This window comes from Streptomyces sp. NPDC034049 (assembly GCF_055575575.1).
Genome location: NZ_JBVISJ010000014.1, coordinates 56986 through 168263, shown reverse-complemented (window position 1 = coordinate 168263; position 111278 = coordinate 56986). Strand labels below are relative to the sequence as shown.

Annotated in this window: 111 protein-coding genes and 4 pseudogenes (2 of these 115 only partly in view); 62 read left to right on the top strand and 53 right to left on the bottom strand. The window is 71.6% G+C overall.

What is annotated here, in order from left to right; all coding sequences use genetic code 11:
- Both ACZ52C_RS32770 and ACZ52C_RS32765 read right to left on the bottom strand, forming a co-directional pair.
- Positions 1 to 83 carry the beginning of an ABC transporter permease gene (locus ACZ52C_RS32770; RefSeq protein ID WP_045561196.1) on the bottom strand. The gene continues 931 nt to the left of window position 1, outside the view, so the window shows 83 of its 1014 coding nt (coding positions 1-83); it begins with the start codon at positions 81 to 83; its stop codon lies beyond the left edge, outside the window.
- Between the two features lie 240 nt (positions 84 to 323).
- Positions 324 to 1352 (bottom strand): substrate-binding domain-containing protein, encoded by a 1029-nt coding sequence (locus tag ACZ52C_RS32765; RefSeq protein WP_469078167.1) that lies wholly within the window; start codon positions 1350 to 1352, stop codon positions 324 to 326.
- A gap of 251 nt (positions 1353 to 1603) precedes the next feature.
- On the opposite strand from ACZ52C_RS32765, the gene ACZ52C_RS32760 reads away from it, so the two are divergent.
- Both ACZ52C_RS32760 and ACZ52C_RS32755 read left to right on the top strand, forming a co-directional pair.
- Positions 1604 to 2566, top strand: coding sequence for a carbohydrate kinase family protein (locus ACZ52C_RS32760; protein WP_469078166.1), 963 nt, complete (start codon positions 1604 to 1606; stop codon positions 2564 to 2566).
- A gap of 112 nt (positions 2567 to 2678) precedes the next feature.
- Positions 2679 to 2981 carry a putative quinol monooxygenase gene (locus ACZ52C_RS32755; protein WP_060882290.1) on the top strand — a complete coding sequence of 101 codons (303 nt, stop codon included), beginning with the start codon at positions 2679 to 2681 and terminating at the stop codon, positions 2979 to 2981.
- A gap of 49 nt (positions 2982 to 3030) precedes the next feature.
- Here the strand turns inward: ACZ52C_RS32755 and ACZ52C_RS32750 are convergent, their stop codons facing one another.
- Positions 3031 to 3291 (bottom strand): DUF1876 domain-containing protein, encoded by a 261-nt coding sequence (locus ACZ52C_RS32750; RefSeq protein ID WP_469078165.1) that lies wholly within the window; start codon positions 3289 to 3291, stop codon positions 3031 to 3033.
- 2 nt (positions 3292 to 3293) lie between these two features.
- On the bottom strand, positions 3294 to 4022 hold the full coding sequence (locus ACZ52C_RS32745; RefSeq protein WP_469078164.1) for a phosphoribosyltransferase: 729 nt from the start codon (positions 4020 to 4022) through the stop codon (positions 3294 to 3296).
- A gap of 240 nt (positions 4023 to 4262) precedes the next feature.
- On the opposite strand from ACZ52C_RS32745, the gene ACZ52C_RS32740 reads away from it, so the two are divergent.
- On the top strand, positions 4263 to 5303 hold the full coding sequence (locus ACZ52C_RS32740; RefSeq protein WP_469078163.1) for an Acg family FMN-binding oxidoreductase: 1041 nt from the start codon (positions 4263 to 4265) through the stop codon (positions 5301 to 5303).
- Between the two features lie 155 nt (positions 5304 to 5458).
- Positions 5459 to 5929: a cupin domain-containing protein gene (locus ACZ52C_RS32735; protein ID WP_469078162.1), complete on the top strand. Its 471-nt coding sequence runs from the start codon at positions 5459 to 5461 to the stop codon at positions 5927 to 5929.
- A gap of 77 nt (positions 5930 to 6006) precedes the next feature.
- Here the strand turns inward: ACZ52C_RS32735 and ACZ52C_RS32730 are convergent, their stop codons facing one another.
- Complete coding sequence (locus ACZ52C_RS32730; RefSeq protein ID WP_469078161.1) at positions 6007 to 6462, bottom strand: pyridoxamine 5'-phosphate oxidase family protein; 456 nt, start codon at positions 6460 to 6462, stop codon at positions 6007 to 6009.
- Between the two features lie 129 nt (positions 6463 to 6591).
- Entirely contained in the window at positions 6592 to 7299 is a 708-nt protein-coding gene (locus ACZ52C_RS32725; protein ID WP_469078160.1) for a CBS domain-containing protein, read from the bottom strand.
- A gap of 283 nt (positions 7300 to 7582) precedes the next feature.
- Here ACZ52C_RS32725 and ACZ52C_RS32720 point away from each other — a divergent pair, with 283 nt between their 5' ends.
- Together ACZ52C_RS32720 and ACZ52C_RS32715 are read left to right on the top strand one after the other, a co-directional pair.
- Complete coding sequence (locus ACZ52C_RS32720) at positions 7583 to 9958, top strand: glycoside hydrolase family 65 protein (protein ID WP_469078234.1); 2376 nt, start codon at positions 7583 to 7585, stop codon at positions 9956 to 9958.
- A gap of 183 nt (positions 9959 to 10141) precedes the next feature.
- A complete protein-coding gene (locus ACZ52C_RS32715) occupies positions 10142 to 10660 on the top strand; it encodes a flavodoxin domain-containing protein (RefSeq protein ID WP_469078159.1) in 519 nt (172 codons plus the stop codon).
- 31 nt (positions 10661 to 10691) lie between these two features.
- Here the strand turns inward: ACZ52C_RS32715 and ACZ52C_RS32710 are convergent, their stop codons facing one another.
- Positions 10692 to 11360 carry a DUF4389 domain-containing protein gene (locus tag ACZ52C_RS32710; RefSeq protein WP_469078158.1) on the bottom strand — a complete coding sequence of 223 codons (669 nt, stop codon included), beginning with the start codon at positions 11358 to 11360 and terminating at the stop codon, positions 10692 to 10694.
- Positions 11361 to 11395: 35 nt separating this feature from the next.
- The gene (locus tag ACZ52C_RS32705) at positions 11396 to 11683 is read right to left on the bottom strand and encodes a DUF1876 domain-containing protein (protein WP_469078157.1); all 288 of its coding nucleotides are present in this window, start codon (positions 11681 to 11683) and stop codon (positions 11396 to 11398) included.
- A gap of 916 nt (positions 11684 to 12599) precedes the next feature.
- On the opposite strand from ACZ52C_RS32705, the gene ACZ52C_RS32700 reads away from it, so the two are divergent.
- From ACZ52C_RS32700 to pntB, 3 genes are all read left to right on the top strand, one after another.
- Positions 12600 to 13469, top strand: coding sequence for a universal stress protein (locus tag ACZ52C_RS32700; protein ID WP_469078156.1), 870 nt, complete (start codon positions 12600 to 12602; stop codon positions 13467 to 13469).
- A gap of 321 nt (positions 13470 to 13790) precedes the next feature.
- A complete protein-coding gene (locus ACZ52C_RS32695) occupies positions 13791 to 15347 on the top strand; it encodes a Re/Si-specific NAD(P)(+) transhydrogenase subunit alpha (RefSeq protein ID WP_469078155.1) in 1557 nt (518 codons plus the stop codon).
- Between the two features lie 6 nt (positions 15348 to 15353).
- Complete coding sequence (gene pntB / locus ACZ52C_RS32690; protein ID WP_469078154.1) at positions 15354 to 16784, top strand: Re/Si-specific NAD(P)(+) transhydrogenase subunit beta; 1431 nt, start codon at positions 15354 to 15356, stop codon at positions 16782 to 16784.
- Between the two features lie 68 nt (positions 16785 to 16852).
- Here the strand turns inward: pntB and ACZ52C_RS32685 are convergent, their stop codons facing one another.
- Entirely contained in the window at positions 16853 to 17725 is an 873-nt protein-coding gene (locus tag ACZ52C_RS32685) for a hypothetical protein (RefSeq protein ID WP_469078153.1), read from the bottom strand.
- Positions 17726 to 17999: 274 nt separating this feature from the next.
- Here ACZ52C_RS32685 and ACZ52C_RS32680 point away from each other — a divergent pair, with 274 nt between their 5' ends.
- Complete coding sequence (locus ACZ52C_RS32680; protein ID WP_469078152.1) at positions 18000 to 18392, top strand: VOC family protein; 393 nt, start codon at positions 18000 to 18002, stop codon at positions 18390 to 18392.
- A gap of 70 nt (positions 18393 to 18462) precedes the next feature.
- On the opposite strand, the gene katG is transcribed toward ACZ52C_RS32680, so the two are convergent.
- The 6 genes from katG to ACZ52C_RS32650 form a co-directional block, all read right to left on the bottom strand.
- Positions 18463 to 20652 (bottom strand): catalase/peroxidase HPI, encoded by a 2190-nt coding sequence (gene katG / locus ACZ52C_RS32675; protein ID WP_469078151.1) that lies wholly within the window; start codon positions 20650 to 20652, stop codon positions 18463 to 18465.
- Positions 20653 to 20773: 121 nt separating this feature from the next.
- Positions 20774 to 21430, bottom strand: coding sequence for a CoA transferase subunit B (locus ACZ52C_RS32670; RefSeq protein WP_469078150.1), 657 nt, complete (start codon positions 21428 to 21430; stop codon positions 20774 to 20776).
- Positions 21427 to 22182, bottom strand: coding sequence for a CoA transferase subunit A (locus ACZ52C_RS32665; RefSeq protein ID WP_469078149.1), 756 nt, complete (start codon positions 22180 to 22182; stop codon positions 21427 to 21429). The genes ACZ52C_RS32670 and ACZ52C_RS32665 overlap by 4 nt, the downstream gene beginning before the upstream one ends.
- Positions 22179 to 23375, bottom strand: a complete 1197-nt coding sequence (fahA, locus tag ACZ52C_RS32660; RefSeq protein WP_469078148.1) for a fumarylacetoacetase — start codon at positions 23373 to 23375, stop codon at positions 22179 to 22181. Before fahA ends, ACZ52C_RS32665 begins: the two co-directional genes overlap by 4 nt.
- Positions 23372 to 24250, bottom strand: a complete 879-nt coding sequence (locus ACZ52C_RS32655; protein WP_469078147.1) for a hypothetical protein — start codon at positions 24248 to 24250, stop codon at positions 23372 to 23374. The genes fahA and ACZ52C_RS32655 overlap by 4 nt, the downstream gene beginning before the upstream one ends.
- Positions 24247 to 25428 (bottom strand): homogentisate 1,2-dioxygenase domain-containing protein, encoded by a 1182-nt coding sequence (locus tag ACZ52C_RS32650; protein ID WP_469078146.1) that lies wholly within the window; start codon positions 25426 to 25428, stop codon positions 24247 to 24249. The genes ACZ52C_RS32655 and ACZ52C_RS32650 overlap by 4 nt, the downstream gene beginning before the upstream one ends.
- A 229-nt stretch (positions 25429 to 25657) precedes the next feature.
- On the opposite strand from ACZ52C_RS32650, the gene ACZ52C_RS32645 reads away from it, so the two are divergent.
- Both ACZ52C_RS32645 and hppD read left to right on the top strand, forming a co-directional pair.
- On the top strand, positions 25658 to 26329 hold the full coding sequence (locus ACZ52C_RS32645; protein WP_469078145.1) for an IclR family transcriptional regulator: 672 nt from the start codon (positions 25658 to 25660) through the stop codon (positions 26327 to 26329).
- A 243-nt stretch (positions 26330 to 26572) separates the two neighbouring features.
- Positions 26573 to 27778, top strand: coding sequence for a 4-hydroxyphenylpyruvate dioxygenase (gene hppD / locus ACZ52C_RS32640; RefSeq protein WP_469078144.1), 1206 nt, complete (start codon positions 26573 to 26575; stop codon positions 27776 to 27778).
- Between the two features lie 112 nt (positions 27779 to 27890).
- On the opposite strand, the gene ACZ52C_RS32635 is transcribed toward hppD, so the two are convergent.
- Positions 27891 to 28577: a TetR/AcrR family transcriptional regulator gene (locus ACZ52C_RS32635; RefSeq protein ID WP_469078143.1), complete on the bottom strand. Its 687-nt coding sequence runs from the start codon at positions 28575 to 28577 to the stop codon at positions 27891 to 27893.
- Positions 28578 to 28630: 53 nt separating this feature from the next.
- On the opposite strand from ACZ52C_RS32635, the gene ACZ52C_RS32630 reads away from it, so the two are divergent.
- The gene (locus ACZ52C_RS32630) at positions 28631 to 29755 is read left to right on the top strand and encodes an FAD-dependent oxidoreductase (RefSeq protein WP_469078142.1); all 1125 of its coding nucleotides are present in this window, start codon (positions 28631 to 28633) and stop codon (positions 29753 to 29755) included.
- An 82-nt stretch (positions 29756 to 29837) separates the two neighbouring features.
- Here ACZ52C_RS32630 and ACZ52C_RS32625 read toward each other — a convergent pair whose 3' ends face one another.
- Together ACZ52C_RS32625 and ACZ52C_RS32620 are read right to left on the bottom strand one after the other, a co-directional pair.
- Complete coding sequence (locus ACZ52C_RS32625) at positions 29838 to 31007, bottom strand: NAD(P)-binding domain-containing protein (protein ID WP_469078141.1); 1170 nt, start codon at positions 31005 to 31007, stop codon at positions 29838 to 29840.
- Between the two features lie 49 nt (positions 31008 to 31056).
- Positions 31057 to 31236, bottom strand: a pseudogene (locus ACZ52C_RS32620) (5,10-methylene tetrahydromethanopterin reductase); the annotation flags it as partial.
- Between the two features lie 173 nt (positions 31237 to 31409).
- On the opposite strand from ACZ52C_RS32620, the gene ACZ52C_RS32615 reads away from it, so the two are divergent.
- Complete coding sequence (locus tag ACZ52C_RS32615; RefSeq protein ID WP_469078140.1) at positions 31410 to 32360, top strand: NmrA/HSCARG family protein; 951 nt, start codon at positions 31410 to 31412, stop codon at positions 32358 to 32360.
- A 152-nt stretch (positions 32361 to 32512) separates the two neighbouring features.
- On the top strand, positions 32513 to 32980 hold the full coding sequence (locus ACZ52C_RS32610; protein ID WP_469078139.1) for a MarR family winged helix-turn-helix transcriptional regulator: 468 nt from the start codon (positions 32513 to 32515) through the stop codon (positions 32978 to 32980).
- 60 nt (positions 32981 to 33040) lie between these two features.
- Here the strand turns inward: ACZ52C_RS32610 and ACZ52C_RS32605 are convergent, their stop codons facing one another.
- Positions 33041 to 33544: a carboxymuconolactone decarboxylase family protein gene (locus ACZ52C_RS32605; RefSeq protein WP_469078138.1), complete on the bottom strand. Its 504-nt coding sequence runs from the start codon at positions 33542 to 33544 to the stop codon at positions 33041 to 33043.
- Between the two features lie 116 nt (positions 33545 to 33660).
- Between ACZ52C_RS32605 and ACZ52C_RS32600 the strand changes: the two genes are divergently transcribed.
- Positions 33661 to 34668, top strand: a complete 1008-nt coding sequence (locus tag ACZ52C_RS32600) for a pirin family protein (RefSeq protein ID WP_469078137.1) — start codon at positions 33661 to 33663, stop codon at positions 34666 to 34668.
- Positions 34669 to 34937: 269 nt separating this feature from the next.
- Complete coding sequence (locus ACZ52C_RS32595; protein ID WP_469078136.1) at positions 34938 to 35369, top strand: tetratricopeptide repeat protein; 432 nt, start codon at positions 34938 to 34940, stop codon at positions 35367 to 35369.
- A 354-nt stretch (positions 35370 to 35723) separates the two neighbouring features.
- Here ACZ52C_RS32595 and ACZ52C_RS32590 read toward each other — a convergent pair whose 3' ends face one another.
- Together ACZ52C_RS32590 and ACZ52C_RS32585 are read right to left on the bottom strand one after the other, a co-directional pair.
- Positions 35724 to 36533 (bottom strand): hypothetical protein, encoded by an 810-nt coding sequence (locus ACZ52C_RS32590; RefSeq protein WP_469078135.1) that lies wholly within the window; start codon positions 36531 to 36533, stop codon positions 35724 to 35726.
- Between the two features lie 424 nt (positions 36534 to 36957).
- Complete coding sequence (locus ACZ52C_RS32585) at positions 36958 to 37656, bottom strand: DUF4142 domain-containing protein (protein WP_469078134.1); 699 nt, start codon at positions 37654 to 37656, stop codon at positions 36958 to 36960.
- Between the two features lie 277 nt (positions 37657 to 37933).
- On the opposite strand from ACZ52C_RS32585, the gene ACZ52C_RS32580 reads away from it, so the two are divergent.
- A complete protein-coding gene (locus ACZ52C_RS32580) occupies positions 37934 to 38929 on the top strand; it encodes a trypsin-like serine peptidase (RefSeq protein WP_469078133.1) in 996 nt (331 codons plus the stop codon).
- A 10-nt stretch (positions 38930 to 38939) separates the two neighbouring features.
- Here the strand turns inward: ACZ52C_RS32580 and ACZ52C_RS32575 are convergent.
- Positions 38940 to 39131 (bottom strand): annotated as a pseudogene (locus tag ACZ52C_RS32575) (mycothiol transferase); the annotation flags it as partial.
- 76 nt (positions 39132 to 39207) lie between these two features.
- Between ACZ52C_RS32575 and ACZ52C_RS32570 the strand changes: the two are divergent.
- Positions 39208 to 39573 carry a hypothetical protein gene (locus ACZ52C_RS32570; RefSeq protein WP_469078132.1) on the top strand — a complete coding sequence of 122 codons (366 nt, stop codon included), beginning with the start codon at positions 39208 to 39210 and terminating at the stop codon, positions 39571 to 39573.
- A 44-nt stretch (positions 39574 to 39617) separates the two neighbouring features.
- On the opposite strand, the gene ACZ52C_RS32565 is transcribed toward ACZ52C_RS32570, so the two are convergent.
- On the bottom strand, positions 39618 to 40298 hold the full coding sequence (locus tag ACZ52C_RS32565; RefSeq protein WP_469078131.1) for a class I SAM-dependent methyltransferase: 681 nt from the start codon (positions 40296 to 40298) through the stop codon (positions 39618 to 39620).
- 141 nt (positions 40299 to 40439) lie between these two features.
- Here ACZ52C_RS32565 and ACZ52C_RS32560 point away from each other — a divergent pair, with 141 nt between their 5' ends.
- Positions 40440 to 41120: a hypothetical protein gene (locus ACZ52C_RS32560; RefSeq protein ID WP_469078233.1), complete on the top strand. Its 681-nt coding sequence runs from the start codon at positions 40440 to 40442 to the stop codon at positions 41118 to 41120.
- Complete coding sequence (locus tag ACZ52C_RS32555; RefSeq protein ID WP_469078130.1) at positions 41117 to 41818, top strand: hypothetical protein; 702 nt, start codon at positions 41117 to 41119, stop codon at positions 41816 to 41818. The genes ACZ52C_RS32560 and ACZ52C_RS32555 overlap by 4 nt, the downstream gene beginning before the upstream one ends.
- Positions 41819 to 42340: 522 nt before the next feature.
- Here the strand turns inward: ACZ52C_RS32555 and ACZ52C_RS32550 are convergent.
- Positions 42341 to 43183, bottom strand: a complete 843-nt coding sequence (locus tag ACZ52C_RS32550; RefSeq protein WP_469078129.1) for an NAD(P)H-binding protein — start codon at positions 43181 to 43183, stop codon at positions 42341 to 42343.
- Positions 43184 to 43188: 5 nt separating this feature from the next.
- Positions 43189 to 43704 carry a nuclear transport factor 2 family protein gene (locus tag ACZ52C_RS32545; RefSeq protein ID WP_469078128.1) on the bottom strand — a complete coding sequence of 172 codons (516 nt, stop codon included), beginning with the start codon at positions 43702 to 43704 and terminating at the stop codon, positions 43189 to 43191.
- Between the two features lie 135 nt (positions 43705 to 43839).
- Here ACZ52C_RS32545 and ACZ52C_RS32540 point away from each other — a divergent pair, with 135 nt between their 5' ends.
- From ACZ52C_RS32540 to ACZ52C_RS32530, 3 genes are all read left to right on the top strand, one after another.
- Positions 43840 to 44730 carry a LysR family transcriptional regulator gene (locus ACZ52C_RS32540; protein ID WP_469078127.1) on the top strand — a complete coding sequence of 297 codons (891 nt, stop codon included), beginning with the start codon at positions 43840 to 43842 and terminating at the stop codon, positions 44728 to 44730.
- 108 nt (positions 44731 to 44838) lie between these two features.
- The gene (locus ACZ52C_RS32535; RefSeq protein WP_469078126.1) at positions 44839 to 45276 is read left to right on the top strand and encodes an SMI1/KNR4 family protein; all 438 of its coding nucleotides are present in this window, start codon (positions 44839 to 44841) and stop codon (positions 45274 to 45276) included.
- 272 nt (positions 45277 to 45548) lie between these two features.
- Positions 45549 to 46289, top strand: a complete 741-nt coding sequence (locus ACZ52C_RS32530) for a class I SAM-dependent methyltransferase (RefSeq protein WP_469078125.1) — start codon at positions 45549 to 45551, stop codon at positions 46287 to 46289.
- A gap of 172 nt (positions 46290 to 46461) precedes the next feature.
- Here the strand turns inward: ACZ52C_RS32530 and ACZ52C_RS32525 are convergent, their stop codons facing one another.
- Positions 46462 to 47049, bottom strand: a complete 588-nt coding sequence (locus ACZ52C_RS32525) for a hypothetical protein (protein ID WP_469078124.1) — start codon at positions 47047 to 47049, stop codon at positions 46462 to 46464.
- A gap of 145 nt (positions 47050 to 47194) precedes the next feature.
- On the opposite strand from ACZ52C_RS32525, the pseudogene ACZ52C_RS32520 reads away from it, so the two are divergent.
- The 6 genes and pseudogenes from ACZ52C_RS32520 to ACZ52C_RS32495 all read left to right on the top strand — a co-directional run.
- A pseudogene (locus tag ACZ52C_RS32520) lies at positions 47195 to 47526 on the top strand (winged helix-turn-helix transcriptional regulator); the annotation flags it as partial.
- 13 nt (positions 47527 to 47539) lie between these two features.
- Positions 47540 to 48343, top strand: a complete 804-nt coding sequence (locus ACZ52C_RS32515; protein WP_469078123.1) for an SDR family oxidoreductase — start codon at positions 47540 to 47542, stop codon at positions 48341 to 48343.
- 302 nt (positions 48344 to 48645) lie between these two features.
- The gene (locus ACZ52C_RS32510) at positions 48646 to 48987 is read left to right on the top strand and encodes a PadR family transcriptional regulator (protein ID WP_469078122.1); all 342 of its coding nucleotides are present in this window, start codon (positions 48646 to 48648) and stop codon (positions 48985 to 48987) included.
- Positions 48984 to 49940, top strand: coding sequence for a hypothetical protein (locus ACZ52C_RS32505; RefSeq protein WP_469078121.1), 957 nt, complete (start codon positions 48984 to 48986; stop codon positions 49938 to 49940). Before ACZ52C_RS32510 ends, ACZ52C_RS32505 begins: the two co-directional genes overlap by 4 nt.
- Positions 49941 to 50033: 93 nt before the next feature.
- Positions 50034 to 50963 (top strand): phosphatase PAP2 family protein, encoded by a 930-nt coding sequence (locus ACZ52C_RS32500; RefSeq protein ID WP_469078120.1) that lies wholly within the window; start codon positions 50034 to 50036, stop codon positions 50961 to 50963.
- A gap of 33 nt (positions 50964 to 50996) precedes the next feature.
- Positions 50997 to 51272 carry a hypothetical protein gene (locus tag ACZ52C_RS32495; protein ID WP_469078119.1) on the top strand — a complete coding sequence of 92 codons (276 nt, stop codon included), beginning with the start codon at positions 50997 to 50999 and terminating at the stop codon, positions 51270 to 51272.
- Positions 51273 to 51280: 8 nt separating this feature from the next.
- Here the strand turns inward: ACZ52C_RS32495 and ACZ52C_RS32490 are convergent, their stop codons facing one another.
- On the bottom strand, positions 51281 to 52717 hold the full coding sequence (locus ACZ52C_RS32490) for an FG-GAP repeat protein (protein ID WP_469078118.1): 1437 nt from the start codon (positions 52715 to 52717) through the stop codon (positions 51281 to 51283).
- Between the two features lie 411 nt (positions 52718 to 53128).
- Here ACZ52C_RS32490 and ACZ52C_RS32485 point away from each other — a divergent pair, with 411 nt between their 5' ends.
- Positions 53129 to 53536, top strand: a complete 408-nt coding sequence (locus tag ACZ52C_RS32485; protein ID WP_469078117.1) for a hypothetical protein — start codon at positions 53129 to 53131, stop codon at positions 53534 to 53536.
- A 41-nt stretch (positions 53537 to 53577) separates the two neighbouring features.
- The gene (locus tag ACZ52C_RS32480) at positions 53578 to 54267 is read left to right on the top strand and encodes a restriction endonuclease (protein ID WP_469078116.1); all 690 of its coding nucleotides are present in this window, start codon (positions 53578 to 53580) and stop codon (positions 54265 to 54267) included.
- Positions 54268 to 54354: 87 nt separating this feature from the next.
- On the opposite strand, the gene ACZ52C_RS32475 is transcribed toward ACZ52C_RS32480, so the two are convergent.
- The 6 genes from ACZ52C_RS32475 to ACZ52C_RS32450 all read right to left on the bottom strand — a co-directional run bounded on the left by ACZ52C_RS32475 (position 54355) and on the right by ACZ52C_RS32450 (position 59490).
- Entirely contained in the window at positions 54355 to 54732 is a 378-nt protein-coding gene (locus tag ACZ52C_RS32475) for a DUF805 domain-containing protein (RefSeq protein ID WP_469078115.1), read from the bottom strand.
- A gap of 211 nt (positions 54733 to 54943) precedes the next feature.
- Positions 54944 to 55240: a Rossmann-fold NAD(P)-binding domain-containing protein gene (locus tag ACZ52C_RS32470; protein WP_469078114.1), complete on the bottom strand. Its 297-nt coding sequence runs from the start codon at positions 55238 to 55240 to the stop codon at positions 54944 to 54946.
- A gap of 272 nt (positions 55241 to 55512) precedes the next feature.
- Positions 55513 to 56148 (bottom strand): GTP-binding protein, encoded by a 636-nt coding sequence (locus ACZ52C_RS32465; RefSeq protein ID WP_469078113.1) that lies wholly within the window; start codon positions 56146 to 56148, stop codon positions 55513 to 55515.
- On the bottom strand, positions 56096 to 56542 hold the full coding sequence (locus ACZ52C_RS32460) for a DUF742 domain-containing protein (protein WP_469078112.1): 447 nt from the start codon (positions 56540 to 56542) through the stop codon (positions 56096 to 56098). Before ACZ52C_RS32460 ends, ACZ52C_RS32465 begins: the two co-directional genes overlap by 53 nt.
- 28 nt (positions 56543 to 56570) lie before the next feature.
- Entirely contained in the window at positions 56571 to 57047 is a 477-nt protein-coding gene (locus ACZ52C_RS32455; RefSeq protein WP_045561911.1) for a roadblock/LC7 domain-containing protein, read from the bottom strand.
- Positions 57028 to 59490: a sensor histidine kinase gene (locus tag ACZ52C_RS32450; protein ID WP_469078111.1), complete on the bottom strand. Its 2463-nt coding sequence runs from the start codon at positions 59488 to 59490 to the stop codon at positions 57028 to 57030. The genes ACZ52C_RS32455 and ACZ52C_RS32450 overlap by 20 nt, the downstream gene beginning before the upstream one ends.
- A gap of 429 nt (positions 59491 to 59919) precedes the next feature.
- On the opposite strand from ACZ52C_RS32450, the gene ACZ52C_RS32445 reads away from it, so the two are divergent.
- A complete protein-coding gene (locus ACZ52C_RS32445; protein ID WP_469078110.1) occupies positions 59920 to 61062 on the top strand; it encodes a substrate-binding domain-containing protein in 1143 nt (380 codons plus the stop codon).
- A 33-nt stretch (positions 61063 to 61095) separates the two neighbouring features.
- Here ACZ52C_RS32445 and ACZ52C_RS32440 read toward each other — a convergent pair whose 3' ends face one another.
- On the bottom strand, positions 61096 to 61983 hold the full coding sequence (locus ACZ52C_RS32440) for a helix-turn-helix transcriptional regulator (RefSeq protein ID WP_469078109.1): 888 nt from the start codon (positions 61981 to 61983) through the stop codon (positions 61096 to 61098).
- Positions 61984 to 62145: 162 nt separating this feature from the next.
- Between ACZ52C_RS32440 and ACZ52C_RS32435 the strand changes: the two genes are divergently transcribed.
- Both ACZ52C_RS32435 and ACZ52C_RS32430 read left to right on the top strand, forming a co-directional pair.
- On the top strand, positions 62146 to 63168 hold the full coding sequence (locus ACZ52C_RS32435; RefSeq protein WP_469078108.1) for a zinc-dependent alcohol dehydrogenase family protein: 1023 nt from the start codon (positions 62146 to 62148) through the stop codon (positions 63166 to 63168).
- A 133-nt stretch (positions 63169 to 63301) separates the two neighbouring features.
- Positions 63302 to 63841: a GNAT family N-acetyltransferase gene (locus tag ACZ52C_RS32430; RefSeq protein ID WP_469078107.1), complete on the top strand. Its 540-nt coding sequence runs from the start codon at positions 63302 to 63304 to the stop codon at positions 63839 to 63841.
- Positions 63842 to 63916: 75 nt separating this feature from the next.
- Here the strand turns inward: ACZ52C_RS32430 and ACZ52C_RS32425 are convergent, their stop codons facing one another.
- A complete protein-coding gene (locus tag ACZ52C_RS32425) occupies positions 63917 to 65350 on the bottom strand; it encodes an eCIS core domain-containing protein (RefSeq protein WP_469078106.1) in 1434 nt (477 codons plus the stop codon).
- A 378-nt stretch (positions 65351 to 65728) separates the two neighbouring features.
- Here ACZ52C_RS32425 and ACZ52C_RS32420 point away from each other — a divergent pair, with 378 nt between their 5' ends.
- The 3 genes from ACZ52C_RS32420 (at position 65729) to ACZ52C_RS32410 (ending at position 66704) form a co-directional block, all read left to right on the top strand.
- Positions 65729 to 65860 carry a hypothetical protein gene (locus ACZ52C_RS32420; protein ID WP_469078105.1) on the top strand — a complete coding sequence of 44 codons (132 nt, stop codon included), beginning with the start codon at positions 65729 to 65731 and terminating at the stop codon, positions 65858 to 65860.
- Between the two features lie 277 nt (positions 65861 to 66137).
- Complete coding sequence (locus ACZ52C_RS32415; RefSeq protein WP_469078104.1) at positions 66138 to 66365, top strand: hypervirulence associated TUDOR domain-containing protein; 228 nt, start codon at positions 66138 to 66140, stop codon at positions 66363 to 66365.
- Between the two features lie 6 nt (positions 66366 to 66371).
- Positions 66372 to 66704: a DUF3140 domain-containing protein gene (locus ACZ52C_RS32410; protein ID WP_469078103.1), complete on the top strand. Its 333-nt coding sequence runs from the start codon at positions 66372 to 66374 to the stop codon at positions 66702 to 66704.
- A gap of 111 nt (positions 66705 to 66815) precedes the next feature.
- On the opposite strand, the gene lpdA is transcribed toward ACZ52C_RS32410, so the two are convergent.
- A complete protein-coding gene (gene lpdA / locus ACZ52C_RS32405; RefSeq protein ID WP_469078102.1) occupies positions 66816 to 68228 on the bottom strand; it encodes a dihydrolipoyl dehydrogenase in 1413 nt (470 codons plus the stop codon).
- A gap of 645 nt (positions 68229 to 68873) precedes the next feature.
- Here lpdA and ACZ52C_RS32400 point away from each other — a divergent pair.
- Complete coding sequence (locus tag ACZ52C_RS32400) at positions 68874 to 69263, top strand: hypothetical protein (RefSeq protein ID WP_469078101.1); 390 nt, start codon at positions 68874 to 68876, stop codon at positions 69261 to 69263.
- 249 nt (positions 69264 to 69512) lie between these two features.
- On the opposite strand, the gene ACZ52C_RS32395 is transcribed toward ACZ52C_RS32400, so the two are convergent.
- Complete coding sequence (locus tag ACZ52C_RS32395; protein ID WP_469078100.1) at positions 69513 to 69965, bottom strand: nucleoside deaminase; 453 nt, start codon at positions 69963 to 69965, stop codon at positions 69513 to 69515.
- Positions 69962 to 70774, bottom strand: a complete 813-nt coding sequence (locus ACZ52C_RS32390; RefSeq protein ID WP_469078099.1) for an LLM class flavin-dependent oxidoreductase — start codon at positions 70772 to 70774, stop codon at positions 69962 to 69964. Before ACZ52C_RS32390 ends, ACZ52C_RS32395 begins: the two co-directional genes overlap by 4 nt.
- Positions 70775 to 70867: 93 nt before the next feature.
- Between ACZ52C_RS32390 and ACZ52C_RS32385 the strand changes: the two genes are divergently transcribed.
- From ACZ52C_RS32385 to ACZ52C_RS32340, 10 genes are all read left to right on the top strand, one after another.
- On the top strand, positions 70868 to 71314 hold the full coding sequence (locus tag ACZ52C_RS32385; protein WP_469078098.1) for an Lrp/AsnC family transcriptional regulator: 447 nt from the start codon (positions 70868 to 70870) through the stop codon (positions 71312 to 71314).
- 231 nt (positions 71315 to 71545) lie between these two features.
- Complete coding sequence (locus ACZ52C_RS32380; protein WP_469078097.1) at positions 71546 to 73492, top strand: S41 family peptidase; 1947 nt, start codon at positions 71546 to 71548, stop codon at positions 73490 to 73492.
- 457 nt (positions 73493 to 73949) lie between these two features.
- Entirely contained in the window at positions 73950 to 74486 is a 537-nt protein-coding gene (locus tag ACZ52C_RS32375; protein WP_469078096.1) for a hypothetical protein, read from the top strand.
- 223 nt (positions 74487 to 74709) lie between these two features.
- Positions 74710 to 75066, top strand: a complete 357-nt coding sequence (locus ACZ52C_RS32370) for a PadR family transcriptional regulator (RefSeq protein ID WP_469078095.1) — start codon at positions 74710 to 74712, stop codon at positions 75064 to 75066.
- The gene (locus tag ACZ52C_RS32365) at positions 75063 to 76004 is read left to right on the top strand and encodes a hypothetical protein (protein WP_469078094.1); all 942 of its coding nucleotides are present in this window, start codon (positions 75063 to 75065) and stop codon (positions 76002 to 76004) included. Before ACZ52C_RS32370 ends, ACZ52C_RS32365 begins: the two co-directional genes overlap by 4 nt.
- 184 nt (positions 76005 to 76188) lie before the next feature.
- Entirely contained in the window at positions 76189 to 77271 is a 1083-nt protein-coding gene (locus ACZ52C_RS32360; RefSeq protein WP_469078093.1) for a PEP/pyruvate-binding domain-containing protein, read from the top strand.
- A gap of 50 nt (positions 77272 to 77321) precedes the next feature.
- On the top strand, positions 77322 to 79193 hold the full coding sequence (locus ACZ52C_RS32355) for a PEP-utilizing enzyme (protein ID WP_469078092.1): 1872 nt from the start codon (positions 77322 to 77324) through the stop codon (positions 79191 to 79193).
- A gap of 27 nt (positions 79194 to 79220) precedes the next feature.
- Complete coding sequence (locus ACZ52C_RS32350; RefSeq protein WP_469078091.1) at positions 79221 to 79916, top strand: hypothetical protein; 696 nt, start codon at positions 79221 to 79223, stop codon at positions 79914 to 79916.
- 45 nt (positions 79917 to 79961) lie between these two features.
- Positions 79962 to 82397 carry a SpoIIE family protein phosphatase gene (locus tag ACZ52C_RS32345; protein ID WP_469078090.1) on the top strand — a complete coding sequence of 812 codons (2436 nt, stop codon included), beginning with the start codon at positions 79962 to 79964 and terminating at the stop codon, positions 82395 to 82397.
- A 222-nt stretch (positions 82398 to 82619) separates the two neighbouring features.
- Entirely contained in the window at positions 82620 to 82802 is a 183-nt protein-coding gene (locus tag ACZ52C_RS32340; protein WP_469078089.1) for a hypothetical protein, read from the top strand.
- 74 nt (positions 82803 to 82876) lie between these two features.
- Here the strand turns inward: ACZ52C_RS32340 and ACZ52C_RS32335 are convergent, their stop codons facing one another.
- Positions 82877 to 83986, bottom strand: a complete 1110-nt coding sequence (locus ACZ52C_RS32335; protein WP_469078088.1) for an FAD-dependent monooxygenase — start codon at positions 83984 to 83986, stop codon at positions 82877 to 82879.
- A gap of 163 nt (positions 83987 to 84149) precedes the next feature.
- On the opposite strand from ACZ52C_RS32335, the gene ACZ52C_RS32330 reads away from it, so the two are divergent.
- Complete coding sequence (locus ACZ52C_RS32330) at positions 84150 to 85112, top strand: TetR/AcrR family transcriptional regulator C-terminal domain-containing protein (RefSeq protein ID WP_469078087.1); 963 nt, start codon at positions 84150 to 84152, stop codon at positions 85110 to 85112.
- An 81-nt stretch (positions 85113 to 85193) separates the two neighbouring features.
- Here ACZ52C_RS32330 and ACZ52C_RS32325 read toward each other — a convergent pair whose 3' ends face one another.
- Entirely contained in the window at positions 85194 to 85880 is a 687-nt protein-coding gene (locus ACZ52C_RS32325; RefSeq protein ID WP_469078086.1) for a GntR family transcriptional regulator, read from the bottom strand.
- 271 nt (positions 85881 to 86151) lie between these two features.
- Positions 86152 to 86349 (bottom strand): hypothetical protein, encoded by a 198-nt coding sequence (locus ACZ52C_RS32320; protein WP_469078085.1) that lies wholly within the window; start codon positions 86347 to 86349, stop codon positions 86152 to 86154.
- A gap of 173 nt (positions 86350 to 86522) precedes the next feature.
- On the opposite strand from ACZ52C_RS32320, the gene acnA reads away from it, so the two are divergent.
- Complete coding sequence (gene acnA, locus ACZ52C_RS32315; RefSeq protein ID WP_469078232.1) at positions 86523 to 89228, top strand: aconitate hydratase AcnA; 2706 nt, start codon at positions 86523 to 86525, stop codon at positions 89226 to 89228.
- A gap of 19 nt (positions 89229 to 89247) precedes the next feature.
- Here acnA and ACZ52C_RS32310 read toward each other — a convergent pair whose 3' ends face one another.
- The 6 genes from ACZ52C_RS32310 to ACZ52C_RS32285 all read right to left on the bottom strand — a co-directional run bounded on the left by ACZ52C_RS32310 (position 89248) and on the right by ACZ52C_RS32285 (position 97022).
- The gene (locus tag ACZ52C_RS32310) at positions 89248 to 90465 is read right to left on the bottom strand and encodes an alpha/beta hydrolase family protein (protein ID WP_469078084.1); all 1218 of its coding nucleotides are present in this window, start codon (positions 90463 to 90465) and stop codon (positions 89248 to 89250) included.
- A 208-nt stretch (positions 90466 to 90673) separates the two neighbouring features.
- A complete protein-coding gene (locus ACZ52C_RS32305; protein WP_469078083.1) occupies positions 90674 to 91957 on the bottom strand; it encodes a JmjC domain-containing protein in 1284 nt (427 codons plus the stop codon).
- Positions 91954 to 93135 carry a hypothetical protein gene (locus ACZ52C_RS32300; RefSeq protein ID WP_469078082.1) on the bottom strand — a complete coding sequence of 394 codons (1182 nt, stop codon included), beginning with the start codon at positions 93133 to 93135 and terminating at the stop codon, positions 91954 to 91956. The genes ACZ52C_RS32305 and ACZ52C_RS32300 overlap by 4 nt, the downstream gene beginning before the upstream one ends.
- On the bottom strand, positions 93132 to 95465 hold the full coding sequence (locus ACZ52C_RS32295; protein WP_469078081.1) for a DUF6624 domain-containing protein: 2334 nt from the start codon (positions 95463 to 95465) through the stop codon (positions 93132 to 93134). The genes ACZ52C_RS32300 and ACZ52C_RS32295 overlap by 4 nt, the downstream gene beginning before the upstream one ends.
- A 91-nt stretch (positions 95466 to 95556) precedes the next feature.
- The gene (locus ACZ52C_RS32290; protein ID WP_469078080.1) at positions 95557 to 95712 is read right to left on the bottom strand and encodes a hypothetical protein; all 156 of its coding nucleotides are present in this window, start codon (positions 95710 to 95712) and stop codon (positions 95557 to 95559) included.
- A gap of 362 nt (positions 95713 to 96074) precedes the next feature.
- Positions 96075 to 97022 (bottom strand): LysR family transcriptional regulator, encoded by a 948-nt coding sequence (locus ACZ52C_RS32285; RefSeq protein WP_469078079.1) that lies wholly within the window; start codon positions 97020 to 97022, stop codon positions 96075 to 96077.
- 116 nt (positions 97023 to 97138) lie between these two features.
- On the opposite strand from ACZ52C_RS32285, the gene ACZ52C_RS32280 reads away from it, so the two are divergent.
- Entirely contained in the window at positions 97139 to 98158 is a 1020-nt protein-coding gene (locus ACZ52C_RS32280; protein ID WP_469078078.1) for a winged helix-turn-helix domain-containing protein, read from the top strand.
- A gap of 38 nt (positions 98159 to 98196) precedes the next feature.
- Here ACZ52C_RS32280 and ACZ52C_RS32275 read toward each other — a convergent pair whose 3' ends face one another.
- The 3 genes from ACZ52C_RS32275 to ACZ52C_RS32265 form a co-directional block, all read right to left on the bottom strand.
- The gene (locus ACZ52C_RS32275) at positions 98197 to 98772 is read right to left on the bottom strand and encodes a cysteine hydrolase family protein (protein ID WP_469078077.1); all 576 of its coding nucleotides are present in this window, start codon (positions 98770 to 98772) and stop codon (positions 98197 to 98199) included.
- A 111-nt stretch (positions 98773 to 98883) separates the two neighbouring features.
- The gene (locus tag ACZ52C_RS32270) at positions 98884 to 99669 is read right to left on the bottom strand and encodes a sulfite exporter TauE/SafE family protein (RefSeq protein ID WP_469078076.1); all 786 of its coding nucleotides are present in this window, start codon (positions 99667 to 99669) and stop codon (positions 98884 to 98886) included.
- 309 nt (positions 99670 to 99978) lie between these two features.
- Entirely contained in the window at positions 99979 to 101094 is a 1116-nt protein-coding gene (locus ACZ52C_RS32265; RefSeq protein WP_469078231.1) for a cellulase-like family protein, read from the bottom strand.
- A gap of 522 nt (positions 101095 to 101616) precedes the next feature.
- Here ACZ52C_RS32265 and ACZ52C_RS32260 point away from each other — a divergent pair.
- From ACZ52C_RS32260 to ACZ52C_RS32230, 7 genes and pseudogenes are all read left to right on the top strand, one after another.
- The gene (locus ACZ52C_RS32260) at positions 101617 to 102192 is read left to right on the top strand and encodes an SDR family oxidoreductase (protein WP_469078075.1); all 576 of its coding nucleotides are present in this window, start codon (positions 101617 to 101619) and stop codon (positions 102190 to 102192) included.
- 55 nt (positions 102193 to 102247) lie between these two features.
- Positions 102248 to 103011, top strand: a pseudogene (locus ACZ52C_RS32255) (FadR/GntR family transcriptional regulator).
- Entirely contained in the window at positions 103002 to 104147 is a 1146-nt protein-coding gene (gene dgoD / locus ACZ52C_RS32250; protein ID WP_469078074.1) for a galactonate dehydratase, read from the top strand. The pseudogene ACZ52C_RS32255 and the gene dgoD overlap by 10 nt, the downstream one beginning before the upstream one ends.
- A gap of 52 nt (positions 104148 to 104199) precedes the next feature.
- Positions 104200 to 104820 (top strand): bifunctional 4-hydroxy-2-oxoglutarate aldolase/2-dehydro-3-deoxy-phosphogluconate aldolase, encoded by a 621-nt coding sequence (locus ACZ52C_RS32245; protein ID WP_469078073.1) that lies wholly within the window; start codon positions 104200 to 104202, stop codon positions 104818 to 104820.
- A 41-nt stretch (positions 104821 to 104861) separates the two neighbouring features.
- Entirely contained in the window at positions 104862 to 105782 is a 921-nt protein-coding gene (locus ACZ52C_RS32240; protein ID WP_469078230.1) for a sugar kinase, read from the top strand.
- A 16-nt stretch (positions 105783 to 105798) separates the two neighbouring features.
- Entirely contained in the window at positions 105799 to 106116 is a 318-nt protein-coding gene (locus tag ACZ52C_RS32235; protein ID WP_469078072.1) for a hypothetical protein, read from the top strand.
- Positions 106014 to 106679, top strand: a complete 666-nt coding sequence (locus ACZ52C_RS32230; RefSeq protein ID WP_469078071.1) for an SMP-30/gluconolactonase/LRE family protein — start codon at positions 106014 to 106016, stop codon at positions 106677 to 106679. Before ACZ52C_RS32235 ends, ACZ52C_RS32230 begins: the two co-directional genes overlap by 103 nt.
- A gap of 68 nt (positions 106680 to 106747) precedes the next feature.
- Here ACZ52C_RS32230 and ACZ52C_RS32225 read toward each other — a convergent pair whose 3' ends face one another.
- The gene (locus ACZ52C_RS32225; protein ID WP_469078070.1) at positions 106748 to 107668 is read right to left on the bottom strand and encodes a hypothetical protein; all 921 of its coding nucleotides are present in this window, start codon (positions 107666 to 107668) and stop codon (positions 106748 to 106750) included.
- Between the two features lie 288 nt (positions 107669 to 107956).
- Here ACZ52C_RS32225 and ACZ52C_RS32220 point away from each other — a divergent pair, with 288 nt between their 5' ends.
- Both ACZ52C_RS32220 and ACZ52C_RS32215 read left to right on the top strand, forming a co-directional pair.
- The gene (locus tag ACZ52C_RS32220) at positions 107957 to 108667 is read left to right on the top strand and encodes a hypothetical protein (RefSeq protein WP_469078229.1); all 711 of its coding nucleotides are present in this window, start codon (positions 107957 to 107959) and stop codon (positions 108665 to 108667) included.
- A 517-nt stretch (positions 108668 to 109184) separates the two neighbouring features.
- Complete coding sequence (locus ACZ52C_RS32215) at positions 109185 to 109379, top strand: hypothetical protein (RefSeq protein WP_469078069.1); 195 nt, start codon at positions 109185 to 109187, stop codon at positions 109377 to 109379.
- Positions 109380 to 109584: 205 nt separating this feature from the next.
- Here ACZ52C_RS32215 and ACZ52C_RS32210 read toward each other — a convergent pair whose 3' ends face one another.
- The gene (locus ACZ52C_RS32210) at positions 109585 to 110037 is read right to left on the bottom strand and encodes a hypothetical protein (RefSeq protein WP_469078068.1); all 453 of its coding nucleotides are present in this window, start codon (positions 110035 to 110037) and stop codon (positions 109585 to 109587) included.
- Between ACZ52C_RS32210 and ACZ52C_RS32205 the strand changes: the two genes are divergently transcribed.
- Positions 110015 to 110671, top strand: a complete 657-nt coding sequence (locus ACZ52C_RS32205; RefSeq protein ID WP_469078067.1) for a hypothetical protein — start codon at positions 110015 to 110017, stop codon at positions 110669 to 110671. The two genes, ACZ52C_RS32210 and ACZ52C_RS32205, sit on opposite strands and share 23 nt — an antisense overlap.
- A gap of 66 nt (positions 110672 to 110737) precedes the next feature.
- On the opposite strand, the gene pdxR is transcribed toward ACZ52C_RS32205, so the two are convergent.
- Positions 110738 to 111278: the 3' end of a MocR-like pyridoxine biosynthesis transcription factor PdxR gene (gene pdxR, locus ACZ52C_RS32200; protein WP_469078066.1), read on the bottom strand. The gene runs 950 nt beyond the window's last position; only the last 541 of its 1491 coding nucleotides appear in the window; its start codon lies off the right edge, out of view; it ends in the stop codon at positions 110738 to 110740.

The following is a 111278-nucleotide window of genomic DNA, read 5'->3' as shown; positions in this document are numbered from 1 at the left end:
GTGAGCAGCCTGCGGGCCGTCGTCGGCGCTTTCAGCTCCGCGTACGGCGAGGATGTGCTCGGGGGCGTGGACGTGGCTGTCATGCGAAGTCCTTGTCGGAAGACAGAGTTCCTTGTCGCCAGGACAAGGGGGGCGGCCGCCCCCGCCGGTCGGGGAGGTGGCGGGCCGACCGCCCCGCTCAGGGAGGTGGCAGTCTCGTACGGTCCTCGGGGCCTGTCGTTCGGATCATGCCGGCTTCGGGCCGCGGCGCCTGGTGACCGCAGATGTGCGTGCCAAGCCCCGCGGCCCAGGAGTGATCCGAACGACAGGCCCTGAGGGGCGGCTCAGCCCCAGCAGTTCTCCAGGCCGTAGGCGGTGTCCTTCGACGCGACCCCGTCCTGTGCCTTGTCGGAGATCAGCGTGACCCCGGTGTCGGTGTAGCCGGACACCTTCTTGCCGTCCTTGGCATAGGTCACCACGGCCTTGACGCCCTCGGCGGCCATCTTCAGCGGGTACTGCTGCGAGGTCGCCGCGATCTTTCCGTCCTTGACGGCCCGGGTGCCGGTGCAGCCGCCGTCGACGGAGACGATCAGGACGTCCTTCTCCCGGCCCTTGGCCTTCAGCGCGGTGTACGCGCCGAGGGCGGCCGGCTCGTTGATGGTGTAGACGACGTTGATGTCCGGCTCCTTCTGGAGGCAGTTCTCCATCGCCGTCTGCCCCTTGGACTGGTCGCCGCCGGTGTCCTGGGCGCACAGGACGTCCTTCTCGGTGGCGCCGAAGCCCTTCAGGAAGCCCTCGTGCCGCTGCACGCCGACGGAGACGCCGGGCGCGAGGTCGAGGGCGGCTATCTTCGCCTCCTTGCCCTTCATCGCGGCCTTGGCGTACTCGCCGATCAGCTCGCCGGCCTTGACGTTGTCGGTGGCGAAGAGGGCGTCGACGGCGCTCTCCGGCTCGGTCGGGGTGTCCAGGGCGATGACCAGGACCCCCTTGGCCTTCGCCTTCTCGATCGCCGGCACGATCGCCTTGGAGTCGCTGGGGGTGATCAGGATGCCCTTCACCCCGGCGGCCACCATGTTCTCGATGGCGGTGACCTGACCGGCGTTGTCCCCGTCGAACTTGCCGGCCGCGGTCATCAGCTCGACGCCCTCGGCCTTCGCGGTCTTCTCCGCGCCCTCCTTCATCTTCACGAAGAACGGGTTGGTGTCGGTCTTGGTGATCAGACCGACCTTGACGTCGCCCGAACCGGCGCTGGACGAACCCGAGCCCGCGTCGGCGCCGGAACCGGGACCGCAGGCCGTCAGGGCGAGGGCGGCGACGCCGGTCGCGGCGGCCGCTCTGAGGACGGCGGAGGACAGGCGAGTGGTGCGAGACATGAACACTCCTGTGGGATGACGAGCGGCACGGGGCCCGGGAGTTCGGAGCATGCCGCCCCGATGTGTCATCGCTGACTTATGTCATCGTTGACACTGCATGGCGAGGATGATGGACTCCCTCTCGCCGCAACGTCAATGCCTTGCACCCGTCACAAATCGGCAACGTCCACGACCGCCGCCCCGCCGCCCGGCCGGTGGCCGTGTCACGAAGCGCCCGCTGTCCCGGTCCGCGCCGGAGAGAAGAGCAGCCCATGAGCCCGCGCCAGATCACCGTCCTCGGAGAGTGCGTAGCGGACGCGTTCGCCGAACCCCCGGCCGCCGCGAACGAGCTCGCGCTGCGCGTCCTGCCAGGTGGCGGCCCGGCGAACACCGCGGTGGCCCTGGCCCGCCTCGGCACCCCGGCACGCTTCCTCGCCCGCCTCTCCGGCGACCTGTTCGGACGTCTCTTCCGGTCCCATCTGGAGGCGTCCGGCGTGGACCTGTCGTCCGCCGTCGCCGCCGCCGAACCCAGCACGCTGGCCGTGGCGGAGCTGGACGCGCGGGGGCAGGCCACGTTCTCCTTCCACGCCCAGAACACGGCCGACTGGCAGTGGACCCCCGAGGAACTGAGGCGGGTGGACCTGGCGGAGGCGGCCTGTGTACACACCGGCTCACTGGCACTGGTCCGCGCACCGGGCGCCACCGCGGTGGAGGACTTCCTGGCCCGGGCCTCGCCCCGGGCCACCGTCAGCATCGACCCCAACGTCCGGCCGCTGCTGGTCCACCCCGACGTCTACCGGGAACGGCTCGCCCGCTGGTGCCGCCTCGCCGACATCCTGCGGCTGAGCGAGGACGACCTGGAACTGCTGCTGCCGGGCACCGCGCCGGAGCGGGCGTGCGACCTCTGGCACGCCGCGGGGGTACGGCTGGTCGTGATCACGCTCGGCGCCGACGGCGCCCTCGCCTCCCTCGACGGCGAACGGGTGCGGGTGCCCGGGGTGCCGACCCAGGTCGTCGACACGGTGGGCGCCGGCGATTCCTTCACCGCCGGACTGCTGCACCACCTCGCCGAACGCGACCTCCTCGGCGGTCGGCTGGACGCTCTCGCCCTCGACGACGTGGCCGAGGCCTGCCGCTTCGCCGCCCGGGTCGCCGCCCTGACCTGCTCGGTCGCCGGCCCCAACCCGCCCTGGCAGGAGCAGATGGCGGCGCACGCGACCACCGCCGACGCCTGACGGCCGTACGCCACCCGACTCCCGCACTCCGCCCCCCGACCCGGCGGCCCGCTCCCGAACCCGGCGGCCCGTACGGCCCGCCCGGCCCACCCACGGACAAGGACACACAACCATGACGAAGACCCTGCTCGCCGAGTTCACAGCCCGAGAGGGCGCGGAGGACGAGGTCGCCCGCCTGATCCAGGACTACGCCCTGAAGGTGCGCGCCGAAGAAGGCAACCTCACCTTCGACGTCTACACCAAGGCGGCCGCCCCGCGCGCCTACTGGATCTTCGAGGTCTACCGGGACGAGAACGCCTTCCAGGCACACCTGAAGGCCCCCTACGGCGCCCCGTTCAACGCCGCCCTCACCCCGCTGATCGAGGAGGACGCCTCCGTACTGACGTTCCTCGATCCGCTGACCACCCACCCGTGACCCGCCCAGGTGCAGACCGCGCCCCCGACTCCTCGTCCACGGAGAGATGTCAGGCCTGGACCGGGCCCGTGAGGTCGACGATGTCGTCGGAGGCGACGTCATGGAGACGGATGGCCAGGTCCTCCAGGGCGCGGCTCACGGCGAGCTCGTCGCCGATCTCCGGGACGGGGCGGTCGATCGGGTTGCGCCGGGCCAGGCCCCGGCCCGTGAGGTACGCGGCCTCGTCGGTGTTCAGCACGGCACGCGCGCGCGTCTCGTCGTCCTGTTCGCTGATGTGGATCTCGACGGTCCACTGCTTGGCTTCCATCATGATCACTTCCGTACCGCGTCGCGTCTTCCCTGGTCCAGGGCGGGTCTCCCGCCACGCTCCTGCCCCGTCGCGGTGGCCCCACGGCCCCTCGGCCCGGCGGATGCCGCACGCGTGAGGAGACCGATCACCTCCGCGTCCGGCGTCTGCGTGAAGTCGCGGTACCAGGCACCCACCGAGCCCAGGTCCTCCCTCGCCTCGACGCAGACGATTTCGTCGGCCACTCCGCGCAGCCGTACGACCGCCTCCACCGATCCCACCGGGACGGCGAGAACCACCCTCCCCGCACCCCGGCCCCGCACCACCCGGCAGGCCGCCTCGGCGGTGGCGCCCGTGGCCAGCCCGTCGTCCACGACCAGCGCGACGCGACCCGTGACGGGCACGGGGCCACGCCCGGCGCGATACCGGGCCACACGCCGCTCCAGCTCCGCCCGCTCGGCGCGCTCGACGTCGGCCACTTCCTCGTCCCGTATCCCGTTGCTGTCGATCACGTTCCGGTTGAGGACGCGGACACCGTGCTCACCGATGGCGCCGAAGGCCAGCTCCGGCTGCCACGGCACTCCGAGCTTGCGCACCACGAGCACGTCCAGCGGTGCCGACAGTCTCCCGGCCACCTCGTACGCGACCGGAACGCCGCCCCGAGGCAGTCCCAGGACCACGAGGTCCTCGTCGTGCAGATGCTCCAGGCGCCGGGCCAGGAGACGTCCTGCCTCCTCGCGGTCGTCGAAGTCCATACGCCACCTCCTCGTGCGCCCACCGCGACGAGGCGGGGCCGGGTGCCTGCTTCTCCCCTCCATGTCCATTGCATCGCGGAGTCGGCGACCGCGCCAGGGGCCTTCGGCCCAGGCCGGGGCCGGACGGCCCTCGCGGTGACGACGACACCGCCGTCAGACTTCTCATAAGGCCCACACCGGAGACCGGACGTCACGCATGGGGTCGACACCGGAGACCGGACACCTTGCCGGGAGGTTGCGATGATCACGCGAGAGCTGGACACGAGGACGGTGACCGATCTCGTCGCCGACGCCACGGCCGCACCGTCGATGCACAACGCGCAGCCCTGGCGCTTCCGCTTCCTGACCGAGGAGCGGGTCCTGCTGCTGCGCGCGGACCTCGGCCGGGCCATGCGCCGCACCGACCCCGACCACCGGGCGCTGCACATCGGCTGCGGGGCGGCGTTGTTCAACCTGCGCGTCGCCGCCGCACACGCCGGGCTGTCCCCGCGGGTCCGTTTGCTGCCGGACCCGGGCGACCCGCAGGTGCTGGCCGCAGTCCACCTGACCGCCGTTCATGTGACCGCCGCCCACGAGGCGGCCGCCCCTGCGGAGGACCACGGGGGGCCGACCCCGCACCAGCGAGACCTGGCACGGCTGTATCCCGCCCTCCACCGGCGGCACACCAGCCGGTATCCCTTCGACGACCGCGACGTCCCCGAGGACGTACGGTCGCGGCTGCGCGCGGCCGCCGCCGAGGAGGAGGGCGAGCTCTCGTTTCCCGGCGCCTGGCACCTGGACACCGTTCTGGAGCTGGTCCGGGACGCCGAGAGCCGCGACACCCTGGATGCCGGGGGCAGGGAGGACCTGGAGCGCTGGACCCGGCTCGGCCCGGAGGCCGACATCGCCGTCGACGGCGTTCCCGAGTACGCCTTCGGCCCGCGCCGACGGGAGGGCCGGGCACCGCGCCGGGACTTCGCGGGCCGACGGCTGGTGGCCGACCGCGGCACCACCGCCTTCGAGACCAGCCCCCACCTGGCCCTGCTCTACACCCGCGGTGACACTGCCCTCGACTGGCTGCGCGCCGGGCAGGCCCTGGAACACGTCCTGCTGGAGGCCACGACGGCCGGACTGGCGAGCTCGCTGACCTCCCACCCCCTGGAGAACGCCGACCTGCGCCCGCTCGCCCGCGACCCGGTCTCCGGCCGGGGCCACGTCCAGATGGTGCTACGCCTCGGCTACGGCCCGCACGGCCCGACCACCCCGCGCCGCCCCGTCCGGGACGTACTCGACATCGTGTGACCGGCCCCCACTGGACACGCCGGACCGCCGGACCGCCGGACTGCCGGAGCACCGGGCCGCCGAGCCGGACCAGGCCCGAAGCTCACGGACCACCGTTCATCGGCAGATGCCACCCCGGGAGCCGCGCCGGACGGTTCCCGGGTCAGGATGTCCCCATGACAGATCATCAGGCAGCCGCCACCCCGCAGCCGTTGCTGCGCCTTCCGGAGGAGGGTGAGTGTCTGGACGTGGCCGGGGTGACCCACTTCTTCCGGCTCACCGGTGAACACACGGAAGGGCGCTTCGCCTTCGAGGAGTTCAGCCTCGCGGCGGGCACCGTGGGCGCGCGACCACACGTGCACGACGGGCACGACGAGTACTTCTACGTCCTCGAGGGCGAGCTGACACTGCACACCGGCGACGGCGAGATCACCGTGGGCCCCGGTCATCTGCTGGCCGCGACCCGCGGCACACCGCACGGCTTCCGCAACGCCGGCCCGGCCCCCGTCCGCGCCCTGTGCCTGTACACCCCCGCCGGGTACGAGAACTACTTCCGCGACGTCCACGCCGCGGTGAGCGCGGGGGCCGAGGTGACCGACGAACTGCTGGCCGAGTTCCGCAGCCGGTACCGGACGCGAAGCCACTGACGCCGCCGGACGCGTCCGCCGGGGCCGTCCGTCCGGTCGTCGGCGGTGCCGTCCCCGCCGGTGTCAGACGTCCGGTGTCAGGCGTCGGCCTCGACCGCCGTGAGGCGGATGCCGGTGATCAGGTCCGGGCGGATGCGGACCGCGTGGTCCATGGTCCCGCTCACCCAGGACTGCAACAGCGCCCGGTAGCGGGCCAGTTCCTCGGGATCGGTGACCGGGCGGGCGTAGCCCGTGACGACGACGCTCCAGCCGAGATGGGTCTCCGGGTCGATGGCGTCGGCCTCGTACGCCACCACGACGCCCGGGTCGTCCGCCTCCTGGGCCCGCGCGGTCAGCGCCGTGCCCTCATGGGTGCGGATGACGATGTCGCCGTCGTCCAGCACATGGTTGACGGGGCGGACGGTCGGCAGGGCGTGCCGGGTGAAGACGATCCGCCCGAAGGACACACTGCCGAGCAGCCGCAGCGCCTCGTCGCTGTCGAGGTCGACCGAGCGCCGGGGCTCGGCGGCTGAGTGGTGATTGATGATCGGCATGGTGATCTTCCGCGCGGGTCGGTGGGCGTGTTGCGGGTGGGTGGGGTGCCGCGAGCGGGTGGGTGTGCCGACGGGTTTCGGCTCGGGGCCCTCCATGGAATGCCCCGGGCGATGGCCACGGCGCAGCGTTCAGCTCGCCAGCTGGGAGCGGCGCGACCCGCCCGGTTCCGGCTCGGGCGACGAGTCGGTGTCGTCGATCCGATGGTTCAGCTCGGCGGAGACGTCGACCACTCCGTCGACGCCGGCGCACAGCCGCACCACGATCGGGACCAGGGACTTGCGCTCGACGGTGCCCCGGAGCGTGACCCGTCCGTCGACCACCCGTACGAGGATCGCGTCGGACGCGATGCCCAGCGTGCGCAGCAGGACGTCCCCGTTGATCTCCTCGCGGATGGCGCGATCGCCGCGCAGGAACACACGCAGCAGATCGGCCCGGCTGATCAGCCCGACCAGTCGGCCGGCCTCGTCGACGACCGGCAGCCGCTTGACCCGGTACCGCTCCATGACCTGTGCGGCCTCCACGACGGTCCACTGCGGCCGGGCGGTCACGGCCGGGCTGGTCATCAGCCCGGCGGCCGTCGCGGCCTCCGCCTTCGCGCGGGCCGCGGGTTTCGGGTGCAGCACCGGCAGCAGACCGGCCGGATCCAGCTGCGCGGCCTCCTTGCGCAGCAGGTCCGCCTCGGAGACGACGCCCACGGGACGGCCGTCGTCGTCCACCACCGGTACGGCCGTGATGTCGTACTCGGCGAGCAGCTTGGCGATCTCCTTGAACCCGGTGTCGGGGTGCACCCGGACGACCGACGTGGACATGATGTCGCTCACCGTCCGGTGCCGCATGGCTCTCGCCTCCTGAGGACTCTCGTGCGCTTCCGGTTGTTGCCTTCGCACCCACTCTCCGCCCGCGCCGGGCGCGCCTCCATGGGCCGGTCGGCCCCGCTCGGGGACCTGCGGCCCCTGCTCCGGGTCCCCCGTCCGCCGCCGTGCCCGCGGCGCACCGGGCTCGGCGGCCCTAGGCTCGACACGACGACGGGACGCCCCCGGTCGCCGCGCGGCCCACGGCCATCGCGCGTCCCGCCGCCGAGGCGGCGGCCCCGTGGAGCCCGACGTGCCGGAGGACCGGATGCGCGACTGGATCTGGGAGTACCAGGGCTACGACCCCGAACAGGAGGGCCTGCGCGAGGCGCTGTGCACCCTCGGCAACGGCTACTTCGCGACCCGCGGCGCACTGCCCGAGTGCGGCGCCGACGCCGTGCACCACCCGGGCACCTACGCGGCCGGCTGCTACAACCGGCTCACCTCGCGGGTGGCGGGCCACCGTGTCGAGAACGAGGACATGGTCAACCTGCCCAACTGGCTGCCGCTGCGCTTCCGCCCCGCCGGCGAGGAGTGGCTGACCCCGGACCGCCACCGGCTGCTCGACCACCACCTGGACCTGGACCCGGGGACGGGCGTCCTGGAGCGCCGCTCCACGTACGAGGACCGCACGGGCCGCCGCCTCAGGGTGCGACAGCAGCGGCTGGTGCACATGGCCGATCCCCATCTCGCGGCACTGCGCACGGAGTTCACCGCCGAGGACTTCTCGGGCGAACTGGAGGTGGAGGCCGCCCTGGACGGCCGGGTGCGCAACACGGGGGTGGCGCGCTACCGGGATCTGGCGACCCGGCACCTCGTGCACGTCCACACCGACTCGGCGGACGCCGACACCGTCTGGCTGCGCTGCCGCACCAGCGCCTCGGACATCCGTATCGGCATGGCGGCACGCACGGTCGGCGCGACCGGCGAGACGTCCGAGGCCCGCCACCAGGGGCGGCGCGCGGTCCAGCGCTTCCGCCTGGCCCTCGTGCCCGGCCGGACCGTCACGGTGGACAAGACCGTCGCCCTGTTCACCTCCCGCGACCCGGCGATCGACGACCCGCTCCGCGCGGCCGTCGACCGGGTCGGCCGCGCAGCCGGCTTCGAGGAGCTGCTGGAGTCCCACCGCACCGCGTGGGACCTGCTGTGGCGCCGGGCGGACCTGGAGGTGCCGGGGGAGGCGGGCCGCATCCTCCGGCTGCACCTGTTCCACGTGCTGCAGACGCTCTCCCCGCACACCGCCGACCTCGACGTCGGCGTCCCCGCGCGCGGGTTGCACGGCGAGGCCTACCGCGGACACGTCTTCTGGGACGAGCTGTTCGTCCTGCCCTATCTGAACCTGCACTTCCCCGAGGTCTCCCGCGCGCTGCTGACCTACCGCCACCGGCGCCTCGGACGGGCCGTGGCCGCGGCCGGGGACATCGGGCGGACCGGGGCGATGTACCCCTGGCAGAGCGCGAGCGACGGCCGTGAGGAGACCCAGCGGTTCCACCTCAACCCGCGCTCGGGGCGCTGGCTGCCCGACCACTCGCACCTCCAGCACCACGTGGGGTCGGCCGTCGCCTACAACGTGTGGCGGTACTACGAGGCCAGCGGCGACACCGAGTTCCTGCACACCAAGGGCGCCGAGATGCTGCTGCAGATCGCCCGCTTCTGGGCCGACGCGGCCACCTGGGACGAAGACCTGCGCCGCTACCGTGTCCGGGGTGTCGTGGGGCCCGACGAGTACCACGAGGCCTACCCGGGCGCCGACCGGCCCGGTCTCGACGACAACGCCTACACCAACGTCACCGCGGCCTGGGTCCTCGCCCGCGCCGGTGAACTGATGGAGACGCTCCCGCGGCCGCGCCGCCGCGAACTCGCCGACCGCACCGGCTTCGACGACGGCGAACGCGAACGCTGGGAGGACGTCTCCCGCTCCCTGCACGTGCCGTTCCACGACGGCGTCATCAGCCAGTTCGAGGGGTACGGCGAACTCGCCGAACTCGACTGGGCGGCGTACACGGCGCAGTACGGCGACATCCGGCGGCTGGACCGGATCCTGGAGGCCGAGGGCGACACCGTCAACCGCTACAAGGCCTCCAAGCAGGCCGACGCGCTGATGCTCGGCCATCTCTTCTCACCCGCCGAACTGCGCGCCCTCTTCGACCGGCTCGGGTACCGGCTGGACGACGAGACCTGGCGGCGCACCGTGGACCACTACCTGAGCCGCACGTCCCACGGCTCCACGCTCAGCGCCCTCGTGCACGGGTGGGTGCTCGCCAGGGCACGGCGCGCCGAGGCATGGAACTTCGTCCAGGAAGCGCTCGTCGGGGACATCGCCGATCTGCAGGGCGGCACCACCGGCGAGGGCATCCACCTGGGCGCCATGGCGGGCACCCTCGACCTCGTACAGCGCGGGCTGACCGGACTGGAGACGCGCGGCGACACGCTGCGGCTCGACCCCGTACCGGTCCCGGAGCTGTCCGCGTACGGGTTCTCGATGCGCTACCGGGGCCACTGGGGCGTGCGGCTGCGGCTGCGGTCCGGACAACTGCACATCACCGTGCCCGACTCCGACCGTGCCCCCATCACCGTGGCGCTGGCCGACCGCACCGTCTCCGTCGCACCGGGGGAGTCGCGCACGCTCACCCTGCCGGACTGACCGAGGACCGCCGGCCCCCTCCACCCGGGGCCGACCGGCCCCCTGCCCGCCCCGGACGGCCCATGGCTTCACCCGCCGATCCGCCGGATGCTCGTAGTGGACGAACTCGCCTGGCGACCGGACGACGCGCATGTGATGTGCGACGCGCGCGGAGCCCGCCGCCGTGAAAGGAGGCGTACCGCCATGACCCTCCACGTCCTGGTCGCCTATGGGACGACCAACGGATCCACCGCCCGGATAGCCGAGACCGTCGCCGAGACACTGACCGAGGAGGGGCTGACGGCCGAGGCCCGCCCCGCCGAATCCGTCGTCAGCCTGCTGCCGTACGACGCCGTCGTGGTCGGCGGCGGGCTCTACGCCGGGCGCTGGCAGAAGAACGCCCGCCGGTTCCTTCGCCGGCACCGCCGCGAGCTCCCGCAGCGCCCGCTGTGGTTGTTCAGCAGCGGTCCCCTCGACGCCTCCGCCTCCGAGCGGGACATCCCGCCCGTGCCCGGCGTGCGCAAGGCCGTGATCCGCTTCGACGCCCGGGAGCACATCACCTTCGGCGGCTGCCTGGAGGAAGGCGCCAAGGGCTTCATCGCCCGCCGGCTCGTGGAGTCCGGCAAGGGCGGCGACTTCCGTGACTTTCCCGCGATCGAGGCATGGGCACGCCGGATCGCGAAGGAACTTCCGGGGACGCCGCAGGAGGCGAGGAAACGCTGAACGCGCGGCCGGACCTCGATCCTCTCCGCGGTCATGGCCGCGTCCCAGGCTCCCTGCCGCCCTGGTCGAGCCGGAAGGGCGGGTAGACGTCCGTGAGCAGCGAGGTGTACGCGGCGACCCGCAGCACCCACCGGTCCAGACCGACCACCAGATCGAAGATGCCGCGCGGATAGACACCGGTGAAGAGCAGGGCCACCCCGGCGAAGAACGTCAGGAGCGCGATGAGCCCTCCCGAGGTCCAGGCGACGTGGACACCGCCGCCGATGATGCCCAGCACCAGGTAGTGGGGGATGGCCAGGAGCCACCACTTCACGAGGACCAGCCCCCGGGACAGCTGCTCGGGGTACGCCACGTCCAGGTGCGCCGGGTAGTCCGCCACCTCGGCGAGGGTGAAGGGCGGGTAGCGGTCGGTGCCGAGGGCGCCGTACGTGTAGAAGGCCACGCGCCAGCTCCAGCGCAGGACTCCGGTGCTGAAGTCGAACAGGGGGCGTGGGTAGCGGCCGGTGAACAGGATGGCGAAGAAGGCCACGACTCCCACCAGCACGAACGCCACCCAGAGGAAGACCAGGACGACGTAGTGGGGGAGCGCGAGCAGCCACTTCACCAGCCACAGCCAGCGGGACAGCTGTGGGTCGCAGGTCGCGGTCAGCCGGACCGGCTGGACCGGACCCACACTCGGCGGGGCTGTTTCCGATGCCATGGTTCTCGGTCCTTTCCCGATGTCGCGAAGCGGGCCTACACAGGCCAGCCGACGGGCGGGGGCTTGGTCGGTCGCGCGGCACCCATGCCCTCGATGTCCCGCTCGGCGGCCCCCATCAGCTGCCGTGCCAGGTTGTTCAAGGCGCGGCCCGCCGCCAGCTCGTCACCGATCTCGGGGACGTCGGTGTCCGCGGGATGACAGTGCGCGGAGCCACGGCCGACGAGCCTCGTCGTGCCGGTGTCCAGTACGAGTTGGGCCTCGGTCGTTCCCTCGTGGTCCTCGATGAGACGCAGACGGATCTTCCATTCCGACGTGTGCGGCATCGTGCTCCTCCACTCGGCAGGGCGTGGACGACGGCTTCGGCACCGGGCGGGCGTCGTACTCCACCAGTTTGGACGCGGAGTCCGGATACGGCGCGTCCGCCCGCGACCCCGACACGCGCGCGTGTCACCGGCGGAAGCGTCCCGACCACGGCGGCCCGACCCGGTCCCAGTCGGCCTCCCCCCGCGCGTACCGTCCCCGGTCCAGCAGCCGGCGCGTGCCCGACCGGACCGCCAGCAGCCGCGGGCCACGCCGAGGGCCGCCATGCCGCTCGCCAGCCACTCGCTCGCCCTCGCGTTGAGCCGGTTCATCGGCGGCGAGGCGGGACGCCCCTCGCGGTCCAGCCGGGCGAGCTGCCTCGCTGCGCTGTTGTCACGATCGAGGTCCTCCGCCAGCCGGGCGGTGATCCGGTGGCGGTCCGCCGTCCGCACCTGGACGGTTCTCATCGACGGGCGATACACCGTCGTCCCCGCGCTTATCGCCCGAACCCGCCGACGTCCCAGGCTGGGACCAGCACGGGGGGACGACCGGCTTGCCGCGGGAGGTCGAACCAGGACCGCACAGGGACCGTCGTACACGCCGGGGTCACCCTCTCCGCGCGACGCGCACCCGGCCGGGGGCGCCAACCCTCTCCGACGCAGGGGCCGAATGTCCCCGACGTGGCGCGCTTCGGCCCCGGCGAGGTCCTGGCGAGGTCCCGGCGAGGTCCTGGCGAGGTCGGCTCCGCCGCCGGACCCGCGTTCTGCGAGTGCTCGTCCTTGGTCCACATGCGAGACCGGGGGGTTTGGGGTACTCCTCGAAGGAGGGAACGCAGTACCCGCTCGGCATGTCGACCAGGTCCGGGCCGGGTGGTCCAAGGGATGCGTTCGCCGTCGTCCGCCGGCGTGTCCAGCTTCGTACGAGACGGAGGGCGCCGCCATGGAACAAGTCGTCACGGTGGGCCTGGACGGCTCACCCGAGAGCCTCGCCGCGGCCCGCTGGGCCGCCGAGGAGGCCGAGAAGCGCAGGCTCACCCTGCGGCTGCTGCACGCGTGGCCGATGCTGGCGCCGGAGCCGCCCCGCGCCCCTTCCGAGATCGACCAGAACTACTGGGCGAAACGCCTCGTCCACACCGCGCAGGCGGAGCTGAGCACACGTCATCCGGGGCTCTCCGTCGTCGGCAGCCTGATCGCCGACGACGCCCAGGAGGCCCTGCTCCGGGCCGCCTCGGACTCCGAGATGCTGGTGCTGGGTTCACGCCGGCTGGGGTCCGCCGAGAGCTACTTCCTGGGTGACGTCAGCATGGCGGTCGTGGCGCGGGCCCGACGGCCCGTGACCCTGGTCCGCGCGGAGCCGACCACGGGGCAGCCGGCCCCCACCCCGGCGGCCAGGGTCGTCGTGGCGATGGACCTGCACGGGTCCAGCGACGACCTGCTCGACTTCGCGTTCCACAGCGCCGCGGCCCGGGACCTCCCCCTCCTCGCCGTCCACGGGCGCAGTGTGCCGTTCCACGCGCGCATGCCCTGGGGCGTCGACCACGGCGTCGGCGAGGAGCTGACGGGGGAGGCGCGGGAGGGGCTGAGCAGGGCGCTGCGGCCCTGGCGCGAGAAGTACCCGCAGGTGGAGGTGGAGGACAGCATCCGCCTCGCGAGCCCCGCCAAGGCCGTCGTGCACGCCGCCGAGGATGCCGCGCTGCTGGTCGTCGGGCGGCGTGTGCACCGGCACGGCATGACACACCATCTGGACCACGTGGCCCACGCGGCGATCCATCACGTACGGTGCCCCGTCGCGGTCGTCCCCCACGACTGACTCACCACTCGGTGAGCGATCCGTCCGCCGCCCGCCACACGGGATTGTCCCGGCAGGGCCGGGTGCCGATCTCGGTGGCGCGGCGAACGGCCCTCCAGCAGGTCGTTCCGCTGGCTGTCCCGGACGCCCATGCTCAGTCCCGGGATCACCGACGGGGACGGTGATCCCGGTGATCCCGGTTGCCCGGTTGCCCGGCTGTCCCGCTGCCCGGCCGCGATTGGACCCGTGGGCCCCGTATCCACCGCGCACCCACGGGGCATGGGTCAACAAGTGGGTCAGCGAGGCCCGGCACCACGACGTCCACGGGAAGAGAGACAGAGGATGGTCCAAGCGGAACCCGAACCCCAGAGCATCGGCGTCCCGGCCGAGTCCACCGCGGGCGAGACCAGGGTGGCGGCAACACCGGTCACCGTGGGCAGACTCGTCGCGCTCGGGTACGACGTGGTGGTCGAACCGGGAGCGGGGGCGTCGTCCCGCTTCTCCGACGCGGCCTACGAGGAGGCCGGCGCCCGGCTCGGCGACCCGTGGGCGGCGGAGATCGTGCTCAAGGTGAACGGCCCCTCCGGCGAGGAGATCGGCAGGTTGCGCGACGGGGCGACGCTGATCGCGCTGATCGGCCCGGCTCTCCACCCCGAACTGGTCGAGGAACTGGCCCGGCGGCCCCTCACCGTGCTCGCCATGGACGCCGTGCCGCGCATCTCCCGCGCCCAGTCGCTGGACGTCCTCAGCTCGATGGCGAACATCGCCGGATACCGGGCCGTCGTCGAGGCCGCGCACGCCTTCGGACGCTTCTTCACCGGCCAGGTGACCGCCGCCGGCAAGGTGCCGCCCGCCAAGGTCCTGGTGGCCGGCGCCGGCGTCGCCGGACTCGCGGCGATCGGCGCGGCCCGCAGCCTCGGCGCCGTGGTCCGCGCCACCGACCCCCGGCCCGAGGTCGCCGAACAGGTCCGCTCCCTGGGCGGCGAGTTCCTCACGGTCTCCGCCGCGCAGGAGGTCGGCACCGACGGCTACGCCAAGGCCACCTCGGACGACTACAACCGGCTCGCCGAGCGGCTGTACGCCGAGCAGGCGGCCGACGTCGACATCATCATCACCACCGCGCTCGTCCCGGGCCGGCCGGCACCGAGGCTCATCACCGCCGCCGACGTCGCGCGCATGAAGCCCGGCAGCGTCATCGTCGACATGGCGGCCGCCCAGGGCGGCAACGTCGAGGGCACGGTCGCCGGCAAGGCCGTCGTCACCGACAACGACGTGACGATCATCGGCTACACCGACCTGCCCGGCCGGCTCCCCGCCCAGGCCTCACAGCTCTACGGCACCAACCTCGTCAACCTGATGAAGCTGCTCACCCCCGGCAAGGACGGCCGTCTCGTCCTGGACTTCGACGACGTGGTGCAGCGCGCGATGACCGTGGTCCGCGAGGGCGAGAGGACCTGGCCCCCGCCACCGGTCCAGGTGTCCGCCGCGACCGCCCCGGCAGGGGCCCCGGAACCTGTGGCCGCGCTTTCGGAGACACCGGCGAAGCCCGCACGCCCCGCCTGGTCGGCGTACGCCCTCGTCGGCGCCGGAGCGCTCGCCCTGTTCCTGGTGACCGCCTTCTCACCGAGCGAACTCATCGGCCACTTCACGGTGTTCGTGCTGGCCATCGTCATCGGCTTCTACGTCATCGGCCAGGTGCACCACGCGCTGCACACCCCGTTGATGTCGGTCACCAACGCCATCTCCGGGATCGTGGTCGTCGGCGCGCTGCTGCAGATCGGGCAGGGGAACACCGCCGTCACCGTGCTGTCGTTCGCCGCGATCCTGCTGGCCAGTATCAACATCTTCGGCGGATTCGCCGTCACCCGCCGCATGCTCGGCATGTTCTCGAAGGGCTGATCAGGGATGACCACCGTCACGGCCGCAGAAGCCGCCTACGTCGTCGCCGCGCTGCTGTTCATCCTCAGCCTCGCGGGGCTCTCCCGGCACCGGACGTCCCGTTCCGGGGTCGTCTGGGGCATCACCGGCATGGTCATCGCCCTGGCCGCCACCGTCGGGCTCGCCTCCCGGACCATCACCGCCACCGGTCTCGTGCTGATCGCCGTCGCCATGGCCGTCGGCGGAGGCATCGGACTGTGGCGCGCCCGGGTCGTCGAGATGACCGGGATGCCCGAGCTGATCGCCATCATGCACAGCCTCGTCGGCCTCGCCGCCGCGTTCGTCGGCTGGAACGGCTACCTCGACGTCGACGCCGAACTCACCGGTTCCCTGCTCGGCATCCACCACGCCGAGGTGTTCATCGGCGTGTTCATCGGCGCTGTCACCTTCACCGGCTCCGTCGTCGCGTACCTGAAGCTCTCGGCCCGCATCGACTCCCGCCCGCTCACCCTGCCCGGCAAGCACGTCCTCAACGTGAGCGCCCTGGTCGCCTTCGTCGTGCTCACCGTCGCCTTCGTGGCCCGTCCCGGCATGGGCCTGCTCATCGCGGTCACCGTGATCGCGCTGGCTCTGGGCGCGCACCTGGTCGCCTCCATCGGCGGCGGTGACATGCCCGTCGTGGTCTCCATGCTCAACAGCTACTCCGGCTGGGCCGCGGCCGCCTCCGGTTTCCTCCTCGCCAACAACCTGCTCATCGTCACCGGCGCGCTCGTGGGCTCCTCCGGTGCCTACCTCTCGTACATCATGTGCAAGGCCATGAACCGCTCCTTCCTCTCGGTGATCGCCGGCGGCTTCGGCACCCCGGCGGCGGCCGACGACGGAGAGCAGGGCGAGCACCGGGAGATCAACGCCGAGGAGACCGCGGAACTGCTGCGCGACGCCTCCTCGGTGATCATCGCGCCCGGCTACGGCATGGCGGTCGCCCAGGCCCAGTACCCGGTGGCCGAGTTGGCCCGCAAACTGCGCGAGCGGGGCGTCGAGGTGCGCTTCGGCATCCACCCCGTGGCCGGCCGGCTGCCCGGGCACATGAACGTGCTGCTCGCCGAGGCCAATGTGCCGTACGACATCGTGCTGGAGATGGACGAGATCAACGACGACTTCCCCGCCACCTCGGTCGTCCTCGTCATCGGCGCCAACGACACCGTCAACCCGGCCGCCATCGACAACCCGGCCAGTCCCATCGCCGGCATGCCCGTGCTGCACGTGTGGGAGGCCGCCCATGTGGTGGTCTTCAAGCGGTCCATGGCCGTCGGCTACGCGGGCGTGCAGAACCCGCTGTTCTTCCGCGAGAACACCCAGATGCTCTTCGGTGACGCCAAGCAGCGGGTGGAGGACATCCTGCGCGGCCTCGACGCCCTCGACACACCCGTCCCGGAGATGGCCGGCACGACGCGCTGAACCGCGGAGCGCGGCCGGTGTCCCGGACGGTGGGTCGTCCGGGACACCGACCGGCACCACCGCACCGCTCAGTCGTCCCTGCCCGTGGTTCTGCTCGGCAGGCAGATCTGCCGGGCCCACAGGCCGAGCAGTGCGAGGCCGCCGACCAGCAGCGGTACCGGGTCGTCGGCCAGCGGCGCCAGCGCGTACCCCAGCGCCGACACCGTGCACACGGTCAGGGGGATGAACGCCGCGGCTCCCTCCATCCCCGAGCGCAGGATCGGCCGGCCGGCACCCAGCACGCTGGCCCCGCCGGGCACCCAGGGACCGACGGCGACGATCAGCAGTCCTGCGGCGCCGCAGAGGTCGGCCACCTGGAAGGACATCGCCTCCTCGCCCGGTGGTCCGACCCGCAGCAGGCGCAGGGTGTCGCCGATCAACATCAGGAACACCCCGACGATCGAGACCCACAGGGTGGCCTGCTGGTCGCCCCGTACGAGACGTCGCAGGGCCAGCAGGAAACCGAGGAACACGACCTCCGAGGTCCACAGGACGCCGAGCATGCCCGTCTCCGGCCGCCAGCCGTCACCGGACCTGCCCAGCAGCACCCAGCCGGCCATGAACACGGCGCCGGCCATGACGGCCCCGTCGAGGACGCGCCGCAGCCACGCCTGCCATCCCGTACCGGCATCCGCCGCGACGACCAGACCGGCCGTCCCCAGCCCGACCGTGATCGTCACCCCGGCGACCACCGCCCATCCCGTCAACCCCGGTGGATCCGGCGCCGGTTGCGGTTGGGCCGACAGGGCGACGAGTGAGGCACGATAGACGGCTCCGGCGGTCGCGGAACCCGCCACCAGGAGCAGACGGGTCCGCACGCGCCCGCGTGTGCCCCGGGCACGGAGCAGCAGGGAGAGGGTCAGCACCAAGCAGCCGACGGACGGTCCGAGGGACACGATCATCCACCCTCCCCACAGCCGGCCGGATCCCGACACAGACCGTACGAAACTCACGACGGCACCGAGTGGTGAAGTCGGCTGATTCACTCGTGTTGCGTAAGGAGGGACCGGTGGCCTTGCGCGCGCAGGCTCGCGGGGGACGCCGTCGCCGTCGCGTCGTGCGGGTGAAGGGCGCGCGACCATCCGGACGTCGACCGCGTGGCGCGCCGCCGGCCGTGGTGGGCGTGGTGTGCCCTGACGTTCTCGGGACGGCACACGCGTGAAGGAGACACCCGGCATGTTCGGAGAGACACAGGCGTTCAGTGGCTTCGCGGTCGACGACCTCGGCGAGGCCCGCCGGTTCTACGGCGAGACCCTGGGGCTGAGGGTGGAGGAGTCGGGGCAGGGCGACATGCGGATGCTGATCCTCACGCTCGGCAGCGGCGCGCGTGTCTTCGTCTACCCGAAGGAGACGCACACCCCCGCGACCTTCACGCTGCTCAACTTCCCCGTCGACGACATCGACTCCGCCGTCGACGAACTGCGCCGGCGCGGCGTGGACCTGGAGCGCTACCCCGAGTTCGAGCACGACGAGAAGGGCATCGTGCGGGTCGGTGAGGGCGGCCCCGCGGCGATCGCGTGGTTCACCGACCCCGCCGGGAACGTCCTCTCCGTGCTCCAGGAGAACTGACCGACAGGGCCGTGGGGGTGGGGGCGCCGCGGCTGGTCCGGGCCCCACCGCCCCCCGGTCTCCGGGACCGTCAGGCCAGGTCGAACCGGTCGAGGTTCATCACCTTGTCCCACGCGGCCACGAAGTCACGCACGAACTTGGGCCCCGCGTCCTTCGCCGCGTAGACCTCCGACAGCGCTCGGAGCTGGGAGTGCGAGCCGAAGACCAGGTCGACCGCGGTGGCGGTCCACTTGAGTTCGCCGGTGGCGCTGTCCCGGCCCTCGAACACGTTCTCGTCGGACGTGGACGCCTGCCACTCCGTGCCCATGTCCAGCAGGTTGACGAAGAAATCGGTGGTCAGGGTCTCCGGCCGGTGGGTGAAGAGGCCGTGCGGGGAGCGCCCGAAGCCTGTGTTCAGCGCGCGCATGCCACCGACCAGCACGGTCATCTCGGGAGCCGTCAGCGTCAGAAGGCTGGCGCGGTCCAGCAGCAGGGTCTCCGGCGACAGCTTCTCGCCCGCCCGGAGGTAGTTCCGGAACCCGTCGGCCCTGGGTTCCAGCACGGCGAACGACTCCACGTCGGTCTGTTCCTGCGTGGCGTCCGTGCGCCCGGGTGCGAACGGGACGGTGATGTCGTGACCGGCGTCGCGTGCGGCCTGCTCGACGGCCGCGCACCCGCCGAGGACGATCAGGTCGGCCAGCGAGATCCGGGTGCCGTCGGCCCGAGAGCGGGCGAAGTCGTCCCGGATCCGTTCCAGGCCCCGCAACACCTCCGCCACCTCGGGCAGTTGGTTGACCTCCCAGTCCCGCTGCGGCGCGAGCCGGATCCGGGCGCCGTTGGCCCCGCCCCGCTTGTCGGTGCCGCGGAAGCTCGCCGCGGCCGCCCAGGCGGTGGTGACCAGCTGGGAGACGGACAGCCCCGAGTCGATGATCGTGCGCTTCAGCGCGGCGACGTCCGCGTCCCCGACGAGCCGGTGATCGACCTGGGGGACGGGGTCCTGCCACAGCTGCGGCTCGGGGACCCACGGGCCGAGGTAGCGGGCGACGGGCCCCATGTCACGGTGCAACAGCTTGTACCAGGCCCTGGCGAAGGCGTCCGCGAGCCTGTCCGGGTTCTCGTGGAAGCTCTTCGAGATCGGGCCGTAGACCGGATCCACCTTCAGCGCGAGGTCCGTCGTCAGCATCATGGGAGCGTGGCTCCTCGACGGATCGTGGGCGTCGGGCACCGTGCCCCTGGCCGAGGGATCCGTGGGGGTCCACTGCTTGGCACCGGCGGGGCTCGTCGTCAGCTCCCATTCGTAGCCGAACAGGTTGTCCAGGTAGCCGTTGTCCCACCGGGTCGGCGCGGAGGTCCAGGCGCCCTCGAGTCCACTGGTGAGCGTGTCGGAGCCCTTGCCGCTGCCGTAGCGGTTCCGCCAGCCGAGACCCTGCTGCTCGACGGGCGCCGCCTCGGGTTCGGGGCCGATGTGCTCGGGGTCGACGGCGCCGTGGCACTTGCCGAACGTGTGGCCGCCGACGATGAGCGCGACGGTCTCCTCGTCGTTCATCGCCATGCGCCCGAACGTCTCGCGAATGTCCCGCGCGGCGGCCAGCGGATCCGGATTGCCGTTCGGGCCCTCCGGATTGACGTAGATCAGTCCCATCTGCACGGCACCGAAAGGAGCGGAGAGTTCCCTGTCGCCGCTGTAACGCTCGTCCCCGAGCCAGATGTCCTCGGGCCCCCAGATGATCTCCTCGGGTTCCCAGATGTCCTCGCGCCCGAATCCGAATCCGAACGTCCTGAATCCCATGGACTCCATGGCACAGTTACCGGCGAAAACCAGAAGATCGGCCCAGGAGATCTTCTGTCCGTACTTCTGCTTCACCGGCCACAGCAGACGACGCGCCTTGTCGAGGCTCGCGTTGTCCGGCCAGCTGTTGAGGGGGGCGAAGCGCTGCGCGCCGCTGCCGCCCCCGCCCCGGCCGTCGGCGATCCGGTAGGTGCCCGCCGCGTGCCAGCTCATCCGGATGAACAGGGGCCCGTAGTGGCCGTAGTCGGCGGGCCACCAGTCCTGCGAGGCCGTCATCACCTCGAAGACGTCCTGCTTCAGCGCGTCCACGTCGAGGGTCGCGAACTCGCGCGCGTAGTCGAAGTCCTCGTCCATGGGATTCGAGCGGGACGAGTGCTGGTGGAGAATTTGAAGGTCCAGCTGATTCGGCCACCAGTCCCGGTTCGTCCTGGGCCGGGTCGGCGTGGGGGTGGGGGAGGCGATTGCCGGGTTTTCGCTTTCGCTGCCGGACACGTCGTCCTACTTTCTGTCTCGGTGTTTTCCGCGCACCATGCCGATGAAGGTGAACTCGGCGTCCGTATGGTCGCGCACCGCAGACGGCACCGCCACGAAACACGCAGGGCACCCCCGAGGGTCAGCCCCGGACGGGAGCACCCGTCTTCCCGCGTACCTCGTCGAGGGTGACACCGGGCGCCAGTTCCACGAGTCGGCACCCCTCGTCGGTGATGTCCAGCACCGCGAGGTCGGTGATGATCCGCTGCACCACGCCCTGCCCGGTGAGCGGCAGGGTGCACTCCTCGACGATCTTGTGGGAGCCGTCCTTGGCGACGTGCTCCATGAGGACGATCACCCGCTTGGCACCGTGGACCAGGTCCATCGCGCCGCCCATCCCCTTGACCATCTTCCCCGGCACCATCCAGTTGGCCAGGTCGCCCGCGGCGGAGACCTGCATGCCCCCGAGCACGGCGGTGTCGATGTGGCCGCCGCGGATCATGCCGAAGCTGCGGGCCGAGTCGAAGAACGACGCCCCGGGGCCGACGGTGACGGTCTCTTTGCCGGCGTTGATCAGGTCGGCGTCGACCTCGGCGTCGACCGGGTAGGGGCCCGTGCCGAGGATGCCGTTCTCGCTGTGCAGCGTGACCCGGACGCCGTCCGGGAGGAAGTTCGGGATGAGCGTCGGCAGGCCGATGCCGAGGTTGACGTACTCACCGTCCCGCAGTTCCCGCGCCGCGCGCTCGGCCATCCGGGACCGGGACCAGCCGGTCCGCCGCTCGCTCGTGGCCTCGCTCATGCCGCACTCTCCCTGACGGTCCGCTTCTCGATGTGCTTGGTCTGCGGGCCGGTGTGGACGATCCGCTGGACGTAGACGCCGGGCAGGTGCACCTCGGCGGGGTCGATCTCACCGGGCTCCACCAGTTCCTCGACCTGGGCGACGCAGATCCGCCCCGCCATCGCGGCGAGCGGGTTGAAGTTCATCGTCGCCTTGTTGAAGACGAGGTTCCCGTCGGTGTCGCCGAGCCGGGCGTGGACGAGCGCGAAGTCGGCGACGATGCCCTCCTCCAGCACGTACCGGCGGCCACGGAACTCGCGGACCTCCTTGGCAGGGGAGGCGACCAGGACCTCCCCGGTCCGGCCGTACCTCCAGGGCAGTCCGCCGTGCGCTACCGGGGTGCCCACGCCCGCGGGGGTGTAGAACGCGGGGATGCCGGAGCCGCCCGCGCGCAGCCGCTCGGCCAGGGTGCCCTGCGGGGTGAGTTCCACCTCCAGTTCCCCGGAGAGGTACTGGCGGGCGAACTCCTTGTTCTCCCCCACGTAGGACGCCGTGACCCGGCGGATCCGCCCGAGGCCGAGGAGGAGACCGAGGCCGATGCCGTCCGCACCGCAGTTGTTGGAGAAGACCTCCAGGCCGTCGGCCCCCTGCTCGGCCAGCGCCGTGATCAGGCGGTCCGGGATCCCGGAGAGCCCGAACCCGCCGACGGCGAGCGAGCTGCCCGCGGTGATGTCGGCGACCGCCTCCGCGGCCGAGGCCACCGTCTTGCTCATCGTGCCTCCCGCTTGCCGCCGGTGATCCGGCCGCGGGCCTCGCCGAAACCGATCCGGGTCCCGTCGGCGCCCGGGGCCGTGGCGGTGAGGACGACCTCGTCCCCGTCCTCCAGGAACGTGCGGGGCCGGCCGTTCACCGTGAGGGGCTCCTTGCCGCCCCAGGTCAGTTCGATGAAGGCACCCCGCTGCTCCTTCTCCGGACCGGAGACGGTGCCGGACGCGAACAGGTCACCGGTGCGCGACGGTGCGCCGTTGACGGTCTGGTGCGCCAGCATCTGGGCGGGGGACCAGTACATCGCGGAGTACGGCGGCCGGGAGACCACCTGACCGTTCCAGGCGACCGTGAGGTCGATGTCGAGCCCCCACGGCCGTGCCATCCGCAGATACGGCAGCACGGCCGGCTCCTGCGGTGGGACCGGCACCCGGGCGGCGTCCAGGGCGAGCAGCGGCACCACCCACGGGGAGACCGTCGAGGCGAACGACTTGCCCAGGTTGGGGCCGAGCGGGACGTACTCCCATGCCTGGATGTCGCGCGCGGACCAGTCGTTGAAGAGCACCACCCCGAAGATGTGCCGCTCCGCGTCCTCGGCGCCGATGGAGTCGCCCATGGCGTTGCCGGTGCCGACGACGAAGCCGAGTTCGGCCTCGATGTCGAGGCGGGTCGAGGGCCCGAAGACCGGTACGGAGTCCTGGGGGCCCTTGCGCTGTCCGGAGGGCCGGATGATGTCGGTGCCCGAGACGACGACGGAGGCCGCCCGCCCGTGGTAACCGACCGGCAGATGTTTCCAGTTGGGCATCAGCGGGTCGGGGTTGTCGGGCCGGAAGAGCCGGCCCAGGTTCGAGGCGTGGTGCTCGGAGGCGTAGAAGTCGACGTAGTCGGCGACCTCGAACGGCAGGTGCAGGGTGACCGCGCCCAGGTCGTGGACGGCCTTGGCGGGCACCTCGCCCCGCAGACGCTCGGTGATCTCGGCCCGGACCTCGGCCCAGCGGGTATGGCCCTGTGCCATGAAGGCGTTCAGGCTCGGCCGGGCGAAGACGTCGTCGTCCAGCAGCACGGCGAGATCGACGACGTGGTCCCCGTAGCGGGTCGCCACGCGTGGCTCACGGCCGGGCACCGAATAGACGCCGTAGGGCAGATTGGTCAGGCCGAACAGGGAGTCGGCCGGGACGGCCGGCCGGATGGAGCGGGTCATGGGGACACCTCGGTCAGGTCGGTGGTCGTCGCGGCGGGCAGCAGTCCCCACCCGGCCGCTTCGCGTACGGGTTCGGCGACGGAGCAGGTGCCGAAGGAGCGGAACAGCTCACGGACCCGGGGCGAGAGGGCGCGCACCCGCTCGGCGATCCGGTCACCGTCGCGGTCGGCCAGCAGCTCGGCCACCGTCGCCTCCTCGGCGCCCTGGAGGGCTGCGTCGGTGGCCACGAGCAGGTTGAGGAACCCGTGCTGTTCGAATCCGGTCTCCGGATCGGTGTTGCGGAGCGCGTGGTGCAGGCCCGCGGTCGCCTTGAACGCCACCCCGGACCGTGTCGCGGCCAGGACGGCCGCCGCGAGTTCACGCTCGTCGGGGTAGAGGTCGGCGTGTACGCCTCCGGTGCGGAACTTGGCCAGGTAGGGGGTCCCGGCGAGCGCGGCGAGCAGCGGCTCGCGCCGGGCGTCGCGCGGCACTTCGACGTAGACGGTGAGGGCGGTCGGGTCGTCGATCGCGTCGGCCAGGGCGGGTACGACCGCGTCCGCGGCGACCGTGTCGGGGACGGAGACCTCCAGCCCGGCCAGTCGCACGGCCGGGATCCGCCGCGCGGCGGCGAGAGCGTCCCAGGCACCCGGCAGCGGCACGGTCACCGAGAGGTCGAAGGACCCTTCGGCGAGGTCCGCGATCGCGTCGGCGAGCCGGTCGAGGTCCCGGGCGGCGAGGACGAACGCCCCGACCAGCGCGGCATGGGCGCCACGGGTGTGCGCCACATGGGCGGCGACGGCCTCCTCGAGGGGCAGGCTGCCGGGCGGGAAGACCGCCGCGTCGTCGAACAGACCGGCGAGCACCGGGGGGATCTCCGGAGGGCGTGGGCCGCTCATCGGTTCTGCTCCCAGGAGTGGACGTACGTCCCGTCGTCCGTCGCGCGGGCGGCCTCACCGAGTTGCAGCGGGCGGAAGGTGTCGACCATGACCGCGAGTTCGTCGAAGAACTCCGCCCCGATCGACCGTTCCATGGCGCCCGGCTGGGGACCGTGGGGGTGGCCGCCGGGGTGCAGGGAGATCGAGCCCTGCCCGATGCCGGAGCCCTTGCGGGCCTCGTAGTCCCCGCCGCAGTAGAACATCACCTCGTCGGAGTCGACGTTGGAGTGGTAGTACGGCACCGGGACCGACAGCGGGTGGTAGTCCACCTTGCGCGGCACGAAGTTGCAGACCACGACGTTGTGGCCCTCGAAGACCTGGTGGACCGGCGGCGGCTGGTGGACCCGGCCGGTGAGGGGCTCGAAGTCACGGATGTTGAACACGTACGGGTAGAGACAGCCGTCCCAGCCGACGACGTCGAAGGGGTGGTTCGGCAGTGTGTGGACGGTCCCCACGACACCGCCCGGCCCCCGGTGCTTGATGAACACCTCGACGTCCTCGCCCTCGACCGGCCTCGGCCCGTCCGGGAGGCGGAGGTCGCGCTCGCAGTAGGGCGCGTGCTCCAACAGCTGGCCGTGCCGGGACAGATAGCGCCGCGGCGGCCCCAGGTGCGAGTTGGCCTCGATCGCGTAGATCCGTACGGCGCCGTCCGGGACGATCCGGTACGTGGTCGCCCGCGGGACGATCACATAGTCCCCGTCGCCGGCCTCCAGGTCTCCGAAGACCGTCTCCACCCGGGCCCGGCCGTCCTCGACGTAGAGGCACTCGTCGCCGATGGCGTTGCGGTAGTAGGGACTGGCCGTGTCCGCCACGACGTACGCCAGCCGTACGTCCTCGTTGCCCAGCAGCAGCCTGCGGCCGGTCACCGCGTCGATGCCGGACCCGCCGTCCGGGAAGAGCTTGTGCGTGGAGAGGTGGCGGGGCACCAGGGGGTGATTGGGGACCAGGGACTGGTCGCCGAGGTCCCACACCCGGAACTCCCGCACCGCTGACGGGATGTGCCGGTGGTAGAGCAGCGAGGAGTCCGAGGAGAAGCCCTCCTCGCCCATCAGCTCCTCGTAGTAGAGGTTGCCGTCCGGGTCCCGGTGCTGGGTGTGACGTTTCGGCGGAACCTCGCCCGCCCGGTGGTAGTACGGCAAGTCTCTCTCCTCATGACTCGGAGGCGTGGAGCCGTGCGCGAAAAAAATGTGCGCTCAGCGCACACTTTTGTGCGATGGTGGCAACAAGGGCGAAGTTAGGTCCCCGGTGACAGCTCAGTCAAGGACGGCCGACGCCACTCGTCCGTGTGACGTGCCCTAACGTGGCGCCGGAAGAAGATCTGTCGGTTTCCGTGAGGGCCGGGTGCGGCCGCGGGATCAGGAGGCGTCGATGGCCACCCTGCAAGGCCTGGACCGTGGGCTCCGGGCCCTGGACCTGATCTCGCTGACGGCCGACGGTCTGACGGTGGCGGACCTGGCGGCGCGGCTGGAGATCGACCGGGCCATCGCGTACCGGATCGTGCGGACGCTGGAGGAGCACGCGCTGGTCTCCCGGCAGGGCAAGCGGGTGCGGCTCGGCGCCGGGGCCGCGACGCTGGCGGGGCGGTTCCAGCATCAGCTGGTCCTGGCCGCCCAGCCCGTCCTGCAGGAACTCGCCGACGGCACCGGCACCTCCGCCTTCCTGACGGTGGCGCACGGCGCACGGGAGTGCGTCCCCGTGGCCGGCGCCCAGCCGACCGTCCAGCACGGCCCCGTTCAGGTGGGCTACCGCATCGGGGTCCGGCATCCGCTGGAGCGCGGGGCGAACGGCATCGCCATCCTCGTGTTGCAGCCGCCCTGGCCGGACGAGCCGGAGGAGGTCGTGCGCGCCAGGGAGGCGGGCTACAGCATCACCTCGGGGCAGCTGCAACAGGGCGCCACCGGGATCGCGGTGGGCTTCGAGGTGCCCGGCGCGGTGGGCGCCTCGGTCGGCGTCGTGGCCATGCACGACTTCGACATCGACGCCGTCGCGGCTCGGGTGCGGGACGCGGCCGCGCGACTGGCGTCCCTCGGCAGGGCCTGACCGCGCCGACTCCCGGGCGGTCTCGCAGTGCGGCAGATCGGCCGTCCGTCGTGTCCGTCGGCTGATCCGGCAACCATGACCAGCACCCACGCTCGACTGGGCAGATTGTATATACGAGGCCTCGAAGCGGAGTGCAAACTGAGCAGCTTGAACAGCTCGGAAGGCAACTCTTGTGCAGGTGCGGGCGCCCGGTGTCTCCTGACCGCCACACGTTGGAGACAGGCACGCCGAAAGGGACGACGCATGAGTGTGGAAGAGACCCTCACGAGCCAGGAACGTCTGGCGGAGCTCGACCTGCAGCAGCTCAGGCAGCTGGTCGGCCTCGTGGAGTACGACGCACAGGGCGACCCCTTCCCGGTGACCGGGTGGGACGCCGTGGTCTGGTCGGTGGGCAACGCGACGCAGGCCTCGTCGTTCTTCCAGGTGGTCTTCGGGATGGAGCTGGTCGCCTACTCCGGTCCCGAGACCGGCAACCGCGACCACCACGCCTTCGTGCTCCGCTCCGGCGCCATCCGCTTCGTGCTCAAGGGCGGCGTCGACCCGGACAGCCCCCTGCTGGACCACCACCGCCGCCACGGCGACGGCGTGATCGACATCGCCCTGGAGGTGCCCGACGTCGACAAGTGCGTCGAGCACGCCCGCGCGCAGGGCGCGACCGTGCTGGAGGAACCGCACGACAGCACCGACGAGCACGGCACCGTCCGTACGGCGGCCATCGCCACGTACGGCGAGACCCGCCACACCCTGGTGGACCGCTCCCGCTACACCGGCCCCTACCTGCCCGGATACGTGGCCCGCACCTCGGGCTACGTGAAGCCCGACAACGAGCCCAAGCGCGTCTTCCAGGCACTCGACCATGTCGTGGGCAACGTCGAACTCGGGCACATGGACGAGTGGGTCGACTTCTACAACCGCGTCATGGGCTTCACCAACATGGCCGAGTTCATCGGCGACGACATCGCCACCGAGTACTCGGCGCTCATGAGCAAGGTCGTCGCCAGCGGCAACCACCGGGTGAAGTTCCCCCTCAACGAGCCGGCGATCGCGAAGAAGCGCTCCCAGATCGACGAGTACCTCGACTTCTACCGCGGCCCCGGCGCCCAGCACCTCGCCCTCGCCACCAACGACATCATCAGGACCGTCGACGTGCTGCGGGCCAAGGGCGTCGAGTTCCTCGCCACGCCGGAGAGCTACTACACCGACCCGGCACTGCGCGCCCGCATCGGCCACGTCCGCGTGCCCATCGAGGAACTGGCCGAGCGCGGCATCCTCGTCGACCGCGACGAGGACGGTTACCTGCTGCAGATCTTCACCAAGCCGATCGGCGACCGGCCCACCGTCTTCTTCGAGTTCATCGAACGCCACGGCTCCCTCGGCTTCGGCAAGGGCAACTTCCAGGCCCTCTTCGAGGCGATCGAGCGCGAGCAGGAGAAGCGCGGCAACTTCTAGCGGCCCAGGGCCCCTTCGACGCGACGCGGACCACCGCCGAACCCGGCGGTGGTCCGCGTCGCGTCGTGGCCGGTGCACAACGGCCGCTCCGCGGCTCGATACCGCGTCACCCCTATGGGCGGGGGAGGTGGGCGGACACGGCGTCGAGGACCCAGTCCAGGCCGGTCGTGAAGGACGTCTCGGCGTCCACGTCCGTGCCGTCGTACACGGCCTTGGCCAGCGCCGGGAAGCGGCCCGTGGCCAGCATGCTCGTCACATGCGGGCCCGAGGCGCGCTGCCACTCGCGCTCGGACAGGCCCGTGGCGCGCTCGGCCCGCAGATTCGCGATCTCGCGCCTGATGGCGCCGGTGACGTAGGCGCTGACCGTCTCCACCGCCCGCATGACGGTGTCGATGTCGGCGAGACGGACCAGGGGGGCCAGCGTGGCCTCGGTGACGGCGAGGGCGTTCGGCCCCAGGGTCGGGCGGCCGCCGAGCAGGTCGGCCAGCCACTCGTGACGAAGAGCGGTGCCCCTGGTGCGGTGCGCGAGGACGCTCAGCGCCTCCCGCCAGTCATCGGGCCGCTCCTCGGGCAGGATCTCGGCGTGGACCTCGTCCACCATGAGGTCGAACAGCTCCTCCTTGGTGGAGATGTATCCGTACAGCCGCATCGGGCCGGCGTTCAGCCGGGCGGCGACCTTGCGCAACGACACCGCCTCCAGCCCGCCCTCGTCGGCCAGTGCCAGGGCGGCGGCGACGATCCGCTCCCGGTCGAGCGGCACGGGGCGGGTCGGCGGCTCCGGTCGGTCCCAGACAGTCATGGCCACATCGTACTGTTGCCATGCGGCGTATCGAGAAAATACAGTGTATCGATATGAGACATCGCATCGCCGTGATCGGAAGCGGCCCGGCCGGACTGACCTTCGCCCGCGTCCTGCACCGCCACCACCACTCCGTCGCCCTCTTCGAACGCGACCCGACCCCCGACGCCCGCCCGCCGGGCGGCACCCTGGACCTGCACGCGGGCCTGGGCCAACTCGCCCTGGACAAGGCCGGGTTGCTGCCGGACTTCCAGGCGCTGTCCCGTCCCGAGGGGCAGGCCCTGCGCATCCTGGACCCGGCGGGGAACGTGCTGCGCGACTGGCGACCCCGCGCGGACGAGCGCGCCAACCCCGAGATCGACCGCGGGCAACTCCGTGACCTGCTGCTCGGCCCTCTCGAAGTCCGGTGGGGACGAGCCGTGACACGCGTGGTGCCGGGGCGCGGGACCGGCGCGGTGGTCCATTTCGAGGACGGCCGCCAGGAGACGTTCGATCTCGTGGTCGGCGCGGACGGCGCCTGGTCCCGGGTCCGCCCGGCCGTCTCGTCGGTGGTGCCGCACTACACCGGCGTCACCTCGGTGGAGACCTCCCTGGACGACGTCGACACCCGCCACCCCGACCTCGCCCGGCTGATCGGCGACGGTTCCATGGGCGTGTACGGCGTGAACCGGGCCCTCGTCGCCCAGCGCAACAGCGGCGGCCACGTCAAGGTGTACGCCCAGTTCCGCGCACCGCTGGACCGACACACGGATGCGGATCCGGCCGACACCGAGGCCGTACGAGCGAGCCTGCTCGCTCTGTTCGACGGCTGGGCCGCTCCCGTCCGCGACCTCCTGCGCCACGGCAGCGCTTTCGTCCACCGCCCCCTCCACACCCTGCCCGTCGCCCACACCTGGACCCACGTCCCCGGGGTGACGCTCCTGGGTGACGCCGCCCATCTGATGCCTCCGCTGGGGGCGGGCGCGAACCTCGCGATGCTGGAAGGCGCCGAACTCGCCGAGGCCGTCGCCGCCGTTTCCGGCCCCGGAGATCTGGACCAGGCCGTCCTCGCCTTCGAGGAACGGATGTGGGCCCGGGCCGAGACATGGGCGAAGATCACGACAGCGGGCCTGGAGCGTCTCGTGAGCCCGGATCCCACCCAGGCCCTGGCCCTCTTCGACGAGATCCAGCCGTCCTGACCACGGGGCGCGACGGCGGAGTCGCCTTCCCACCGGAGGCGCACCGGACGCGCGCCCACCGGAGCCGCGCCGAACACGCCCCTCAGTCCGCCACCGACACGAGCCGGTCCGGCCCTCCGCGCGGGCCCTCCCACTGCCGGAGCAGGCTGTTGACGGCCTGACGCCCCGCGCGGTTGGAGCCCACGGTGGACTGGGACGGGCCGAAGCCGACCAGATGTACACGCGGTTCGCCCGCCACCTGGGTGCCCCGCATGGTGATCCCGCCGAGTGCGTTGCGCAGCCGCAGCGGGTCCAGGTGCGCCAGCGCGGCCTTGAAGCCCGTGGCCCACAGGATCACGTCGACGGTCGTGAAGGAGCCGTCCGCCTCACGCACACCGCCCGGTTCGATGGAGGTGAACACGGGACGCCGCACCAGGACCCCGCGCTCCTTCGCCGCCACCGCGTACGGGGTCCAGCCCAGGCCGGTGTACGAGACGACGCTGCCGGTGGGCCTGCCCGCCGCCACGTCGTCCGCGACCCTGGCGATGATCCTGCGGCCCTCGACCTCGGGATGGAACCCGCCCTCCAGGAAGACGGGTTCGCGCCGCGTGTACCAGTAGGTGGTGGCCACGCGGGAGATCTCCTCCAACTGTTGCAGCGCCGAGATGCCCCCGCCGACGACGGCGACCCTGCGTCCCGCGAACCGGTCGGCCGACACGTAGTCGTGGGTGTGGAGCTGGAGTCCGGCGAAGGTCTCCTGCCCCGGACAGAGGGGGCGGACGGGGTTGGTCCAGGTGCCGGTGGCGTTGATGACCGCCCGCGTGATCCAGGTCCCCGCGCTCGATTCCACGGCCAGGTCACCGTCTGGGCGGTCGTCCAGCGGCCGTACCGCTGCGACGGTCACCGGTCGCAGGATCGGAAGGTCGGTCGCCTGCTCGAAGGCGGCGAAGTAGCGGGGCACGGCCGTACGGCTGGGTTCTTCGGGGTCCACCGGCGGCTGCGGGAAGTCGGGCAGGTCGAAGATGCCGTTGACGGTGTTCATCCGCAGCGACACCCAGCGGTGCCGCCACGCCCCGCCGGCCGCCGGTTCGGCGTCGAGCATCACGAAGGTCCGGGCACCGTCCGGGTCGGTCAGGGCGCTGGTGAAGCCGCGCCGCTTGAGGTGGTAGCCGGCCGAAAGACCGGACTGCCCCCCGCCGATGACCACGACCGTCGCCCGCCCACCGGCAGTGGGCGTCGGCCAGCCCGTCACCCGCCTCTCGTCAGCGCGCATCGCTCCGCTCACCCCCTTGCGGGAGCGCGCTTCCGTCGGTGGGGGCCGGGGGAGAGGAGGGCACGAAGGGCGGGTTGTGACCCTCCCCCAGGGCGAACACGCCGAGCCCCACCTCGTCGGCCCGCCGCGCGACCTTGCTGACGTTGTCGATCCGCTCGGTCTCGCTGTGGGGCTGACCGGTGAGCGGGCCGGGTGATGTGTCACCAGCGCTGAAAACGCCGAACTGCATCGCGAGCTCCTCGGATCGACAGGACCGCACATAGAGGAAACAGGATGATACGTCATCTATTTCTGCGGGGGCGACTCCCGGCCATTGCTCGCCCCAGACGGTTGACGTATCAACCGAACTCTGATGTGGTTGATGCGTCAACCTAATCTCTCTCCTTGACAGGGGTAGCTGGCATGAGTGACAAGAAGGTCATCGCGGTCGCCGGAGCCACGGGAGCGCAGGGCGGCGGTGTCGCACGGGCGATCCTGGCCGATCCCGAGTCGGGCTTCACCGTGCGCGCGCTGACCCGCAACCCGGACTCGCCCGCCGCCAAGGAGCTGCTCGAACTCGGCGCGGAGGTCGTACGGGCGGACTTCTACGACGAGCCGTCCGTGCACGAGGCGTTCGAAGGTGCGTACGGCGCCTTCCTGGTCACCAACTTCTGGGCGCACGGCTCGGCCGCCAAGGAGACCGAGGAGGTCGAGGTGCTGGTCCGGGCGGCCAAGGCCGCGGGGCTGCGGCACGTGGTGTGGTCGACGCTGGAGGACACCCGCGAGCTGCTGCCGCTGGAGGACGAGCGCATGCCCGTGCTCCAGGGGAAGTACAACGTGCCGCACTTCGACGCCAAGGGCGAGGCCAACGAGCTGTTCCGCCGGGCCGGGGTGCCGACCACCTTCCTGAACACCACGTTCTTCTTCCAGGGCTTCCTGTCGATGCTGGGCCCCAAGCGGGACGAGGACGGCGTGCTGACGCTGACCCTGCCCTTCGAGGACGGCAAGCTGCTGGCCGGCCTCGACGTGAACGACATCGGCCACACCGCGCTCGCCCTCTTCAAGGGCGGCGATCGTTTCATCGGGCACACCGTCGGGCTGGCGGGCGACCACCTGACCGGCGCCCAGTACGCGGAGAAGATCGGCGCCGCGATCGGTGAGCCGGTGCGCTTCCAGGCCGTGCCCTACGACGTCTTCCGCTCCCTCGGTGTTCCGGGGGGTGACGAGATCGGCAACATGTTCCAGTACTACGGCGACTTCGACCAGGAGTTCACCGGGGCCCGTGACCTGGACGGGATCCGGGAGATCCACCCCGGCCTGAAGAGCTTCGACGACTGGCTGGCCGAGAACGCCGCCGCCATCCCCCTGAGCTGACCGGGCGCCCCTCGTCCGCCCGATGGCTCCACTCGCCCCACCCGTCATCCCGGTAGGCCGCCCGGCCGGCCGGGGTGACGGCGTTTCACGGTGCGGGCGGGCGCGGCCGTGCAGGCATTCGGTGAACTGTCAACTACGTCTACACTTTCTTCATGGGAGAGACAGTGCGATGGCTGACGCCTGAGGAGCAGCGCGCGTGGCGCGGTTTCGTGCGGTTGCATGAGCGGCTCGGCGGCCGCCTGGGGCGCATGCTGCAGTCGGAGTCCAACGTGTCGGCCGCCGACTTCGCGGTGCTCGTCCATCTGACGGACTCGCCGGAGGGGCGGCAGCGGTATCAGGACCTGGCGCGGGCACTGGAGTGGGAGAAGAGCCGGATGTCCCACCACATCGCCCGGATGGCCGGGCGGGGCATGGTGGTGCGCGAGGAATGCGCCGAGGACGGGCGCGGGGCGTATGTGGTGATCACTGATGTCGGCCGGGCGGCCATCGAGGCGGCCGCCCCGCGTCATGTCGAGGCGGTGCGTGAGCTGTTCATGGACCATGTCACGCCGGCCGAGCTGCGGGTCCTGGCCGAGATCTCCGAGCGCGTGATCGGCAAGCTGGACGAAGACCCGACCTGAGCCGAGGACCCCACGCCGAGGCCGGCGACTACGCCGACCCCGCCACCGGCGACAACGCCCTCATCGGATCTCCGCGGAGGTTCGGTGCGGCGCCTCGACGGGGTGCCTGCTCATGATGGAGACGCGATTGAACGCGCCGATGGTGATCGCCACCCATATCACCGCCGAGATCTGGTCCTCGGCGAGAACGCGGCGGGCGGCTTCGTACGCCGCGTCCTGGGCGGCGGAGGAGGTCGGATCGGTGGTCGCCTCCGCCAGGGCCAGTGCCGCGCGCTCCTCGGGCGTGAACAGGGCGGTCTCCCGCCAGGCCGTCAGAACCCCCAGTCGCTGTGCCGACTCGCCCGCGCGCAGCGCCCTTCGGGTGTGCAGGTCGAGGCAGTAGGCGCAGCCGTTCAGCTGCGACACGCGGAGGTTGATCAGCTCCACGGTCGCGCGGTCGAGCCCCGCCTCCGTGGCTGTCACGCTCACCGCCTCCGCGGCCTTCACCAGGGCCCGGTAGGCCTGGGGGCTCTGCTTGTCGACGAAGATCCTGCGCGGCGCGGATCCCTCGATGTGCTCACTCACTGCGTGCCTCCCCTGGGGTGGGCCGGGGCCGCGCGCCGTCTGCGCGCGGTGGTCACCGGACCGCTCTCGTGGCATGATAGTTGATGTAACAACTACAGCATGGGAGAGGGGCCCCGGTGAGCAACGTGGAAGCGGTACCCGCGGCACTGGCATGCGGAGCGGCCGTCGACCAGGACGCCTCGACAGGCGAGCCCCGGGTCGAGGTGCTGTCGGCGCGAGACGTGCCCCTGGGCGGGCCCCGCGCCCTGCGCGTGCGCCGAACCCTGCCGCAGCGCGCCCGCACACTGATCGGAGCCTGGTGCTTCGCCGATCACTACGGTCCCGTCGACGCCGGCGTGACGGGCATGGACGTACCCCCGCATCCGCACACCGGGCTGCAGACGGTGAGCTGGCTGTTCAGCGGCGAGATCGAACACCGCGACACCCTCGGGACGCACGTCCTGGTCCGGCCCGGCGAGCTGAACCTCATGACCGGCGGACACGGCATCGCCCACTCGGAGGTCTCCACCCCGGACACCACGGTCATCCACGGCGTCCAGCTGTGGGTGGCGTTGCCCGAGCAGCACCGGAACGCCGCTCGCGACTTCCAGCACCACATGCCCGCCCCCGTGCGGGTCGACGGGGCCGAGGTCAAGGTCTTCCTCGGCTCACTCGCCGGCCACACATCGCCGGCGCGGACCTTCACGCCGCTGCTCGGCGCCGAGATCGTCCTCGAACCGCACGCGACGGTCACCCTCGCGGTGGACCCCGCCTTCGAGCACGGGCTTCTCGTGGACAGCGGCGACGTACGGCTGGTCGACACCGTCCTGCGACCTGCGGAACTCGGTTACGTCCCCTGCGGCGCGGACACCCTGACCGTGGTGAACGAGTCGGACGCCCCCGCGCGCACCATCCTGCTCGGCGGCCCTCCCTTCGAGGAGGAGATCGTCATGTGGTGGAACTTCATCGGCCGCAGCCACGAGGACATCGTCCGGGCCCGGGAGGAGTGGCAGGCGGGCTCCGACCGCTTCGGCGAGGTCGAAGGGCATGCCGGACACCGTCTTGCGGCCCCCGCCCTGCCGAACGCCGTCATCGCGCCACGCGGCAACCCCCCGCGCCGCCACCGGCCGGGGCCTGGGCGGTGAGCTGGTTCGGCCGGCGCCCTTCGGCGTACGCCACGCCGAGCGCCCGCATGGCGAAGCGGGGGCTGGTCCGTCTTCGACGACCTCCGTACGCCGGACGAGCTACCCGAGGGGGGACGGGGCGGGCGGAATAACCAGGTGCGGGAGCGTGCTGCACGGGAGCTCCCGGCGCTTTCGCCGGTGAACACGCGGCGCCTGTCGTGCCGTTCGAGCATCACCGCGTCGCGTTCCGGGCCCTCGGGAGACGGTCCGGGAGAAGGAGGAAGGGAACCATGACCGAGGACTTCCAGCTGTACCCGGCCACCGACGGGGTGGCGCCCGACCGTTGGGCCAGTGCGCTGCACCTGTTCGACAACGGCGCCGGAGTGCCGCACGAGGAGACCGTCGCCGAGCGCTGGGAGCGCGCCCAACTGCTGTTCGGCGCGCGGGACTACATCGGTGCCGCGAAGCTGCTCGTCGACGTCGTCGAGGAGGCCCCGGAGCAGACCGGCCCCCGGCTGCTGCTGGCCCGCGCCTACTACCACTCCGCGCAACTGCGGCGCGCGGAGGACCAGTTGAGGTTGATCGTCGAGCGCGACCCGGTCGAGCACTACGCCCATCTGATGCTCGGACGCACCCTGCAGCGCCAGGGCCGCCGGGACGAGGCGGAACCGTGGCTGCGGATGGCCGGCGCGTTCGCGGGGGAGTTCCCCGGCACCGAGTGAGCGCCTCGCATCTGTGCAGGCAGGCCGGGCATGAAGGGCGAGACTCCGGGTAGGCGGGTGTCCGCCGGGGAAGGGCCGCCACACCTGGGGAGGTCGAAGCGGTCCTTCCCCCTCTTGCTTCCGCGGGGAAAACGGTCGGCGTGAAGCAAGGCCTCCGGGGACGTCGTACGCCCGAGCCGGACACGGAAGGCCCGTTCTCGGCGGCGCGTCGGGTGGGGAGCGGGGCGTGGCACTTCGCCCGTCACGGACTTGCTCGACGAGGTGGTCACCACCCTGCGCGGCCGACCGTGCCGAAACCTTAGGAGCTTGAACCCGCTGGTCACCGGCGTCGGCCGGTGGTGCGACCCGACTGCTTCAGTCCGTATGGCGGGGGTGCAGGGACGGCGCCAGCGGTTCCAGCGACACGCACAGCGAGGACGGGAAGTCGGGCTCCTCGCGCTGCACGTCCCGGCAGCCCCCCGCCGACGTCCTGCTGATCGGCTCCCAGCCCGATTTCCGCGCCCGGAAGAACCAGCGGTCGCCCAGCCGGGCCGAGCAGGCGGCGTCCTTCGTGTCGTCGCCGCAGGCCGGTCCCGTGCGCCAGGAGATGTCCAGGACCAGCCACTCGCCGTCGCACTTCTCCGTGTCCCGGAACGTGTGCGCGGGCGCGTTGACCGCCATCAACGCCTGCTCGTAGGAGGCGGCCGTGCAACCCGTGGCCGGTGGTGTGCAGCCCAGCTTCCCGCACAGCCGCAGCGCGGGCGGCTCGGCGCCGTCGGCGGTGAAGCGCGTGTAGTTGTCGACGATCACGTCCCGGTCGCCCAGTGGCTCGGGCAGCTTCACCGTCGCCGTGGATGTCTTCTCCTCGGTGCACCCGGAAGCCCTGTCCCCGGACGGCGAGGTGAACGTGACCTGTATCCGCGCCAGGTCCGTCATCGGGTCGGTGAGGACCGCCTTGAGCTTGCGCACACACGCGTCGGGCCCGCTGGGCACCTGCGCGGCGAGGGACAGCGTGCGGCCGTCCGCACTGATACGTACGCCGGTGACCGCGGACGGCTGCATGGTGGTCCACGGGATCGGCTCGTCGGCCGACGACGACGGTGAACTCCCGTTGCCCTGACCGGCCACCAGAGTTCCGCACCCGCCGACGACCAGCACGGCGACGGCGCAGAGCAGGGCGGCCACGACCGCTCGACATGTTCCACCTGATCGTCGCAACAGCCCTCGATCCCCCCTGCGTGTGCCGACGTTCCCCGGGCCAATATAAGTCGGTGGCCCGGACAGCCCTTCGGCTTCGCCGGGGGAGGGCCCTGCCGACGGTCGGCGTGCTGCCGCCGCGTAACCGTGCCGGTGTCACTCCTGGGCGCCAGGTAGCGGCCGACCGTCGGCTCGGCTCCCCCACCTCGATCATTGCACAGTGCAAAGATGGTCGCCAGTCGCCGGGCCCGTCCGAACCGCCTTTTCCGGATGCCTCGTTGGGGGAGGGGCCCTTCGGGGGCGGCGAGGAGGCGGTGCGGTGGGCGCGGCGCGCGCCGGCGAGGCCGAGCAGGGTGGAGCTGAGCCGGGTGGGCAGCTGGCCTGGCACCCGTACGGTCGGCCGTGGCGTCCCCTACTTGGGGGCCACGTCCTCCTCGACCTCCTGGAAGGTGGAGGCGTCGACGAGGCCCGTGTCCTCCAGGACCTCCATGTGGTCCAGGACGGTCTGGTTGGCCTGGCGGGCGTGGCGGCGGATGAGGTCGTTCTGGGTGGCTGCCCGGACCTCGCCGATGGTGGCGAAGATCTTGCCGTGCGAGGCGCGGAGGACGTTGGCGAAGAGCTTGTCGAACTCCTCGCCCTGCGAGTTCTCCAGATCCCGGACCCACTGCTGCTGTTCCTCGGTGGCCTCGTCGGGGATCTCCACACCGAGGATCTCGGCGTCCTCGCGCACGAGTTGGTCCAGCTTGCTGTGTCCGTCGATCAGATGGTCCCCGGCCCGCTTGACGGCCTCGTTGGAGGCGTGGGTCTGGGCGAGCCGGCCGGCCGGGATCTCCCAGAGGCCGGCCTGACGTACCTTCGCGAGGAACTCGCGGTCCACGTCGGTCACGGTGAGGTTGGCGTTCTGGCCCGTCGCCGTCTGTCCGGCGCCGCCGCCGGCGACATGGCCGCCGGTGTGCTGGATCTGGCCCGCCGTCGTGGGGTTGGCCGAGGCTTCCTCGCTGCCCGCCCTGATCGCGATGACGGCCGCGGCTATCACGGCGCAGACGGCCGCGATGACCGTGACGGTCCGTCGCGACGTCCGGGTGGGTACCGCGTGTCGGTTCGCATGCATGTGTTCTCCCGGTCGGGTAGAGAGTTGTTCCTCCAGGTCGGTAGGAGTGGACACCTGTTGCGGCTGGCACGGCACGCAGCGAGAGGTACGCGGGGGAGGCCGGAGATGTTCAAGGGATGGTCAACGAACCGTGGTCCGGGCCGTTCCGGGGTTGATTTTGCGCCCATCGTGGCGTGTACCTGCCGGGCGTCTGTCGTGCACCTGTCCAAGTTGCGGGTGGGGTGGCACTCTGCGTTGCGCGAGTCCGTCCTCGTCCCCCACCGCACAAGGAGTACGTGTGAGAGACATACGCCGCTCGTTCCGCCCGTCCGGCTCGTCCCGCTCCCCGCGCAGGTCCCGCCCCGTCCTCGCCGCCCTGCTCGGCGCCGCCGCGTTGCTCGGCACCGGTGTGTTCGCCTCGCCCGCCGGGGCGGCCCCGGCCGCGGCCGACCCCGCCGCGTTCTGGACCGCGGAACGGATGCGTGAGGCCACCCCGCTGGACCTGCCGACCGTGGCCCGGACCCAGGTGAAGGCCCCCGCCCTCGCCCAGGGCAAGGAGAAGACCGTCGCCCCGACCCTGCCGGGCGCGCAGAAGGACGTCGGGGTGCTGGCCTTCCCCAACGGCGGCGGAGCCTGGACCGGCGGCGGAGCCGTGCTCTCCACGGCCGGACGGGTGTTCTTCACCTACCAGGGACGTACGGCCTCGTGCTCCGGCAACGCCGTCACCAGCGCCAACAAGAGCACCGTCATCACCGCCGGGCACTGTGTGAAGCTGGAGGGCTCCTGGCACACCAACTGGGTCTTCGTGCCCGGATACCACGACGGGCAGGCCCCGTACGGCAGGTGGAGCGCCACCAAGACGCTCTCCACCCCGCAGTGGACCGCGAGCGAGGACATCAACTACGACATCGGCGCGGCCGTCGTCGCCCCGCTGGACGGGAAGCTGCTGACGGACGTCGTCGGCGGGCAGGGGCTGGCCTTCAACACCGGCTACAACCAGGCCATGTACGCCTTCGGCTTCCCCGCCGCGGCCCCGTACGACGGGGAGAAGTTCATCTACTGCAGCGGCACCACCAACCGTGACTTCCTGCTCTCCAACGACCACGGCATGAACTGCAACATGACCGGCGGCTCCAGCGGAGGCCCCTGGTTCACCCAGTTCAACGAGTCCACGGGCACCGGCCTGCTGTCGTCGGTGAACAGCTTCAAGTACAACTTCCTGCCCAACCGGATGTACGGGCCGTACTTCGGTGCCGACGCGCAGAACCTCTACCAGACCGCGCAGTCCTCCTGACCGTCCCCTCTCACGCGCCGGTCACGCCGTCGATGCGCTCGCGGAGCAGATCGGCGTGACCGTTGTGACGCGCGTACTCCTCGATCATGTGCACCATGATCCAGCGCAACGAGACACCCTGGTCGCCGACGTGACCCGCTTCTTCTTCGGACAGACGTCCGGAGTCGTCCAGCGACGCGTCGGCGATCAGCTCATGGATGCGCCGGAACCAGTTGCACACGGCGGTCGGCCGATGGCTGTCACATCGGAGCCGTGGACGAAAGAGACGGGGCGGGCCCATGGGCATCTACGTGTCGATCAGAGGGTGGCTGGAGTGCGACGAGACCCAACTCGTCGCCGTCCAGGAGATCATCGCCGGACACGACGACAACCACTACACCCACGGGTGGAGTTCACCGCGCCGGCACGTGAACTGGACCCACTACGTCTTCTACGGCGCCGACATCCGTGCGTCGGCCCTGGACTGGTTCAGCGAGCAGATCCGAGCGATCGCCCGCATCCCCGCCTCCGACGCCGACGGAGACCTCGTCCAGGGCCTGTTCCTGGTCGGTCACGAGGTCGACGGGCCCACCGAATGGCAGGTGCGCGACGGCCGGCTCTTCATCACGCCGGCCGACGTCAGGCATCGGTACCTCGACGAGTGAGCCCCACGTGTATGCGTCGGCGCGCAGTGCGTCGTACGCCCGGCTCAGCGGAGGCGGCGTACGCGGAGTACGAGGTCGTCGGTGTGGTGCGCGCCCGCGCCGCCCTCCGGTGCGACGCGGGGCCGCTGCTCGTCGACCTCCACCTCCCAGTCGTCGTCGAGGAGTTCGGTGACCATCGAGGGCCAGACATAGTCGGCCGGGTCGAAGCCGCTCTCGTTCGCCTGTTGGTCCTGCATGCCGGCGTGGTGGACGAGCAGCAGCACGCCGCCGGGCGCGACGGCGGCGAGCAGGGCGCGTTCGGCGGCGGCGTCGGGGGTGCGCAGCAGGGCCGGGTACTGCGCGGAGACCAGGTCGAAGGAGGCCGGCGGGAGCGAGGCCCGGGTGAGTTCGGCGTGCACCCAGTGGATGGTGAGGCCGGCGTCGTGTGCGTGTCCGGCCGCGCGGCGCAGGGCCACGCCCGAGACCTCGAGCGCGGTGACGTCCCAGCCGCGGCGTGCGAGCCAGAGCGCGTCCGCGCCCTCACCGCAGCCCACGTCGAGGACGCGTCCGGGGGTGAGCGAGGCGGTCTCGGCCACGAGTGCGCCGTTGGGCAGGCCGCTCCAGAGCTGCTGCCGGTCGGCGTAACGGCCGTCCCACTCCGCCCGCACCGCGGGGTCGCCGGCGTATGCGCCGACAGGCGAGGGGAAGTCGAACACGGTGGGTCCTCCTGCGGTGTCGTCGATCATGACCCCACGGTCGCCCACCGCCTCCCGGAACGGCCACTGTTGTTGCCGGTCCGGCAAATCGAGATGCGCCGGGGGCGCGGGCGGAGCCCGCGGGCAAAGTCCGTGGCGGTGTGGCGACGGGTCCGGCATCATCCCCGTGTGATGGTGATGCAGCCCGTTCTGGAGATCGTCGCCCGCGACGGCTTCGCGCTCTGGCCGGTGAGCGAGTACGAGTCCTACGACTACCTCGTGCTGGACGGGAGGATGACTCCGGCGCAGGTCGGCACGGCGGTGATGCGGATCGCGGACTGCAACGACTTCGAGCCGGAGGAGGAGCACGGCCCGTGCCCCACCGACCCGCTCGGCGTGTTCCTGCACGGCCTGCTGACCATGCCCGACCTCCACGCCGCAGGCGGCTTCCGGGTCACCGACGGGGCCACCGGCACCGTCCATGTCGAGCCGGGCTGTTGCTGCGGCCTGGAGACCTGGCGGGACTGGCTGGAGGTGCTCGACGGCAGCGGCTTCTCCGGCTTCGGCCACGATCCGTCCTCGGCCGCCGAACGAGTCGGCGACACCGTCCGGTTGACGTTCGACGCCGATGCGAAGGACGACAGTCCGGTGATCGAGCTGCCGGTGGACGACGTCCGCGCGCTCGTCACCGGTGCTCAGCAGGACCTGCGGGACTTTCTCGGCCTCGCCGGAGACTGGGCCGAGGAACACCTGCCGACCCACGCCGCCGCCGTCACCGCGGCCCTGGCCCGGTCCTTGGACCTGCACGCGGACCTGGACTCGGGCCCGCACTCGGACCTGGACCTCGGCCCGGACCTGGAGCGCGGAGCGTGACCAGCTTTCTGACGCAGCGGGCGCGGGTGCATGACGGTCGGCTCCCGCTCCAGCGGCGGCACAGCGCGCTGCGCACCTGCCTCACCGTCTTCGCGCCCTACGGTCTGCGGGCGACGTACCACCACCTCACGCTCAGCGCCGCTGTTCCCCGGCGGCTGGAGGCCGATCCGGACGCGCTGGTGCGGGCGGTGGAGGAGCTGCACGAGGCGCGGGTGCTGTGGCTCGCGCGGGCGGAGCGGTACGCGGCGCAGCGCCGGGCGGAGAAGCGGGGCGGACGGCGGGCCGTGCCGGACCCGCGCCCGTGGTGGTTGCGGAGCTGGTGGGACGGGTCGGAGCGTGCCTGGTACGACGCCCCGTTCCGTCACCCGTCGCTGCGACTGCCCGAGTACGTCCGGCGGCAGAACGCGCTGCTGGACGGCGTGGAGCTGCCCGGCTGTCCGGCGTGCGGTGACGAGGGACCGCCGGAGCCGCACTCGACGGGGCACGGGCGGGTCGAGCTGTGCGGCCGGTGCGCGTGGGCTCCGGCGCCGTGTCCGTGCGGACGGCCGCACCGGCTCGTGCCGGACACCCCGTACAGCTGGAAGGAGATCTGGCGGCGGGCGCACATGAACGACGACGGCATGCCGAACCCGTACTGGCCCGGCGGGCCGGCCGGAAGCAGGTGGTACGGCGAACGATCGGCGCGCCGGAGCCCGTAGGCCACGGCGAGCGATCCCACGCGCGGCCGTCCCACTCTCGGCGACGACCGCCACCGCCCGGCCCATGAGACCGGGCCGGGCGGTGGCCGTCGTCGGCAGGCGCGGCGTGCATCGCGTGGATGAGGTGGATGGAGGTGGCGAGCCCGGCCCCGTGTGGGCGTCCCGGCCCCGGCCCCGGCCCCGGCCCCGGCCCCGGCCCCGGCCCCGGTCCCGATCCCGGCTCCGGGCGAGGAGGGCAGGGGGGCCGATGTCGTGTTCGGCCATGTGATCTCGTCTCTCTGACATCCCTGGCCATTCCGGGCGGGGGACGGTTGGCGTGACTGCGCCCCGCCACACGGCCGGGCAGGGCGCGTACGCCAGCCTGCTTTCGGGCGGGAGCGCCCACCACTTGCCACCACCACCTGGAGTAGCTCCACCTCGGACCCGGTGACCGGGGGTCGTCCCCGCTCACCGGGTCGGCTCACCGGGCCGACCGGGGCGCAGTAGCCCCCCCGCTCCGGCCGTGGAGGACGGCGGCCGTGGTCAGCCGTCGAAGGCGGCGGCGTTGTCGTGGGCCCAGTCGGCGAAGGAGCGGGCGGGGCGGCCCAGCAGGTCTTCCACGGTGCTCGTGGTGGGCCCCGGACGGTGGGCGTAGTCGGCCAGTGAGCCGAGCAGGCGGTCGGGCACCTCCTCGGGCAGCCCCTGCGCGAGCATGCCCTTGCGGACGTGCTCCGGCGGGAGCTCCTGGAAGGTCAGCGTCCTGCCGAGGGCGGCGCCGATGAGGTGCACCTTCGCCACCTGGTCCAGTGGCTGCGGGCCGGTCAGCGTGTGGGTCGACCCCGGGGGAAGGCTGCCGCGGAGGCCGCGTGCGGCGACCGCCGCGATGTCGGCTTCGTGGATGGGGGAGGTGGTGGCTCGGCCGTAGGCGCCGCGCACCACGTCACCGGACCTGATCTGCGGCGCCCAGGCCAGCGCGTTGGCAGCGAAGTCGGCCAGGCGCAGGACCGTCCAGTCCAGGCCGGAGCCGCGGACGAGGTCCTCGGCGTGCTGGAACTGCGCGGCGAACCGGGCTTCCCCCGCCGGGTGCTCCACGGTGGTGGCCGACAGCAGCACGACACGCCGTACGCCTCGCCCGGCGGCGAGTCGCAGGAGTTCGCCGAGTCCCGGGCCGGTGGCGCGCGGGCTGATCTGCAGAGCCTCCACTCCCTCCAGCGCAGCCTCGATCCACTGGGGGCGGAACAGGTCGCCCCGGACGGCCCGTACGCCTTCCGGCAACGCGGCCGGCCCGGAGCCACGCGTGACCGCGGTGACGGGTGCGCTCTCCCGCAGCAGCTGCTTCATCACCGCGCGCCCTACGACACCTTGGGCTCCAGTAATCATGTACATGACACTCACTCCTTCTCTTGATGGTGGGGCGGGTCGATCTGGAGGGCGGAGGCGCGCGGCACGGGCGGAGGCGCGGGGCGAGGGCGGTGAACCGGTGAGCCGGTGAGCGGGGTGGAGTCGGCGTACCTGACCTCGTAGACGCGTTCGCTGAACCTCCAGCCGTCGGCGGTGCGCTTGTAACTGTCGTGATACAGGGCGTAGTTCAGGTGCGAGCTGCCGTCGCGCAGCCGTCCGAACTCCTGGACGTGGACCCGCCCGGTCGCGAGGTCGCCGTCGAGCCGGACGACGCCGGGGTGAACGTTCTGCACGAAGAACTCCCACAGCCCCTGCCCCCATTCGATCCCCGCGCGGATCGCCTCGCGGCCGACGAACTCCCTGTCGATGTGCGGCCATCGCATGACACCATCGGGCGTGAACAGCGAGGCCACGCGGTCGAAGTCGCGCATCATCACGGCGTCGGTGACCTCGGCGCACAGCTGCCCGATCTCGAAACGATCGACGACGGCCCGCATATCGCTCATCGCACGTCCCTGCCTCATCGATGCGTGGGGCAGGCGTCCACTGCCTGCCCGCTGGGTGATGTGTCCAGCATCGACGCAGGTCAGCGGCGGAACAATGTAGAGTCCGTGGGGCTATCCATAAGGCGGGGGTTATGTATGGAGCTGCGCGACATAGAGATCTTCCTGACGCTGGCCGAAGAACTGCACTTCGGCCGCACAGCCGAGCGGCTCCATGTGTCCCAGGCCCGCGTCAGCCAGTCCATCGGCAGCCAGGAACGCCGCCTCGGGGTCAGGCTGTTCGACCGCACCAGCCGGCGTGTGGCCCTGACGCCGGTCGGCCGGCGTCTCCGCGAGGATCTCCAGCAGGCCCTCGACCTCCTCCACGCAGGACTCGCCCGCGCCCAGGAGGCAGGCCAAAGCGCGGGCCGCAGCCTGCGGTTGGGCGTCTTCGGCCATGCCGGACATGAACTGCGCCCCCTCGTCGACGAGTTCCGCGCCCGTCATCCCGGCTGCGACATACAGTTCGGCGAGATCAACGGCGCCGACGCCTTCTCCGCGCTGCGCAGCGGAGAGCACGACGCGCATGTGCTGTGGCTGCCGGTCGCCGAACCCGACCTCACCGTCGGGCCCACCGTACTCACCGGAGGCCGCGTCCTGGCCGTGGCCGCCGACCATCCGCTCGTCGAACGCGGCAGCGCGTCCCTGGAGGACCTCGCCGACAACCACGTCGTCGACCTCGGTCCCGAAGCCCCCGAGTACTGGGTCGCCTCCATGGTCCCCACCCGCACCCCGCTCGGCCACCGCATTCCCCGCGGACCCGCCGCGCGGACGTTCCACGAGATCCTCTCCCTGGTCGCCGCCGGACGCTGCGTCCACCCACTCGGCGACATCGCCGCGCGCTACAACAAGCCCCCCGGCATCGTCTTCCTGCCTCTCCACGACGCCCCCACCCTCGAATGGGCACTCACCTGGCGCACCTCCGCCGACACCCCCACCATCCGCGCACTGGCCCAGACCGCGGCCGACCTCGGACCCATCGCGATGTGACGCCGACACGATCGCCCGAACGCGTCGCTCCACCTACGGCGAGGCCCTCTGGTCCGGCCGGTTCGCCACGGCCACCCTTGGGGTGACGAGGACGAGAGAAGATGTCCCATGGACCCCCGCGTACCGCGCCTGCGGCGCAAACTGGCCGCGCTCCCGTTCCAACCGCTGCGCAGCCACTCCTTCGGAGAAGAGCGACACGCCTTCCGCCTCGGCCCGAGGTCGGCGGAGGCACGCGTCGCCGCGTTCGAGCTGGAGCACGGCTTCGCCGCCGCAGGGCCTGGGACACGCGACCGCGACCTGTTCCTCCACATCATCGAGATGGGCTGCACGGACGTATGCCTCATCGCGCTGACCGGCCCCCTCACCGGCCGGGTCCTCACGGGCAACAGTGAGGGCCACTGGGGGCCCAATGTCTCCTCCGCCACCGACTTCCTCGACTGGTACGAGCGCTGGCTCGACCACATGACTGCCGGACGCGACAACCCTGCCCTGGAACTCACCTCGCCGCAGCTTCGGGCCCACCCGAACCGCTCTCGCATGGCTTGAAGTCTCTGACTCTGCACCACAGTTGCCGCCGCATCTCGGCATCCAGAGGCCGCGAGGCCGGGGCGCCGGGAGGCCGGGAGGCCGGGAGGCCGGGAGGCGCGGAAGTAGAGGTCGGTGACGCGGACCGTGCGCACTTGGGGCTCATCCGGCGGATCATGGGCCGAGCCGGTGCCGGACCCGAGGCCGGGGCCGGGTCCGGACCGGGGCGAGGGCCGGCCGCCAGGGCTCATATCGTGTTGACCGTCCCCGACAGGCAGTGCTGGAGTCGGCACGTGGACAGCATCCCCGCCAACCGGCGGCTCTGGAACAAGATCAGCAGCGCCTATCAGCACGACCACGACCCGCGCATCGGCTCCGCACCCCGGCTGTGGGGCATGTACTCCATCCCCGACGCGCACCTGCGCGCCCTGGGCGACGTCACCGGCAAGCGCGTCCTCGAACTCGGCTGCGGCGGCGGCCAGTGGTCCCGGGCGCTCGCCGCCGAGGGCGCCACCGTGGTCGGGATCGACCTGTCCGAGGCCCAACTCGCCGCAGCGGCCCGCGCGATGGGAGGGACCCGCTACCCGCTGGTGCAGGGCGCCGCCGAACAACTCCCCTTCGCCGCCGACAGTTTCGACCTGGTGTTCTGCGACTTCGGTGGGCTCAGCTGGGCACCCCCGCACCTGGCCGTCCCGCAGGCCGCACGCGTCCTGTGCCGAGGCGGGCGCCTGGTGTTCAACGTCGCCAGCCCATGGTTCGAAGCCTGCTACGACGAAGCCGTCAGCCGCGTGACCACGACGCTCCAGCAGGACTACTTCGGGCTGGACACCATCGCCGAAGGGGACGGCGCGACCAGCTATCAGCTCACCTACGGCGACTGGGTCAGGGTCCTGCGCGGCGCGGGTCTGATCATCGACGACCTCATCGAGCCGCGACCCGAACCCGGCACACCCAACGGCTACAACGAGACCGACCCACCCGACTGGGCACACCGCTGGCCGGCGGAACTGCTCTGGGTCACCCACAAACCGTAGGCAGACGTGGTGAAGCCACGGTGTGGGGAGGGCGCGTGAGCAGACCGATGGACGACCCGCAGGGGTTCGAGGAGGTCTACCTGCGAGGCCAGGCTGTGCGGGTTCCGGCGTCCCCGACGCTGTGCTGCGGCCCTTACCTCCTTCTCCCTGATCGACGTCGGCGTCTCGGCTGTCAGTTGAAGATGTCCAGGAGGTCCGGCCAGGAGCCTGAGTCGTCTGCTGGGTGGGGCCGTACCGGGACCGGATCCGGGTATGTCTCCGTCGTGGCCCTCGCGCGGACGATGTCGGGCCCGCCGCACGCCTCGACCGCGAAGGCGCCGAACACCTTGGCGAAGGCGGCGGCGTCGCGGAACTCCACGCCGAAGGCTCGACCGTCCCGCAACGGCACCCACACCACCCGGTCGAACCGTGGCCATTCCAGCACCGGTTGGTCGTCCGCCGTCGACCGCCCCTCCAGCCACAGGCGCGCCACGTGCAGCAGGTTCACGTTCTCCAACGGCAGTCGCCTGCGCCGTACCCGCAGTTCACGGGTCGTCAGCGCGACGCGTTGGTCCTTCCTCGGGTACCAGACGAGGCCGATCCCGAACGGCACCCACAGCAGGATCCCGATCATCGGCCAGACCAGAGCATCGCCCCACGACCGGAACAGTGCGCCGTCCAGCAGATACAGGGCACCGAAGACCAGAACCCACTTCGACGTCATCCGCCAGAATCCGCTGCCCTGCCGGTACAGGACCCGCCGCTTCCCCGTGATCACCATGCCCGTACGCTATCCGCCGCCCGGCAGGGCGCGGCGGGGGCCCCGCACCGTGGCGCGGACGGAGAGCCGGGGGAGAGCAGCGCGGCGGCAGCGCGGACAGCGGCGTGGATCTCGGCGCCGCGCATGGCTCATGTCGCGGTGTCGGGCCCTGCGCGATGGCCCCAGACGCCCGGTCGAACTACGCGAACAGATCGGCGGGATCAGCTCCAAGGTCCTCACCGAGACACTCGGCGCCTGCGGTCCAACGGGCTGGTGGACCGGCGGTCGAGCCCTGCGGCGCCACCCCGAGTCGTGTACCAACTCACCACCCTGGGGCGGACGTTGCTGACACCCATCGGGACTCTCGGAGCATGGGCCTTCGAACATGGTGATGAGGTCATGGCCGCCCAGGAGTCCGCATGCACCGCCACCCGGTCCCCGGCAGGGACAGGCGAAGGAGCCGGAGAAAGGCGATTGACGCCGCGGTGTCGTTCGTGAACCATTCCGGCCCGTGACGACGAACAGCGATCATGACCGGTCCGCACACGGAGCGGAGTCAGTGGCCGATCGTCCCCTCGCCCTGATCACCGGGGTGGGGCGCACCGTCGGTATCGGCGCGGGCATCGCCCGCCGGCTGGCCGCATCGGGGTGGGACATCGCCTTCACCTACTGGACCGCCTACGACGACCGCATGAGCTGGGGCAGCGAGCCCGGCGCGAGCGAAGTGATCAGCCGGACCCTCGCCGAACAGGGCGCGGCGACCACGGCGATCGAGGCGGATCTCGCGGACCCGGACACCCCGGCCCGCGTCTTCGACAGGGTCGAACAGCAGAGGGGCAGTGTCACCGCCCTGATCATGAGTCACTGCGAGTCCGTCGACTCGGGGCTGCTGGACACCACGGTCGAGAGTTTCGACCGGCACTTCGCCGTCAACGCACGTGCCACCTGGCTGCTCATACGCGAGTTCGGACGCCGCTTCGCCGCGGAACGGGGAACCGGCCGGATCGTCAGCCTCACCAGCGACCACACCGTCGGCAACCTGCCCTACGGGGCCAGCAAGGGAGCCATGGACCGCATCACCCTGGCCGCCGCCCACGAACTCGCCCACCTCGGTGTCACCGCCAACGTGATCAATCCGGGCCCGGTGGACACCGGTTGGATGAGCGAGGACGTCCGGGAACACTGCCGCCGCAGCACCCCGCTCGGCCGGCTGGGCACTCCACAGGACACCGCACACCTCGTGGACTTCCTGTGCTCCCGTGAGGGTGAGTGGATCAACGGTCAGCTGCTCATGAGCAACGGTGGCCTCGCGTAGGCGCCGAACGTGTCGAGCGATGGGCAGCGCTCCTGCGCCCGTGCGTACGCCTGCGCCCGGCCGAAGCCGACGAGGAGGCCGTGGCCGTTCTCGGCGGGACTCCGGCGCTTCCGGCCGGGGGCCGGGTGACCCGAGTGGCCCGAGTGGCCCGGGTACGGTCCCTTGTCCTTCGCCCCCTTGTCCTTCCTCGTTCGGTGCGGTGCGCCGGGCTGCCCCGAGATCTCGCCGTGGGGCGTGGAGGTGCCACCGGTGAGCATCCTAAGCTGGCAGATATATTTCGTTGCTCGATATATGCTCGATGCATGACCAGACAGAATCCGCCCTTGACGGAACCGCAGTACTTCATCCTGGCTGCGCTCATGGACGGTCCGTTGCACGGGTACGGCATCATCAAGGCTGCTGAGCAGGCCACCGACGGGCGGCTCCGGATCGCTGTCGGCACTCTCTACGGCGCGCTGGAGCGGATGGAGCGGGCCGGGCTGGTGGCCGTCGGCCATGAGGAGATCGTGGACGGGCGGGCGCGGCGCTACTACCGGCTCACCGAGGACGGCACCGAGGCGCTCCGCCGGGAGGCGTTGCGCATGCAGCAGGCGGCGGCCGTCGTCATCGGACGCTCGCGGGATGCCGGAGCGGCCCCGGCATGAATCGTCTGCTGCTTGCGGCCTATCCCGAGCCCTACCGTTCCCGGCAGGGCGAGGAGGTGCTGGCCTGCCTGGCCGAGGCGTATCCCGGCCGCTCCTGGCCCCCACCGCGGGAAGTTGCCGCCTTGGTGCGCGCCGGGGTGCAGGCCCGCGCCCGTGCCGTCGTCGACGACACGGCCCGGCCGTGGTGGCTGGACGGCATCCATCTGGCCGCGCTGGTCCTCGCCGCGCTGGCGCTGGTTCCGTACTTGCAGGATGTGTGGCACTGGGCACTGCACATCGACCCCGGACAGCACGCCATCGCCTTCCGCTTCTCCGGCTGGTACCCGTGGGCCGAAGGCCCCACGCGGATACGGCTGCTGCCCTACGGGCTGCTCCCGCTGGGCTGCTTGATCGCTCTGCTGCGTGGCAGGGCGTGGATCGCGCTGCCGGCCGCGGCAGCCATGATCTGGGCCGGCGCCACGTCCCACGGCCGCACTCTCTTCGGCGACGAGGGCAAGGCGGGCCTGGGCTACTACGGTCTCGGCACCCCGATAACGGCCCGTGACCTGGCGCTCTCGGGGGCACTGTGCGCCGCGTGCGCCGTGCTGGCGCTCTGCCGTCCCAGCCGTCTGCGACGCCGCTCGTACCGCTGGCTGGTCCCCGTCGTGCTCGCCATGTTCGTGGCCGGGGGCCTGCACATCATCTCCGTCAGCCCGACCTTCCAACGCGGCCTGTTCGCCCTCGAAGTCGCCGCGTTGTTCGCCGCGTGGGTGGCGACGGCGGCCACCGGCGACCATCGGTGGCTGATCCCCGTCGCGGCGGTCGCGATCGTCCGCACGCAGGCGATCGTCGTCCGGCCGGACGCGTTCATGCAGTCCTTTCCGAACCTGGTCGTCCTCCTCCTGCTGATCGCACCCCTCCCCGCCCTGGCGATCGCCGCCCAGCGCCGGCAGGGGCAGGCACTCGCCGAATAGAAGCGGACCCCCGGTGGGCCGACCGAGCCGGCGGCCCACGTCGTGCCACACGACGCGCGTGACCGAACTCCCCCCAACGGAAGAAACACAGCGATGACTCAGCACGATTCTCCGACCCTGCCCGCGCACCGTCCGGGGGCCTCGAGGCAGGCCCCCGAGTCCCCCGAGGCCCTCGACGACACCAGCCCGTCGCGTACGACACGGCCGTGGATGCCGGCTCTGCTGTACACCCTGGGGTTCCTGACGGTCTACCTGCTCGCCGTCTGCACCCCGTGGGGGCAACGAGCCGAGAATGCCCTGTTTGCTCTCGGTGAACAGGGCGGCGAAGAAGCATGGATCTACCCCCTGTCAGGATCGGCCTACGGCTCGACGCCCCTGCCGCCGATGGAATTGAGTGCCAAGCCCACCCTGATGGCGGGCTTGGTCGTCATCGTGGTCCTCACCCTGGTGCGGCGGTGCTGGCGGCACGGGTGCGCGGCGCTCGGGGTCGTCATTTTCGCGACCGGAGGCAAGGAGGTGTTCAAATCGACCATGCCCCGCCCCGATCTGGTGGGCGCGCCCGAGAACCTCCTTGATCAGGGTTTTCCCAGCGGGCACACGGCCATCCCCGCCGCGCTGACCCTCGCCGCCGTCCTCGTGGTCTCCCCCCGCATCCGCCCCTACGTCGCCGCGGCCGGTGTGCTGTGGCTCGCCTGCATCGCCGCCGCCACCGCGACCATGGGCGGCCACCGGCCCAGCGAAGTACTGGGAGCCACACTGTTGGCCTGTGCCTGTTACGGCTTCGCAACCTGGCTGCTGCCGCCGGCCGCCGTGCCAGGTGCCATGCGGAGCCCCCGTGCGCTGCCCGTCATCACCTTGACGCCGGCACTGGCTGTTGCCCTCGTCTCCGGCGCACGGAACGACACCCTCACAAGGTCACTGGTCTCCGCGGCGACGGCCTTCATATGTGCGGCCCTGGTCTGGTACGCCGCAGTCGGGTGGCCCGCACGCATCGCACGCCGCACACGCCCCGCACTGGGCTGACCACCCGGCCGGCGCCGGGCGGGGATGCGCGGGATGCGCTACCGCCCGGCGCGGCAACCGGACGGCCGGCATGATCACGTGGCTGAACGAGTGCAGGTCCGGGAGATCGACGATGACGAGGGCCGGCGGCTCGCCGACGGGGAGGTCCTGCCTGAGGAAGGCGAGCCCGAAATCATCTTCTGCATCGACGAGTTCGGCCCGCTCAACCTCATGCCCCACCCCGGGAAGCAGTGGGCCGAGCACGGGCGGAGTACGGCACCTGTTCGCCGGCACCTGCGCGCCGTCGTCGACAGGGCGAACATTGCCTGATGCGGGCGCTAGCGGCCCAGGACCTCGCCGTACTTGACGGCCCCGTTGGGCAGCGCGAAACCGAAGGGGGTCAGTGACTTGCCCTGCGGATACGTCTCCTCGGTGCTGGTCGGCACGAACCAGACGCCGCCCGACCGGGGCTCACCCGCATTCTCCCCGGGCGCGCTCACGGCCGTGTCCCGCAGGCCGTCGCGATTGTAGTCGCCGACGCCCACCTGGGCGCCGAAGCGGTCGCCGGCCTCGGCCGCGCCGGGCATGTTCGGGGTGCTCTGGCTGCGGGCCAGGCCGCCGTGGAGGCCCTGGTCCGTGCCGTTCAGGACCACGTATCCGCCCGCGTCCTTGACCGTGCCCACGTCCTCCCCGGGCACGCCGACCACCAGTTCCGGACGGCTGTCACCGTTCAGATCGCCGGCGGCAAGCGCCGCGCCGAAGTCGTCGCCGGCCTCCGCCGTACCGCCGACCTCCGGGCTCGACTGGGTGACGCACTCGCTCTCGGAGCCGAACTCCGCGGTCTTCGAACCCTTGAGCAGCAGCACCGCACCGCCGAGCCGGTCCTGGCAATGCGTCGTCTCCAACTCGGGATTGGGCTGTACGAGGCCGACCGCGAGGTCGTCGGTGCCGTCCCGGTCGACGTCGGCGGCGGCGAGCGCGCTGCCGTAGTCGGCGTCGAACCACCACTGGACTGGCTTGTCCTGGTCGTCCCAGCGTGTGATGAAGGTGCCGGAGTCCTCCAGGCCCCTCCAGGTGGTGGCGAGGTCGTCCCGGCCGTCGCCGTCGAAGTCGCCGGTGGCCAGGTCGCGGGTGCTGCCGCCCATGCTGTACCTGCTCACCCGCGTGGTCGTCACCGGGTCGGCGGTGAGCGGGCCCGGGCGGAACCGGACCGAGCCGTGCTCCTCACCGTTCTCGCCGTACACGAGGTCGGTGTCGCCGTCGCCGTCGTAGTCACCGGTGGTGAGGGTGCGGCCGATGCTGCTGTACTCGGACGTGCCCCTGGCCACGGTGGTGCCCTTGATGTTCCACTCCGAGCCGTCGAGGACGGTGATGGTGCCCTCGTCCTTGAACTGGTCGGAGGTGAGCGACTCGCCGCTCGCGCCGACGAGCAGCTCGAAGACGCCGTCGCCGTTCACGTCGACGGGGGACACGGAGGAACCGAAGCGGTCGCCCGCCTCGGGCGTGCCGGGTATGCCGGCCTCCGCCTGGCTGATGACGCCGCTGGACTGGTACGGGCTCTCCGAACCGCCGTAGATCACGCTGACGTAGCCGGCCTTCGCCTTGCCGTTGACCGTGGCGTCGGGCATGCCGACCGCGATGTCCGTGTATCCGTCGCCGTTGAAGTCGAAGCGTGCGGTCGACGCGGCCGCGGCGTTACCGGCGAGCGGCAGGGTCAGGCCGGCTGCGGTGAGGGCCGCAACGACGGCGGTGGCGGCCAGGGTGCGTGCGCGCACGGTGAACTCCCGTAGTCGAAGGAGGAAATGAGGGCCAAGGTGTACGGGGGTGTGACTCATGAGGTGGACGAAGGGTTGCGTGACGGTGGCTGCCCGGTCGACACGGCCTTTCGCGCCTGCTTCAGCTCCTTCGAGCGGCAATCTCGGAAATGACTGATTCCGCCACCGCCGCCTGTACGGCCGAAGGGTTCAGCCGACCCTCGCTCCACCCGCAGCCGTCGAGCCACCGCCGACCGAAGCGCCCTGGTGAGCCGCTGCTCGAAAGCGATCCGGAGCTGCCGCGTCGCCTCGCGTCGTAGCCTGCCCCGGCGCGTACGCAAGGACCCCGAACGGGTGGGGGCGGGCCGCGAGCCTGTCCTGAACTAGCCCTGAAAAATGGGGTGTTGGGCCTCTTAGGGTGATCGACTGTCAGTGCTGGGCGCCACCATGACGGCGACAGGGAAATTCCCGGATGAGTTGGAGGACCACATGCCCTTTGTCCGCCCGTACGTGCGCTCCGACGGAACGCCGGTTCGCGGACACTCCCGATGGGCGCCGGGCGCGCGCCGGGAGGTGACCCTCTTCGCCGCCTTCGGCCTGGCTGTCCTCGCCGTCGGCAACGCCTCGACGGCAACCGAGGCGGACGGCAAGTCGCCTGATTCGTCGGTGACTTATCCGATCCGCTTCGAGCACTCCACCAGCAGCGCCCCGCGGACGGCCGCGCCGCGCCCGACGGTGTCGTACCCGGTCAAGTTCGACATCCCCGCGCTGCAGCAGGTCGCGCCGACGCCGAGCGTGTCGTACCCGATCGACCTCGCCGCTCTGGCCGGTGAGCGGTGACCCGGCGCCCGTCGGCCCGGCGCCAGCCCGTTCGGCGGCGCGTGCGGCGGCCCAGCCGTCGGCGTGGGCAGGAGCAGGAGGCCCGGTTCGTCGTGCTGTGCGTGGTCGCGGCGGCGGCCGTCGGGCTGGTGGTGACGGTGGTCAACTGGCTGCTCGCGCATTGGTGGGTGCTGCTGGTCGCGGCCGTCGTCGCTGCCCTGGGTGGCTTCGCCCGGTGGCAGCAGCGGGCGCAGCGTGAGCAGTGGCGGCAGGTTCAGGCGCGCGCCCTGCGTTACGGGCTGGCCCAGCTGGACGGCCTGTCCCACCGGCAGTTCGAGTTCGCCGTCCGGGACCTGATGCGTCGGGACGGCTGCGCCGACGCCGTTCAGGTCGGCGGTCAGGGCGATCTGGGGGCGGACGTGAAGGCGACCGACCCCTGGGGGCGGCGTTGGGTGATCCAGTGCAAGCACCGCCGTCATGGAGAGCGGGGCGCCGCCGTGGGTACCCCGGAACTGCAGGTGCTCAACGGGACGGGGCGCCCGGTCCACAAGGCGGACGTCGTGGTGATGGTGACCAACGGCAGGATCACCCAGCCCGGCCGTACGTTCGCTCGTCAGCAACGGCTCCACCTCGTCGACCGCCAGGTGCTCGGTTCCTGGGCTGCGGGGTCGCGGCCCCTGTGGGACCTGCTGTCCGCGCTCCCTCCGCCCCGGCGGCCGTCCGCCTCGTACGAGGAACTCTCTGGCCAATGAGGGTGGTGTGGGGCACGTCATTGATTTCCATCACGGGAATCTTCGGTTCCTCGGTCCGCGAGGCTCACGATCAGCAAGCCGCCGGGCTCAGCCGACGAGGTCGGCGACGGCCTTGGGGGAGGGGCCGTACCGGTTGGTCGCCGGGTCGCTGTCCACGGCCATGGTCACGAGGTAGATGACCGGGCCGGCCACGGGGACGAGGGCGACGAGCATCCTCCAGCCCGGCTTCCCCGTGTCGTGCAATCGGCGGACGGAGACACTCAGCATGGGCACCATGAAGGGCAGGAGAAGGACACCCAGGAGCGGGGTCTCGGTCCCGAAGGCGGTTCCGGCGACCGCGCCGGTGGCGATCACGTAGAGCAGTGAGAACCACCAGTACTCCGCGCGCCGGGCGCGACCGGAGAACGTGGCGTACTTGGAGGCCAGGCAGACGCGTGCCGCCTCGGTGAACGACATGCTGGTCATGGCGACTCTTTTCGCAGAAGCATCGTGCGGGACTTGATCAGGTGGGCAGGTCGGCCGGAGTCGTCGCACGTCCGTGCCTGAGGAGAGGTCGGAGGCCGGTCGGGCATGAGGGGGTCGGGCCCGAGGGGATCGCGCCGCCGCGGTGGCTGACCACGGCGGCGCGGACCGGCTTCGACGAAGCGGGGCGGGGTGCGGCGGGGCCGGTGGGCGCTCAGCGGCTGAAGACGAGTTCGGCCTGGTCGCGCTTGGTGGTGTGCAGGTCCCAGTAGACGGGGGCGATCTCCTCGGGCTGGGCCGTCGGGAACCCGGGGACGGCCGGGGTGCCGATCGAGACGTCGATGCCGACGTGGGCGGCCTGGACGCCGGTGCCGTCGAGTTCCTTGTGCAGGTTCATGACCCAGTTGCGCAGCGCCGCGGCGGCGGCGTTGACGTTGCCGACCTGCGGGACGGGGTCGATGGAGCCCGCGCCGGTGGTGTAGAGCAGCGTGCCCGCGCCGGCTTCGCGCATCGCCGGCAGTACCGCCTTGGTGGCGGCGATCGCCCCGTAGAGCTGGAACTGGGGTATGAGTCCCGACCCGGCGAGCGCGGCGGCGAGGCCCGTGGCCGACGTGGCGCGGGGTCAGGTGTCTCGCGGCGAGTGACGTTCCCAGTTTCTGAGTCCTTCGGCCGGATGCCGGACGCCTCGACGTGCCGGCGCCGGGGCCTACTTGCGCACCCCATCAGGCAACGGCCCGCCCAACGACCCTCGGCCCCTCCGTGGCAAACGATGGCCGGCCGGCTTCATGAGTGTGCCTGTGGCGAGGCGCTCGCCGTGGCCGCTTCGGCGCGGGAGAGGGCGACGTCGAGTACGACCAGGAGCGCGTCGCGGACCGAGCCCGTGCGGCGCGCGTCGAAGACGACGAGCGGGACGTGTTCGGCGATGTCCAGGGCCCACCGCACCTCGTCCAGGTCGTGTTCGACCGCCCCGTCGAAGGCGTTGACGGCCACGGCGAAGGGGATGTGCTTGTGCTCGAAGTAGTCGACGGCCGCGTAGCAGTCGTCGAGGCGGCGGGTGTCCACGATGACCAGGGCCCCGAGGGCGCCTTCGACCACGTCGTCCCACATGAAGCCGAACCGGTCCTGGCCCGGTGTCCCGAACAGGTACAGCTTCAGCGTCGGGTCGAGCGTGATGCAGCCGAAGTCCATGGCGACGGTGGTGGTCGTCTTGTCGGGGGTGTGGGTGAGGTCGTCGACGCCCGCCGCGACCTCGGTGATGGCGGCCTCCGTGGTGAGGGGCCGTATCTCGGAGATGGAGCCCACGGTGGTGGTCTTGCCGACCCCGAAGCCGCCGGCGATGACCAGCTTGACCGGCAGCGGCGGCCGCTCAGCCGCTGTCACGGAGCGTGTCCCGTGAGTCGGGGACGGCACGGAGACCATGGATGACCCTTCGCAGTACGGTGATGTCCTGTGCGGTCCGGGCGCTGGGCACGTGGACGGCCAGGTGCCCGGCGGCACACAGGTCCTCGGTGAGCACCCGGACGACGTTGAGGTGCAGTCGCAGACGGGCGGCCAGTTCCGCCACGGACTGCGGCTGCCGGCAGGCGGCCACGATGTCGTGGTGTTCGAAGGCGAGCGCGCCGAGGGCGGAGAGCCCGGCGGCGGTCGCCACGATCTGCGTCTCGATCGGGATCGGCGCCGCCCTGCCCGCCCCCGACACCCGTCCGGCGGTCAGCAGGAACGGGCGGACGGCGGGGGCGCGTCCGGCCGGGTCCGGTGAGCCGCCGTCGATGTCTCGTGCTGTTTCCAGTGGTTCTCGTCCGGCGTCGGCCATGACGCCCTCCTGCCTCGCGGGGGACGGGTCAGCCGGCCGGTGTGGAGCCGACGCTGTTCTTGAGTTCGATCACCAGTTGGGGGGTGAGCGCGGCCCCGGCGCGGTTGGCGAAGAGGGTCATCTCGTAGGCGATGTTGCCCAGTTTCGCCTCCTTGGAGGCGACCACGCCGAGGACGGCGCCGTTGCCGATGGCCGAGACCAGCACATGGCCTCCCTCCAGGTCGATGATGACCTTGTTGAGGCCGCCCAGGCCGTAGTTGCCGGAGACGCCCGCGGCGAGGCTGGTGACGCCGGACACGATCGCGGCGAGCCGCTCGGAGTCGGCCCTGTCGCGGAGTTGGGAGACGGCGATCAGCAGTCCGTCGGACGACACCGCGATGGCGTCCACGACACCGGCGGTGTCGGTGGCGAACCGGTCGAGCAGCCAGGTGAAGTCGGCCGCCGCGGTTCGCAGATCGGCGGGGTTCGCCTGTTCGGAGGTGCTGTCACCTGTCGACGTCGTCACTGCCCGTCTCCTTCTGGCCTTCTGGGGATTCCGGTCCTGCGGTGGTGCCGGTCTCGTCGGCGGTCGTGGTCGTGGTCACGGCCTCAGTCGCGGCCGCGTCCTGTTCCGCCCTGCGGACGGCGGCCTCGAACTCGTCGAGTTCCGAACGCACGGCGTCGGCGTCCAGCGGCTGTCGCGGCGCCGGTGCGCTGCGGTCGGCCGCCGGGGTGGTCACGGTGAGCGTCGCGCCGCGGACCCGTCGCCGCAGGGGGCGGGTGGCCGCCGACGCGGTGCCCTCGGGGGTGGTGGCGTCGCCGGAGCCGGGGCGGGACGGGACGCGTCGGGGCAGGTCGCTGTGGGGTGACACGATCGTCGGCCGTCGTTCGGGAAGGGTCGCCGTGGCGGCGGGTACCGGTGCGGGTGCGGCGGCCGTCCTCTCCGGCCTCGGCGTGGGTGCCGCCGCGGTCCCGGCAGGTGTGTCGTCCACCGGACTCATCGTCAGCAGGAGCGAGGCGGGGATCCATATGGTCCCGGTGACACCACCGCCCGGTGTACGGCTCAGGGCCACGTGCAGTCCGAGGTGGCGGGCGAGGCTGCCGACGACGAAGAGGCCGAGCACCTTGGTCGGCACCAGGTCGAGCCGCTCCCGGCGGACGAGCCGGGCGTTCTCCTCGGCGAGGCGTTCCGCGCTCATGCCGAGGCCGTGGTCGATGACCTCGATCAGGGCGCCGCCGTCCTTGGTGACATCGGTGCCGGGCCGCACGACCACTTCGACCGGGGTGTGGGAAGGCGAGAAGGAGACGGCGTTCTCCAGCAGTTCGGCGAGCAGCAGGGTCAGGTCGCCGATGATGTCGGGGCCGACGGTGATGTCCGTCTCGGAGCGCAGGGACACCCGCTGGTATCCCTCGATCCGGCCGAGGCCGGAGCGTATGACGTCGGCCAGGGTGGTGGGCCGGGCCTCGACGTCCGTCTCCCGGATTCCGGCGAGCAGCATCAGGCTGTCGGCGTTGCGCTGGAGCCGTACGGCGATGTGGTCGATGCGGTAGAGCTGGTCGAGCAGGTCAGGGTCGGTCTCCTCGCGTTCCACGGCGTCGATCAGCGACAGCTGACGCGTGGTCAGATTGCTGACCCGGCGGCCCACGTTGCCGAACATCTCGGCGACGTTGCGTCGGCTCAGCATCTGCCGCTCCAGCAGCGCGGCGGCGGTGACCTGCACATGGTTGAACGCCTCGGCCAGCTCGCCGATGTCGTCGCGGACCGGGACCGGGATGGCCTGGGGCCGGAACGGGGCGGTGTCGGTGGACTCGTCGTCCGCGACACGGGCGAGTTCCTCGCCCGCGGCAGCGACCACCCGCTGGGCGGAGCGGGTCAGTGCGGTCAGGGGGCGGACGACCGAGCGGCGGACCAGGACGCAGAACGCCAGCCAGGCGGCGAAGCCGAGGAGCGCCAGAGCGAGCATCAGCCATGCCTTGGAGAGGGCGTTCGCGGACAGGGAGTCGGCCTGGGCGGCGGTCTGCCGGATGAGGGTCCGGGTGATGCCGAGGCGGGTGTCGGCCTGCCGCTCGCCGGCGGCGATCCTCTCGCGCAGTTCGCGAGCGGTCTGCGACTGCAGGGAACCCGGATCGACCTGGAGCTCCGCGAACTGCGAGGTGATGGCGTTCTGTTCGGCCGCGCGCTCGATACCGCCCATGCGCAGCACCTGATCCGGCCTGGCGATACGGCCGAAGCGCTCGGACTGGTGGGTGAAGAGTTCGTGGGCGCCGACCGCGCGGGTGTACTCGGTGAGCGCGTTCGCGTCACGGGTCTGGGCGGAGAACACGGCGCTCTCGAAGGCGGCGTGGGCCGCGTCCGCCCGCAGTACGGCGTCCAGCAGGTTGGTGACCGCGGACTGCGAGGTCGCGGCGAAGCGGTCGAGACCGATGCCGTCGATGAGATAGCCGACCGCGGCGGCGTAGGCGGGGTCGATGTTGGCGGCCGGCACGTAGTCCCGGCCGAGCTTGTCGCGCAGGGAGTCGAGGCCGGCGATGTACTCGAGCGCCTGCTTCTCCTCGGCCGGCAGGCTCGACCCGAACGCGGACCGCACGGCCGCGACGCGTTCGTCGGTGGCCCCCTGCGCCTCGCGGTACGCCGTCGTCGACGGCTGGGCGGCCCCCGGCCGGGCCGCGTCGTACTGCACGGACAGCAGGAGTGCCAGCCGGTGTTCGGCCTGGATGTCGTTGGCGAGCGCCGCGACCTGCTCACTGTCACGGACCAGTTCGGCGACCCGGTCGGCGTCGCGGACCTGCTGGATCTGGCCGGTGACACCGACGCCGAGGAGCGCGCCGACGACCGCCACGGGCGCGATGACGAGAACGTTGAGTTTGCGGCGGAACGGCCACCGGGCGAGAACGGAGACCGCCCTGCGGCGGAACACAGGAGTCCGGTCCGTGCGGCCGGGCGGCGGCTCCACTGTGTTCGTGGGCACGCTGACCTCCTTGGCTGTTCGGGTGAGTGGTGACCGCGGTGTCGTCGCGGCGGGGCCGTCGACGACCTCGGTGGCCGGGATCGGCCGGACGCTCGCACGGTGTCGCCGGGTTCGAGCGGTCGGACACGTCGTTCGAACGACGGGATCACGTCATGTGTCCGGATCGGGTCGGTCGGAGACTATCGTCTGCGTGATCGCTGTGAGCCTGTGTGTAATCAAGAATTGATTACGAATTGTTCACGCGTGCCTACTGAGCGGTAGCGCCTCCCGTGGAGGGACCGGTCGGGGCCCTGCTACATTCCCACCGCGACAACCCGCCGGGCAGCGGCCCGAGGTGCTGCCGCCGTTGCGATTCCGGCTGTCTGCCGGCCTGTTCCTCTCCTCCCCCCACGCAACCCGTACCCCCTCGTGCCCAGTTGAGGAGACCCCGTGCACTCCACCCGCAGAGCGACCGCGGCAGCCGTCGCGTTCCTGGTCGCGGCCACCACCGTGGCCGGCTGTGACAGCGGTTCGGCCACCGACGCGTCCACCGTCGGTGCACGGAAGCCGGGTTGTCCCGCCGCCCTCGCCGAGGCGAAACAGGCGGTCAAGGAGGCCGAGGACATCAACGCCCCCTGGGGCGGCCCCACCACCGGACCGAAGGCCGTTCCCGGCAGGACCATCGCCTACATCGCCCAGACCATGACCAACCCGGGTGTCTCCGGGGTCGCCCGGGGTGTCCAGGAAGCGGCCAAGGTCGTCGGCTGGGACGTCCGCACCATCGACGGACAGGGCACGCCCGCCGGAATCCGGGAGGCCTTCGCCGAAGCCCTCGCCCTCAAGCCCTCCGGCATCGTCATCGGCGGTTTCGACCCCAAGTCCGTGACCAAGCAGGTCGAACAGGCCGACGCCGCGGGCATCCCGCTGATCGGCTGGCACGCCACGGCCACCCCGGGCCCCAGCGCGCGTCCGAAGCTCTTCAGCAACGTCACCACCAGGGTCGAGGACGTCGCGAGGATCAGTGCCGACTGGATCATCGCCCGCTCGGGCGGCCGCGCCGGAGTGGTGCTCTTCACCGACGCCTCCATCCCCTTCGCCGCACGGAAGTCCGACCTGATCAGGAAACACCTCGCCACCTGCGCCGATGTCGACCTGCTCAGCTACGAGGACATCCCCATCCCGGAGGCCGGCAGCAGAACCCTCGACAAGGTCGCCTCCCTCCAGTCCCGGTTCGGCGACAGATGGACCTACTCCGCCGCCATCAACGACCTGTACTTCGACCACGCGGCACCCGCGCTGCGCGCCGCCGGACACCAGGGCGACGGCGCCCCGTACAACATCGGCGCCGGTGACGGAGATCCGTCGGCCTTCGAGCGCATCAACGGCAAGCGGTACCAGGCTGCCACCGTGCCCGAGCCACTGTCCGAACAGGGATGGCAGATCATCGACGAGTTCAACCGCGCCTTCGCGGGCGAGCCCGCCAGCGACTACGTCGCCCCCGTCCACATCACCACCGCCGACAACAGCGGCGGCGCGCTCTCCTGGGACTCGGAGGGCTACCGACAGGCCTACCGCAAGATCTGGGACAAGTAGGTACGGGCGGCCGGTCGCGCGCCACGTCAGAGGTCAACTGTCCGTCCGGAGGCGGCCGTCGGCGGCGGCGCCGTCCTGGGAGGCGGTCCAGGAGGCGAGCAGGCGGAGTGCCTCCTCGGAGGGTGAGCCCGGTTCGGCGGTGTAGATGAGCAGGGTGAGGCCCGGTTCGGCGTCCATGGCCGAGCCGTGCCAGGAGAGGGTGAGATCGCCGACGAGCGGATGGTGGAAGCGCTTGGAACCGGTGCCGTGCCGGCGGACGTTGTGCGAGCCCCAGCGGACGCGGAACGCGTCGCAGCGCGTGGACAGTTCGCCCACCAGGTCGTGGAGGTCCCTGTCGTGGGGATCACGGCCGGCCGCGGTGCGCAGGACGTCGACGGTCATGTCGGCGATGAGGTCCCAGTCCGGGTAGAAGCGGCGGGCCACGGGGTCGAGGAACTGGAAGCGGGCCATGTTCGGCGTCACCGTGCCACCGGCATACAGGTCGGTGAAGAAGGCACGGGCGAGCGCGTTGCCGGCGACCAGGTCCAGACGGCCGTTGGTGACGAACGCGGGCCCGGCCGTGACGGCGTCCAGGGTCCACTGCAGGTTCTTCGGGAGCGCCTGCCGCCGGCCGGACCTGGGGCGGGCGAGCGTGTCGGAGCCCTCCTGCGCCTGGGCCAGGTGCAGCAGATGCGCCCGCTCGACGTCGCTCAGCCGCAGCGCGCGGGCGACCGCCTCCAGCACGGCGGGGGAGGCGCCGGAGAGGTTGCCGCGCTCCAGCTTGCCGTAGTAGTCGACGCTGATGTCGGCCAGCGTGGCGACCTCGCTCCTGCGCAGCCCCGGCACCCGGCGCCGGCTGCCGGCGGGTAGCCCGGCCCGCTCGGGGGAGATCTTCGCCCGCCGCGAGGTGAGGAACTCGCGGACCTCGTCACGGTTGTCCACGCCATGACCGTACGCCGTCCGCCCGGCCGTAGGGATGTACTGCCAGTACACGCTCCGACGGCACCTGGTTCCCGCCGCGCGAGGAGGGTTACCTGGAGGACGTGGCACTCAGCCCGCCCGGCCGTTCGACACGGCCGGTCCCTCCGTACGCAAGGAGCCCCCATGCGCGGTGTCGTGATGCACGCCCCCGGTGACTTCCGGGTGGAGGAGCGCGAAGACCCGAAGATCCTCAAGCCGACCGACGCGGTCATCCGCGTGGCCGCGGCCTGCGTGTGCGGCTCGGACCTGTGGCCCTACCGCGGCGCCGAGCCCTTCGACGCGGCCTCCCCGATCGGCCACGAGTACGTGGGCGTCGTCGAGGAGGTCGGCAGCGCCGTCACCACGGTCGAGCCCGGCCAGTTCGTGGTCGGCGGCTTCTCCGCCTCCGACAACACCTGCGGGAACTGCCGCGCCGGCTACCAGAGCTCCTGCGTCCAGCGTGAGTGGATGAACCCGATGGGCGCCCAGGCGGAGCGGCTGCGCGTCCCGCTCGCCGACGGCACCCTGGTCGCCACCCCGGGGATGCCGGACGAGGACCTGATCCCCAGCCTGCTGACCGCCTCCGACGTCCTCGGCACCGGCTGGTTCGCGGCGATCGCCGCGCAGGCCGGACCCGGCAGGACGGTCGCCGTGGTCGGCGACGGCGCGGTCGGCCTGCTCGGCGTGCTGGCCGCCCGGCAGCTGGGCGCGGAGCGGGTCATCGCGATGAGCCGCCACGAGTCGCGGCAGAAGCTCGCGCTGGACTTCGGCGCCACCGACATCGTCGCCGAGCGCGGCGACGCGGGCGTGGAGAAGATCAAGGAGCTGACCGGCGGCTACGGCGCCCACTCCGTCATCGAGGCGGTCGGCACCCAGGAGTCCATGCTCCAGGCGGTCCGCTCCACCCGCCCCGGCGGCCATGTCGGCTATGTCGGCGTCTCCCACGACGTCACGCTCGACGGCCAGGAGCTGTTCTTCTCCCACGTCCACCTGCACGGCGGCCCGGCCCCGGTCCGCCAGTACCTGCCGCAGCTGATCGACCTGATCTGGAAGCGGCAGATCGACCCGAGCAAGGTCTTCGACCTCACCCTCCCGCTGGAGCAGGCCGCCGACGCCTACCGCGCGATGGACGAGCGCCGAGCGATCAAGGTCCTGCTCAAGCCGTGACGGACGCGCCGGCCTCGTAGCCGGGGCGCCACAGCCGTGGCGTGCGGCGGGCCCTGCCCGGTGCGGGACGACGGCAGGGTGATGTGCCGCTGTGGTGGAAGCCCGGTGGCGGGTGCGCGATAGGTTGCCCGCCATGAAGGAACTCGGGTCCGTCAGCTGGCCTCCCGCCCCGATCGAGACCGAACGGCTCGTGCTCCGTGAGTCCGAGGCCCGGGACCGCGCGGTGTTCATCGAGATGCTGGCGTCACCGGAGGTGCACACCTACCTCGGTGGCCCCCGCCCGCGCGACGAGCTCGAGCGCGAGTTGCCCGCGGTGCCCGAGCGGTGGCCCGGGAGCTTCGTCGTCGAACTCGACCGGGCCATGATCGGCCACATCCTGCTGAGGAGAACACCCGAGCATCATCGCCCTGCTGCCGCGGGGAAGGTCGATCTCGGCTACCTGTTCCTGCCACGAGCGTGGGGCTTCGGGTACGCCGCCGAGGCGTGCGCGGCGGCGCTCGACTGGCTGGACGGCGTCCGTCCCGGCGAGCCGGTCATGCTCACCACCCAGACGGCCAACGTCGGTTCGATGCGACTGGCGGCCAAGCTGGGGTTCACCGAGGTGGAGCGGTTCCGGGCCTGGGATGCCGAGCAGTGGCTCGGCCGGCGGCCCCCGGTCACGCCGTCCGCCTGAGCCGGAGCCGGGCGAACCCTGACCCACCCCGCCCGGGCCTCCGGCCCCGGGCGGGGCGTCACGGGGTGGGCCGGGTCACATGAGCTTCCGGTTGCCCCTCTCCTTCTTGAGCTTGTCCACGTTGATCGGCTGGAGGATCACGGTGATCGCGCCCACCGTGAAGTGCTGCACCGGACCGCCGGTGTTGCGCCCGTGGAAACTGTGCGGCAGCGCCTGCCCGTTGGTCGGATCCGTGCCCGACGTATACATGTCGACGATGCCCTCGTACCCCTGGCGGGCCTTCGCGTCGTTGCCGTCCGCGGCCTGCTCCACGGTGATGCGGTCGTCGCCGTCCACGGCGACCACGGCCGCCACGTGGTACGGCCACCCGCTGGTGTTGGCGGGCCTCTCGTAGTCCCCGTGCCACGCGGTCTCCACGATGGCGAAAGCCTGGCCGGCGTCCGGCCGTTCCTCGCCGTTCGCGTGGGGGCCGCCGGGCCTGTTCTGCGCGTAGGCCAGCGCGCCCTCCGCGTTCTCCCTGTCGCCCAGGCCGAACTGGTTGCCGCCCAGGGCGAATTCGCTGGCGTCCTGCCCCAGGGCCAGCCGCTGCTGGTGCATGATCTCCTCGGCCGTGTGGGCGCAGTCCGCGAGGAAGGTCGTCTCCGGTTCGTACTGCGTGTAGGTGCGCCCGCCGATCTCCCCGCTGTTCCCGGTCGGCCTGCAGTACCGGGGCGTAGGGGCACCCTCCGCGACCCAGAAGACGGTGGTGTCGGCCCCCGCGGTGACGTTCATGATGTACAGGCCGTTCTGCGAGACCCGGGCCGGCCCCAGCTCCGGCGTCGTGACCTCGGAGAAGCGCTGAACGACCGTCGCGTCGGTACCGTGCGCCGCGCCCCGGGCCGTCGCGTCGGCCGCCCGCTGCACGGGGGCACCGTCCGAGCCCTGGGCGTTCTGCTCGGGCGTCCGCCTCATCACCCGGACCGCGTTGGCCTCGGCCTCGCGCTCGAACCGGTCGCCGGGGTCGGAGACACTGAGCCCCGCCCCGTTGTCCGTACCGGCCACCGGGCCCTGGCGCTGTTGGATGACGTGCGTCAGCTCATGGGCGAGGGTGTGCTTGTCGCCACCACCGTCGCCGATGACGATATGGCTGCCGGAGGTGTAGGCGCGGGCCCCCACCTCGGCCGCGGAGGCGCGGGCCGCGGAGTCGGTGTGCAGGCGGACGTCCGAGAAGTCGGCGTCGAGGCGGGACTCCATCTCCTGGCGCAGCGGTTCGTCCAGCGGATTGCCCGGCGCCCGCAACACGTCGTGCACGGCGGAGCGCTGCACCGGCTCCGCCGCGGGCTGACGGTGGCCGCAGTCCGCGCTGTGCTGGTGCCGGCCCTCCTGGAGCATACGGGCGACGGCGGCGTTGCCCGCGGTGCGCTGCAGGTCGAGAAGCGCGTCGGGCATCCGCCCTCCTGGCCGCGCGGCCGCGCTCTTCGCAGGGCGCTGCGGCTGCTTGTCGTTCTTCATCGGCTCTCGCGCGTGCATGGACTTCCGCTCGTAGGCTGGCAGTGGGGCTGTGCTTTCCTACATACCCGGTACGGCGGACGCGGGTGAGGAGCGTTCGGGCACGATGCGGTGCCCCTACGGGCAGCGCGGCCGTCCGGGCGGGTATCGGCGGTGGCCGCACCGGCGCGGAGCCGGGCAGGAGGCACACCCGCTCCTGGAACGCATCCGGGAGACCAGCCCCCGCTCCAGGTCCGCTGCCAGGACGCCGAGCATCCCGACGTCAGGGCGCCGCGCCGCCCCGCAGTGCCCCCTGCCCCCCCACGTCTGCCACCGCGCCTGCCCCCCGCCCCGATCCGCACCTCGCCCGTACACGTCAGGCGGTACCGAAGGTCAGGCCCTTCCCGGAGTCCGCACGACGTGGTGGGCCGAGAGGACGCCTTCGGGTGCGCCCCGGGCCACTACCAGCCGCCGGAGCTGGACATCGTCAGCTACTTCCCCGTCGTCGAGCCGGCCACCCTCACCGGCACCGACGCTCAAGGCGGGCCGTGACGCCTTCGCCGCCCGCCATCCCGACATCACCGCGGACACCGACAACGCCCGTGTCCTGCGCAGTGTCCTCATGAAGCCGGAATCCGAGCACCACATCGAGCTCTGCACACCCGGGTCGAACAGCTCACCCAGCTCCGATGACGGCGCCCCACGGATCGACGGCCCGCGCAGGGGGCCGTCCCGCGCCGAGGCCGGGGCCGGCCACGAAGCTGCGATGCGAGCGGCGAGCCCTCACCCTGGAAGAGCCGGGGGCGAGCCGCGCGGGAAGGAGAACGGCATGGCCAAAGACCCGAGCAGGGGCAAGAAGCTGAAGAAGGGTGACAAGGTCGCCTGGAGCAGTCACGGCAGTCAGGCCGAGGGTGAGGTGGAGGAGAGAATCACGGAGCGGAAGAAGGCCGCGGGGCGAACGGTGGACGCCTCGCCCGAGGAGCCGCAGTACCAGGTCCGCAGCGAGAAGTCCGGCAGGTCCGCCGTGCACAAGCCGTCCGCGCTGAAGAAGAAGTGATGCCGCGTGGCGGGCGACGCGCACGAAGAGACGTGGGACGAGTTCCGCGAGCTGGTGAACATGAAGCCCGGCGAGCTGGAGAAGTGGCTGGACTCTGAGGAGTCGCAGAGAGCCGGGCAGCGCGAGGACGGCGGTGAGTCCACGGGCCACGCCTCCGGCCGCCGGATCGTCGGCATCCTGCACGCCCGGAAGGGCGACCTCACGGACGACGACTACCAGCACATGCGGAAGGTCATCGGCTACATCCGACGCCACCTCGCGCAACGGCCCTCGGGCGACGTACGGGACACCCGGTGGCGGTACTCCCTCATGAACTGGGGCCACGACCCACTGGCCTGACGGACCGCGGCCCCCCTCATGGCACGACCGGCCCGGCGCCCCCGGCACGAGCACCGGCAGCCGCACGGGCCGAGGACGGCGACACCCCGGCCGTCCGGGGCCGGGACCGCACTACATGTTGATCATGTGGCCGGCGAGACCGTGGACGGCCTCCTTGACCGCTTCGCCGAGGGTCGGGTGGGCGTGGACGTTGCGGGCGACCTCGTGGACCGTGAGGTCCCACTGCTGGGCCAGGGTCAGCTCGGGAAGGAGTTCGGTGACGTCCGGTCCGATGAGATGCCCGCCGAGAAGCTCGCCGTACTTGGCGTCGCTGATCAGCTTCACGAAGCCGCTCGCGTCGCCCAGACCGTGCGCCTTGGCGTTCGCGGTGAAGGGGAACTTGACGACCTGGACGTCGAAGCCCTTCTCCCGCGCCTGCGCCTCGGTGTAGCCGAAGCTGGCGATCTGCGGCTGGCAGAAGGTGGACCGCGGGATCATCACGTAGTCCAGCTCCATGGTCTCCGCGTCCGCGATCGTCTCGGCGGCGACCATGCCCATCGCCTCGGCGGCGTGCGCGAGCATCAGCTTCGCGGTGACGTCGCCGATGGCGAAGATGTGCGGGACGGAGGTGCGGCAGCGGCCGTCGACGTCGATCGCGCCGCGCTCGGTGACCCTCACGCCGGTGTTCTCCAGGCCGTAGCCGGTGACGTTCGGTGCGAAGCCGATCGCCTGCAGGACCTTGTCCGCCTCCAGCACCTGCTGGGCGCCGTCCTTGCCGGTGACCGTGACACGGACCTGCGGACCGGACTCGTCGATGGACTCGACGCGGGTCGAGGTGAGGACGTCGATGCCCAACTTCCGGTACTGCTTGGCCAGTTCGGCGGAGACCTCGGCGTCCTCCAGCGGGGCGATCCGGTCCAGGAACTCGACGACGGTGACCTTCACGCCGTAGTTGTGCAGGACGTAGGCGAACTCGACGCCGATGGCCCCGGCGCCCGCGATGACGATCGACTGCGGCAGGTCCTCGGCGAGGATCTGCTCCTCGTACGTCACCACGCGCGAGGTACGGCGGGTGCCGGGCAGCAGCTTGGGGGTCGCCCCGGCGGCGATGATGCAGTGCTCGAAGCCGATGGTGCGGGTGTTGCCGTCGTAGTCGGCGACCTGGAGCGTGTGCGGGTCGACGAAGGTGCCGCGACCGCTGATCTCCGTGATCTTGTTCTTCTTCATCAGGTAGTGGACGCCCTTGACCCGGCCGTCCGCGACCTTCCGGCTGCGGCGGAAGGCCTCCCCGTAGTCGAAGGAGACCTCGCCCTCGGCCTTGATGCCGAAGGTCTTCGCCTCGCGGGTGAAGATGTGCGCGAGTTCGGCGTTGCGCAGCAGCGCCTTGGTGGGGATACAGCCCACGTTCAGGCAGACGCCACCCCAGTACTTCTCCTCGACGACCGCGACACGCTTGCCCAGCTGGGCGGCCCTGATGGCGGCGACATACCCGCCGGGGCCCGCGCCGAGTACGACGACGTCGAAGCGCTCACCCTGCTCGTCCATGGACGGCTTCCTTTCCGCTGGGGCGGCCCGCCCCGCGAGGGACGGACCGACTCCCGATCGAACGACTCTGTTCACCAACCCACCGGCGGCGGCATCCACCACTGCCCGGCCGCGGGGAACCGGCGAAGGCGACCGTGCGGTCCACCCTCTCACCGGCTTCCCGGACATCAGCTTCAGCGCCGCGGAGCGGTGATCTATGCCCGCTCAGTCATCATCGTCGGCGGGCCGGCGTCCCGTCGACTCCGTGTACTCCGGCCTCGACGGCACCGAGCCCTGCCCGACCACGGCATGCGGCCGGAACGCGTGGGGTGCCGCGGGGAGACCAGGTGTTCCGAACCCTGCCCGGTTCATACGGGCTCAGCGGTGGTGCCTGCTGGGGCGGACTGTGAACGAGTGCTCGCGATCGGCCGCGCGTCGACAGACGGAGCCCGAGTGAGTGTCAGGTCCATCATGCCTGCTCGGAGGCGGTTTTCGGTAGGACACAGCGCACCCCTGTTTCTTCTTGTGGCCGTCGGTGCCGCGCGTCAGACTCGTCGTCATCCAAACCCCGGCCAACGTGCCGGCAACCGTTCGCGGCTGTCGGCGCGGTCGCCGTGCTGTCTCACCGCATGACGTGCACGGTCCGGGGGCTGACGAAGGGGATCGATGGATCAGGACATGGTCGTGCTGGCGAGGGTCAGGCTGCTGAGCGCCAACCGGCGGGTGGTGCGTGGTGCCGAAGGGCTGTGGATCTACCGGCTTCTGACACAGGTCGAGCCGGAGGCGTACGGGTCGAAGCTGGCGTACGTCCTGATAGAGGCAAGTGCGTCACCCCTGGTGCGGGAGTTGCCTGAGCGACGGTTGGCCCTGTTGGACGAAGCCGTGGAGGTGGCGAAGGCCCTCGGTACGTCGAACCCCTACCGGGCGAAGATGCTGGCGAGGGCCCTGGCCGCCAGAGAGCGGGAACTGAAGGGCCGTTCGGCGGAGCCGCTCGCGTCGCCCGAAGGGCGGGAGCATCAGGCGGCGTCTCAGGAAGCGACGCGAGAACGCGCGTGACCCTGCGGGTATCGGGTGCCGACCCCCTGAACGGTGAGAAGGGAGGGGCCGGTCCCGCTGTCTGAACGGAGCGGCGCCTGATACCCCGGATGTACAGCTCGCGGCGTGGGGTTCCTGCTGCGCCCAGGACCCCCGCGCTCGCGATCTGCGCGCCTCGATGATCCGGATCGAAGGCCTCACCCGGGCCATCCGCTGATCACGCGGCAGTGCGCGCGCGCAGCGGGTTGCACGCGCATGAGGAGCTTCGGGTCAAGTACCGGCCGATGGGCTTGGCCCGTAATAGGAGTCGATGGGTGCGCGTGCCTCGTCGAGCAGGGCCGGACCGTCCTGCGTCACTGACGGCCAGAGGCCCGACTCCGGGTTGAGTTCGACGAGCTGCTCGGTGGAGAGCGCGTACACGACCCGGCCGATGCCGGAGCGGACGATGCCGCCGGCACACATGCCGCACGGCTGGCAGCTCGTGTACATGGTGGTACGGGCGGCCGTGTCCGTATCCAGCTCACGGGCCGCCCACCGGGCCAGCTTCAACTCCGGATGGGCCGTGATGTCGCCGTCCCGCCGGACCGTGTTGTGCGCCTCGGCGAGGATCGCCCCGTCCGTCCCGGCCAGCAGCGAGCCGTACGGCGCGTCGCCCAGCTCCACCGCGCGCGCCGCGATACCGATGGCCTGCCGCAGCAGCACCTCGTCAGCAGGGGTGATCACGACGCCGTCCCCCACTCCTCGGCCACCGTGGTGAGCGCGCGCCACGCGACCTCGGGCCGACGGGTCTGAGCCGGGTCCCCGTGGTAGGGGTCGAGGACCACCGTCCGGGCACCGAGCTCGCGAAGTTCCGCCAGATCACCCACGATCTGCCGCACGTCGCCGACACCGGCCGGCCGCTCGGCGTCCTCGACCGGAGCGTCGGTCAGACGCAGCGCGATCCGCGGCGCGAACCCCGGCAACGCGTTGCCCGCCGGAACCGACCGCATCCGCGTCAGCGGAAGCTTCAGCGGATGCCAGGCATCGCCGAACCGGACCGCCCGCCGGATCGCCGCCGCACTGTGCCCGCCGACCCACACCGCGGGCGCGGCTTGGTCCTCCGCCTCCCACACCTGCCGCATCACCCCGAGGTACTCGTCGGTCAGCCGGCCCCGAGCGCCGAACGGTACCCCGAGCGCGTCGAACTCCTGCCGCGCCCATCCGACCCCCACTCCGAGCACGAACCGCCCACCGCTGAGCCGTTGCAGGTTGCTTGCCATCCGTGCCGCCAGCAGCGGATGACGGTACGGCAGCACCAACACGGTCGTGCCCAGCGACAGCTCGCCACCGCTGATACCGGCCAGCCAGGACAGCGTGGTGAACGGGTCGTAGAACGGCTCCGGATACCGCTCCGCCACATCCGGGGTGACGGCCACGTGGTCCGACACCATCAGCAGATCGAACCCGTTCCCCGCCACGACCCGCGCCCACTCACGCAGCACGCCCGGGTCGGTCCCGGGCCCGAAGTTCGGTACGTTGACACCAAGTTGCATGCCTCGAGGTTATTGCGGTGATCACGCTGCGGGGAACCGAACCTTCCCGGTAGTTCCAGCTTCCCGCAACGAATCTCCCGGTAATATCGCGCCATGGCCGTGAACCTCGACGACATCGACTGGGCGATCATCGAGCAGTTGCAGCAGGACGCCCGCCTGTCCCTCAGCGAGCTGGGGCGCCGCGTCAGCCTCAGCCCGTCGGCCACCACCGAGCGGGTACGCAATCTGGAGTCGCTGGGCGTCATCACCGGCTACCACGCCACCGTGGACCTGGCCAAGGTCGGTTACCCGGTGCTCGCCCTCGTCCGCCTGAAGTACCCCGGCAACCGCCACCAGCCACTGCACCACCTGCTCGCCGAACGCCGCGAGATCCTGGAGTGCCTGCGGACCACCGGCGACGACTGCTACACCCTGAAGGTGGCCGCGACCTCCATGGAACACCTGGAGACGCTCATGGACGAACTGGCCGGCTTCGGCACCACGACCACGAGCGTCGTCTACAGCCGAACACTGCCTCTTCGCGGACCCAAGCGGCCCTGACCCACAGCCGACCGCCGCCACATGACCGCTGACCGCTGATCGGCGATCGGGACGGCACGCCGCACCGCCGGGATCCCACGGGACCCCGCACCGGCGAGGCCCGCCCGCCCTCTGTCCGCCGTTCGAGGCACTTTCCTGTCCGATCAGGTGCAGATGCCGTGTACCTCCCCCCACGGCACGCCGCCGAGCCCGACGGTGAGAAACCCCTGACCTCCACATTTGAGGGACACCATGGCGGATTCGCCCGACGACAGAACAGCCACCTTCCTCCAGCAGGCCGCGGAACCGGTCCGCGCCCACTTGGCCACCTCCACCCCCCTGGGCAGCTTCCTCGAAGGTGCCGGCACGCTCACGTTGGAGGAGCGCCGCCGCATCGTCGATCAGGCGCTCGTCCTGCTGGAGCAGAACTACGTCCACCTGCCGCTCAAAGCCGCGATGCACGCAGTGAACCCGGTGCAACGCCTACGGGTGCTACGGCGGCGTCTGGAGCGGCAGACACAGCAGACCATGACTCGGGAGTGGCTCTTCCACGCCGAGGTGTCGGAGATCTTCCACTCCGTCAGGGACCTGCACACGAACTACCTGCTTCCCGACCCCTTCTCGGGCCGGATCGCCTTCCTGCCGTTCCTCGTCGAGCAGTACACGGACGAACAGGGCACCCACTTCATGGTCACTCACGTGGCCGAGGGCTTCTCCGCACCCGGCTTCAGGCCCGGCGTCGAGATCACCCACTGGAGCGGCATCCCCATCTCGTCCGCCGTCGACCTGAACGCCGCCCGGTTCGCCGGCAGCAACGCCCCTGCTCGGCGCAGCCGAGGCGTTCAGTCGCTGACCGTGCGGCCGTTGAAGATCCACCTGCCGCCGTTCGAGGAATGGGTGACCGTCAGCTACATCGACGACGGCGGCACACCCCGTGAGCTGCGCGAGAACTGGCGGATCGTGGAAAATCTGCCCCCCATGGTGAACGCGGACGCGATCAGCGCCACCGCCCTGGCCCAGGGCCTGGACCTGGACGCGGACGAGACAGGCCGGGCCAAGGTGTTGTTGTTCGCCCCCCGGGTCGTCGCCCAGGAGCGGGCCGTCCGGGCCGACGAAGCCGCGCCCGAACTACGCCAGGGCGAGGTCGCCACGACGATGCCCAAGGTGTTCAAGGCCCAGCGCGTGGAGACGTCGTCCGGGACGTTCGGCCATATCCGGATCTTCACGTTCAGCGTGAACGACCCGATGGCCTTCGTCCGGGAGTTCGTCCGCCTCATCGGAGAACTGCCGCAGAACGGCCTCATCGTGGATGTCCGCGACAACGGCGGCGGCCACATCCACGCTTCCGAGTTCGCCCTCCAGGTCCTCACGCCCCGCCGGATCGCCCCCGAACCGGTGCAGTTCATCAACACCCCGCTCAACCTGCGTATCTGCCGCAAGCACCAGGACGGCTCCTCGGGCATCGACCTGGGTTCCTGGGTCCCCTCGATGGATCAGGCCCTCGAGATCGGCGCCACCTTCTCCAGTGCCTTCCCCCTCACCCCCGAGGACGGTGCCAACGCCATCGGGCAGCAGTACTTCGGGCCGGTGGTTCTCATCACCAACGCCCGCTGCTACTCCGCCACCGACATCTTCGCCGCCGGTTTCCAGGACCACGGCATCGGCCCCGTGCTCGGCACCGACGACAACACCGGCGCCGGCGGAGCCAACGTCTGGACCCACCAGTTGCTCTCCGACCTCCTCCAGGACGACCCGGACAGCCCGTACGTGCCGCTGCCGAAGGGAAGCGGTATGCGCGTATCCATCCGCCGCACCCTCCGGGTCGGCAAGCTGTCCGGCACCCCGGTGGAGGACCTGGGCGTCGTCCCCGACCACCAGCACCGGATGACCCGCCGGGACCTGCTGGAGGACAACGTCGATCTCTTCAACCGGGCGGGCCTGCTCCTCAAGGACCGGGAGCCGCACGCCGTGTCCATCACGGACGCCGTTTCCGTCAACGGCTCCTTGAAGCTCAAGGTGAAAGCGACGAACGTCGATCGCGTGGACGTCTACGTCGACCAGCGACCGCGCGCATCAGTGGACCTCACCGATGGTCAGGCCGACGTGACGGTGCCCGTCGCGACAGCCGCGCACTCCGCCCGCATCGACGGCTTCGAGGCCGGCCACCTCGTCGCCAGCAAGACGGCACACCTCAACTAGCCACCCGTGGCTGACCGGTGGAGCCCTCGCACTCGATGAGTGCCGGGGCTCCGCTGGTACATCGGTTGCGCGTACCGGAAGATCGCGTGCACTCCGTACGGAACCCGCTCTCCGCGACGAGTCTGACACCACCACCGATCACTACTGGGGCCAGGGCAGGACCGGGAACGGCAAGAACATGCTCGGGCGGATTCTGGTGCGCACCCGCAACCAGTTGCGCGCCGAGCCCGTCAAGCCCGGCGAAACCCCCGACGGGGACGACCGCAGCCCGAGGCGGTGATCTGGAAGACGTATGTGGGGTGCCGCATGCGCAGGACGGCTCAGGCCACTGACTTCGAGGTCGGGTGACCTCTCTTTGGGCGCAACGATCAGGCCCGCTCGCGTGGTGGCGTGTTCCCTGACGTCATACGCGTGAGCATGTGCGGAACCAGCCCTCCTCCCACAACGAGGCGATGCGATGTCCGACCGCGCCGACCATGGCAGTCCCGAGGGCGTCGCAGCCGGCAGGATCCTGCGGCGACAGCCGTCGGAGCAGTGGCTGTTCAGCGGCATCTACGGACTGGTGCTGGCCAGTGCCATGGCGGCCGCACTGGACGTGGCGGGGGAGGAGGCCGACCCCGGTGCGGACGCGCTGTGGGTACTGATCACCGCGCTGGCGTCCGGTGCCGCCCATGGGTACGCGCACGTCATCGCCCAACGCGCGTCCGTCCACGGGCCGACCACCACCAGCAGACTGCGTTCGGTGCTCGCGGAGTGGCCCCTGGTCGCCGCCGTGCTGCCCACGGTGGGGGTGCTGCTCGCCGCGGTGGCCGGGTGGTGGGCGGAGGCCACTGCGGTGGACGCGGCCCTGCTGTTCAACACCGTCGCCTTGTTCGGCCTGGGCGCCCGGGCCGCCCGCAGAGCTGGGCAGGGATGGCCGTCCTCGTGCCGGGCAGGGGGCCTCGACATGCTGATCGGCCTGGTGATCATCATGCTGAATGCCCTGATCCATTAGCTCCCGAGAGGCGCCCCGTGTCGGCTGGAAAGGCCGCGATCCCTCGTCGGTGACGCCCTCGGTGGACGACTTCGCACTCGGCGCGGACACGTCTACGGGACGGTCGTGATCGAAGCCGAGAATCACCGCTCCTCGACCTCCTGCCGGAACGCGCGGTCGCGCCCGGGCGGCAGACGATGAGTCGGTCGACAGCATATGTAGGTCACTGATATATATAGGTGACATGAATGAGCGACCGCTTCAGGAGCCGACGCTGCTCCTGCTCACTGCCCTGGCCGACGAGCCCAGGCACGGCTATGGACTGATTCAGGAGATCGACGCGATCTCCCAGGGCCGTGTGCGGATGCGCACCGGCACTCTCTACGGCGCGCTGGACCGGCTGGTCCAGCAGGGCCTGATCCGGGTCGAGCGCGAGGAGGTCGTGGACGGTCGGGCGCGCAAGGTCTACGCCCTCGCCGAGGCCGGCCGCGCCGTGCTGGCAGCCGAGACGGAGCGGCTGCGTGCCGTCGTCGCCGAGGCGGAGCGTCGACTGGCCGCCCCTCGCGCGCACGCCATCCGCCCGAAGGGGGCCCTGGCATGACGCAGCAGCACAGCTCACTCGCGTTCCGCTGGGCGCTGCGCCTTCATCCGGCCGCCTACCGCGCTGCGCACGAAGCCGAGTTGACCGCGATCTATGCCGAGGCGACGCAGGATGCAGGCCCGCTCGGTCGGCTGCGTGAGGCGCTCGATGTCGCCGGTCATGGCCTGCGGCGGCGCACCGGCCTGGGCTCCGACCGGACGGCGGGTCAGGTCCTGGCACAGGCGGCCCCGCTGGCTGTCGCCGTGGCGACGGGCAGCTTCGTGGCGGGCCTGTTGTGGCTCTTCGCCCCCGGGGTCCGGACCGTGCCGACGTCCTCGCTCCCGAATGTGCTGAGCCTGGCCAACACGGGCCTCACGCCGCTGCTCTGGCTGGCGGCGCTCGCGGCTGTCTGGACCGGGCGCTGGAGCGTGGCCCGTGCACTGGTCGTGGCCGCGATGGCGCTGTGCCTGGCCGACGTCCTGGTGGCCGCGTTCGCCTCCTCCGGCTTCTACGGCACCCCCTCGATCGCAGTGATCCGACTGGCGGTGCCGCTGCTCACCGGCGCCGTAGTGCTCGCCGCACCCAGGGATCTGCTCGGCCCCTCGCTGCCTCAGCGACGCATGATCATGGGAACCACCGTCCTGGCGGCCGTCCTGATGTCGGGTGTGCAGCTCATCGAGGTGTACCACCCCTATACGCTGGGCGTTCTCAGCGTCATCGGCCCGCTGTGGGCCGGGGTCCTGTGGGCCGGGGTCCTCGCGATCGCCCTGCTCTTCGGTGCGCGTGACCGGTTGACCGTCGCGGGCGTGGCGGTGGCCGTGCTGCCCACCACGCTGCAGGTGACGGTCCAGCTCACCCCCGCGGGCGTGGTCGTCCTGCTTCTGGTCCTGGTCAGCAGCACGGTGCCCTTCCTCCGCGCGCGCCGGCGCGACGTGTCGACGCCGTCGAGCGCGGCGTAGCTGGCTCCGGGACCCTCGTCGACGCCGAGGAGTTCAAGCAGGTGTGCTTGAACTCCTCGGTCGAGCTCTGGGACGGCCTGCGCACAGCAGGGGCTTCGCCGCCAGCCCCACCCGCGCCGCCGCGCGAGGCGCCGTAAGCTCGACAAGGGAGGCCATGCAGCCGCGCCAGTGCGGAGAGCCCTTCATGAGCGACCAGTACACCGTCGCATTCGATTCCGGTGTCGATCCGTCCCGCGCCGGCGTCGGGGGCAAATGCGTCGGCCTGATGACGATGACCGCCCTCGGAGTGCCGACGCCGCCCGGGTTCGCCGTGACCACGGATGCCTTCGACGCCGTGCTCGACGGTGGCGACCTGCGCGCGGACATCGCTTCCGTCCTCGCCGGGCTCGATCCCTCCGACACGGCCGACACCGAGCGGCGTGCCACCGACGTACGGCGACTGATCACCGACCGGCCCGTACCGCCCCCGGTCGCGACGGCCGTCACGGAGGCCTACCGAGCCCTCGGGCCGGCCGGGGACCTCTCGGTGGCCGTACGGTCGAGCGCCGAGTCGGAGGACCTGCCGACCGTCAGCTTCGCCGGGCAGTACGACACCTATCTGGGGGTCCGCGGGGCCGACGCCGTGGTCGACGCCGTACGCCGCTGCTGGGCGAGTCTGTGGACAGCCCGGGCGATCAGCTACCGCGCCGCCGGCGGCATGGCCGAGCGGGGGCTGCGGATGGCGGTGGGTGTGCAGGCGATGGTCGACGCACACACAGCCGGTGTGGCCCTGACCGTGAACCCGGCCGACGGCGACCCGTCGAAGATCGTCATCGACGCCGCCTGGGGACTCGGCGAACCGGTGATGTCCGGCGAGATGACCCCGGACGACTACGTCGTGGACAAGGTGCTGCTCGTCCCCGTCAGGACGACCCTGTCGCCCCAGCGCCACGAGCTGGTCCTCGCTCCGGACGGCCGTGGTCTCCTGCGGCGTGCGGTCGAGGACGCCCGCCGCAGGAGGGCCTGCCTCGGGCCCGCCGAGGTCACCGCGGTCGCCGAGCTGGCCAAGACCGTCGAGCGCCACTACGGCCGCCCGCAGGACATCGAGTGGGCCATACCCCGACACGCGGCCCCGCTCCCGGACGACGGCCCTCCCGTGCTGCTGCTCCAGACGCGGCCCGAGACGTTCTGGAGTCGTCGACCACGCGCGAGAGTCGAGGTGGTGCCCGGGGCGGGCGTCTCCAGCATCGCCGACACCATGCTCGGACTCGGGAGTCTCCCGACCTGAGCGACCCGACCCCAGGTCCGGACATCACGGGCCCGACGAAGGGACCTCGCATGGCGACCCAGCAGCATTCGGCGTCCCGGCAACGCACATCGTCCCAGCCAGGCACGGCGTCCCGGCAGCGCACGAGTTTCCCCAGTCCCTACGAGCAGCCGGCACCCGAAGGGGCCGAGGACTGGCGCAGTCTGTACCCGTACAACGTGCTCTTTCAGCCCGAGCGGCGCGCCGTGGAGGAGGCGAAGTTCTGGTTCTGCGACAGCCAGCACTGGCCCACGGTGCTCAAACCGTTCGAGACGATCGGCCCCGAGCTGTCGACGAAGTGCCTGGGCCAGTTCAACACCCGGTACTTCCTCGTGCCGCCCGCCAACGGCCTGGAGTGCCGCATCCACCAAGGCTACGTCTACCACAACCCGGTCACGGTGGAGCAGGACGAGGCGGCGACGAGGGTGCCGGAGTTCCTCCGGCGCGCCGGGTACTACTTCGAGCACTGGGACACGCTGCTGGACAACTGGAAGCGCAAGGTCCTCGCCACGATCCGGGAGCTGGAGACGCTCCGGTTCACCGAACTGCCCGACGCCCAGCCCTACGAGGAGATCGAGCGCGGCACCGGGCTGGACGCGGCCGACGCCCTGCTCGGCGGGTACGACCGTCTCCTTGCGTCGTGCCACCGGGCCTGGCAGCACCACTTCGAGTTCCTCAACCTCGGCTACGCGGCCTACCTGGACCTCTTCCAGGCGTGCGGACAGTGGTTTCCCGGTATCCCCGACCAGGCTGTCGCGACCATGGTCCAGGGCGTGGACATGGAACTGTTCCGCCCGGACGACGAGTTGAAGCGGCTGGCGAAGCTCGCCGTCGAACTCGGCCTGGACCACCTGCTGACCGTCCCCGGCCCCGGACGGGAAACCCTCGACACCGTCGCATCGGCGCCGCGCGGCCGGGACTGGCTGGACGCCTGGGAGACAGCCCGCGACCCCTGGTTCAACTTCACCTCCGGCAACGGCTTCTACGCCGACGACCGGTACTGGCGGGACGAACCCGCGCTGCCTCTGGGCTACATCCGCGACTACGTCCTGCGGCTGCGCCGGGGCGAGCACATCGACCGGCGGGTGCGCGAACTCGTCGCCGAACGGGACCGGATCAGCGGCGAGTACGCCGCCCTGCTCGACCCCGCGCAGCGCGCGGACTTCGAGGCCAAACTGCGGCTCGCCCGACAGGTCTACCCGTATGTCGAGAACCACAACTTCTACATAGAGCACTGGTCCATGGGGGTCTTCTGGCGCAAGACCCGCGAACTGTCCGCACTCCTGCACCGGGCGGGCTTCTGGCCCCACGAGAACGACATGCTGTACCTCACGCGCGACGAGGCCCGCGGCGCGCTGTTCGACTTCGCGTCCGCCTGGGCGCGGGGCAGCGCGCCCATCGGCCCCGACCACTGGCCGCCCGAGGTGGAGCGGCGGCGGCGGATCGTGCACGCCCTCGCGTCCCGGCGCCCGGAACCGGCGCTGAACCGCCCGCCCGCCGCCGTGACGGAACCGTTCAGCATCATGCTGTGGGGCATCACCAGCGAACGCGTCCGGTCCTGGCTGGCCGACCTCGACACCACCGGCGACCTGATCGGCCTGGCCGCCTCTCCCGGTCACGCGGACGGCCCGGCCCGGATCGTCCACAGCCCCGCCGAGCTGGACCTCGTACGGGACGGGGAGATCCTCGTCGCGCCGGTCACCGCGCCCAGCTGGGCCCCGGTGTTCGGCCGGATACGGGCCACGGTGACCGACATCGGCGGGGTGATGTCGCACGCCGCCATCGTCTGCCGTGAGTACTCCCTGCCCGCCGTGACGGGCACCGGATCGGCGTCCACCCGTATCAAAACGGGGCAGCGGATCCGGGTCGACGGCACAGCCGGCACCGTCACCCTCCTCGACTGAGCGCGCCCGCACCGAAAGGAGACCGGAATGCCCCCCACACCGCTTCCCGTCCTCCCACTCACCCCGTCGCTGATCCCGCCGGCGGACGAGGTGCCCGCGCTGCCCCGCCTGACCGGGATCGACCAGGAGATCTGGGACCGAGCCCTGCCGTATCTCGACGTACGGGACAACGACGTGCACTCGCTCCACTCCTACGGCCTCGCGGGCGCGCTGCTGACCGCGGAGCCGCAGGCCCGCGCCGACGTGGTGCTCCCCGCGATCCTGCTGCACGACACCGGCTGGAAGACCGTCGATCCGGCGCGCATCCTGCCCGCGATCGCCCCCGGCGCCCACGACCCCGAGACGGTCCGCAGACACGAGACCGAGGGCGCCGCCATCGCCCACCGCATCCTCACCGACGTCGGGTACCCGCAGGACGTCACCGCGCGGATCATGGAGATCGTCGACGGCCACGACACCCGGCGGTACGCCCTCGGCGCCGACGACGCGGTGGTCAAGGACGCCGACAAGCTGTGGCGGCTCACCCCGCACGGGCTGCGGACCGTCGGCTCCTGGTTCTGCCTCGACACCGAGCGGACGCTCCGACTGGTCCTGTCCGTCACCTACGACCGGCTGCTCACCGGAACGGGCCGCGCGATCGGCCGAGCGCTCGCCACCTGCGCCGGGCTCGACCACGGCCCGCGGCGCTCGGCGCTCACGGACCCAGCTCCCTCGGGGCGGTGACCGTACGGGTTGATTATGGGCATCTCGGGCACCACGCTGGACGTTATGGGCACGTTGCGCGTCCTCGGGCTGGTCGCGACCGACCGACGCGGTCTGATCGCCGGGTGGAGCCCCGGGGCGGAACGCCTGCTGGGCCATACGGCCGCGGAGGCCGTGGGGCAGCCGGTCGCGGAGCTGCTGGGGCTGACGGACGCCGAGGGTGCCGAGGGCGCCGAGGAACGCCACCTGGTGCTCCCGGTGCGGCACAGGGACGGCCGGCTGCTGACGCTTCCGGTCTCCAGCTACCCACTGGCCGCCGACGTGGCCGGGCGCGTGTCGGGGCCCGGTTCGGTCCTGGTGGTCGGCCCGCCACCGACCGGGTTCGCGCTACGGGAGCGGGAGGCGCTGTCCACGTGGACCCTCGAGGCCTCGCCGATGGCGCTCACGGTCTACGACACCGACCTGCGCTGTGTGTGGCAGAGCGAGCGGATGCGCCGGCTGAGCGGACTCTCCGACGAGGAACGACGCGGGCGCCGACTCACCGACATCCTGGCCGGCCCGGACGTGGCGGCGTGGGAGGAGCGGGTACGGCGGGTCCTGCTGACGGGCGAGGAGCAGGCCGACGAGATCAAAGGCAGCATCGTCCCGGAGGCCGCCTCCTCCCGGGTCTTCGACGTCTCGGCGACGTCACTGCGTGACGACCGAGGCCAGACGCTCGGCGTCTGCACCACCGTCACGGACGTCACCCGCGCCAGCCGCGACCGGGAGCGCCTGGCCCTGCTGAACGACGCGAGCGTCCGCATCGGCAGCACCCTGGACGTGACCCGGACCGGCCGGGAGCTGACCGAGGTGGTGGTGCCCCGCTTCGCCGACTTCGCCCGCGTGGACCTGCTGGAGGCCCTCCTCAGGGGAGACGAGCCCGCTCCCGGGCCGATCGCCGGGGCCGTCCGGCTGCGCCGGATCGCGGAGCTGAACCTGTTCGAGGGCGTTCTGGAGGCGCAGACCACCGCCGGCGACTCCGACGTCTATCTCGCCAACTCACCTGCGGCGCTGTGCCTGGCCAGCGGACGCTCGATGATGTACCGCACCGAGGACCCGGTGATCCGCGCCTGGGCGGCCCTGAGCCCGGCCCGGCAGGCGAAGATCGCCCGGTTCGGGACGCACTCCTGGATGCTGTTGCCGGTCAGGGCCCGGGGAACGACGCTCGGCGTGGTCATGCTCACCCGCACCCGTGAGAGCCCGGAGCCCTTCGAGCCCGACGACCTCTCCCTGGCCGAGGACCTGGTGGCCCGGGCGGCGGTGTGCCTGGACAACGCGCGGCGGTTCACCAGGGAGCGGGCGGCGGCACTCGCGCTGCAGCGCAGCCTGCTCCCGCAGCGGCTGCCGTACCAGTCGGCGGTGCAGGTCGCCTCGCGCTATCTGCCCGCCTCACCGAGCATCGGGGTCGGGGGCGACTGGTACGACGTGATCCGTCTGTCGGGTGAGCGGGTGGCCCTGGTCGTCGGGGACGTGGTCGGACACGGAATCCACGCGGCCGCGGCGATGGGCCGGCTGAGGACGGCCGTGCGTACGCTCGCGGATGTCGATCCGACCCCGGACGAGTTGCTGACCCGACTGGACGACCTGGTGATCCAGCTGTCCGCGGAGTCGGGGAGCGGCCGGGAGGACGATCCGGCCGCGGACATCGGCGCCACCTGTCTGTACGCGGTGTACGACCCGGTGTCACGGCGGTGTTCGCTCGCCCGGGCCGGTCATCCGACACCTGTCCTCGTGGCACCCGACGGGACGGCCGACTTCCTGGAGCTCCCGGCCGGACCCCCGCTCGGCCTGGGAGGCGTGCCGTTCGAGTCGGCGGAGGTGACGCTCTCGCCGGGGAGTCTGCTGGCGCTGTACACCGACGGCCTGATCGAGTCCCGGCAGCACGACATGGAAGCGGGGCTGACGTTGCTGCGCACAGCGCTGACCGCGCCCGTCGACTCGCTGGAGGACCTGTGCGAACACGTGGTGAGGACGGCACTGCCGGACGGACCCGCGGACGACGCGGCGTTGTTGCTGGTGCGGACACAGGCGCTGGACGGACGGCGGGTCGCGGCGTGGGACGTGTCGGCGGACGCGGCGTCCGTGTCACGGGTGCGCTCGGAGAGCGTGAACAGGATCGTGTCCTGGGGCTTGCAGGAGGCCGCGTTCGTGACCGAACTGGTGGTCAGCGAACTGGTCACCAACGCCATCCGGTACGGCGTGCCCCCGATCCAGTTGCGACTGATCCATGACCACGTGCTGACCTGCGAGGTCTCGGACGCGAACAGTACCGCGCCGCATATGCGGCGCGCGCGGGTGTTCGACGAGGGAGGCCGGGGTCTGCTGCTCGTCGCCCAGTTGACGCAGCGGTGGGGGACACGGCAGACCTCCACGGGCAAGACGATCTGGTGCGAGCAGGCTCTGCCGACCGAGGTGGATTCGACCGGGCCGGAGCCGGTCGGGCTGACATCTCCCGGGCTGTGACCGGTCCGTTGCCCGGACCGGGGATGTCCGGCCGCCGCGCGGGCCGGCTCACGTTCCGCACCATCCGCTGCCCGGCCGACCGACGCGGGCCGAGGAACCGCGCTGTCAGTGCCTGGCCGTAGGGTGTCGTCCGTGGCCTGCTATCGGCCTCGACTCAAGTTGCAACCACCGCACGGGCCCCGTACCGCCGCCCGGCAAGCCAGACAGAGAGCAGATTCCGCCGTGTTCCAGGAGACACCCATCTTCAGCCGCCTTGTCGACGAGCGCGGTGACATCCCCGCCCAGGTACGGGGCGAGGCCGAACGCATACGTCGTGACCTGGACCAGGTGATGCGCCGGTCGCCCGGGCTCTACCCGAGCGCACCGCCGGACCGTGGTCCGAAGACTCCTCCCGCCGGCCTGTGAGAACCCTCGGTCGAAACGCCCAAGTCAGGGAGGGAGGAGTATCGACGACCCGCGATGTCCGCGCGGACGCGGTGTCAACTGTCCAGTGAGAGCGCGTTCTTGGCGTGTGCGACGGATTCCTCCGAGGCGGGTCCGCCGGGATTCTCGGTCGCCAGGTCTTGGTTGAGGGTGACGAAGGGGCGCATGCGCCGCTCGTAGCGGGCATAGGCGATGCGGTGGTCGCCGTTGGCCTGGGCAAGGCAGTCGGCCAGCACGTGGGCGCCCACGAGGGCCAGGCTCGTGCCCTGCCCCGAGAGGGGGGAGGGGCAGTAGCCGGCGTCTCCGAGCAGGGTCACCCGGCCCCGCGACCACGCGTTCATGCGGATCTGGGCCATGGCGTCGCAGTAGAAGTCGGGCGCCTTCCGGGCGGCCTCCGCCAGGCGGCTCCCTTCCCACCGTATCGAGGCGAGTCTGTCGACGACGAGCTGCCGCAGGCCGCCGCCGTCGCGGAGGTCGTGTGCGAGGGGGCCGGACTCGAAGCCGAAGGCGATCCTGAGTTCGGTGTTGCCGCGTACGGGCATGATGCCGAAGCCCGCGTCGCCGTCCCGCAGCCACAACTGCCAGTTGTCCAGGGCGAGGAAGTTGTCCGCGCTGAACACCGAGAGGTAGCTGCCCAGGTGGTGGGCGAAGCGCTCCTCCGGGCCGAAGGCCAGGCGTCGTACGGTGGAGTGGAGGCCGTCGGCCCCGACCACGAGGTCGAAGGTGCGGGACGGTCCGTGCGTGAAGTCGACGCGCACACCGGTCTCGTTCTCGTCGAGGGCGGTGATGCTGTCGCCGAAGAGGTACTCGACGCCTGCACGCGTGTGCTCATACACCATCCGCACCAGGTCCTCGCGCAGCACTTCGATGTCTTCGCTGTCGAGCCGGCCGCTACTGAAGGCCACCTCGGTGGAGCGGTCGATCTCGTGACCGTCAGGGTCGAGGATCGACATGCCGAGCATCCGGGTCCGTACGCGGCTTGCCTGCTCCAGCAGGCCCATCCGCTCCACGACATCGAGGGCGACGCCGCGGATGTCCACGGCCTGGCCGCCAGAGCGTCGGCCCGGGGCGCGCTCGACGACGGTGGGCGCGAAGCCGTGACGGCGCAGCCAGTAGGCGAGGACGGGCCCGGCGATTCCGCCGCCGGAGATGAGTACGGTCTGCATGAGTTCCTCCCGTGGTTTTTACGCTGTACGCACACTGAATGTACGACGTACGCGCAGCGCGTCCAACTGGTCACATGTCAGACCTGTACTAGGGCAGGCGTCGAGCATTCGGTGTCGCCGCTGCTACCCTCTGCACTAGTACAGTGCAGGAGAGGGGCAGGGCGTGACGAAGACCACAGGTGCGATCGGCGATCCGCCCTATCTGCGCATCGTCGCCGCGATCCGGCGGCGCATCGAGGACGGTGAACTCGCCCCCGGGGACCGGGTTCCCTCGACCCGGCAGATCGCCGGGGAATGGGGCGTCGCGCTCGCCACCGCCACCAAGGCGCTGACCACCCTGCGCCTGGAGGGGCTGGTCGAGGCCCGGCCCAGGGTCGGCACGGTCGTCGCCGGAACGGCCCCGGTCGCGCCGGCCCGCAGGCGCCCGTCATCCGTCACGGACCCCGAGCAGGAGCTGAGCCTCGACCGGATCGTCCGCACGGCCGTCGACATCGCCGACACAGAAGGTCTGTCGGCGCTCTCCATGCGCGGCGTCGCGGCACGCCTCGGCGTCGCCGCCATGTCGACCTACCGGTACGTTCCCAGCAAGGACGACCTCGTCCTGCTCATGGCCGACGCCGCATTCGGCGAGGAGTCCTACCCCGCCGACGCCCCCGAGGAGTGGCGTTCCCGCATCGAACTGGGTGCTCGGACCCTCTGGCATCTCTACCGCAAGCACCCGTGGCTGGCCCAGATCGGCTCTCTCACCCGACCTCTGCTCGTCCCCAACCTGATGGTCCACGGCGAGTGGGTGCTGGAAGCCCTCGACGGCCACGGACTCGATCCCACCAAGCTGTTCGACATCCACGTCCTGCTCTACAGCCATGTCCAGGGCCTGGCCGCGCACTTGGAGATGGAAGCGCATGCCGCGGCGGTCACGGGCCAGTCGGAGGACCAGTGGATGGACAGCCGCACCCCCGCTCTCCAGGAACTGGTGGAATCAGGCCGCTTCCCGACCTTCACCAAGGTGGTCGGAGCCTTCGAGGACGGCTATGACCTGCGTCTCGACGCCCTCTTCGAATTCGGCCTCAAGGCCCTCCTCGACGGCCTGACTTCCATCGTCGAAGGTGCGCGAACGGGCACGTAGGCACGGGAGTCAGCCCGTCGGGGACCGGATCCACGCGGTCGGTCGGCCGTCGACCGCGGGTCCCGCCCCGGAGTCGAACGATCAGGTCCCGTCGGCCGATTCAGGGTGGCCGAGCCGCCACATCGCTGTCGCTCCGAGGCTGGTGTCGATGTGCCTGCGCATGATCTCCGCCGCACCGGTGCTGTCTCCCAGAGCGACGCATTCGACGAGTGCGTCGTGCTCCTTGGCCTTCTGGTCCCGGGCGTCCTGGCCCGGGTCCGTACGGAGCGCCAGGAGGCGATAGCGGTCGGCCTTGTCCCACAGTCCCTCCAGTGTCGCGATCAGCAGGTCGTTGTGGGAGGCCGTGTAGATGGCGGCGTGGAAGCGGCGGTGTGCCACCAGCTGCGCGACGCTCGGGTGCGGATGCAGCGGGGCCAGGCCCTCCGCCGCCGCGCGGATGGCCCGGATGTCGGCGTTGGTGCGCCGTTCGGCGGCCAGCGAGGCGGCCAAGGGGTCGAGGGATCGCCGGAGTTCCAGCAGATCGCGCGCCTCCTCGGCCCGCAACGGTGAGACGCGGGCGTCCCGGTGGGCGTCCAGCTCGACCAGCCCCTCGCTCTTGAGGCGGCGCAGCGCCTCGCGCAGCGGCGTGGTGCTGATGCCGATGAAGCTCGCGAGTTCCCTTTGCTGGATCACCGAGCCGGGCTCCAGCTCCCCGGAGAGGATCCGGTCGCGGACCTGACGGTAGGCGAAGTCGCTCTTCGTCTCGAAAGCCTCAACCGGCTGCGACATGCGGCCCCCTCTGGAAGTCGATGGTTATAACCTACAGAGTCGGTGCTGGGGATGCCAGTGAGGATCCTGCCTCGCGGGGGCTGGTCGAGTGCCCTCCCCAGCGCTCCAAGGGCGCCGGACGCACGCATCAACCCGGTCGGCGGCGTGCGGATTCTGAACGCCAGGGTTGACGCCATAGGTTATAACCGTCAGTGTGGCGGCGGCTCGCCTGAGGCGGTCGGTCTCCGAGGCCCTGCTCCCTCGCGGGCTGAGGCCCGCACCCCAGGCTCTGTCACACGAGGAGTTCCATGCCCCCCATCGGCACCCCCGCACCTACACCCTTGGCGTCCTGCACGGCGACGGCATCGGCCCCGAGATCGTTCCCGCCGTGGTCCTGGTCGCCGACACCGCTCTCGCGGCCACCGGAGCCCCGCCCCTCATTCCTGAGCGCTCCGCTGCTCGCCGCCCGCGCCCTGCGCCGGCGGGTCACGGCGGGGGCCGGCGCTCCGCAGGGCGACCCACGAGGCCCGGCCGTCCGTGGACCGAACGCGTCGTCGGCGCCGGCCACGCGGCGTGCGCCCCTTCCGTCCCCGGGGACCTCCCCGACTCGTCCGCCGCGGAGGCATTCTGATGGGCCGTAACCACCTGGCGGGCCGTAACCACCTGGCGGGATCCGGGCTCGACGCGCTGGGCACCCGGGCGCGCCTCGACGTCGCCGGGCAGTCACTCTCGTACCACCGCATCGCCGGTCTGGCCCCCGCCGACCTTCCCGTCAGTCTGCGGATCCTGCTGGAGAACGTGGCCCGCTTCCACGACGGCACGAGCCGGGGCGACGACCAGGTGCGGGCGGTCCTGGCGCGCGGGGCCTCGGGGACACCGGTCGACCTGTACGCCTCGCGTGTCTTCCTGCACGACACCAACGGGGTACCCACGGTCGTCGACCTCGCCGCCATGCGGGACGCCATGACCGCCCTCGGCGGCGACCCCTCCCTGGTCGATCCCGTCATCGCGTCCGAACTCGTCGTCGACCACTCGGTCATCGCCGATGTCTTCGGCCGCTCCGACGCGCTGACCCGCAACGTGGAGCTGGAGTACGCCCGCAACGTCGAGCGGTACCGCTTCCTCAGATGGGGACAGCGGTCGCTGAAGAAGTTCGCGGTCGTCCCCCCGGGCACCGGGATCATGCACCAGGTGAATGTGGAGCACCTCGCCCGTGTGGTGATGGTCGAGGACGGCCTCGCGTTCCCGGACGTGTGCCTCGGCACGGACTCGCACACCACCATGGTCAACGGGCTCGGCGTGCTGGGCTGGGGCATCGGCGGTATCGAGGCCGAGGCCGCGATGCTCGGTCAGTCCATGTCCGCTCTCGTCCCGGACGTCGTCGGCGTACGCCTGACCGGCGCACTCCCCGCCGGGGCCACGGCCACCGACCTGGTGCTCACCCTCACCGAAGTGCTGCGCGCACACGGAGTCATCGGCAAGTTCGTCGAGTTCCACGGCACCGGCGTCACCGCGCTGCCGGTCGCCGACCGCGTCACCATCGCCAACATGAGCCCCGAGTTCGGCTCGACCTGCGCGCTGTTCCCCGTCGACGACGAGACCCTGCGCTACCTGCGGTTCACCGGGCGATCCGAGGCCCAGGTCGCGCTGGTCGAGGCGTACGCCAAGGAGCAGGGCCTGTGGCACCGACCCGGCCGCCCGCCCCGGTTCACGGACGCGGTCGACCTGGATCTGTCCACGATCGTTCCCTCGCTCGCCGGGCCCTCCCGCCCCGAGGACCGCGTCCCGCTGGACCAGGCCAAGTCCCGCTTCCGCAGGGCCCTCGCGTCCCTCCGCAAGCAGAACACCGACGGCGATACGGCCACCACCGCCACCACGGCTACCACCGCCACGGACACCACCACCGCCACCGTCGTCATCGACGGCGTCGCGCACGAGCTGCGCGACGGAGCGGTGGCGATCGCCGCCATCACCTCGTGCACCAACACTTCCAATCCGGCGGTCATGGTCGGTGCCGGGCTGCTGGCCCGCAACGCCGTCCGGGCGGGACTGCGCAGCAGGCCCTGGGTCAAGACCACCCTCAGCCCCGGCTCACGGGTCGTCATGGACTACTACCGGAGGGCCGGCCTCCTCGCCGACCTGGAGACCCTCGGCTTCCATCTGGCCGGGTTCGGCTGCATGACCTGCATCGGCGCCTCCGGCCCGCTCATCTCCCCGCTGTCCGGGGCGATAGCCGAGACCGGGCTGGCGGTCGCGTCCGTGCTCTCCGGCAACCGCAACTTCGAGGGACGTATCCAGCCGGAGGTGGCCATGAACTACCTGGCGTCCCCGCCCCTGGTCATCGCCTACGCCCTCACCGGCACCATGGACATCGACCTGCGCACCGAACCCCTCGGCCACGACGCGCAGGGCGCCCCTGTCTTCTTGCACGACATCTGGCCCGACCCGGCCGAGATCGAGGCCGTGACGGCCGGGAGCATCGACGCGGCGATGTTCGCCGACGCCTACGGACACGTCTTCGAGGGCGACCGGCGGTGGCAGGACATCAGGGTGCCCGCGACCGAACACTTCGCCTGGGACGAGGACTCCACCTACATCCGCCGCCCGCCCTACCTCGACGGAATGACCAGTGAGCCGGAGGCCGTCAAGGACATCACCGGGGCGCGGGTGCTGGTCAAACTCGGCGACCAGGTCACCACCGACCACATCTCCCCGGCCGGCGCCATCACCCCTTCCAGCGCGGCGGCCCGCCATCTCGCCGGGCTCGGCGTATCCGGAGAGGACTTCAACACCTACGCCTCCAGGCGCGGCAACCACCAGGTGATGATGCGGGGCGCGTTCGCCAACGTCAGGCTCCGCAACCAGGTCGCTCCCGGCACCCGTGGCGGCCGGACCCTCAACTTCCTCGAGGACGGCCGGGAGAGCACGATCCACGACACGGCGGGCGCCTACCGTGAGGCAGGTGTCCCCATGGTCGTCGTGGCGGGCCGCGACTACGGCGGCGGGTCCTCGCGGGACTGGGCCGCGAAGGGGCCCGCGCTGCTGGGGGTCCGGGCGGTGATCGCGCAGTCCTTCGAACGCATCCACCGGTCGAACCTCGTCGCCATGGGCGTCCTGCCGCTCGAATTCCTCGACGGCGGCCCCCAGGACCTGGCTCCCACCGGTGCCGAGACGATCACCGTCCAGGGGCTGGAGCACCTCAACGCCGGACAGATCCCGTCCACCGTCCGCGTCCTCTCGGACGGCCGGCAGTTCACCGCCCGGGTCCGCCTGGACACCCCCCGAGAGGCCGACTACTTCCGCCACGGAGGAGTCATGCCCTACGTCCTTCGCGGCCTGCTCGCCGACACGGCCGACACCGACCGGTGAGGGCTGCCGACGAGGACGCTCAGGGGAGGAACGTCACGGCCGGGAAGGCCGTGGACGGTCCGTCGAGCAGGTGTTCCCGGCGGTGGCGCAGGTGTTCGTCGAAGAACGCGAGCGGGTATGCCTGCTGGATCTTCACCGCCTGGTCGGGGTCGAGGGTGCCGATCACGTCCTGGAGCTGCTGGTCGCTCCAGCCGAACACCTTCGCCACCTGGGGGAACAGTGCCTCGTTGTCGCCGTACGAGATGTGGGCGGCGCCCTGGGCCTGGATGTCCAGCCGCCAGCCCCGCAGATGCGACCAGAACGCGGCGGCCGCGGGGTGTGTGGCCCGGGTGAACTCGGCGGACATCATCATGAACGGCCGGTCCAGGTCACCGGCGAGCGGCGGGTTCATCTGCATCGGGGCGTCGAGGCTCAGCCCGGCCCGGATGCGGTCGTCCGCGAGCGTGGCGCAGGCGGTGGCTGTGCCGCCCTTCGACCAGCCGAAAGCGCCCATGCGCCGTGGGTCGAGGGAGCCGAGGAGCCCGGCCGGCAGCTCCCGCCGGCCGGCGTCCGGATTGCGCCCGGCGGCGAGCTGCTCGACGCAGTCGAGGACGAAGCGCAGGTCGGCGGCGAAGTCCCCGGGCAGCGTCGGTGCTTCCCGGTCGCGGAGCGGGACGGCGACCCGGCCGTCGGGGAACTCGGTGTAGGTGTCGTACTGGTGAGCCACCGTCACCACCGCGTATCCGTGGCTGGCGAGCTCCTGGACCACGACGGTGTGGTCGCCCTGATGGCTGCGGGCGCCGTGCGAGAACACGACCACAGGCAGCCGCCGGCCCGACCGCCGCACCGGAGCGCCCACGTGGCCGGCGGTGAGCGGCGCGAGGGGGGCCAGGTCGTCGAACCCGGCGTCGGTGAGGAACGGCTGAAGGGCACCGGCCGGCATCCAGGGCGCCACCGGGTGGTGCTCGACGTTGCGGGCGGGGTACCAGACGGTGGCCATCAGCTCGCGGAAGTGCCCCGGGCCCGCGATGTCGTCCGGGCGTGACCGGTCGACGAGGTGCAGGGGGACCATGCCCACCGGGTACGGCCCGGTCGGCTCCGGCAGCATGAGCCGCGTCGCGACGGGAGCGGCCGCGGCTGGGCGGCCCCACGCGGAGCCGGCGGCGGTGAGCGGCATGGCGGCCCCCGCAGCCAGCGCGGTTCTCAGCATGCGGCGGCGCTTGATGCCGTTCCGGCTGATGAACGGTGTGGTGGTCATGGGCCCTCCCGTGGCGATGGATCGGCGACCGTGCCGCGACGGGTGGTCCGTGGGCACACGGGAACGCTGTCACGGGCTCCTCCCGCGCAGCATCGGCCGACGGATGTACACATGGGGTTCCCAGGGTGTACACCCGTGGGCCGATGCGGGCCACGGTGTCTTCCGAGGCCTCATGCTCCTCGGACCGGGGTGGCCGTCCGGTCCCGGCTCAGGGCTCCCGGCGGAGTGCTCGGAAGCTCTCCAGGCGCTCCAGCAGGGCGCGGGCCTCTTCGCGTGGAGTGCCGGACGGGACGAGGGACAGGACGTCGGCCACCCGCAGCGGGCCCGGTCCGGTCAGCGCCTGGGTCACCGCCGTCATGGCGCCGGGCCCCAGGGAGGTGCGGGTGTGGTGGCCGTTCGCCGCGCAGAGCGTCCCGTCGTCGCCGTCCGGTGCCCACAGGACGCGCACGCCGGGCACGGTCCGCACTCGCTCGGCGTCGGCGAAGGACCGCGACGCGGCGGCCGCCGGTGCCGGCGCGAAGCCCCCGGCCGTCCGGTGGCGCAGGGAGACGGTGGTGACGCGGGGGCCTGTCCGCTCGTGCCGTGCGAAGTCGGCGAGCGCCCGCACCGCACCGCCGAACGCCTCGGGGAGCACGGGAGACAGCAGGCCGTCCGGACCGGGGCCCGGTGCGCTGACCTCGGCCTCGGGGACGTGGAGCAGGGTGTCCAGACTGCCGCGGCCGGTGAGCCGGGTCGGGTCGAGGTCGGCGATCAGGGCCTCCACCTCGTAACCGGCGTGGTGCTCGTCCCTGGGCACACCGACGTTGACACTGGTCGCGGGCGACGTCGTGGCGCTCTCGCCGACGTGGTAGTAGTCGGCGGGCCAGTACAGCAGATCGCCGGGCCCCACGTCGACGGAGAAGGACTCGGGCAGGTGGCCGGCGTAGTCGACCTTGGTGGAGACGGCCTCGTCCCACGGCCTGCCCGGCCAGAACCGCATGCGCTTGCGACCGCGGAGCCCGAACATGAAGGTGGCGAAGCGGTCCTTGTGGACGCCGACGGGGCTGTGCTCGTAGGTGCCGTGGAACAGGGTCGTGATGGCGCCGGTCAGGGGCAGGCCGACCGCTTCCCACAGGCCGGCGTAGAAGGCGCGCTCACGCGACCACAGGGCGGCGTCGAACGCGTGGAAGTCGTTGACGACAAGGGCGTACCGCAGGCCGCCGAGACGGGTGGCCAGCCGGGTGTCGTACCCGTCGAAGCCGCCGTCCTCGGCGGTCGGCAGCAGGCCGTCGGCGGTGTCGCGCTGGACGCGCTCGACCGTCAACTGCGCGTGGGGCGGCATCCGTTCCTCCGGCCCTGCGCACGGGCTGCCGTGCACAGCCGCCCGAAACACCTCCGACGCCTCGAAGGGCGCGGGCGACAGGGCACGGAACAGCACGGGCGACCGGTCCCAGTACCGTTCCGCGAAGGTGGGCCAGTCGAACTCCGTCTCCACCGCCACCGAGGTGCTCACGCGTCGCTCTCCCGTCCGTCCACGTCCACGCCCCGCAGCGTGTACAGCTTCTCCAGCAGGGCCACGACGGCCTCGTCGTGGCCGGGGCCCGCCACGGCGCACAGGTCGCGGACCGTGGGGGTGTCGCCCTGCCGCAGGCGGCCCAGGACGCGTTCGCCGAGGGTGCCGCGGAGCGAGAAGGCGTGGCCGTCGACCGCCCAGAGCCAGGTCTGTCCGTCGTCGAGGGGCATCCGGACGACAGCGGACGCCGGTCGCAGGCGGTCGTCGGGGGAGAGGCGTACGGGGGGCCGCGCGTCCGGGGCGGGTTCGAGACCGGCGGCGCTGACTCTGCGCGCCCACAGGGCACTCAGCAGCCGGCCGAGCCGTGGCGTCGCCGTCACCTCGCGCACCAGCTCCGCCGTACTGGCCAGTTCGGGCACGTCGGGCGCACAGGGCTCGTCGGGCGCGTGCGGGCCGTCGGGCGGGTACGGCAGGTAGGGGACGCGGTCCTGGTCGCGGCGCGCGTGCACCAGGCCGGCCACGACAGCCGTGACCGCCGCGGTCGCCAGTCGGGGGTCGCGGGGCACCAGGAGCCGCAGGGCCATGGTGCGGGGGCCGAAGGTCAGGGTGTGCGGTTGGTCGGCCGGCCAGTGGAGCAGGTCGCCCTCCCCGGCTTCGAGGGCGGGCCCGGAGTCCCGGGGCGTGGCGGTCAGGCTGCCGCGCAGCACCCAGATCAGGGGCGAGTGCGGGGAGCCGTGGCTCTCCGCGATGCCCTCGCCGAGGACGAGTTCGGCGACGACGGGCAGGACGGGACAGCCGACCCGCTCCCACAAGGGCGTGACCAGGGAGCGCACCCGCGCCCACAGCGGCGGGTCGAGCATGAGTCCCTGCTCCACCACGAGCAGCCGGCCGCGTCCCGCCAAGCGTTGGTCGAGGCGCTCGGCGTACCGCTCGGCGGACGTGTCCCGCGGCCCGGGCAGCAGATCACCGGGGGCCCGGATCCGGCCGTCCTCGACGTGGAAGCGGACATCGGGCAGGGCCCGGAAACGGGTGCCGGCGCGGAACGGTCGCGCGGCCTCGACCATCGTCGTGTAGGCGCGGTCGGCGTCGACGGTGCGCGGGCCGCCCGGCGCGGGCACCACCACGGGTGTCCGCTGCCAGTGGCGGGCGGCGAAGCGGTCCCACGCGGTCCCGCTCACCCGGTCTGCGGCTGGTACCGGCGGTGCAGCCGGCCGGCGTACCGGGCGAGCGGCTCCATCCTCAGACGGCGCCGACGTTCGTCCACCTGCTCGGGCTGTTCGATGGGGCACGGCTCCAGCTTCCCTTCCCGCATGCGGAACTTGGTCCCGTACAGCTGCGGCCGGCCTTCCCGGACACGCAGCGCGTCGGTCACGTAGGCCACCTGACGCCAGGGCAGATCCCCGTCGCGGGCGGCCTGCTCGATGAGTCGGAGGCACTCGTGCTGGAATTCCGCCGGCCCCTCGGCGTGCTGGAGGAGCCGGCAGGCCGCGGCCGCCGCGGCCGGGCCGACCAGGGCTCGGCCCGGCCAGCCGTGCCGGCGCACGACGTCCTCCAACCAGCGGACGGCCGCGGCGGTCAGGGCGCGCAGTCTCTCCTCGGTCTCCTGATCGCCGAAGCGGGAGTCGGTCCAGCGGGCACGCAGTGCCGCGTCCACCCGGTCGATCGCCAGCAGGCGCCGCCGCACCTCGCGTGCGAGGGCGGGCCGCGCCGGCGTCTCCGTGCGGATCCTCGACGTGTCGCGATCCCAGGTGTGGACGATCCGGCGCCCCGCCTCCGGCCAGTCGAAGGCGACCTCCCCGGTGTTCCGGTCGGTGAGCCGGACGTGGACGCCGTCCCCGTGGAGGTCACCGGGCCCGACGGTGTCGTACACGTACTCCACCGCGTCCCGCAGGGCCACGCCGAGGCCGGCCAGGTCGCGGCCGCGTTCGTCGCGGACGGTGACCGACGGCGGCCAGTTCGGGTGCGGGGGCCCCGGCAGGGGAGTGGGGGGCGGTCCGGCGCGCAGCAGCGGCCCGCCCGCCGCGGAGCGGAAGAAGTAGGGGGCGTCCAGCACGTCGAGCTGCGCCGCCTCCTCCGGGCCGAAGTCGGTGTCGTCGGGCCCCGGTGCCGTCGTGGTCAGGCGGTCGGCGAGCACCTCGGTGTAGGCGGCCGTCGGCTTGAGCAGGACACGGACGTGCCGCTCCCGTCCGGCACGGATCAGAAAGGACCGGATGACGTCGTGGTGACGGCACATGAGGGTCCAGGCGTCGAACATCCCGCGCAGGAAAGCCGGAAGGTAGGGCCCGTATCCGGTGCGCCCCAGGGTGTCCGCGACGACCGTGCGGGTCCGGCCGCGCGCGCAGGGCCGGCTTCTTCGCGCCAACCGCAGGCCGCCGTCGGGGTGTTCGGTGAAGTGGGCGATCGGTCCGTCCAGGGTGCACCATCGCGGCTGGTCCTCCAGCCCCGGATGATGGTGGTCCCCGGCGTCGGTGTCGGCGACGAGTCCGGTGTCGTACAGGCGTGGCAGCGGCGCGAGGAAGATCTCCATGTCGACCGGGTAGAGGAGGGGTTCCGGCTGGTCGGCACGCGTCCCGGAGAGGATGTTGCCCTCGCCCAGGTCGGCGATGCCGAAGCGGAACGCCGCGGCGGCGAGGGATCCCGCCCGGTGCCAGAGGCGTTCCGCCCGGCGCCGGCCGAGTCGGGTCCCGTCGAGCCGTCTTCCGGGTGCCGAGCGGATCGGGCCCCACTGCGGGGGCGGCTCGATCCACTCCTGCCAGGTGTAGTCCGGTCGGTCGGGGCCGGTGCCCGCCGTACAGCGCAGGACGGGCAGGACGACCTGTCCCGTCACGGGGGGCAGGGAGTTGAGGAGGGCGAACACGGAGTCCTCGGGGGCGAGGAAGAGCAGTTCGCCGTCGGCCGGGCGGGGCTTGTAGGCGACGACGCCACCACCGCTCAGGCTCACGCGCAGGATCCTGCCGCGGCCGTTGTGCGTCTCTCCGCCCTGGGCCTCGATGGCCGTCAGGGGCGGACGCAGCGCGGGCCGGTCGAACCAGGGCCCGGCGACGTCGCGGCTCACCCGCTCCAGGAACCGGTCCAGGAACGTCGTCCAGTGGGTGTGCTGCTCGTCGGCCGCGTAGGGGACGCCGGCGGCACAGGCGGTGAACGCCTCGGCCACGAGCGGTCCGAAGAGGGCGCCGTCGGTCACGTCGAGCAGACCGGGGGCCAGCAGGGTGCCGTACCGGGAAGCGGCGTGCCGGCACCAGGCGTCCAGGGCGTCCAACACCGCGACGACGGGGGCGAATCGGGGGGAGGCGAGGGCCGCCGCCAGGACGTCCGCGTCGCTGTCGCCGGCCAGGAAGCGGTCGTGTACGAGCAGTCCGTCGTCGGCGAGCCGCAGCACCGGTGGGAACAGCCGGCCGCCCCTGCGCGCCCGTACCGCCTTCACCACCTTCCGGGCGGCGGCCGAGCCGAGCGGACCCGCGGGCCGCGAACCGGCGGCCGGTACCGCGTCCCACAGCACGTCGATCACGGTGTTGTGCCTCCCCCTGAACGGTGCCGCCCCGCTGGTCGCCGGGCGGCACCTGCGCGATGTCCGGTGACGCGGTTGGTTCGAGGTTCCGTCAGATGCAGTACCAGCGGACACAGGTGCTGGCGGCCGCGTTCGTGCGCTGGGGGATGTCCTGCTCCAGTTCGCCGATGACAAGGTCGAGCTCGTCATCGGCGGACGTCCCGGCCTTGATGCCGGTCTGGGTGTCGGCGGTCGAGATGTGGGTCATGGTGATCCTCCTGGGTCGACGAGTGGTGATCGGAAGAGGGGACGAAGACGGCCCTGATGTCGCCGCCGATCGTGGTGCGGCCGCCCGCGCCGCATGCCGTGCCGACGACGTGGTGGCGACCGCTGGTGCAGCTGACCCCGACGTTCTTGCCGTCGGAGGCGCGGTGCGTGCTGGTCCCGTCGCGACGGCGATGATCACACCCGTCTCGTCCCGTTGCGCACGGCCATGACAGCCGGTTCCCCCTCCGAACGCCGCAGCGGCCGGTCGAGCCGCTGCTCAGCACATCGTGCGGGGGAGCCATGCCGACCGCCATGTTTTCGACGCTCGTCGAAAACATGGGTTCCCTTTCGGCCAGAGATCCATCAGTAGGGCCCCTGGGTGCGCTGTGCCCGTCGAAGGACGTGGCGGGCCGCCTCGCGCAGGGCGGTCACGGTCGGTCCGTCGCGATGGTCGGGGAGCCAGGCGAGTTCGGCCGTCGACACGCCCAGCTCGGGGCAGTGGACGTAGGTGACTCCGGTTCGCGGATAGAGGTGGCGGGCCGCGGAGGGCAGGAAGGCGATCGCCTGATTCTGGGTGACGGCGAAGACCATGGCCTCGGTGTCCCTGATGACGGGACCGTAGCGGACCGGCGTGCCGTCGGGACGCGGGTTGACGGTGAGGTGGTCCCACCACGCGCGAGGCACTTCCGGGGGCATGTCGACCACCGCCCGGTCGGCGAGGTCGGCCAGAGTGACGGTCTCCCGGCCTGCGAGAGGATCGTCGGCGGGCAGGCAGACCACCCGGGTCTCGGTGGCCAGACGCAGGGACTGGATCCCGCCGGGCAGAGGGCCGCGCAGGAACGCGGCGTCGACCTCCCCGGCGAGCAGGGCGCCGAACATGTCGACGAAGGTCAGGTTGCGGACCTCGATCTCCAGGTCCGGGTGGAGCTCGCGGAGGTGGGCGAGGACGGCATGGGCGTGGGGCATGGCCGCTTCGGCGCCGAGGCTGCCGATCAGCAGCCGCCCCCGCGCCGTACCGGCGTGGCGGTCGGCGGTCTGCCGTAATCGGGCCATGGCGTCGACCACCGCTCTCGCCTCCTCGGCCAGGGCCTGGCCGGCCGGGGTGAGCCGCGTTCCACGCCCGCCGCGCGCGACGAGCGTGACACCGAGCCGCTGTTCCAGCGACCTGATCTGCTGGCTGAACGAGGGCTGGGTGACGTAGACGCGTGCTGCGGCCCGTCCGAAGTGGAGTTCCTCGGCGAGAACGAGGAAGAGCCGGAGCTGGTGCAGGCTCGGCTCACGCACGCCACCGGTGCCGCGACCAGGGCTCATGGAGAAAAGGCTATCGACACGAATCCGATCCTCTTCTCGATCTCGACTTCTCCGTACCGATCATCTGCGTCACGATCAAAGGAGTTGTTACCGTGACATGAGCGGCGGGGAGCCACGTGCTTCGCATCCACTTCGGCTGGCGGGACCTGGAGAACGTACGCCTGGCTCAACAGCCTGACCCCCTCTGGGAGTTGATGTGTGCCGTCTGTCGTTTACAGACGGATCAGGGGCCGTTGGAGTTCGGTCACTGGCGCCGGCGGTCCACCCACCTCCTGTCGCGGGACAGCCGCGCCGACGCCGCCCTGCGCACACTGCGCACCTTCATTCCGGCCACCGGGTACATCCCCGACTTCCTGACGCCCCCGGTCACGGGTGACTACCTGGACGCTGCGCTCGAAAGGGTCCGCTCCACACCCCGGGAACGGCTGGTGGCGGAACTCGCCCTGCTCGCCGCGTCGCGGCCGTTGCCGGGATGGGTACGGGGCCCGCACGAACGGTCCACCGCCACACTGCTCCTGATCGCGGACGCCCTGCGGGACTCCTTCCGGGTGCTGCTGGAACCGTACTGGCGGCAGGTGCGCTCGGCGGTGGTCGACGACATCGCCGTCCGCGCGCGGGCGGCGCTCGGCGGAGGCACCGGGGCTCTCCTCGCGGGGCTGCACCCGTTCGCCCGATGGAACCCGCCGTATCTCGACGTCGACTACCCCGTCGAGCGGGAACTGCGCCTGGAAGGACGCGGACTGACGCTCGTGCCCTCGTACTTCTGCTGGCGCAGACCCACGGCGCTCGCCGACCCCGGCCTCGATCCGGTCCTCGTCTACCCGGTCGCGAAGCAGCCCCTCGACAACGCGCTCACCGGCGAGGACGGGCTGGAACGGCTGCTGGGCCGGACGAGGAGCGCGGTCCTCGTCGAGGTGGCCGGTCACCGCACGCGCACGACGACCGAGGTGGCCCAGGCCCTGGGCCTGGCACCGGCCAGTGCGAGCTATCAGATCGGGGTCCTGCGCGGGGCGGGCCTGATCGTCAGCCGCCGTGCCGGCAAGCGGGTCGAGCACTCGGCGACACCGCTGGCCCATGGACTGCTGTCCGGCAGCGGGTCGCCCCTGCCGAGGGAACCGATTTTCCGCTCCGGGTAGGCGTCCGTCTCGGCGAACGCCACGCGGGTCGGCCGACGTCACCGGGTGGCGTGCGCCGGACCGAAGTCGATCTCCTTCGCCATGACGACCTGGGCGCCCATGTTGCGCTGCACCATTTCCAGGGCGGCGGCGAGACGGGAATCGAGCGACGCGACGGCATCCCGGGCGACGGTGACATGAGGATGGCGGATGTGCGCGTCCAGTGCGGAGTGGAGGACGCGCTGTTCGGTGACCTGACCGCTCAGCACCACGTGTCCGACGCCCAGCCGTGACAGGAGACAGGCGAGCGGCGTCTCGTAGACGACGGAGTGGCGGGCCGTCACCCCGAACAACGACTCCTCGTCGGGCCTGATCGGTTCGATCAGGTCGGGGGCGTACGGTCGCGCCAGCGCGATGGCCGACAGTTCCCCGTGGTGGGAGCGCCAGGACCCGAAGTTGTCATTCGCGTAGATCACCGGCACCTCCGCCGCGCGGGCCCGGCCCAGCAGGTCCCCGAGGACGGGCACCACGGGCCGCACCGTGGACACGAGCTGCTCGGCGTCCTCGTGCTCGTACGCGTTGATCATGTCGATCACCACGAGAGCGAGTCCGGTGGCTTCTCCGAGGCCGTCCATGGCACGCGCCGCTCTCGCGTTTCAAGCCGCGGCTCCGTTCGGCGCTGCCGGGCACATGCCGTCGTGCCGGACGCGTCGAACGGGACGAGGACGACGAGTCGAACCGGATTGTCAGCGCATGGCGGTGATCGCGTAGAGGGCACCGAGAGCGGCGGCGAGGGAGCCGAGGAGGAGCCGAAGGAGCGTCTCGGGCAGGCGAGGCTGGAGGCGCGCGCCGAGGTAGCCGCCGATGAGACCGCCCGCACCGCAGCTGAGCCCGAGAAACCAGTCGGGGGCGATGTCGCCGCCGTGCGCCGACGCCAGCAGGGCAAAAGTGGCAGCTCCGACGACCGATGTGGCGAAGGTGGAGGCCAGAGCGGCCGGAGCGACCTCGGTCACCGGCATGCCGCGACCGACGAGGACGGGGCCGAGGATCGAGCCGCCGCCGATGCCGTAGATGCCGCCCACGATCCCGACGATGAGCGCGAGGCCGGTCACCGCTCGGGGCGACGGCTCGGGGCGTGGGCTCTCCGAGCGGCCAGGACGAAGAGTCCGGACGATCAGCCAGGTGCCGAGCGGCAGCAGCAACGCCGCTACCAAGAGACGGAAGACGGCCGGGCCGGGGAGCAGGAAGACACGGATGACGGCACCCACGACGACGCCGGGCAGGGTACCGAGCACGAGCCCGCGCACGAGCGGACCCCTCAAGGCACCGTCACGCCGGTAACGCAGCAGGGCGCCAGGGCCGGCCACGACGTTGTAGAGCAGGTTCGTCGGCGTGACCGCCGGACTGGGCACGCCGAAGACGCTCAGCTGTACCGGCAGCAGGAACACGGCTCCGGACACACCCACCGGCGCGGTGACCAGGGCGATCAGCAGCCCTGCCGCAAGACCGGCTGCACCCTGCTCCCACACCACAACGCCCCCCGTGTCACCCCGGGTCCGCCTCGAACCCGCGTCGCCGCAGCGTAGACCGACGCTGTGTGTACCGCCTACCTGGAGGGCCGTTCGATCGCTGCCCTCGCGCGCGACCACGGCGCCATCCGCATCGCCGCCGCTGCCCTCCTGCCCGGGTACACCGCAGTCGGCGGCGGGCTCGCGTCGTGGGAGGGCGCGGGAGTCAGCCGGCTGGGTCGTGTCTCTTCGGGTGTCCGCGGCCGGACGGCGGAGGGGGAGGCGGTCCCCGCCCGCTCGTCCGCCGCGTGGCGGGCCGCTGTGGCGGCAGGGTCAGGCCGCTGTGACGCGGGCGTTGACCCGGCGCATCCAGTCGCGGTCGGTGTGCCACATGGGGTGGTGCGGGGCCGCGTTCGACGTCAGGACGACGCCCCGGAAGCCCGCGGCGAGGCAGCGGTCGACGACGAACTCCGCGATGTCCTTGCCGACGGCGTCCTCCTCGAAGCGGGTGAGCAGCGGGGTGTACCCGACGACACCTTCACCGAGCACCGCGGGGATGCCGCGCAGCCGGGCGAACTCGGCCACGGAGTCGACCCACCCGGCCAGCGTGTCCCGCATGGCCTGCCGGTGCGCCGGATAGTTCTCGTACAGCCACAGGTCCCAGCGGTCGGGGTCGACCCAGTCGTGCGCGTAGAACAGTTCGCGCGGGATGCCGGTGGCGGCCAGTCGCCAGGGCTCGTCCGGCTGGTGGTCGGCGAAGGCGGGCGCGTCGGGGCGCAGCATGGCGGCCAGTTCGGGGGTGGGCCAGGACGCCGTCTCGGGTGCCGCCTCGGGGCCGTGCCCGAGTCCGACCGCCTCGTACAGCGCGCCGAGCACGCCGTAGACGTAGAAGTGGAAGTGCGCGATCTGCGCCCCCTGCGGCAGGTCGTCGATCTCGCTCGGCCAGGGCTCGCCCAGCGAGTAGGTGACGGGGATGGCGGGGTGCCGGGCATGCAGCAGCTTCACGGCACGGTCGAGAGGGTCGCGCAGGTAGGCGTAGTGGGTGACGCCGTCGCGCGGTACGAGGGAGCAGTTGTCGACCTCGTCGTGCACCTCGACGTAGGCGACCTGGCCGGCCAGTCCGCGCTCGGTGAGGAAGTCGAGGAGTCCGGCGAGCGCTTCGGCCACCGCCTCGGCGCGGTCCGGGCCGGGGACCTCCGCCAGGGCGCGGTGCCAGGCGTCGGTGTCGGCGAAGCTGGGGGACTGCTGGTACTCCCAGGAGGACATGATCACCTGGCAGTCGTGGCGGGCGGCCGCCTCGAACAGTTCGACGAGCCGGCGGCGGCCGTCCAGCGGATAGCCGCCGCGCACGTCGTACCACCGGGTGCGCTGTCCGAACTCCTCGCCGAGGCCGCGTACCTCGATCGAGTCCGGATCGGGGACGCGTCCGGAGAACAGCAGGAAGGGCATCGCGCACACGCGCACGGTGTTGAAGTCCGGTCCACCGCCTCGGCGAAGGCGCGGTCGAGGTCGGCGAACGGCTCGCCGGGGACTGCCCAGGCTCATGTGCCATGACCGAACCCATCCACCCGTCCCGGCGCACCGTCGTCACGGCACTCGGCGCGGCCGCCGTCGTCGCGCTCCCCGCCTGGCCGGAGACGGCGCGCGCGGCGGACGGCACGTCCGGGGCCGCCGACGGCCCCGTCCTCGACACCCACCCGGCCACCGAGCCCTCCGGCACCCATGTGCGCGACGTCGGCGGCACCAACGTCGTCTTCCAGTACGGCACGGTGCTCCCGGCCTTCGACGGCTGGCGCACCCACGAACCCACGCGCGACTACCTGTCCCTGGACAGGCGCTGGCGTTTCCGGTTCGACCCCACCGGCCAGGGACTCGACGAAGGCCGGCACTCCCCGCGCCACGACGACCGGACCTGGGGCCGCATCGGCGTCCCGGCGGCCTGGGATCTGCTGGACACCCCCGGATTAGTTCGTGCACTGCGACGTGACCTCGGCCGCCGACTGGGAACACCTGGCCCGCCACGTCGACGAGCACCACGGCCGGCTGGACGTGCTGCACAGCAACGCCTTCGCCCAGCTCAACAAGCCCGCCCACGAACTGAGCGAGGCCGAGTGGGACGGTCAGATGGCGGTGCTGCTCAAACCCGCCTGGCGCGCGATGAAGACGTTCGCGGCCATGCTGCGCGAGGCGAAGGGCTCCGTCGTCCTGACCTCGCCGGTGCACGCCATCATCGGCCTGCCGAACCATGCCGCCTACGCCGCCGCGAAGGGCGCGCTGTGCTCGCTGGGGCGGCAGTTGGCCGTCGAGTACGGTCCCGCCATCCGGGTCAACACCGTGCTGCCCGGCCCCATCCTGACCGCCGCCTGGGACGGGATCCCGGAGCCCGACCGGGCGCGCAGCGTCGCGGCCACGGCGGCCGGACGGTTCGGGCAGCCGGAGGAGGTGGCAGCCGCCGTCGCCTTCCTGGCATCGTCGGACGCCTCCTGTGTGACCGGCGCGAGCCTGCTGGTCGATGGAGGATGGAGCGTCATGAAGGAGTCCTCGTGAGCGACGCGCACCGTGCGGTGGGCCGGGCGCAGGGACCGATACGGAAACGGAGAACGTGGTGACCCATCCCCCCAAGGGGCTGCACGCGCAGGCGGTGGAGGAGCTGGGCCGGCGCATCATCCGGGGCGACTACCCCCGGGCTCCGTCGTCGACCCGGTCAAGTTCGAGACCGAACTCGGCGTCAGCAAGACCGTCGTGCGCGAGGCGCTGCGTGTACTGGCGGCCAAGGGCCTGCTGGAGTCGAAGCAGAAACGCGGTACGACCATCCGGCCCCGCGCCGACTGGAACCCGCTCGACAGCGACCTGCTGCGCCGGCAGGGCAGCAGCGCTCCCACCGACGGGTTCCTGGAGGACCTCGCCGAGGTCCGCGCGATCGTCGAACCCGCCGGAGCCAGGCTCGCCGCGGCCCGCCGCACCCCCGCCGACCTGGACGCCCTGCGGCAGGCACTCGACGCGATGGCGGCCGCCGGAACGGACGCGGAGGCGATGGTCGAGGCCGACCTGGCCTTCCACCGCGCCCTGCTGGACGCCGCGCACAACGAACTGCTCAGCCGGATGGAGGTCGTCATCGAGGCCGGCCTGCGTGGGCGCGACCGCATCGTGCACGGCGCCCGGCACTTCTCCGACTCCCTCCCCGTGCACCAGGACCTGCTCGACGCGGTCGAGGCGGGCGATCCGGAGGCCGCGGTGAAGGCCGTCGAGTCCCTGCTCGCCCAGGCGTCCTACGACCTGGCCGCCGTACAGAGCCGGGAAGACCACGAGGACACCGCGACCGACCCCGCGACCGACCTGTTCCGCGAGGAAACTTCTTGCAAATAACCGGACTTGAGACGTTCCTGGTGGCTCCGCGCTGGCTGTTCCTGCGCATCGCCACCGACGAGGGTGTCACCGGATGGGGCGAGCCCGTGATCGAGGGCCGCGCCGAGACCGTACGCGCCGCGGTGCACGAACTGGCCGACTACCTCGTCGGCCGCGACCCGTTGCGCATCGAGGACCACTGGCAGGTGCTCACCAAGGGCGGCTTCTACCGGGGCGGCCCGATCCTCTCCAGCGCCGTCGCCGGCATCGACCAGGCCCTGTGGGACATCGCCGGCAAGACCTACGGCGTCCCCGTGCACCGCCTCCTCGGCGGCCCCGTCCGCGACCGCGTCCGGATGTATGCCTGGATCGGCGGCGACCGTCCCGGCGAGGTCGCGGAGCCGGCCGAGGAACAGATGAAGGCGGGCTTCACCGCCGTGAAGATGAACGGCTCGGCCGAACTCGCCCCGATCGACACCCCGGCCCGCACCGCCGAGGTCGTCGCCCGCGTCGCGGCCGTCCGCGACGTGCTGGGCGACGAGCGGGACATCGCCGTCGACTTCCACGGCCGGGCCTCCACCGCCGTGGCACACCGACTGCTGCCCCAACTGGAGCCGCTGCACCCGCTGTTCGTCGAGGAACCCGTCCGGCCGGAGCACTCCGACCACCTGCGGAGCCTGGCGCAGTCCACGAGCATTCCGCTCGCCACCGGCGAACGCCTCTACTCACGCTGGGACTTCCACGAGGTCATGGCCGGCGGCATCGACGTCGCCCAGCCCGACCTCTCGCACGCCGGCGGCATCTCCGAGGTCCGCCGGATCGCCGCCATGGCCGAGACGTACGACGTCACGCTGGCCCCGCACTGCCCCCTCGGCCCGATCGCCCTGGCCGCGAGCCTCCAGATCGCCTTCTCCGTACCGAACTTCCTCATCCAGGAACAGAGCATGGGCATCCACTACAACCAGCAGTGCGACCTGCTGGAGTATGTGATGGACCCCGAACCCTTCCGCTTCCAGGACGGACACGCCGTCGCGAGCACCCGCCCCGGACTCGGCGTCGACATCGACGAGAAGGCCGTACGCAGGGCCGCCGAGACCGGACACCGCTGGCGCAACCCCGTGTGGCGCGGCACCGACGGCGCGTTCACCGAATGGTGACCGGGGCCCGGCCGCCCCTCTCGAACCGAACCCGCAAGGAGAGCCCGCTTTCATGCACCTGGTGGAATCCCTCCGACGCCAACGGCTGTTGGCGATCGTACGGGGCAAGGACCCCGTCGCCGCCCTGCGCACGGTGCGCACCCTCGTGGAAGAGGGCATCGTGGCCGTCGAGATATCGCTGACCACCGCGGACGCCCTTGCCGTGCTCAGGCAGGCCCGGGCCGCGCTCGGCCCCGACGCCCTCCTCGGCGCCGGCACGGTGCGCTCCGCGGCGGACGCCGCCCGCGCGGTCGACGCCGGAGCGTCGTACCTCGTCACCCCGGCACTGGTCGATGGGCTGGCGCCGTACGGCGTGCCCGTGCTGATGGGCGCCCTGACACCGAGCGAGATCGAAGCCGCCCTCGCACGCGGCGCAGACGCGATCAAGCTCTTCCCCGGCTCGCTCGGCGGACCCGGCTACCTGCGGGCCCTGCGCGACCCGTTCCCCGAGGTGCCCTTCGTGCCCGTCGGGGGAGTGGACGCACAGGCCGCCCGTGACTACCTGGCCCGGGGCGCCCTCGCCGTCGGTGTCGGCTCCCCGCTCGTCGGCGACGCGGCCGACGGCGGCGACCTGGACCAACTCCGGGCCCGAGCAGCCGAGTTCCGCAGCGTGGCCGTAGGGGAGATGCCGTGACGACAGTGGCCCCACCCGAAGTGGTGACCTTCGGCGAGACCATGGCCGCGCTGCGCGCCCACGGCGCCCTGCGGATGGGCGGCAGTCTCGGCCTCTCCGTGGCCGGAGCCGAGTCCAACGTCGCCATCGGCCTCGCCCGGCTCGGGCACCAGGTGCGCTGGGCGGGCCGGGTCGGCGCGGACGAACTCGGTGCGCTGGTCCTGCGTACCCTGCGCGCCGAAGGGATCGACCTCAGCCACGCGGCCACCGACGACACCGGACGGCCGACCGGGGTGCTGCTGACGGAACCCCGCCTGGGCACGCTGACCCGCGTCAGTTACTACCGCACCGGTTCGGCGGGTTCGGCCCTCACACCGGCCGGCGTACTGCCCGCGCTGGCTTCCGGAACCCGCATCCTGCACCTGACCGGCATCACCCCGGCGCTCGGTCCCTCGGCTGCCGAGACCGTCCTGGCCGCCGCCACGGCCGCCCGCGACGCGGGCATCACCGTATGCCTCGACATCAACTACCGCTCCAGGCTGTGGACAGCCGACCACGCCCGCGCCGCCCTCAGGCCGCTGCTGGCCCACACCGACCTGCTCGTCGCCTCCGAGGACGAGTTGCCGCTGGTGCTGCAAGGCCCTGCGGTGGATGAGTCGGAGGCCGTGAAGAGCCTGCTGGAGGCGGGCGTCCAAGAGGTGATCGTCAAACGCGGCGCACACGGTGCGACGGTCGTCTCCGCCGAGGGAACCGTCGACCGCGCCGCGCGGCAGGTCGACGCCGTCGACCTGGTCGGCGCAGGCGACGCCTTCGTGGCCGGATACCTGTCCGGCCTCCTCGACGGCGCGAACGTCGAGGATCGCCTGCACCGGGCCGTCACCACCGCCGCCTTCGCGGTCGCCACCCGGGGCGACTGGGAAGGGCTCCCCACCCGCGACGAACTGGGCCTGTTCGACGAACCCGACGGCACGACCGTCCGCTGACGACACGAGGTGACTCATGCGATCTCCGACAGTGCCCGTCACGGTCGTCGTGGACGGAGAGTACGAACTCGCCGAGGGCGGGCGCTGGGTCGACGGCCGGTACGTGTATGTCGACATCCTCAGCGGCCGGCTCTTCGAACTGCGCGACGACACGGAACCGGCCCCTCGCCAACTGGCCGCACTCGACGTGCCGTTGGGCGCCGTCGCGCCGGTGCGCGACCGGCCGCAGGCGTGGATCGCCGCCGTGGGCACGGGCATGCCCTCCTCACCGCCGACGGCGCACTGGAACGGCTGGACCGGCCCGAGGACCGGACCCCCGTGCCCAGCAGGATGAACGACGGTGTCGCCGACCCCGCCGGCCGCTTCTGGGCCGGGAGCATGGCCTACGACGGCACCCCCGGCGCGGGCTCGCTCCACCGAACGGATCCCGACGGCACGGTCGTACGCGCCCTCGACGGCCTGACCATCCCCAACGGCCCGGCGTTCACCGCCGACGGCACCACCCTGTACCTGGCCGACTCGGCCGCCGGGACCATCCTCCGCTGCCGCGTCGACCCCGTCTCGGGTGCGCTGTCCGCCCCGGGGACGTTCGCCCGGCTGCGCGACGGAGAAGGCAGCCCCGACGGCATGAGCGTCGATGAGGAGGACTGCTTGTGGGTCGCGATGTGGGGCGCCGGAGCCATCCGCCGGTACCACCCCGACGGCCGTCTGCTCCGCACCATCACCGTGCCCGCCCCGCACCCCACGTCGGTGTGCCTGCCGCCGAGGGGCAACCGCCTCCTGGTCACCACGGCCCGGCACGGCGTGAGGAATCCGACCGCGGCCTCCGGTGCGGTGCTCGGCATCCCCGTGCCGGTCAGGGGGACAGCGGCTTGTTCCTGGCGGGGCCGCCGCTGAGAACGACCCATGATCCGACCCGGGCGGGAAGCCCGAGCCCGTCCGCCCCCAGCGGGCCGCATGCTCAACTAACCCTGGGTGATCGTCTTTTCTCGCATCATGGTCTCCAGTTCCCCGTCGGACAGCGGGTGCAGTGTGTTCAGCAGGTGGCGCAGACCGGGTTCGTCGAGGGACTGGCTGGAGACCTCGACCTCCGCGCCCCGGTGCACGCGGATCAGTCTGATGTGGTGGCCGTCGTCGGGGAGAGCACTGGCCACCCGGATCTCACCGCGTTCGTCCACGGTGCAGCTCACGTCCTTCTGCGCCAGCAGAGCGCACGTCGCTCTCGGCGTGTTCGGCGAGCGGACCGTCAGGTTCACGTATCCGCTCCGGTCGGGCTCGACCGGGAGGTAGTCGACGCTGAACTGGCCGCCCGCCACCACGGCACGGGAGATACGCATCCCCGGCGGGGTGTCCCCCACGTACAGCAGCTCCGGACGTTCCCGGTACCGCGCGACCTCCGCAGCGTGCCGACGCTGCTCCGCCTGCTGCGGACCGACGAAGCCCCCGTAGACCACGCCTGCCGCCAGCACGGCGATCGCCCCCAGTCGCACCCGCCGGCTCGGCACGAAGAACGCCGCGGCCACCGCGTACGGCACTCCGGTCAGCGCGATCCGCATGCCGGCGCTCCCCAGATCGACCTCCCCGCCGTAGGCGGCCAGGCCGGCCAGGACGCCGAGCGTGCCGAGGACGAACACCAGGACCGCCCAGCCGAATCGACGCGGCGTGGAATCGCACAGCGGCACGACCGTGCGCGCGGGGAGGCCCGCCGTGGCCAGCAGGATCACCGTCAGCGGCACGCCCAGGGCGAAGGTCGACACGGCCGCCCCCGCACCGCCGCCCCAGCCCGCCATCACCAGCCCGAACCCGAGTACCGGCATCGCCGCCGCCATCGTCGCCCAGACCAGAAGGAGATGAAGTGCCGTCAGTGCGCCTCTGCCACTCGTCATGTCAGAAGGCTGCCAGCCCGTCCGCCGACGGACATGAGTACTCCTACTCAGTGCATCCCCCTCCCAGGTCGGCAGGATCGGCTCCCTCCGGTACGCGGCTGAAGGTGACGAGCCGGCCCCGTCCGCTCCGCCGGGCAGGGGCCGCGAGTTACGGAACAGGGACAACTCGGTGCAACCGTGCCCCACCCGTCCGCGTCTCCGCTCCTGCCCAGCGGGAATGCCGGGCCATGGTGCGACGGGGAGTGACGAGTGAACCGATCCAGAGGATGGGCGAGACGGGTGTCCCAGATGGCCGCCGCGGGGCTGGTCGCGGGGCTGGTCGTGGCCTGCGGGCCGAAGGACTCGGCCGCGGGGGAAGCGGCCGTGAGCGGGAAGCCGGACAAGACGTCGAAGCCGGCGACCGCCACACCGGCCAAGACACCCGACAGCCCGGCGAAGACACCCGGTGGCCCGGCGAAGAAGCCCGGTACCCCCACCACGCCCCCGTCCCCGAAGCCGAGCGGTACGGCAGCCGGCGGCGCCAAGGCCCTGACCTGCGAACAGCTGCGGAACGCGTCTCTGGACGGCGGAGGGCTGGAGGGATACGGCATCTCGGGAGCCGCCCTCAGCGCAGGACGCTGGGAAGGCGCGGACGGTGTCGTGATCGAGCTGCAACCGCAGTGCGCGATCGGTGACATCACCGGGGACAGCGCGCCCGACGCCGTGGGAGCCCTGAAGATCTCGACCGGCGGCACCGGAAAGTTCTACACGCTGGTGACCTGGCGCAACGACGGCGGCACCCCCGTCCCCGCGGCCGCCGCCGAGCTCGGCGACCGTACGCCCGTGGTCTCCATCGACTTCCCGTCCGGCGGGGCGCCACGACAGGTGACCGTCGTCTACCGGACCCGCGGCGACGACGATCCGGCGGCCGTCGTCACCCTCACCCGTACCGCCGTGTACGAGGTCAGCGAACCCACCATGGTGGAACTGCACCACAGCGACGCCCCGTACACGCCGTAATCGGCGACAACCGAGTCGGCAGGTGGGCTGGCGACAGGCCCTGACGACCGTCACGCGGGTACCAGCCGGAGCGAGATCCTCGTCGCCCCACAGCCCGTCGAGGCGGTCTGCCTGCTCACCGGAACGGGGGTGGAGCGACAACGGACACCTCGACGACTGCGTCGGCCTTCGCAACAGCCAGACCCAGCCGTCCCCGGGTCGCCGGCACCAGCAGCAGGGCCCACCCCGGCGGGCACGGTCACCGCGGCGACGGCCGCCAGCACCAGCACGCCCAGCGCCATCGCCGCCGTCCCGAGCCCGCCGACGAGCTGCCCGAGCGCGGCACCGGAGGTCCGCAGGGCCTGGACGACGACCTTCCGCGGACGCTCGGCGGCGGGGTCGGCGTCAGGGGGGCGGTGGGGTCGGCGTCCGCGGCGCCCGTGGGGCCGCCGGGGCTGCCGTGTCGGTGGGGTCGGTTGTCGTCGTGCTCACTCCACTCCTGATGCGCGCCAACGACCCTACGGGCAGGCCCACTTCCATGAAGTACAGCAGGCTGTACCACCGATCCGGTTCGGTAGGTGGGATCGGCCGAGAGGGGTCGCCGTCCGTAGCGTCGCAGACATCAACCGGGACGCCGGCCGAGACATCAGCCGAGCCCCCGCCGAAGGAGCCCGCGATGGCGACCACCGACCCCTACCGACTGACCGTCGTCGTCGCGGCCGACCAGGAGTAGCACCCGGACGGCGACCTGCCGCTCTCCCTCCCCGAGCGCGCCCGGGTCCCCTCGTCGCTGGGCGACCGGCTCTCGTACGTGCCCGGGGTGACGGCCGTGGTTCGGTGACCTCGGCTTCCCGGCGGCGCTGGTCGACGCCCGGGGAGGGGTCGTACCGACCGCCGACGACCCCGCGGCGGCCGGACCCGGCTGGTCCTCCACGCAACTACTCGCTCGCCCGCGCGTCACCGCCCGCGCCCCGGCCGGGGCGGACGAGATCACCGTCCCCGCCGCGACCGGTCTGCGCACCGGCGACCGGATCCAGGTCGTGGCGGGCGGCCGCCCCGCCGTGCGCCATCGCGTCGCCGCGCTGGTCGACGCACCGGGCGCGGGTGTGTACTTCGCCGACGCCACCGCCGTACGCCTCGCGGGCCGCCACGGCGCGCACCGCTACGACCTGATCGGCCTGCGCACCGCGCCCGGAACCGGCGAGCGGGTCGCCGACGCGGTACGCGCCCGGCTGGCCGGTACCGGGCTGACCGTCCGCACCGGCGCGGACATCGGCGAGACCGTCGCGCCGGGCGTCGGCACGGCCCGCTCGCTGCTGATCCTGCTCGCCGGTTCGCTCGGCGGGATCGTGCTGCTGAAAGGATCTGATGGACCATCGCGAACTCTCCACCACACAGTCCTATTACCGCGTCAACCAGGAACGACGGCGCGAAACCGTCGACCGCGTCACCGCCCTGCAGTTCGACCGCCACGGCACCCGTGTCTGGCGCAAGGCCCAGGGCCTGCTCGACTCCGGGCACGTGCGACGGGCCATCGGCGAGGTCGCCACGGCCCATGGCATCTGCCTGGAGCCCCACAACGTCGCGGCCGGCGGACAGAGCTGCCCGCTCCGCTTCCGCTGTGTCGGCTGCGACCACTTCCGCACCGACGTCTCCTACCTTCCCGACCTGGAGCGATACCTCGATGACCTTCTCCGCGGCCGAGAACGGCTGATGTCAGCCTTCGACGCCGACGACTGGGCCCGCAGCGAAGCGGTGCCCTCCGAGGAGGAGGTCCGTCGGGTCCGCCGCCTGATCAGCCGGGTCAAGGCCGACCTCGACGGCCTCTCACCCGAGGAACACTCCCAGATCGAAGAAGCCGTCGCGGTGGTACGCCGCAGCCGCACCGTCATGCTCGGCATGCCGCGCATCGCCCAGCCCATCAACCTCGAACTGACCTCCGCATTGGAGGCGACCCGATCCGATCTCGATGCCGCGAGGGAGGCCAACCGGGACCTGACCAGAGCGCTGAACCAACGAGGCTGAGGCGGTCACCGACCCGGGTCGTCAGCACGCGAGGCGGTCCGGGTCTGTCGGGCGATCGGCCGCTCTTCAGAGCAGGTGCCGCAGGACGTCACCGAGGATTGCCACACCTTCGCTGATGACGGTGGGCGCGCTCGCTGCGTAGCCGAGGACCAGCCCGGGGCGTGGTGAGTGTTGGCTATGCCATGACAGTGGCTGCACCTTCACTCCCTGCGCAAGCGCGGCGGCAGCGAGGTCGGTGTCGGCGAACTCGGCGTCGAAGGAGATCATCAGGTGCAGCCCCGCTGCGGCGCCGTGTACCTCCGCATCCGGAAGGTGGGTTTTGATCGCATCGACCATGGTGTCCCGGCGACGGCGGTGGCGTGTGCGCAGGAGCCGCAACTGCCGCTCCATCTCACCTGATTCCATGAGCTGAGCGAGCACCAGCTGCGGCAGTGCGGCGTTGCCCAGGTCGGCGAACCGTTTGGCGGCCACCAGAGCATCCCGGTATTTCGGCGGTACAAGGACCCAGCCGATGCGCAGCGCGGGGGCGAGGAGCTTGGATACGCTCCCGGCGTAGCAGACGTGGTCGGGGAGTACGGATCGCAGGGCAGGGACCGGAGGCCGGTCG

Bases quoted from the DNA above. Each gene is read 5' to 3' on its own strand.
- ACZ52C_RS32390 (WP_469078099.1), bottom strand. From the start codon at position 70,774: ATGCAACTTGGTGTCAACGTACCGAACTTCGGGCCCGGGACCGACCCG.
- ACZ52C_RS32225 (WP_469078070.1), bottom strand. From the start codon at position 107,668: ATGACGAGTGGCAGAGGCGCACTGACGGCACTTCATCTCCTTCTGGTC.
- ACZ52C_RS32505 (WP_469078121.1), top strand. From the start codon at position 48,984: ATGAATCGTCTGCTGCTTGCGGCCTATCCCGAGCCCTACCGTTCCCGG.
- ACZ52C_RS32220 (WP_469078229.1), top strand. From the start codon at position 107,957: ATGGCCGCCGCGGGGCTGGTCGCGGGGCTGGTCGTGGCCTGCGGGCCG.
- ACZ52C_RS32635 (WP_469078143.1), bottom strand. From the start codon at position 28,577: ATGACTGTCTGGGACCGACCGGAGCCGCCGACCCGCCCCGTGCCGCTC.
- ACZ52C_RS32240 (WP_469078230.1), top strand. From the start codon at position 104,862: ATGGCCGCGCTGCGCGCCCACGGCGCCCTGCGGATGGGCGGCAGTCTC.
- ACZ52C_RS32715 (WP_469078159.1), top strand. From the start codon at position 10,142: ATGACCCTCCACGTCCTGGTCGCCTATGGGACGACCAACGGATCCACC.
- ACZ52C_RS32360 (WP_469078093.1), top strand. From the start codon at position 76,189: ATGAGCGACCAGTACACCGTCGCATTCGATTCCGGTGTCGATCCGTCC.
- ACZ52C_RS32585 (WP_469078134.1), bottom strand. From the start codon at position 37,656: ATGCATGCGAACCGACACGCGGTACCCACCCGGACGTCGCGACGGACC.
- ACZ52C_RS32720 (WP_469078234.1), top strand. From the start codon at position 7,583: ATGCGCGACTGGATCTGGGAGTACCAGGGCTACGACCCCGAACAGGAG.
- ACZ52C_RS32425 (WP_469078106.1), bottom strand. From the start codon at position 65,350: ATGCACGCGCGAGAGCCGATGAAGAACGACAAGCAGCCGCAGCGCCCT.
- ACZ52C_RS32350 (WP_469078091.1), top strand. From the start codon at position 79,221: ATGCCCCCCACACCGCTTCCCGTCCTCCCACTCACCCCGTCGCTGATC.
- ACZ52C_RS32275 (WP_469078077.1), bottom strand. From the start codon at position 98,772: ATGGACGGCCTCGGAGAAGCCACCGGACTCGCTCTCGTGGTGATCGAC.
- ACZ52C_RS32765 (WP_469078167.1), bottom strand. From the start codon at position 1,352: ATGTCTCGCACCACTCGCCTGTCCTCCGCCGTCCTCAGAGCGGCCGCC.
- ACZ52C_RS32540 (WP_469078127.1), top strand. From the start codon at position 43,840: ATGGAGCTGCGCGACATAGAGATCTTCCTGACGCTGGCCGAAGAACTG.
- ACZ52C_RS32380 (WP_469078097.1), top strand. From the start codon at position 71,546: ATGGCGGATTCGCCCGACGACAGAACAGCCACCTTCCTCCAGCAGGCC.
- ACZ52C_RS32385 (WP_469078098.1), top strand. From the start codon at position 70,868: ATGGCCGTGAACCTCGACGACATCGACTGGGCGATCATCGAGCAGTTG.
- ACZ52C_RS32595 (WP_469078136.1), top strand. From the start codon at position 34,938: ATGACCGAGGACTTCCAGCTGTACCCGGCCACCGACGGGGTGGCGCCC.
- ACZ52C_RS32645 (WP_469078145.1), top strand. From the start codon at position 25,658: ATGGCCACCCTGCAAGGCCTGGACCGTGGGCTCCGGGCCCTGGACCTG.
- ACZ52C_RS32465 (WP_469078113.1), bottom strand. From the start codon at position 56,148: ATGGTCTCCGTGCCGTCCCCGACTCACGGGACACGCTCCGTGACAGCG.
- ACZ52C_RS32415 (WP_469078104.1), top strand. From the start codon at position 66,138: ATGGCCAAAGACCCGAGCAGGGGCAAGAAGCTGAAGAAGGGTGACAAG.
- ACZ52C_RS32680 (WP_469078152.1), top strand. From the start codon at position 18,000: ATGTTCGGAGAGACACAGGCGTTCAGTGGCTTCGCGGTCGACGACCTC.
- ACZ52C_RS32655 (WP_469078147.1), bottom strand. From the start codon at position 24,250: ATGAGCGGCCCACGCCCTCCGGAGATCCCCCCGGTGCTCGCCGGTCTG.
- ACZ52C_RS32435 (WP_469078108.1), top strand. From the start codon at position 62,146: ATGCGCGGTGTCGTGATGCACGCCCCCGGTGACTTCCGGGTGGAGGAG.
- ACZ52C_RS32695 (WP_469078155.1), top strand. From the start codon at position 13,791: ATGGTCCAAGCGGAACCCGAACCCCAGAGCATCGGCGTCCCGGCCGAG.
- ACZ52C_RS32290 (WP_469078080.1), bottom strand. From the start codon at position 95,712: ATGACCCACATCTCGACCGCCGACACCCAGACCGGCATCAAGGCCGGG.
- ACZ52C_RS32460 (WP_469078112.1), bottom strand. From the start codon at position 56,542: ATGGCCGACGCCGGACGAGAACCACTGGAAACAGCACGAGACATCGAC.
- ACZ52C_RS32760 (WP_469078166.1), top strand. From the start codon at position 1,604: ATGAGCCCGCGCCAGATCACCGTCCTCGGAGAGTGCGTAGCGGACGCG.
- ACZ52C_RS32535 (WP_469078126.1), top strand. From the start codon at position 44,839: ATGGACCCCCGCGTACCGCGCCTGCGGCGCAAACTGGCCGCGCTCCCG.
- pntB (WP_469078154.1), top strand. From the start codon at position 15,354: ATGACCACCGTCACGGCCGCAGAAGCCGCCTACGTCGTCGCCGCGCTG.
- ACZ52C_RS32375 (WP_469078096.1), top strand. From the start codon at position 73,950: ATGTCCGACCGCGCCGACCATGGCAGTCCCGAGGGCGTCGCAGCCGGC.
- ACZ52C_RS32750 (WP_469078165.1), bottom strand. From the start codon at position 3,291: ATGATGGAAGCCAAGCAGTGGACCGTCGAGATCCACATCAGCGAACAG.
- ACZ52C_RS32355 (WP_469078092.1), top strand. From the start codon at position 77,322: ATGGCGACCCAGCAGCATTCGGCGTCCCGGCAACGCACATCGTCCCAG.
- ACZ52C_RS32205 (WP_469078067.1), top strand. From the start codon at position 110,015: ATGGACCATCGCGAACTCTCCACCACACAGTCCTATTACCGCGTCAAC.
- ACZ52C_RS32670 (WP_469078150.1), bottom strand. From the start codon at position 21,430: ATGAGCGAGGCCACGAGCGAGCGGCGGACCGGCTGGTCCCGGTCCCGG.
- ACZ52C_RS32430 (WP_469078107.1), top strand. From the start codon at position 63,302: ATGAAGGAACTCGGGTCCGTCAGCTGGCCTCCCGCCCCGATCGAGACC.
- ACZ52C_RS32345 (WP_469078090.1), top strand. From the start codon at position 79,962: ATGGGCACGTTGCGCGTCCTCGGGCTGGTCGCGACCGACCGACGCGGT.
- ACZ52C_RS32730 (WP_469078161.1), bottom strand. From the start codon at position 6,462: ATGCCGATCATCAATCACCACTCAGCCGCCGAGCCCCGGCGCTCGGTC.
- ACZ52C_RS32740 (WP_469078163.1), top strand. From the start codon at position 4,263: ATGATCACGCGAGAGCTGGACACGAGGACGGTGACCGATCTCGTCGCC.
- ACZ52C_RS32310 (WP_469078084.1), bottom strand. From the start codon at position 90,465: ATGACCACCACACCGTTCATCAGCCGGAACGGCATCAAGCGCCGCCGC.
- ACZ52C_RS32725 (WP_469078160.1), bottom strand. From the start codon at position 7,299: ATGCGGCACCGGACGGTGAGCGACATCATGTCCACGTCGGTCGTCCGG.
- ACZ52C_RS32235 (WP_469078072.1), top strand. From the start codon at position 105,799: ATGCGATCTCCGACAGTGCCCGTCACGGTCGTCGTGGACGGAGAGTAC.
- ACZ52C_RS32475 (WP_469078115.1), bottom strand. From the start codon at position 54,732: ATGACCAGCATGTCGTTCACCGAGGCGGCACGCGTCTGCCTGGCCTCC.
- ACZ52C_RS32365 (WP_469078094.1), top strand. From the start codon at position 75,063: ATGACGCAGCAGCACAGCTCACTCGCGTTCCGCTGGGCGCTGCGCCTT.
- ACZ52C_RS32400 (WP_469078101.1), top strand. From the start codon at position 68,874: ATGGATCAGGACATGGTCGTGCTGGCGAGGGTCAGGCTGCTGAGCGCC.
- ACZ52C_RS32470 (WP_469078114.1), bottom strand. From the start codon at position 55,240: ATGCGCGAAGCCGGCGCGGGCACGCTGCTCTACACCACCGGCGCGGGC.
- ACZ52C_RS32545 (WP_469078128.1), bottom strand. From the start codon at position 43,704: ATGAGCGATATGCGGGCCGTCGTCGATCGTTTCGAGATCGGGCAGCTG.
- ACZ52C_RS32615 (WP_469078140.1), top strand. From the start codon at position 31,410: ATGAGTGACAAGAAGGTCATCGCGGTCGCCGGAGCCACGGGAGCGCAG.
- ACZ52C_RS32510 (WP_469078122.1), top strand. From the start codon at position 48,646: ATGACCAGACAGAATCCGCCCTTGACGGAACCGCAGTACTTCATCCTG.
- ACZ52C_RS32735 (WP_469078162.1), top strand. From the start codon at position 5,459: ATGACAGATCATCAGGCAGCCGCCACCCCGCAGCCGTTGCTGCGCCTT.
- ACZ52C_RS32700 (WP_469078156.1), top strand. From the start codon at position 12,600: ATGGAACAAGTCGTCACGGTGGGCCTGGACGGCTCACCCGAGAGCCTC.
- ACZ52C_RS32500 (WP_469078120.1), top strand. From the start codon at position 50,034: ATGACTCAGCACGATTCTCCGACCCTGCCCGCGCACCGTCCGGGGGCC.
- ACZ52C_RS32685 (WP_469078153.1), bottom strand. From the start codon at position 17,725: ATGATCGTGTCCCTCGGACCGTCCGTCGGCTGCTTGGTGCTGACCCTC.
- ACZ52C_RS32665 (WP_469078149.1), bottom strand. From the start codon at position 22,182: ATGAGCAAGACGGTGGCCTCGGCCGCGGAGGCGGTCGCCGACATCACC.
- ACZ52C_RS32745 (WP_469078164.1), bottom strand. From the start codon at position 4,022: ATGGACTTCGACGACCGCGAGGAGGCAGGACGTCTCCTGGCCCGGCGC.
- ACZ52C_RS32325 (WP_469078086.1), bottom strand. From the start codon at position 85,880: ATGTCGCAGCCGGTTGAGGCTTTCGAGACGAAGAGCGACTTCGCCTAC.
- ACZ52C_RS32565 (WP_469078131.1), bottom strand. From the start codon at position 40,298: ATGATCGACGACACCGCAGGAGGACCCACCGTGTTCGACTTCCCCTCG.
- ACZ52C_RS32215 (WP_469078069.1), top strand. From the start codon at position 109,185: ATGAAGTACAGCAGGCTGTACCACCGATCCGGTTCGGTAGGTGGGATC.
- ACZ52C_RS32335 (WP_469078088.1), bottom strand. From the start codon at position 83,986: ATGCAGACCGTACTCATCTCCGGCGGCGGAATCGCCGGGCCCGTCCTC.
- ACZ52C_RS32705 (WP_469078157.1), bottom strand. From the start codon at position 11,683: ATGCCGCACACGTCGGAATGGAAGATCCGTCTGCGTCTCATCGAGGAC.
- ACZ52C_RS32265 (WP_469078231.1), bottom strand. From the start codon at position 101,094: ATGCCCTTCCTGCTGTTCTCCGGACGCGTCCCCGATCCGGACTCGATC.
- ACZ52C_RS32495 (WP_469078119.1), top strand. From the start codon at position 50,997: ATGCGCTACCGCCCGGCGCGGCAACCGGACGGCCGGCATGATCACGTG.
- ACZ52C_RS32245 (WP_469078073.1), top strand. From the start codon at position 104,200: ATGCACCTGGTGGAATCCCTCCGACGCCAACGGCTGTTGGCGATCGTA.
- ACZ52C_RS32625 (WP_469078141.1), bottom strand. From the start codon at position 31,007: ATGCGCGCTGACGAGAGGCGGGTGACGGGCTGGCCGACGCCCACTGCC.
- ACZ52C_RS32610 (WP_469078139.1), top strand. From the start codon at position 32,513: ATGGGAGAGACAGTGCGATGGCTGACGCCTGAGGAGCAGCGCGCGTGG.
- fahA (WP_469078148.1), bottom strand. From the start codon at position 23,375: ATGACCCGCTCCATCCGGCCGGCCGTCCCGGCCGACTCCCTGTTCGGC.
- ACZ52C_RS32370 (WP_469078095.1), top strand. From the start codon at position 74,710: ATGAATGAGCGACCGCTTCAGGAGCCGACGCTGCTCCTGCTCACTGCC.
- ACZ52C_RS32630 (WP_469078142.1), top strand. From the start codon at position 28,631: ATGAGACATCGCATCGCCGTGATCGGAAGCGGCCCGGCCGGACTGACC.
- ACZ52C_RS32570 (WP_469078132.1), top strand. From the start codon at position 39,208: ATGGGCATCTACGTGTCGATCAGAGGGTGGCTGGAGTGCGACGAGACC.
- ACZ52C_RS32550 (WP_469078129.1), bottom strand. From the start codon at position 43,183: ATGTACATGATTACTGGAGCCCAAGGTGTCGTAGGGCGCGCGGTGATG.
- ACZ52C_RS32710 (WP_469078158.1), bottom strand. From the start codon at position 11,360: ATGGCATCGGAAACAGCCCCGCCGAGTGTGGGTCCGGTCCAGCCGGTC.
- ACZ52C_RS32285 (WP_469078079.1), bottom strand. From the start codon at position 97,022: ATGAGCCCTGGTCGCGGCACCGGTGGCGTGCGTGAGCCGAGCCTGCAC.
- ACZ52C_RS32525 (WP_469078124.1), bottom strand. From the start codon at position 47,049: ATGGTGATCACGGGGAAGCGGCGGGTCCTGTACCGGCAGGGCAGCGGA.
- ACZ52C_RS32755 (WP_060882290.1), top strand. From the start codon at position 2,679: ATGACGAAGACCCTGCTCGCCGAGTTCACAGCCCGAGAGGGCGCGGAG.
- hppD (WP_469078144.1), top strand. From the start codon at position 26,573: ATGAGTGTGGAAGAGACCCTCACGAGCCAGGAACGTCTGGCGGAGCTC.
- ACZ52C_RS32560 (WP_469078233.1), top strand. From the start codon at position 40,440: ATGGTGATGCAGCCCGTTCTGGAGATCGTCGCCCGCGACGGCTTCGCG.
- lpdA (WP_469078102.1), bottom strand. From the start codon at position 68,228: ATGGACGAGCAGGGTGAGCGCTTCGACGTCGTCGTACTCGGCGCGGGC.